This window comes from Streptomyces sp. NPDC046465 (assembly GCF_040646035.1).
Taxonomy (GTDB): domain Bacteria; phylum Actinomycetota; class Actinomycetes; order Streptomycetales; family Streptomycetaceae; genus Streptomyces.
In genome coordinates, this window is the sequence record NZ_JBEYZK010000012.1 from 55,550 (window position 1) to 168,331 (window position 112,782).

104 protein-coding genes and 2 tRNA genes (2 of these 106 only partly in view) are annotated in these 112,782 nt (G+C 70.7%); 50 read left to right on the forward strand and 56 right to left on the reverse strand.

From position 1 onward, the window contains the following. The 4 genes from ABZ953_RS19815 to ABZ953_RS19830 form a co-directional block, all read right to left on the reverse strand. Positions 1-174 carry the 5' end (the start) of a hypothetical protein gene (locus ABZ953_RS19815; protein ID WP_361725281.1) on the reverse strand. 321 nt of this gene lie to the left of the window's left edge, so the window shows 174 of its 495 coding nt (coding positions 1-174); its start codon is at positions 172-174; its stop codon lies beyond the left edge, outside the window. Between the two features lie 145 nt (positions 175-319). Then, a complete protein-coding gene (locus ABZ953_RS19820) occupies positions 320-718 on the reverse strand; it encodes an ATP-binding protein (protein WP_361725284.1) in 399 nt (132 codons plus the stop codon). A gap of 168 nt (positions 719-886) precedes the next feature. Next, on the reverse strand, positions 887-1,117 hold the full coding sequence (locus ABZ953_RS19825; protein WP_361725287.1) for a hypothetical protein: 231 nt from the start codon (positions 1,115-1,117) through the stop codon (positions 887-889). A 128-nt stretch (positions 1,118-1,245) separates the two neighbouring features. Further along, on the reverse strand, positions 1,246-1,653 hold the full coding sequence (locus ABZ953_RS19830; protein WP_361725290.1) for a rodlin: 408 nt from the start codon (positions 1,651-1,653) through the stop codon (positions 1,246-1,248). 349 nt (positions 1,654-2,002) lie between these two features. On the opposite strand from ABZ953_RS19830, the gene ABZ953_RS19835 reads away from it, so the two are divergent. Next, entirely contained in the window at positions 2,003-2,149 is a 147-nt protein-coding gene (locus ABZ953_RS19835) for a hypothetical protein (protein WP_361725293.1), read from the forward strand. Between the two features lie 77 nt (positions 2,150-2,226). Here the strand turns inward: ABZ953_RS19835 and ABZ953_RS19840 are convergent, their stop codons facing one another. Continuing rightward, positions 2,227-2,637, reverse strand: coding sequence for a rodlin (locus ABZ953_RS19840; protein WP_361725296.1), 411 nt, complete (start codon positions 2,635-2,637; stop codon positions 2,227-2,229). A gap of 237 nt (positions 2,638-2,874) precedes the next feature. Here ABZ953_RS19840 and ABZ953_RS19845 point away from each other — a divergent pair, with 237 nt between their 5' ends. The 3 genes from ABZ953_RS19845 (at position 2,875) to ABZ953_RS19855 (ending at position 4,884) form a co-directional block, all read left to right on the forward strand. Then, positions 2,875-3,285 carry a rodlin gene (locus ABZ953_RS19845; protein ID WP_361725299.1) on the forward strand — a complete coding sequence of 137 codons (411 nt, stop codon included), beginning with the start codon at positions 2,875-2,877 and terminating at the stop codon, positions 3,283-3,285. A 308-nt stretch (positions 3,286-3,593) separates the two neighbouring features. Further along, entirely contained in the window at positions 3,594-3,785 is a 192-nt protein-coding gene (locus ABZ953_RS19850) for a chaplin (protein ID WP_361725887.1), read from the forward strand. A gap of 97 nt (positions 3,786-3,882) precedes the next feature. Continuing rightward, positions 3,883-4,884: a chaplin family protein gene (locus tag ABZ953_RS19855; RefSeq protein WP_361725302.1), complete on the forward strand. Its 1,002-nt coding sequence runs from the start codon at positions 3,883-3,885 to the stop codon at positions 4,882-4,884. A 245-nt stretch (positions 4,885-5,129) separates the two neighbouring features. On the opposite strand, the gene ABZ953_RS19860 is transcribed toward ABZ953_RS19855, so the two are convergent. After that, the gene (locus tag ABZ953_RS19860; protein WP_361725305.1) at positions 5,130-6,413 is read right to left on the reverse strand and encodes an NAD(P)-binding domain-containing protein; all 1,284 of its coding nucleotides are present in this window, start codon (positions 6,411-6,413) and stop codon (positions 5,130-5,132) included. Further along, positions 6,406-7,692 carry an ATP-grasp domain-containing protein gene (locus tag ABZ953_RS19865; protein WP_361725308.1) on the reverse strand — a complete coding sequence of 429 codons (1,287 nt, stop codon included), beginning with the start codon at positions 7,690-7,692 and terminating at the stop codon, positions 6,406-6,408. Before ABZ953_RS19865 ends, ABZ953_RS19860 begins: the two co-directional genes overlap by 8 nt. 131 nt (positions 7,693-7,823) lie before the next feature. On the opposite strand from ABZ953_RS19865, the gene ABZ953_RS19870 reads away from it, so the two are divergent. After that, positions 7,824-9,029, forward strand: a complete 1,206-nt coding sequence (locus ABZ953_RS19870; RefSeq protein ID WP_361725311.1) for a glycosyl hydrolase — start codon at positions 7,824-7,826, stop codon at positions 9,027-9,029. 58 nt (positions 9,030-9,087) lie between these two features. Here the strand turns inward: ABZ953_RS19870 and ABZ953_RS19875 are convergent, their stop codons facing one another. From ABZ953_RS19875 to ABZ953_RS19910, 8 genes are all read right to left on the reverse strand, one after another. Beyond that, on the reverse strand, positions 9,088-10,167 hold the full coding sequence (locus tag ABZ953_RS19875) for a GNAT family N-acetyltransferase (protein WP_361725890.1): 1,080 nt from the start codon (positions 10,165-10,167) through the stop codon (positions 9,088-9,090). A gap of 74 nt (positions 10,168-10,241) precedes the next feature. After that, the gene (locus ABZ953_RS19880) at positions 10,242-10,892 is read right to left on the reverse strand and encodes a lipopolysaccharide biosynthesis protein (protein WP_361725314.1); all 651 of its coding nucleotides are present in this window, start codon (positions 10,890-10,892) and stop codon (positions 10,242-10,244) included. Continuing rightward, positions 10,889-12,043, reverse strand: coding sequence for a glycosyltransferase (locus tag ABZ953_RS19885; protein ID WP_361725317.1), 1,155 nt, complete (start codon positions 12,041-12,043; stop codon positions 10,889-10,891). Before ABZ953_RS19885 ends, ABZ953_RS19880 begins: the two co-directional genes overlap by 4 nt. Continuing rightward, a complete protein-coding gene (locus tag ABZ953_RS19890; RefSeq protein ID WP_361725320.1) occupies positions 12,040-12,828 on the reverse strand; it encodes a polysaccharide deacetylase family protein in 789 nt (262 codons plus the stop codon). The genes ABZ953_RS19885 and ABZ953_RS19890 overlap by 4 nt, the downstream gene beginning before the upstream one ends. Beyond that, positions 12,818-14,482 carry a lipid II flippase MurJ gene (locus ABZ953_RS19895; RefSeq protein ID WP_361725323.1) on the reverse strand — a complete coding sequence of 555 codons (1,665 nt, stop codon included), beginning with the start codon at positions 14,480-14,482 and terminating at the stop codon, positions 12,818-12,820. Before ABZ953_RS19895 ends, ABZ953_RS19890 begins: the two co-directional genes overlap by 11 nt. Next, complete coding sequence (locus tag ABZ953_RS19900; protein WP_361725893.1) at positions 14,479-15,843, reverse strand: O-antigen ligase family protein; 1,365 nt, start codon at positions 15,841-15,843, stop codon at positions 14,479-14,481. The genes ABZ953_RS19895 and ABZ953_RS19900 overlap by 4 nt, the downstream gene beginning before the upstream one ends. Before the next feature lie 36 nt (positions 15,844-15,879). Then, a complete protein-coding gene (locus ABZ953_RS19905; RefSeq protein WP_361725326.1) occupies positions 15,880-17,433 on the reverse strand; it encodes a sugar transferase in 1,554 nt (517 codons plus the stop codon). Then, a complete protein-coding gene (locus ABZ953_RS19910; protein ID WP_361725329.1) occupies positions 17,430-18,575 on the reverse strand; it encodes a glycosyltransferase in 1,146 nt (381 codons plus the stop codon). The genes ABZ953_RS19905 and ABZ953_RS19910 overlap by 4 nt, the downstream gene beginning before the upstream one ends. 413 nt (positions 18,576-18,988) lie before the next feature. Here ABZ953_RS19910 and ABZ953_RS19915 point away from each other — a divergent pair, with 413 nt between their 5' ends. From ABZ953_RS19915 to ABZ953_RS19945, 7 genes are all read left to right on the forward strand, one after another. Further along, on the forward strand, positions 18,989-19,231 hold the full coding sequence (locus ABZ953_RS19915) for a chaplin (RefSeq protein ID WP_361725332.1): 243 nt from the start codon (positions 18,989-18,991) through the stop codon (positions 19,229-19,231). A 277-nt stretch (positions 19,232-19,508) separates the two neighbouring features. Then, the gene (locus tag ABZ953_RS19920; RefSeq protein ID WP_361725335.1) at positions 19,509-20,159 is read left to right on the forward strand and encodes a hypothetical protein; all 651 of its coding nucleotides are present in this window, start codon (positions 19,509-19,511) and stop codon (positions 20,157-20,159) included. A 167-nt stretch (positions 20,160-20,326) separates the two neighbouring features. After that, positions 20,327-20,605, forward strand: coding sequence for a hypothetical protein (locus ABZ953_RS19925; RefSeq protein ID WP_361725896.1), 279 nt, complete (start codon positions 20,327-20,329; stop codon positions 20,603-20,605). Positions 20,606-20,784: 179 nt separating this feature from the next. Further along, positions 20,785-21,285 (forward strand): DUF5949 family protein, encoded by a 501-nt coding sequence (locus tag ABZ953_RS19930; protein ID WP_361725338.1) that lies wholly within the window; start codon positions 20,785-20,787, stop codon positions 21,283-21,285. Beyond that, positions 21,285-21,959, forward strand: coding sequence for a vitamin K epoxide reductase family protein (locus tag ABZ953_RS19935; protein ID WP_361725341.1), 675 nt, complete (start codon positions 21,285-21,287; stop codon positions 21,957-21,959). The genes ABZ953_RS19930 and ABZ953_RS19935 overlap by 1 nt, the downstream gene beginning before the upstream one ends. Positions 21,960-21,994: 35 nt before the next feature. Next, positions 21,995-22,447, forward strand: coding sequence for a tyrosinase family oxidase copper chaperone (locus ABZ953_RS19940; RefSeq protein ID WP_361725344.1), 453 nt, complete (start codon positions 21,995-21,997; stop codon positions 22,445-22,447). A 38-nt stretch (positions 22,448-22,485) separates the two neighbouring features. Continuing rightward, complete coding sequence (locus ABZ953_RS19945; RefSeq protein ID WP_361725347.1) at positions 22,486-23,358, forward strand: tyrosinase family protein; 873 nt, start codon at positions 22,486-22,488, stop codon at positions 23,356-23,358. A gap of 102 nt (positions 23,359-23,460) precedes the next feature. Here the strand turns inward: ABZ953_RS19945 and ABZ953_RS19950 are convergent, their stop codons facing one another. Continuing rightward, complete coding sequence (locus ABZ953_RS19950) at positions 23,461-23,748, reverse strand: chaplin (RefSeq protein WP_361725350.1); 288 nt, start codon at positions 23,746-23,748, stop codon at positions 23,461-23,463. Positions 23,749-24,003: 255 nt separating this feature from the next. On the opposite strand from ABZ953_RS19950, the gene ABZ953_RS19955 reads away from it, so the two are divergent. Continuing rightward, complete coding sequence (locus tag ABZ953_RS19955) at positions 24,004-24,294, forward strand: hypothetical protein (RefSeq protein ID WP_361725353.1); 291 nt, start codon at positions 24,004-24,006, stop codon at positions 24,292-24,294. Between the two features lie 35 nt (positions 24,295-24,329). On the opposite strand, the gene ABZ953_RS19960 is transcribed toward ABZ953_RS19955, so the two are convergent. Then, complete coding sequence (locus ABZ953_RS19960) at positions 24,330-24,977, reverse strand: M23 family metallopeptidase (protein WP_361725356.1); 648 nt, start codon at positions 24,975-24,977, stop codon at positions 24,330-24,332. A gap of 80 nt (positions 24,978-25,057) precedes the next feature. Next, entirely contained in the window at positions 25,058-25,486 is a 429-nt protein-coding gene (locus tag ABZ953_RS19965) for an STAS domain-containing protein (RefSeq protein ID WP_361725359.1), read from the reverse strand. 265 nt (positions 25,487-25,751) lie between these two features. Here ABZ953_RS19965 and ABZ953_RS19970 point away from each other — a divergent pair, with 265 nt between their 5' ends. Then, the gene (locus ABZ953_RS19970) at positions 25,752-26,975 is read left to right on the forward strand and encodes an FAD-dependent monooxygenase (protein WP_361725362.1); all 1,224 of its coding nucleotides are present in this window, start codon (positions 25,752-25,754) and stop codon (positions 26,973-26,975) included. Between the two features lie 32 nt (positions 26,976-27,007). Here the strand turns inward: ABZ953_RS19970 and ABZ953_RS19975 are convergent, their stop codons facing one another. From ABZ953_RS19975 to ABZ953_RS19990, 4 genes are all read right to left on the reverse strand, one after another. Further along, positions 27,008-27,322 carry a hypothetical protein gene (locus tag ABZ953_RS19975; protein ID WP_361725365.1) on the reverse strand — a complete coding sequence of 105 codons (315 nt, stop codon included), beginning with the start codon at positions 27,320-27,322 and terminating at the stop codon, positions 27,008-27,010. 72 nt (positions 27,323-27,394) lie between these two features. Beyond that, positions 27,395-27,655, reverse strand: a complete 261-nt coding sequence (locus tag ABZ953_RS19980; protein ID WP_361725368.1) for a hypothetical protein — start codon at positions 27,653-27,655, stop codon at positions 27,395-27,397. 122 nt (positions 27,656-27,777) lie between these two features. Then, on the reverse strand, positions 27,778-28,383 hold the full coding sequence (locus ABZ953_RS19985) for a hypothetical protein (RefSeq protein WP_361725371.1): 606 nt from the start codon (positions 28,381-28,383) through the stop codon (positions 27,778-27,780). A gap of 67 nt (positions 28,384-28,450) precedes the next feature. Then, positions 28,451-28,900, reverse strand: coding sequence for a DoxX family membrane protein (locus ABZ953_RS19990; RefSeq protein ID WP_361725374.1), 450 nt, complete (start codon positions 28,898-28,900; stop codon positions 28,451-28,453). A gap of 180 nt (positions 28,901-29,080) precedes the next feature. Between ABZ953_RS19990 and ABZ953_RS19995 the strand changes: the two genes are divergently transcribed. Beyond that, positions 29,081-30,304 (forward strand): amidohydrolase family protein, encoded by a 1,224-nt coding sequence (locus ABZ953_RS19995; protein ID WP_361725377.1) that lies wholly within the window; start codon positions 29,081-29,083, stop codon positions 30,302-30,304. A 55-nt stretch (positions 30,305-30,359) separates the two neighbouring features. Continuing rightward, on the forward strand, positions 30,360-31,280 hold the full coding sequence (locus ABZ953_RS20000) for an FkbM family methyltransferase (protein WP_361725380.1): 921 nt from the start codon (positions 30,360-30,362) through the stop codon (positions 31,278-31,280). Position 31,281: 1 nt separating this feature from the next. Here ABZ953_RS20000 and ABZ953_RS20005 read toward each other — a convergent pair whose 3' ends face one another. From ABZ953_RS20005 to ABZ953_RS20035, 7 genes are all read right to left on the reverse strand, one after another. Next, positions 31,282-32,043 (reverse strand): glycosyltransferase, encoded by a 762-nt coding sequence (locus tag ABZ953_RS20005; RefSeq protein ID WP_361725383.1) that lies wholly within the window; start codon positions 32,041-32,043, stop codon positions 31,282-31,284. Between the two features lie 350 nt (positions 32,044-32,393). Beyond that, positions 32,394-36,476: a hypothetical protein gene (locus tag ABZ953_RS20010; protein WP_361725386.1), complete on the reverse strand. Its 4,083-nt coding sequence runs from the start codon at positions 36,474-36,476 to the stop codon at positions 32,394-32,396. Between the two features lie 425 nt (positions 36,477-36,901). Beyond that, positions 36,902-37,630, reverse strand: a complete 729-nt coding sequence (locus ABZ953_RS20015) for an ANTAR domain-containing protein (protein WP_361725389.1) — start codon at positions 37,628-37,630, stop codon at positions 36,902-36,904. Positions 37,631-37,667: 37 nt separating this feature from the next. Continuing rightward, a complete protein-coding gene (locus ABZ953_RS20020) occupies positions 37,668-38,525 on the reverse strand; it encodes a GAF and ANTAR domain-containing protein (protein WP_361725392.1) in 858 nt (285 codons plus the stop codon). A gap of 24 nt (positions 38,526-38,549) precedes the next feature. After that, on the reverse strand, positions 38,550-40,418 hold the full coding sequence (locus ABZ953_RS20025; RefSeq protein WP_361725395.1) for a CheR family methyltransferase: 1,869 nt from the start codon (positions 40,416-40,418) through the stop codon (positions 38,550-38,552). Beyond that, positions 40,418-41,017, reverse strand: a complete 600-nt coding sequence (locus tag ABZ953_RS20030; protein WP_361725398.1) for a chemotaxis protein CheB — start codon at positions 41,015-41,017, stop codon at positions 40,418-40,420. The genes ABZ953_RS20025 and ABZ953_RS20030 overlap by 1 nt, the downstream gene beginning before the upstream one ends. A 155-nt stretch (positions 41,018-41,172) precedes the next feature. Continuing rightward, entirely contained in the window at positions 41,173-41,634 is a 462-nt protein-coding gene (locus ABZ953_RS20035) for a MarR family transcriptional regulator (protein ID WP_361725401.1), read from the reverse strand. Between the two features lie 92 nt (positions 41,635-41,726). Here ABZ953_RS20035 and ABZ953_RS20040 point away from each other — a divergent pair, with 92 nt between their 5' ends. The 4 genes from ABZ953_RS20040 (at position 41,727) to ABZ953_RS20055 (ending at position 44,636) form a co-directional block, all read left to right on the forward strand. After that, on the forward strand, positions 41,727-42,236 hold the full coding sequence (locus ABZ953_RS20040) for an SgcJ/EcaC family oxidoreductase (RefSeq protein ID WP_361725404.1): 510 nt from the start codon (positions 41,727-41,729) through the stop codon (positions 42,234-42,236). Between the two features lie 122 nt (positions 42,237-42,358). Continuing rightward, positions 42,359-43,894, forward strand: coding sequence for a multicopper oxidase domain-containing protein (locus tag ABZ953_RS20045; RefSeq protein WP_361725407.1), 1,536 nt, complete (start codon positions 42,359-42,361; stop codon positions 43,892-43,894). 52 nt (positions 43,895-43,946) lie between these two features. Then, positions 43,947-44,357, forward strand: coding sequence for a hypothetical protein (locus ABZ953_RS20050; RefSeq protein ID WP_361725410.1), 411 nt, complete (start codon positions 43,947-43,949; stop codon positions 44,355-44,357). A 33-nt stretch (positions 44,358-44,390) separates the two neighbouring features. Next, positions 44,391-44,636 carry a hypothetical protein gene (locus tag ABZ953_RS20055; protein ID WP_361725413.1) on the forward strand — a complete coding sequence of 82 codons (246 nt, stop codon included), beginning with the start codon at positions 44,391-44,393 and terminating at the stop codon, positions 44,634-44,636. Positions 44,637-44,689: 53 nt separating this feature from the next. Here ABZ953_RS20055 and ABZ953_RS20060 read toward each other — a convergent pair whose 3' ends face one another. From ABZ953_RS20060 to ABZ953_RS20115, 12 genes are all read right to left on the reverse strand, one after another. After that, a complete protein-coding gene (locus ABZ953_RS20060) occupies positions 44,690-45,091 on the reverse strand; it encodes a hypothetical protein (protein ID WP_361725416.1) in 402 nt (133 codons plus the stop codon). Then, entirely contained in the window at positions 45,088-45,744 is a 657-nt protein-coding gene (locus ABZ953_RS20065) for a sigma-70 family RNA polymerase sigma factor (RefSeq protein ID WP_361725419.1), read from the reverse strand. The genes ABZ953_RS20060 and ABZ953_RS20065 overlap by 4 nt, the downstream gene beginning before the upstream one ends. A 1,156-nt stretch (positions 45,745-46,900) precedes the next feature. Continuing rightward, complete coding sequence (locus ABZ953_RS20070) at positions 46,901-47,053, reverse strand: hypothetical protein (RefSeq protein ID WP_361725422.1); 153 nt, start codon at positions 47,051-47,053, stop codon at positions 46,901-46,903. Positions 47,054-47,287: 234 nt separating this feature from the next. Further along, positions 47,288-47,644 (reverse strand): hypothetical protein, encoded by a 357-nt coding sequence (locus ABZ953_RS20075; RefSeq protein WP_361725425.1) that lies wholly within the window; start codon positions 47,642-47,644, stop codon positions 47,288-47,290. Between the two features lie 61 nt (positions 47,645-47,705). Further along, the gene (locus ABZ953_RS20080; protein ID WP_361725428.1) at positions 47,706-52,154 is read right to left on the reverse strand and encodes a DUF6531 domain-containing protein; all 4,449 of its coding nucleotides are present in this window, start codon (positions 52,152-52,154) and stop codon (positions 47,706-47,708) included. A gap of 7 nt (positions 52,155-52,161) precedes the next feature. Beyond that, a complete protein-coding gene (locus tag ABZ953_RS20085; protein ID WP_361725431.1) occupies positions 52,162-52,473 on the reverse strand; it encodes a hypothetical protein in 312 nt (103 codons plus the stop codon). 87 nt (positions 52,474-52,560) lie between these two features. Continuing rightward, the gene (locus ABZ953_RS20090; protein ID WP_361725434.1) at positions 52,561-53,580 is read right to left on the reverse strand and encodes a hypothetical protein; all 1,020 of its coding nucleotides are present in this window, start codon (positions 53,578-53,580) and stop codon (positions 52,561-52,563) included. Continuing rightward, on the reverse strand, positions 53,577-54,242 hold the full coding sequence (locus tag ABZ953_RS20095) for a hypothetical protein (RefSeq protein WP_361725437.1): 666 nt from the start codon (positions 54,240-54,242) through the stop codon (positions 53,577-53,579). Before ABZ953_RS20095 ends, ABZ953_RS20090 begins: the two co-directional genes overlap by 4 nt. A 414-nt stretch (positions 54,243-54,656) precedes the next feature. Further along, complete coding sequence (locus ABZ953_RS20100; RefSeq protein ID WP_361725440.1) at positions 54,657-54,815, reverse strand: hypothetical protein; 159 nt, start codon at positions 54,813-54,815, stop codon at positions 54,657-54,659. 658 nt (positions 54,816-55,473) lie between these two features. Next, positions 55,474-55,547, reverse strand: a tRNA-Pro gene (locus tag ABZ953_RS20105). Positions 55,548-55,593: 46 nt separating this feature from the next. Further along, the gene (locus ABZ953_RS20110; protein WP_361725443.1) at positions 55,594-56,286 is read right to left on the reverse strand and encodes a Pr6Pr family membrane protein; all 693 of its coding nucleotides are present in this window, start codon (positions 56,284-56,286) and stop codon (positions 55,594-55,596) included. Positions 56,287-56,490: 204 nt separating this feature from the next. Beyond that, positions 56,491-57,417, reverse strand: a complete 927-nt coding sequence (locus ABZ953_RS20115; protein ID WP_361725446.1) for a metallophosphoesterase — start codon at positions 57,415-57,417, stop codon at positions 56,491-56,493. A 137-nt stretch (positions 57,418-57,554) separates the two neighbouring features. Here ABZ953_RS20115 and ABZ953_RS20120 point away from each other — a divergent pair, with 137 nt between their 5' ends. Then, the gene (locus ABZ953_RS20120) at positions 57,555-58,019 is read left to right on the forward strand and encodes a GatB/YqeY domain-containing protein (RefSeq protein WP_361725449.1); all 465 of its coding nucleotides are present in this window, start codon (positions 57,555-57,557) and stop codon (positions 58,017-58,019) included. Between the two features lie 133 nt (positions 58,020-58,152). Here ABZ953_RS20120 and ABZ953_RS20125 read toward each other — a convergent pair whose 3' ends face one another. After that, positions 58,153-60,486, reverse strand: coding sequence for a transglycosylase domain-containing protein (locus ABZ953_RS20125; protein ID WP_361725452.1), 2,334 nt, complete (start codon positions 60,484-60,486; stop codon positions 58,153-58,155). Positions 60,487-60,989: 503 nt separating this feature from the next. On the opposite strand from ABZ953_RS20125, the gene ABZ953_RS20130 reads away from it, so the two are divergent. Then, on the forward strand, positions 60,990-61,334 hold the full coding sequence (locus ABZ953_RS20130; RefSeq protein ID WP_030782081.1) for a WhiB family transcriptional regulator: 345 nt from the start codon (positions 60,990-60,992) through the stop codon (positions 61,332-61,334). Positions 61,335-61,404: 70 nt separating this feature from the next. On the opposite strand, the gene ABZ953_RS20135 is transcribed toward ABZ953_RS20130, so the two are convergent. Then, entirely contained in the window at positions 61,405-62,769 is a 1,365-nt protein-coding gene (locus tag ABZ953_RS20135; protein ID WP_361725455.1) for an ArsA family ATPase, read from the reverse strand. Continuing rightward, entirely contained in the window at positions 62,766-63,746 is a 981-nt protein-coding gene (locus ABZ953_RS20140; protein WP_361725458.1) for an ArsA-related P-loop ATPase, read from the reverse strand. Before ABZ953_RS20140 ends, ABZ953_RS20135 begins: the two co-directional genes overlap by 4 nt. A gap of 82 nt (positions 63,747-63,828) precedes the next feature. Here ABZ953_RS20140 and ABZ953_RS20145 point away from each other — a divergent pair, with 82 nt between their 5' ends. From ABZ953_RS20145 to ABZ953_RS20160, 4 genes are all read left to right on the forward strand, one after another. After that, on the forward strand, positions 63,829-63,990 hold the full coding sequence (locus ABZ953_RS20145; protein WP_003975360.1) for a DUF4177 domain-containing protein: 162 nt from the start codon (positions 63,829-63,831) through the stop codon (positions 63,988-63,990). Then, positions 63,987-64,457, forward strand: coding sequence for a RidA family protein (locus ABZ953_RS20150; RefSeq protein ID WP_361725461.1), 471 nt, complete (start codon positions 63,987-63,989; stop codon positions 64,455-64,457). Before ABZ953_RS20145 ends, ABZ953_RS20150 begins: the two co-directional genes overlap by 4 nt. A 127-nt stretch (positions 64,458-64,584) precedes the next feature. Continuing rightward, positions 64,585-65,460 (forward strand): NUDIX hydrolase, encoded by an 876-nt coding sequence (locus ABZ953_RS20155; RefSeq protein WP_361725464.1) that lies wholly within the window; start codon positions 64,585-64,587, stop codon positions 65,458-65,460. 502 nt (positions 65,461-65,962) lie between these two features. Continuing rightward, a complete protein-coding gene (locus ABZ953_RS20160) occupies positions 65,963-66,793 on the forward strand; it encodes an MBL fold metallo-hydrolase (RefSeq protein WP_361725467.1) in 831 nt (276 codons plus the stop codon). Between the two features lie 109 nt (positions 66,794-66,902). Here the strand turns inward: ABZ953_RS20160 and ABZ953_RS20165 are convergent, their stop codons facing one another. Next, complete coding sequence (locus ABZ953_RS20165; protein ID WP_016642758.1) at positions 66,903-67,577, reverse strand: Crp/Fnr family transcriptional regulator; 675 nt, start codon at positions 67,575-67,577, stop codon at positions 66,903-66,905. 360 nt (positions 67,578-67,937) lie between these two features. Here ABZ953_RS20165 and nth point away from each other — a divergent pair, with 360 nt between their 5' ends. The 3 genes from nth (at position 67,938) to ABZ953_RS20180 (ending at position 71,128) form a co-directional block, all read left to right on the forward strand. Continuing rightward, a complete protein-coding gene (gene nth, locus ABZ953_RS20170) occupies positions 67,938-68,930 on the forward strand; it encodes an endonuclease III (RefSeq protein ID WP_361725470.1) in 993 nt (330 codons plus the stop codon). A 248-nt stretch (positions 68,931-69,178) separates the two neighbouring features. After that, positions 69,179-69,874, forward strand: a complete 696-nt coding sequence (locus ABZ953_RS20175) for a CoA pyrophosphatase (RefSeq protein ID WP_361725899.1) — start codon at positions 69,179-69,181, stop codon at positions 69,872-69,874. Between the two features lie 48 nt (positions 69,875-69,922). Beyond that, complete coding sequence (locus tag ABZ953_RS20180; RefSeq protein ID WP_361725473.1) at positions 69,923-71,128, forward strand: MarP family serine protease; 1,206 nt, start codon at positions 69,923-69,925, stop codon at positions 71,126-71,128. A gap of 30 nt (positions 71,129-71,158) precedes the next feature. Here ABZ953_RS20180 and ABZ953_RS20185 read toward each other — a convergent pair whose 3' ends face one another. The 6 genes from ABZ953_RS20185 to ABZ953_RS20210 form a co-directional block, all read right to left on the reverse strand. After that, complete coding sequence (locus tag ABZ953_RS20185; protein ID WP_361725476.1) at positions 71,159-71,347, reverse strand: hypothetical protein; 189 nt, start codon at positions 71,345-71,347, stop codon at positions 71,159-71,161. Positions 71,348-71,565: 218 nt separating this feature from the next. After that, positions 71,566-72,507, reverse strand: a complete 942-nt coding sequence (locus ABZ953_RS20190; protein WP_361725479.1) for an alpha/beta hydrolase — start codon at positions 72,505-72,507, stop codon at positions 71,566-71,568. Then, complete coding sequence (locus ABZ953_RS20195; protein ID WP_361725482.1) at positions 72,504-73,001, reverse strand: phage holin family protein; 498 nt, start codon at positions 72,999-73,001, stop codon at positions 72,504-72,506. Before ABZ953_RS20195 ends, ABZ953_RS20190 begins: the two co-directional genes overlap by 4 nt. 51 nt (positions 73,002-73,052) lie before the next feature. Continuing rightward, positions 73,053-74,453 (reverse strand): Na+/H+ antiporter NhaA, encoded by a 1,401-nt coding sequence (gene nhaA, locus ABZ953_RS20200; protein WP_361725485.1) that lies wholly within the window; start codon positions 74,451-74,453, stop codon positions 73,053-73,055. A gap of 262 nt (positions 74,454-74,715) precedes the next feature. Continuing rightward, on the reverse strand, positions 74,716-76,716 hold the full coding sequence (acs, locus tag ABZ953_RS20205; protein WP_361725487.1) for an acetate--CoA ligase: 2,001 nt from the start codon (positions 76,714-76,716) through the stop codon (positions 74,716-74,718). Between the two features lie 74 nt (positions 76,717-76,790). Continuing rightward, positions 76,791-79,118: a SulP family inorganic anion transporter gene (locus ABZ953_RS20210; protein ID WP_361725490.1), complete on the reverse strand. Its 2,328-nt coding sequence runs from the start codon at positions 79,116-79,118 to the stop codon at positions 76,791-76,793. 296 nt (positions 79,119-79,414) lie between these two features. Here ABZ953_RS20210 and ABZ953_RS20215 point away from each other — a divergent pair, with 296 nt between their 5' ends. Next, positions 79,415-80,680: a hypothetical protein gene (locus ABZ953_RS20215; RefSeq protein ID WP_361725493.1), complete on the forward strand. Its 1,266-nt coding sequence runs from the start codon at positions 79,415-79,417 to the stop codon at positions 80,678-80,680. Positions 80,681-80,717: 37 nt separating this feature from the next. On the opposite strand, the gene ABZ953_RS20220 is transcribed toward ABZ953_RS20215, so the two are convergent. Beyond that, entirely contained in the window at positions 80,718-81,698 is a 981-nt protein-coding gene (locus tag ABZ953_RS20220) for an ATP-binding protein (protein ID WP_361725496.1), read from the reverse strand. A 101-nt stretch (positions 81,699-81,799) separates the two neighbouring features. Here ABZ953_RS20220 and ABZ953_RS20225 point away from each other — a divergent pair, with 101 nt between their 5' ends. Next, positions 81,800-82,654: an oxidoreductase gene (locus ABZ953_RS20225; RefSeq protein WP_361725499.1), complete on the forward strand. Its 855-nt coding sequence runs from the start codon at positions 81,800-81,802 to the stop codon at positions 82,652-82,654. A gap of 456 nt (positions 82,655-83,110) precedes the next feature. Here the strand turns inward: ABZ953_RS20225 and ABZ953_RS20230 are convergent, their stop codons facing one another. Next, positions 83,111-83,935 carry an HAD-IB family hydrolase gene (locus ABZ953_RS20230; RefSeq protein WP_361725502.1) on the reverse strand — a complete coding sequence of 275 codons (825 nt, stop codon included), beginning with the start codon at positions 83,933-83,935 and terminating at the stop codon, positions 83,111-83,113. Between the two features lie 525 nt (positions 83,936-84,460). Here ABZ953_RS20230 and ssd point away from each other — a divergent pair. From ssd to ABZ953_RS20265, 7 genes are all read left to right on the forward strand, one after another. Further along, on the forward strand, positions 84,461-85,591 hold the full coding sequence (gene ssd / locus ABZ953_RS20235; protein WP_361725505.1) for a septum site-determining protein Ssd: 1,131 nt from the start codon (positions 84,461-84,463) through the stop codon (positions 85,589-85,591). A 112-nt stretch (positions 85,592-85,703) separates the two neighbouring features. Beyond that, positions 85,704-86,879, forward strand: a complete 1,176-nt coding sequence (locus ABZ953_RS20240) for a TadA family conjugal transfer-associated ATPase (RefSeq protein WP_361725507.1) — start codon at positions 85,704-85,706, stop codon at positions 86,877-86,879. Between the two features lie 8 nt (positions 86,880-86,887). Continuing rightward, complete coding sequence (locus ABZ953_RS20245; protein ID WP_361725902.1) at positions 86,888-87,730, forward strand: type II secretion system F family protein; 843 nt, start codon at positions 86,888-86,890, stop codon at positions 87,728-87,730. Next, positions 87,727-88,548, forward strand: coding sequence for a type II secretion system F family protein (locus ABZ953_RS20250; protein WP_361725510.1), 822 nt, complete (start codon positions 87,727-87,729; stop codon positions 88,546-88,548). The genes ABZ953_RS20245 and ABZ953_RS20250 overlap by 4 nt, the downstream gene beginning before the upstream one ends. 131 nt (positions 88,549-88,679) lie before the next feature. Beyond that, entirely contained in the window at positions 88,680-88,880 is a 201-nt protein-coding gene (locus ABZ953_RS20255; protein ID WP_361725904.1) for a DUF4244 domain-containing protein, read from the forward strand. 73 nt (positions 88,881-88,953) lie between these two features. After that, positions 88,954-89,289, forward strand: coding sequence for a TadE family type IV pilus minor pilin (locus ABZ953_RS20260; RefSeq protein ID WP_361725513.1), 336 nt, complete (start codon positions 88,954-88,956; stop codon positions 89,287-89,289). After that, on the forward strand, positions 89,286-89,867 hold the full coding sequence (locus ABZ953_RS20265) for an Rv3654c family TadE-like protein (protein WP_361725516.1): 582 nt from the start codon (positions 89,286-89,288) through the stop codon (positions 89,865-89,867). The genes ABZ953_RS20260 and ABZ953_RS20265 overlap by 4 nt, the downstream gene beginning before the upstream one ends. Before the next feature lie 66 nt (positions 89,868-89,933). Here the strand turns inward: ABZ953_RS20265 and ABZ953_RS20270 are convergent, their stop codons facing one another. Then, entirely contained in the window at positions 89,934-92,402 is a 2,469-nt protein-coding gene (locus tag ABZ953_RS20270) for a DEAD/DEAH box helicase (protein ID WP_361725519.1), read from the reverse strand. 80 nt (positions 92,403-92,482) lie between these two features. Here ABZ953_RS20270 and bldG point away from each other — a divergent pair, with 80 nt between their 5' ends. The 11 genes from bldG (at position 92,483) to ABZ953_RS20325 (ending at position 109,524) form a co-directional block, all read left to right on the forward strand. After that, on the forward strand, positions 92,483-92,824 hold the full coding sequence (gene bldG, locus ABZ953_RS20275; protein ID WP_003975386.1) for an anti-sigma factor antagonist BldG: 342 nt from the start codon (positions 92,483-92,485) through the stop codon (positions 92,822-92,824). Between the two features lie 118 nt (positions 92,825-92,942). Beyond that, positions 92,943-93,377 carry an ATP-binding protein gene (locus ABZ953_RS20280; RefSeq protein WP_361725522.1) on the forward strand — a complete coding sequence of 145 codons (435 nt, stop codon included), beginning with the start codon at positions 92,943-92,945 and terminating at the stop codon, positions 93,375-93,377. Between the two features lie 700 nt (positions 93,378-94,077). Next, on the forward strand, positions 94,078-96,480 hold the full coding sequence (locus tag ABZ953_RS20285; protein WP_361725525.1) for a sodium-translocating pyrophosphatase: 2,403 nt from the start codon (positions 94,078-94,080) through the stop codon (positions 96,478-96,480). Positions 96,481-96,710: 230 nt separating this feature from the next. Next, positions 96,711-97,298 (forward strand): small secreted protein, encoded by a 588-nt coding sequence (locus ABZ953_RS20290; protein ID WP_361725528.1) that lies wholly within the window; start codon positions 96,711-96,713, stop codon positions 97,296-97,298. Between the two features lie 169 nt (positions 97,299-97,467). Next, entirely contained in the window at positions 97,468-99,000 is a 1,533-nt protein-coding gene (locus ABZ953_RS20295) for a class I SAM-dependent methyltransferase (protein ID WP_361725531.1), read from the forward strand. A gap of 254 nt (positions 99,001-99,254) precedes the next feature. Continuing rightward, on the forward strand, positions 99,255-99,452 hold the full coding sequence (locus ABZ953_RS20300; RefSeq protein WP_361725907.1) for a hypothetical protein: 198 nt from the start codon (positions 99,255-99,257) through the stop codon (positions 99,450-99,452). A gap of 500 nt (positions 99,453-99,952) precedes the next feature. Next, complete coding sequence (topA, locus tag ABZ953_RS20305; protein ID WP_361725534.1) at positions 99,953-102,823, forward strand: type I DNA topoisomerase; 2,871 nt, start codon at positions 99,953-99,955, stop codon at positions 102,821-102,823. A gap of 195 nt (positions 102,824-103,018) precedes the next feature. Continuing rightward, positions 103,019-106,180 carry a dTMP kinase gene (tmk, locus tag ABZ953_RS20310; RefSeq protein ID WP_361725537.1) on the forward strand — a complete coding sequence of 1,054 codons (3,162 nt, stop codon included), beginning with the start codon at positions 103,019-103,021 and terminating at the stop codon, positions 106,178-106,180. A 222-nt stretch (positions 106,181-106,402) separates the two neighbouring features. After that, positions 106,403-107,608 (forward strand): DNA polymerase III subunit delta', encoded by a 1,206-nt coding sequence (locus ABZ953_RS20315; RefSeq protein ID WP_361725540.1) that lies wholly within the window; start codon positions 106,403-106,405, stop codon positions 107,606-107,608. Positions 107,609-107,758: 150 nt separating this feature from the next. Next, entirely contained in the window at positions 107,759-109,363 is a 1,605-nt protein-coding gene (locus tag ABZ953_RS20320; RefSeq protein ID WP_361725543.1) for an alpha/beta hydrolase, read from the forward strand. Positions 109,364-109,447: 84 nt separating this feature from the next. Further along, positions 109,448-109,524, forward strand: a tRNA-Thr gene (locus ABZ953_RS20325). A 69-nt stretch (positions 109,525-109,593) separates the two neighbouring features. Here the strand turns inward: ABZ953_RS20325 and ABZ953_RS20330 are convergent. Next, complete coding sequence (locus ABZ953_RS20330) at positions 109,594-110,538, reverse strand: LysR family transcriptional regulator (RefSeq protein ID WP_361725545.1); 945 nt, start codon at positions 110,536-110,538, stop codon at positions 109,594-109,596. A 486-nt stretch (positions 110,539-111,024) separates the two neighbouring features. Here ABZ953_RS20330 and ABZ953_RS20335 point away from each other — a divergent pair, with 486 nt between their 5' ends. Beyond that, positions 111,025-112,089 (forward strand): ParB/RepB/Spo0J family partition protein, encoded by a 1,065-nt coding sequence (locus ABZ953_RS20335; RefSeq protein ID WP_361725548.1) that lies wholly within the window; start codon positions 111,025-111,027, stop codon positions 112,087-112,089. A 35-nt stretch (positions 112,090-112,124) separates the two neighbouring features. On the opposite strand, the gene ABZ953_RS20340 is transcribed toward ABZ953_RS20335, so the two are convergent. Further along, positions 112,125-112,782, reverse strand: the 3' end of a protein-coding gene (locus ABZ953_RS20340; protein WP_361725550.1) for an aldehyde dehydrogenase family protein. 809 nt of this gene lie beyond the right edge of the window; 658 of the gene's 1,467 nt are visible here — the last part of the coding sequence; the start codon falls outside the window, past its right edge; its stop codon occupies positions 112,125-112,127.

Sequence of the window (112,782 nt, forward strand, 5' to 3'; positions counted from 1 at the left end):
CACGGGGCCGGTGTAGCCCTCGCACGTGTACGTACCGGAGACGACGGCCGACTTCCCGTCCGCCCCCGCACGGGCCGTCGGCGTCACGGTGACGGCATGCCGTTCGGCGGCGTTCGCCGCACCGGGCAGCAGCGCCGCCGCCGCGGCGAGAGCTGTCACGAGGGTTGTCTTCACGAATTGGTGCACCGCGGGGACCGGCCTTTCCTGGGCGAGAGGCGTACGGCCCCCATGCAACCCCGCCGTCCCCGGTCCGCCCGGTAGCCACACGGCGCGGGGCGCATCCGCTGGTCCAGCGGAGTGGCGGGTCCGGGCGCGGGCCTCACGCCGCCAGTGGGACGTGCGCGACGATGCGTTTTCCGCCGCAGGGAAGGTGCGTCACGCTCACTTCGTCGGCCAGGCGGCAGACGGCGGGCCAGCCGAGTCCGCCGCTGACGAGGAGGCTCGTACGAGGGCGGGTCACCGGGACCGCGTCGTTGCTGTCGTCGACGGCGATCTCGACGACGCCGGGCCGCAGGCGGCACGCGAAGCCGCGCAGTCCGCCGCCGTGCCGGATCGCGTTGGTGACGAGTTCCGAGGTCACCAGGACGGCATCGGCGAGGGCCATGTCACCGACGTGCTGGGTGCCCTGACGCAGCAGGGCGCGTACGAGATCCCGGGCGGCTCCGGGGCTGCGGGGCCAGGTGAGGGGTGCGGTGTCCGGCGAGATGACGGTCGTCACAGCGCATCACTTCCACCGATCTTGTGGGGACTGTTTCTCTTCGGTTGCCCGACGACGGCGCGCCCACACGCGTCGTTCGGGTGGTTCGCCCGGGAAGTGCCCGAGAAGTGCCGAAACGCACGACGGCCGCCACGGAAATCCGTGGCGGCCGTCGGGCACACCGTGGCGTCAGAGCAGGCCCAGGTACGCGTCCACCAGGTGGTGGTCGTGGTGGCCGTGGCCGTGGCCGTGGTGGTGACCGTGGTCGTGGTCCCAGTCGTCGTCCCAGTCGCGGGCGTCAGACTGCTGCGTGACCGGAGCAGCGGTGACAGCGGGCGCCGCGGTGGCGACGCCGACGGCCGGAACGGCCAGCGCGGCGGTGATGCCGACGATGGACACGGCACGGGCTATGCGCTTCATAGTCAGACCCTTCGGTGTGGGGGCGTACGCACGCATCGAAGCTGCGTACACGAACGCTCACCACGCTGAACGGTCTTCCAGGGACCCGCCCGCCGAACGCGGCTGGACGAGTGACGCGAGCGCTCGGATCAGTGGTTGGCGGTGCCGTTGCCCGAGAGGAGCGGGATGTCGCTGAGGATGTGCGACAGCGGCTCGTCGCCCTTGGCCTGGGTCGAGTTCTCGGTGCACTGCTGGTTCTGCGGCGCCGAGAGGATCGGGATGTCCTGGACGGCGATCGGCACGAGGCCGACGAGCGAGCCGATGTTGAGCTTGGCCGGGAGGCCGACACAGGGCTTGTTCAGCGAGCCCTGGACCAGGGACATCTGCGGGCTCATGTCACCGCGCGTGGCGGAGTTGCCGAACGACTGCATGGCGTCGTTGCCACTGATCGAAGTGGTGCCGGCGTCGTCTCCGATGGCCATGGCCTGCGGGGCCGTGGCGGCGGACATTCCGGCGACGGAAGCGGCGAGGGCGGCCGTCGCGAACAGCTTCTTCATGGTGTTTGGGGTTCCCTTCGGAGAGAGGCTCCGCTGCGGAGCCGCATGCCGATCAACTGACCGAGCGGACAGCGGTTGCGGCCACTGACCCGTTCGGCGGATTAATGTGCTGAACGCCAGGGGCGGGTTATTGCGCCCCCGCGACCGAGCCCCCAACTCACCTCACGGGGACGGGAGTTCACCGTCGCCGTCCATTTCTGAAACCGTGTACCGGAGAAATACCTTTTCGCCTCGACGCTGCTGTTTCGTTCTCGTCCTCGACAGGAACGAAAACGCCAGACGCCCCCACTCGTGACGAGGACATATGGCTGACCGCGCAGGACGATGGAAGCGGCAAGGTGTCATTCCGGTGAGTCGGCAGTCCCCGGACCGCTGCACGGACCCCGTCTATCAGGCTCTGCTCAGAACGTGGCGCGAGGAGGGGCGGACGCTCCCCGGGCTGCCCGATCCCGAGTGGACGCGGCTGGCCGAGCGCGACCCCTGGCCCCGGTACTGACGGGGGCTGCGGGCGTGGGCGGACAGCACAGCGGGCCGCCATGGAGAGGCATGGCGGCCCGCTGAAAACTTCCGGCGTCAGTGGTTGGCGGTGCCGTTGCCCGAGAGCAGCGGGATGTCCTCCAGGATGTGCGACAGCGGCTCGTCGCCCTTGGCCTGGGTCGAGTTCTCGGTGCACTGCTGGGTCTGCGGCGCCGAGAGGATCGGGATGTCCTGGATGGCGATCGGCACGAGGCCGACGAGCGCACCGATGTTGGCCTTGGCAGGCAGGGCGATACAGGGCTTGTTCAGCGAGCCCTGGATGAGCGCCATCTGCGGGCTCATGTTTCCGTACGTGGCGGAGTTGCCGTACGACTGCATGGCGTTGTTGCCGCTCATGGTCTGGGTGCCGCCGTCGTTGCCGATGGCGAGCGCCGTGGGAGCTGCAGCAGCAGACATGCCGACGACGGAAGCCGTGACCGCCGCTGCGGTCATAACCTTCTTCAGCACAGGATTTCCCTTCTGAGTGAGCCCCGTCCAAGGAGCACCATGAGCAACTACCGGGAGAGTGAGTAGTTGCTGGGATTCACTCCGATGGCCCATTGATTCGACGGGGCGCGCGGCGTGGCACTTGGCAGCACGGCGATTGCGGAAAGATCCGATGGAGTGAACGACCGGAACCAAACGCGGCAGGGCGAGTTGAGCAGCCCGCAGTAACCTGAGCGTCCGCCAGAAAAGGAACATCAAATGCTCAAGAAGGCAATGGCAGCGGCCGCGGTCGCCGTCTCCGTCGTTGGTATTACCGCCGCCGCTTCGCCTGCCGCGATGGCCATCGGTGACGACGGTGGCACCCAGTCGCTGAGCGGCAACAACGCCGAGCAGTCATTCGGCAACTCCGCCACCAAGGGCAATATGAGCCCGCAGCTCTCGCTGGTCGAGGGCACGCTGAACAAGCCCTGTGTCGGCCTCCCGGTCAAGGCCAACATCGGTGCGCTCGTCGGCCTCGTGCCGATCGCCATCCAGGACATCCCGATCCTCTCGGCGCCGCAGAACCAGCAGTGCACCGAGAACTCGACCCAGGCGAAGGGCGACGAGCCGCTGTCGCACATCCTGGACGACATCTCGGCGCTGTCCGGCAACGGCGTGAACAACGGCTGATCTGTCGAACCGCAGAGACTGCTCGGGTCGCCCGTTTTTCTTCCTCCTCGGGTGGCCCGGGCTTTCTCATGCAATGAAGTAACTCCCTTTAAATAGAGGGCGGTTCAGTGGCATCGCATTCGAGTGAACTTACGAAGGCTGTCAACTCCGCGGTTTCCTCTGTCCCCTTTGCTCGTTAAGTAGGGCTCAGGTCACGGTGCGGGAACAGGAACTGCCCGCCCGGTTCAGGCCGGCGTTCAGTCGTGACCCGAAGGAAGGGAAAAGCTGTGAAGCTCAAGAAGAGCGCCACCATCGTTGCCGGTGCCGTCATGGCGCTGAGCCTGGGTGCCCCGGCGTTCGCCGACGCCGGTGCCTCCGGTGCGTCCACGGGCTCCCCGGGCGTCATCTCCGGCAACACCATCCAGGTTCCCGTCCACGTTCCCGTCAACGTGTGCGGCAACAGCATCGACGTCATCGGGCTCCTGAACCCGACGTTCGGCAACAAGTGCGCCAACGACTGACGTAACGGCACAGCTGTTCCGGCTGCGTCTCAGCCGGCCCTGGCAACCCTCCCGGGGCCAGGGCCGGCTCCCCATCGGACAGAGAAAGACCACTAGATTGCGACAGGCCCTCAGCAAAGGAATGCTCTCCGCCGCGGCCGCCACGAGCATCCTGTCCCTGTCCGGCACCCACGCGTTCGCCGCTACCGAAGCGAACGGGCAGGCGCTGGAATCGCCCGGCATCTTGTCGGGCAACAGCGTGCAGGCCCCGCTGGAAGTACCGGTGAACGCCTGCGGCAACACGGCGAACGCCGTCGCGGCCGGTAACCCGGCTTTCGGCAACTCATGCGGCTCCACCTCCACCCAGCACCGCCCTGCCGAGCAGCACCGTCCTGCCGCGCAGAGCCCCGAACCCCACCGGGCAGCACACAGCGCCCCTCCGGCGAAGGCACCGGCCAAGGCCAAGACACCGGCCAAGGCACCGGCCAAGGCACCGGCCAAGGCCAAGACACCGGCCAAGGCACCGGCCAAGGCGCCGGTGAAGAAGCAGCCGACGCCACGAGCCGGTGGCCACGGCGCCGATGACACCGCAAGGACCCCGGGCGGCGCCACCGCCCACGGTCCGGCGGCCCACTCGCCCGGCGCGGCGTCGGGCAACGACGTGGAGACCCCGGCGGACGTGCCGGTGAACGCCTGCGGCAACGCCGTGGGCATCGTGGCCGCGCTGTCGACCGCCTTCGGCAACACGTGCGGGAGCGACGGCTCTCACCACACCACCCCGCACCACCACGGCGCGCACCACGACACCCCGGCCCACACCACCCCGCACGCGGGCACGCCGGAGGGCCCCGGCCCGCGACCCCGGGCCATGCCCCCGGTCGTCCCGCACCCCTCGGCCCCCGGGGACTCCGTCAGCACGACGCACCCGGCACCGCACCACACGCCGCAGGGCACCCGTGCCCATGTGCCGGAGCGGGCGGGCGCGATGGCGGAGGCCCGGGACCAGCTGGCCCGGACGGGCGCGGACTCCACGCTGCTCGGTGCGGCAGGCGCCAGCGCGGGGCTGCTGCTCGGCGGAGCGATCCTGTACCGGCGCGGATTCGCCGGGAACCGGCGTTAGCTGGGGCGCGGCGCGCGGAGAGGGCCTGGAACGGCAGAACGCCGGCAGGGAAGCCGAGACGGAACGGCTTCCCTGCCGGCGTTTCAAGGAGGTGGCGACCGGCCCGATGGGGTTGTCGCGCCCCGACGGCAGGACTGCCGACGGCTGGTGGGGAGCGACCCGAGCCTGTCCCGTGAAGCGCATTCAGTGCACCACCGGACGGCCGGGCGCGGAACCGAAGTTCACCCGTTCGCCCGCCCTGTCACTCAGAAGAGCTGCCCGGCACGTGCCGTGGATCCGGGCGCGCGTTCCGAGGGGTTCCGGTCCTGGTCCTGGGCCGGGAGCAGGGCACGCCGCGACCGCCGTACGTACCGTTCGACGCCCCGCACCAGCCGTTCCGCGGTGAACGAGGCGCCGTACACGAAGCGCATGGCGGGGCCGAAGCTCGACGCGGTCGTCAGACCGGCCAGGAAGAGGCCGGGGCACGACGTCTCGAAGCGGTCGCCGACGTAGGGGGTTCCGTCCGCGAGGGACCGCAGGCCGGTGCGGAGCTCCGGGTCCAGGACATCGATGCGGCCGGTCGTCGCGCGAAAGCCCGTGGCGGCGATGACGTGGTCCGTCGCGAACCGCAGCCCCTCGCCGGTGTGCGCGGCGGTCCGCACCCGCACCCGCCCTTCGGCGAGTTCGGCCGCCTCGATGCGGTGGCCGACCCGCACCTCGACGCCCGCCTCGACGCGGTCCCTGATCCACCACGCGCCGGCCGGGCCGAGCGCTCCGGCGGCGGCACGGGCGCGGGCCTGCTCAGGGAGGCGGCGGAAGGCGCCGGGGGTGTCCGCGTAGAACTTGTTGCGCCAGCCGCAGCCGAGGCCCGTGTGCGGGGCGCGCAGCGCCTGCCACCACGGCCGCTGCCAGGCCACGGGCACGGTGTTCCAGGCGACGCGCGGGGACCGGGCGAGGACGCGCACCCGGGTGCCCTGCTCGGCGAGGAGGGCCGCGGTCTCCAGGGCGGCCTGCCCGGCGCCGAGCACCGTGACGTCCTGGCCCGCGAAGCGCCGCAGGTCGGCGTGGTGGCTGCTGTGCGAGACGTGCCGGTCGCCGAGTCCCCGTACGGCCCGGGGGATCTCGGTGAAGGGCAGCACGCCCACCGCGAGGGCCACGGCGCGCGCGTGGCAGACCTCGCCGTCCCGCGTCCGCACCTCGTAACCGTCGGCGGCGCGGCGGACGGAGGCGATGAGGCGTTCGTCGACCGGCGGGGCGGCCCGCTCGGCGAACCAGAGCCCGTAGGACGCGAAGTGCTCGATGGGCAGGGGTCTGCCGTGCTCGGCGGGCAGCCCCTCGCGGGCGCAGTAGGCGGCCAGGCCGTACCGGCCCGCGGGGTCGGACAGGTCGGAGGCCCACGGTTCCGACTTCAGGAACATGCCGCGCGGCATGTGGTCACGCCAGGACGCCATGGGCCGCCCGAAGATCCGTACGTCCAGGCCGGCCGCCGCGGCGTGCGAGGCGATCGACAGGCCGTAGGGGCCCGCGCCGACAATCAGCAGGTCATGCATCGGTGACTGCTCGCTCTCTGTTCGTCGTGCCGGGGAGGACGGCGGGCGCGTGCTCGCGCGCCCTGCTCGACAGGGACATCAGGACGGTGCGGGACCGGTGGCCGAGGCCCTCGCGAAGCCGCCGGGCCACATGGCGGCACCAGAGGCGGCGCAGGGCGGCGCCCGGCGCGGGGTCGTCCCCGTCGTGCCAGGCGAGCTCGCGGGACGGCCGGGGCAGGGCGAGCAGCGCGGTCAGCGGGGCGTAGTTCTCGACGACGAAGGTGCGGCCCGTCAGGGGCTGCGAGGGCGGTACGGGGCGGTGGGTGAGGTCGAGGTGCAGGGCGCGGACGACGTCGGTGCCCGTGCCGTCGGTGAAGAGGCGGAACTGGGCGCCGGGGCGCGGGTTGAAGTCGATGAGGTGGAAGGCGCCGGTCGTGGCGTCCCTGCGGAAGTCCAGGTCGAAGATCCCCCGGTACCGCAGCGCCGACACCACCTGCGCCGCCGCCGACCAGAGCGCGGGGTTGGCGGCCCACTCGCCGCTCACCGTCAGGCCCGCCGAGCGGGGCCAGGAGCGGTGCTTGCGGCCCGTGCCGCCGCCGCGTACGACGCCGTCGCGGCCGGCGCAGCCGTGCACGAACCAGTCCGCGTCGCGGGCGCCGGGGACGAACGCCTGGAGCAGCAGGCTGCTGCCCGCCTCGGCGCGGCGCTCGAAGAGGGCGGCGGCCTCGTGCGGGGAGCCGATCACGGTGGTGCTGCGCAGGCCGGTGTCGCGGGGCAGCAGCCAGGGGCGGCTCCACTTCGCCACGGCGGGGGAGCCGAGCCGGTTCATGGCCACGGCGGCCTCGGCGGCGGATTCGGGGGCCAGCGTCGCCGGGTGGGCCACGCCCGCCCGCGCGCAGATCAGGGCCAGGGACGCCTTGTCCGCGACGCGCTCGGCGACGTCGCCGAGCGCGCGGGGCAGCAGGAAGCGGTCGGTGAGTTCGTCGTAGAGGGCGCCGACCGCGAGGGCGCTCGCGTCGTCCAGGGGGATCAGCACGGCCGGTGCCGTGAGGCGGTGCGCGACCCGGCGCAGCACGGCGGCCACCTCGGCGAGGGACGCTCCGGGGGCGGGCGGTGCGTGCATCCGGTGCAGATGGCGAGAGCGCTGTACGGGGCTTTCGCGGTCGTCGGCCACGAGGTGGACCTCGATGCCCGCCCGTCCCAGTGAGCGCACGGCGCCGAGGGTGCCGTGATGAAAGGGATTCCTGTCGATCCGCATGAGGACCGCAGGAATGCGTGTATCCAGGGGCTGCAACGTCATCCTCGCTTATCGATCGCCCATGCGGGCGATGTGCTGGAACTCAGGATTAGAAACCCGATTGGCGTAATAGAAATACATATGACGAGGTGTCAATGAAGTGCGGTCGAGAACTCGGAGAACGAGGAGCAGATATGTCCCCACAGCGTCGTCAACGCAGTAGACGTCTCGCCTTCATCGCTGCCGGAATCGTCTCTTCGGTGGCGCTGGCAGCCGCGCCGGGACACACGGCCGGTGTCGCGGACGACGGTGAGCCGCCAGGACCCGCGGCCGCGAAACAGACGCCCGCCTTCGGCGCCTATCTCGACTACGGACCTCGTGGGGTCGCCCGCATGGACGAGCTCAGCGCGTGGCTCGGCGGCGCGGAGCTGCGGGTCGGACACACCTATCTACCGGGCGATCGCTGGAGCAACATCGAGGGCGCCCCGAACTTCCTGGAGAAGTGGGCCGAGTGGCGCAAGGCGAAGGACGACAGGCTCTTCGTCCTGAACGTCCCGATGCTCGAACGCAATGAGGCCGGTGTCGGCGACCGCGAGGTGGCCCGGATGCTGAAACAGGGGGCCGCCGGGGAATTCGACGACCACTTCCGGACGCTCGGCAAACGCCTGGTGGACCTGGGCGTGCCCGACACGGTGGTCGTCCTCGGCTGGGAGATGAACGGCACGACCTACACCCATCGCTGTGGTCCGGACCCGGAGTCCTGGAAGAAGTACTGGAACAGGGCCGTCACCGCGATGCGTTCCGTGCCGGGGCAGAAATTCCGGTTCGACTTCACGCCGAGCAGAGGGCGGGACGCCGTTCCCTGGACGCAGTGCTATCCGGGTGACGATGTGGTCGACATCGTCGGCATGGACTCGTACGACCAGCCGCGTGGAATGTCGTTCGACGAACAGGTGAAGGAGCCCTATGGACTCCAGGAACACGTGGATTTCGCGACGGCTCACCACAAGCCCATCTCGTATCCGGAATGGGGTCTTTTCCGCAACGGCGACAACGAAGAGTACATGCGCCGGATGCTGAAATGGATCGACGAGAAAAAGCCGTTGTACAACACCGTCACCGACTACTGCCCGCACGGCGTGTGGCAGTGCAAGGACAACCCCGACGCCGCGAAGGTGTATCGCGACCTGCTCTCCGGCCGCGACGGGGGCCCGACCGACCCGACCGACCCGACCGATCCGACCAAGCCGACCGGCCCCACCGAGCCCACCGACCCCACCGACCCCACGAAGCCGTCCGCCTGCACGCCGGTGGAGCTCAGTGACTGGGTGCAGCACTGGCTGGGCGACAAGAAGCTCTGCGTGCGGATCGACTGGTGGAACGGCCGAAGCCCCTCCTGATGGCCGCCGGGACCGCGGTGGTGGGACCCCGTCACGACTGTCACGACTGTCACGACTGTCACGTCGGGGTGCCGCCACCGCGGCGCGCGGCGCGCTCACGCAGCCGCCGCTTCGCCCACTCGCGCCCCGACGCGCCCCAGGCCACCGCGCACACCAGCGGCACGGTGCGCTTGCGGGCCAGCAGGAACCGCCGGTTGTGGACCGGCTCGGGCCGCCAGTGGTGCTTGTAGGGCTCGTCGCCGCGCAACAGGCTGAGCGCGCGCGGGTGCTCGCCGCCGGTGTGGCGGGTGCACGCGTCCAGGAGCATCGTGGCGACGTCCACCTTGCGCTCCCTGAGCCGGGGATGGGCGCCGTACAGATAGCCGCCCGCCAGCGTGCCCGAGAGCAGCGTCAGGTCGGCGGCGAGCACCTCGCCGTCAAGCCGGAACTCGGTCACCACCGCCTCCCCGGCCGCGACCATCGGCCGCATGGAGCGGAGCAGGTGCTCGTGGAAGCGCGGCTGGAGGTGCTCGGCGGTCACCTTGCGGCCCTGCCACTGCAGCTGGTGCAGGTGCAGCAGGGTCCGCACCGAGGTCTCCACCTCGTCGACGGGCACGACCCGGCTCTCCACCCCGAGCGCCGCCAGCTTGCGCATCTTGGCCCGGGCGCGCTGGGCGCGCGGCGCGGGCAGCCGCTTGAGCAGCTCGTCCATCGGCAGCCCGGGAAGTTCCAGGCAGGGCGAGTCCCGCAGCGTGCGGCGCGGTCCTGGCCACCGCTCGTAGAGGGTCTCCACGCAGGCGCCGGGCCGGACCTCCCCGAAGTCGACCAGTGCGGTACGGGCCAGCGCGTACATCCCCGAGAGGAGCACGTCCGCCGCCTCCTCACGGCACGCGCCGTCGAGCAGGACGTCCGTGAAGTCGGAGATCTCGCCGCCCAGCGGCTTCAGCGCGGGCAGCGGCCGGTCCACCCGCATCAGCGGCGCCGCGGCGATCAGCCGCCCGCCGTCCCGGACCAGGACCACCCGCAGCGCGCCGGGGCGGCCGTACGACCGCCACCAGGACGACAGCCACGCGTGGCTCTGGAACGGGGTCGCCGCCGGACACGCCCGGTACAGCCGCCCCCACGGCTCGGCGAGCGCCTCGAACTCGTCCTCGTCCACGCAGAGTTCGGCCTGCGCGGTCTGCGCGGCCTGCGCGGTCCGCGCGGTCTGCGGGAACTCCTCGTCCGGCGCACTCACGGGGCGCTCCGCACCAGGGCGGACGCGGGCCCGGGGACGGAGGGGCCGGGCGACTTCTCCCTGCGCGTACGGGGGCGGACAAGGAGCGCGAGGCCGCCGAGCAGCCCGCCCGCGCACCCGCCGACCAGGACCGTCACGCCGGTGGAGAGCGAGGAGGGGGAGTTGGGCTCCAGGGCGCGGGAGAACGCCAGGAGTTTGACCTGGGTGCTGTCCTTGGAGTGGTTGGCGCTCCTGGCGAGCGACTGCGCCACCGCGTTGGCGGTGAGGGCGGCGGACGACGGCTTGGCGGTGGTCGCCGAGACCGCGATCATCGGCGCGTCGGGGGAGGTGACCACCTTCACGCTGTCCTGCAGCTCGGTCGGCGACATGCCCGCGGCCACCTGGGCGTCGCCGAGCACGGCGAGCTGCGTCGCCACCCTGCCGTACGCCTGGGCGAACCCGAGCGCCGTCGCCGGGTCCGCCTTCTCCTGCGGGACGGCGACGACGTAACTCGTGGCCGTGTACTGCGGGGTCTGGAGCAGGCCGTACCCGGCGCCGGCCACCACCCCGAGAGCCGCGCACGCCGGCAGGGCCCACCAGCGGGGCAGCTGCGCGAGCCGGGCTCGCAGGACGTCGGTGCGCGGGCGCTCGTTCGCGGAGTCGCTCATCGGGGGTTCACCTCCGGGGTCGGGCCGGGCGCGACGGACGCGTAGACGCCCATCAGCTGCTCGGCGCTTCGGGTGATGCTGTAGTGGCGCACCGCGGCCGGGGCGCCGCGGTGCGGGGGGACGTCGCCGCGCAGGCCGTGGAGGGCCTGCGCGAAGGAGTCCGGGTCGCTCGGGCAGTACGCGGCGCCGGACCGCTCGGCGGGGGCGAGGCTCTCCAGGGCGGGGCAGGACGCGTACAGCACGGGCAGACCGCTGGCCAGGCCCTCCACGAGCGCCAGGCCGAACGCCTCCTCGGGGCAGGGGGAGGCGAGGGCGTCCATGGCGGAGAGGAGCGAGGGCAGATCGGGCACGGCGCCGCTGTCCAGGGGCGACGTGGCGGCGAACTGGGGAGCCTCGCCCGCGAACCGCACCCGCTCCTCGATGCCGAGCCGCTGTGCGAGCCGCCGCAGTCCCGGCTCCTCGGGGCCGCTGCCCACCAGCAGGACGACGACGTCCTCGGGGAGCCGGGCGACCGCCCGAAGGAGCACGTCGAACCGCTTCCCGGCGGCAAGGCGCCCTACGCCACCGACGACGAACGCCCGCTCGGGCAGCCCCAGTTGTTCGCGCGTACGGGTCCGCGCGGCCGGATCGAAACGGAACCGCTCCACCTCGATGCCGTTCGGCACCACCCGGATGCGGCGGCGCGGCACGCCCCACCGGTGCAGCCGCGCCCCGACGGCGGGGGAGACCGCGACCGTCATCCGGCCGAGCCGCTCCCCGGCCAGATACAGCGCGCGGACCCCCGCGGTGAGCGGGCGCCCCTCCATCTGCGAGTCGCCCAGGGAGTGTTCGGTGGCCACCACCGCGCGCACCCCGGCGAGCCGGGCGGCGATGCGCCCGTACAGGCAGGCCCGGTAGAGGTGCGTGTGCACCACGTCGTACTCGCCCGCGCGGATGATCCTGACCAGGCGCGGCAGCGCCGCCACGTCACGGTTGCCGGACATGCCGAGCTCGGTCACGCGCGTCCCGTCGGCCGCGATCCCGGCGGCCACGGTGCCCGCGTTGGTCAGCGCGACGACGTCGCACGGGGTCGGCAAGTGGCGCAGAAGGAGGCGCAGTTGCTGCTCGGCGCCGCCCACGCCGAGCCCCGTGATGATGTGCAGGACCTTCACCCGGCCACCGCCGAGCGGTCGATGACGCGGTGCCTGAGCCGGTTCGTGCGCAGCTTCAGACGCAGGCGCCAGGCGGTGTCGCCCTGGCCGATGTGGACGCGGGGCAGGGCGAGCGGACCGGCGAGGGGGCCCGGCGCGATGGCGCAGGCATAGCGGTACCCGGCCTCCCGTACCGCGGCCGTCACGCGCTCGTCGACGTGCCCGTAGGGGTAGCAGAACCCCTGCACTTCGCAGCCGGTCAGCTCGTGCAGCGCCGCCCGGCTGCCGTCGAGCTCGCGGCGGAGCACCTGGTCGTCGGCCGCGGTGAGGTCGACGTGGGTCAGACCGTGCGAGGCGATCTCCATGCCGGACTCGGCCACGTGCCGGATGGCGTCGGCACCGAGGAGCGGTTTGCGCGGGCCGAGCGGATCCCAGGCGTTGTCGCCGTCGAGGCGGCCCGGCAGCACGAACACGGTGGCGGTGCAGTCGTGGCGGCGCAGCAGCGGCAGCGCGTGGTCGACGAAGTCGCGGTACCCGTCGTCGAAGGTGAGCCCGACGAGATTGTGCTCCTGGCCCCGCGCGCACGCCTCCAGGAGGTACTTCATCGACACGCCGCGCAGGCCCTGGCGCCGCAGCCACCGCAGCTGCGCGGCGAGGCGCTCGGGCGCGACGGTGATCTCGTACGGGTCGTCGGAGGGGTCCGCGACGGAGTGGTACATCGCCACCCATGCCGGGGTGCGGGGCGGCCGGAACCGCAGGAACGGCTCCGTGCCGGGCGGGGTGTCAGGGGTGAGGTCAACGGACATGGCGCAGCTTTCCGGTCACGGTGCGAAGGGCGGACGCCCAGGGCTGCGCCCCCAGGAGGAGGCCCAGGAGCACGAAGGAGACGGTCACCGCCGCGAAGCTCGCGAGGACGGCAAGGACGGGCGGCCCCGCGACCTGCTCGGCGCACAGGGCGCCCAGGGCGGCGGCGCCCGCGGCGGCGAGCACGAGCCTGCCGAGCTGCCCCGCGACGGCGCGCGTCCTGATCGCCACGGTGCGGGGGCCCATGCCGCGCAGCAGGAGCAGCGCGGCGACGCAGATACCGGCCGCGTTGGCCCCGGCGATCCCGCGGACGCCCCAGGTGCCGACGGTCAGGAAGCCGAGGCCCGCGGTGGTGACGACGCCGGTGACCATCGCGTGGAGCGGGATCCAGGTGGTCCGGGCGACGGAGAAGTGGGCGCGGGCGAGCGCGCCGACCAGCGTGTGGCCGAGCAGGCCGAGGGCGTAGACGCGCATCACCGACGCGGTGGCGGCGGTGTCCCGCGCGGTGAAGGCGCCCCGCTGGAAGAGGAGTTCGATGAGCGGGCGCGCGGCGGCGATGACCGCGGCGGTGCCGAGCAGCACCATGCACCCGGCGAGGACGAGGTCGCGCTCCACCCGCTTGCGGGCGCGCTCCGTCTCGCCGTCGGCCAGGGCCCGCGCGACCACGGGGAAGGTGACGGTGCACAGCATGAGGGAGAGGGCCATCGGCATCTGCGCGACCTTCTGCGCGTAGTTCAGATGCGAGATGGCTCCGGCGGGCAGCGACGAGGCAAGGAACCGCTCGATGAGGACCTGCGACTGGCGGCACAGCGCGAAGAGCAGGACGGTCCAGATGATCGCGGTCTGGAGGGACGTGGACCGGTCCGGTGTCGCCGCCTTCTCCCGGGACGGTACGGGCGCCGCCCGCAACTGCCGCCAGAGCGAAGGCGCCTGCACGACCGCCATGAGGGCGCCCCCCACCGCCACGCCCACCGCCGCGGCCCGTACGCCCAGCGGCGCGGCAAGGGCGAACAGGGCGGCGATGATGGCCGTGTTGTAGGCGACGTAGACCGTGGCGGGCGCGACGAACCGCTGGTGGGCGCGGAGGGCCGCGCTGCAGTAGCCGGTGAGGCCGAAGGTCAGGGCGCAGGTGGCGGTCAACCGGGTGCAGTCGACGGCCAGTCGCGGGTCGGGCAGGCCGGGGGCGAGCACCGCCACCACGTACGGCGCCGCCGCGATGAGCAGGACGGCGGTGCCCGCGAACCACAGGGCCATCCGCGGCAGCGACGCCCGGACGAGCTCGTGGACGGGGTCGGTGGCCGGGGCGTCCGCGCGGCGCGCGAGCGCGAGGCTGAACGCGGGTACGAGGAAGAAGGCCAGGCCGTCCTCGATGAGCAGCGTCGCGGCCAGCTCAGGAAGCGTCCACGCCACCAGGAAGGCGTCGGTGTCGGTCCCGGCGCCGAAGAAGTGCGCGAGCGCCTGGTCGCGGACGAGCCCGAGGAGCGACCCCGCGACGGAGAGCACGGCCGTGACCAGCGCGGCCTTGGCGAGGAACGAGCCGCCGGACTTCTCGTCGCCCCGGCCCGCACCGGGCCCGGCGGTGACCGGAGCGACCGGAGCCACCGGAGCGACCGGAGCGACCGGGTCGGGCGCCGCCCGGGGCGGCACGGTCGTCATCGCGTGACCGCCTCTCCCCGGCGGCCACGGGCGCCGACCGCCCACCAGGCCGCGACGCCGAAGGCGACCCCGGTCAGGACGGTGGAGGGCCCGCCGATGTCGGCGTACATGAAGTCGGTCAACTGCCAGACAAGGAGCCCGCAGGCGACCAGCGCGCAGTCGGGGTCGGGCCCGCCCGGCCCGCCCGGCCTGCCCCGCCGGGCCCGCTGCCGGTGCCAGCGGCGCACCCCGCACACCACGAGCGCCGCCCAGGCGCCCACCAGCGCGGTGAGGCCGAGCAGTCCCTGCTCGCTGAGAACGAGCAGGTACATGTTGTGCGGGGAGAGCAGCGGCTGGCGGACGAAGCCGCTGCCGGCCCCCGCCGTGTCGCTGCCCGAGGACAGGGCCAGCGAGGCGTGGCTGTCGCGGTGTTCGGGGAACCCCTTCAGGCCCACGCCGGTCACCGGGTGCGCGCGCCACATGTCGGCCGACGCCGCCCACATCGTGTAGCGGTCGGTGACCGACTGGTCGGGGGCGTCCGTGACCTGGGTGATGCTGCTCAAACGCTCCTGGAGCATCGCGGAGCCGACGCCGAGCCCCGCCACCAGGACGACGGCCGCCGCGCCCGCGACGAGCAGGACCCGGCAGGCCCGGCGCACCCCGGCGAGCAGCAGCACCGTGCCGCAGGCGCCCGCGGTGGCGATCCACGCCCCGCGGCTGAACGACAGGGCGAGCGGCACGGCGAGGAGCGCCGCGCACACCGCCGCCGCCGTCCGTTGGCGCGGCGCCCCCGGGCGGTGGGCAAGGGCCAGCGCGCAGACGAGCCCGTACGAGACGACCGTGGCCATCCCCATGACGTCCGTGGAGCCGAACGTGCCGACGGCGCGGATGTCCTCGCCCATGTACGAGGCGCCGGTGCCGGTCAGGAACTGGTGCACGCCGATGACGCCCTGCCACAGGCCGAGCCCGACGAACGACCGGGCGAGGAGGCGGAAGTGGGACGCGTCGCGGATCAGGAGCAGCACGGCCACCGGTACGAGGACGAAGATCTGCAGATAGCGCGCGGCCCCGGCGACGCCGGTCGCGGCGGACGACGCGCCGAACGCGGCCACGGTGATGCCGACGACCGGCAGCCCGAAGAGCACCGCGGCGGTACGGGTCAGCGTGCGCTGCCGGGCCCGTACCGCGCGGACCACGCAGTAGCCGACGACGAGGGCGGACACGGCGTCGGCCACGGTGCCGGTCCCGGTGCCGTCGGCCGAGGCGCCCTCGGCCGACGGCACCGGCAGCGCGAGCAGCGCGATCAGGAGCACCACCGGGAGGACGGGGGCGTTGTGTCGCAGCCACGGCAGCAGCACGTCGAGCGGGTGGGGCCGGGGCAGGGCGGGGACCGGCGGGGAGGGGATGTGGGTCACTGCTCAGCTCCCCGTGCGGCGTACGAGGCAGCCGAGGGTGCGCAGCAGGATGCACAGGTCCTGCCAGAACGACCAGCTGTCGATGTAGGCGTTGTCGAAGCGGCATCGGTCCTCGATGGAGGTGTCCCCGCGCAGGCCGTGGATCTGGGCCAGGCCGGTGATGCCGGTCGGCATCCGGTGCCGCTGGGCGTAGTTCGGGTGGGTCTGGCTGAACTGCGCGACGAAGAAGGGGCGTTCGGGCCGTGGGCCGACGAGGCTCATGTCGCCGCGCAGTACGTTCCACAGCTGGGGCAGTTCGTCGAGCGAGGTGCCCCGCAGGACGCGGCAGAACGGGCTGATCCGGCGCTCGTCGGCGACGCTCCACCGGGTCGCCGCCTCCTGCGGGTCGGCGGGCCGGTGGGTCCGGAACTTCAGCAGGGTGAACAACTGTCCGTCCTTGCCGACGCGTTCCTGCCGGAAGATCACGCCGGGGCCCTCCACGGCCCGCAGCACCAGGGCGCAGGCCGCGAGCACCGGCGCGGCGACGAGGAGCAGGGCGCCCGACACGGTGATGTCCAGGAGCCGCTTGCCGATGCCGGTCCCGCGGGGCCGGGTGGCGACCAGCGGGCGGCAGGGGAATCCGGCCACGTACTCCCGGGGACCGCCGGGCTCGGGCGCCACGTCCGGGCAGCGCGCGTCGAGCTCCCACAGGTCGCAGTCCAGGCCGCTCAGCACCGGCAGCCAGCCGGTGGACCCGGGCCCGCGGTCGGCGAGGAGCAGCACGGCGCGGACGTCGTTCTGGATCACCGCCCGGTGCAGCTCGTCCGCCGTGCGCAGAACCGGCAGCTCGGGCCCGGCTCCTGACGCCGTATCGGCCTCGTCGGCTGGGTCTTGTCTGTCCTGTCTGTCCTGTCTGTCCTGTCTGTCTTGCCGGTCTTGCCTGTCTTGCCGGTCTTCTGCCGCCTCGCTCACGATGCCGACGGGACGCATGCCGCAGCCGGGCCGCCGGAGCAGCGCCGCGGCCACTCCGCGGGCCGCGCCGCTCGGCCCGAGCACCAGGACCGGGCGGGGTCTGCGCACGGTGCGGGACCGCTGGTACCAGTGGACGAGGGCCCGCCCGCAGAAGCTGAGCAGGCACTGCGCGGCGGCGGCGCGCAGGAGGGCCCCGGGGGCGAGCGGCTCCGCGACGGGCAGCGCGGCGGCGAGGACCGCGGCGAGATACCAGCCGAGCACGGTCCGCCCGGCGAGCGACGGCAGCCTGCCGAGGGCGTCGGGCAGCACGGCGTCCTCGTACAGGCGTCCCCGCCCGTTCAGGATCAGCACACCGGCCACGAGCAGGGGGGCCAGGACGGCCTGTTGCCGCGGTTCCTGGAGCGGCAGCAGGGCGAGCAGGGCGGCGGCGCAGTCGACGGCCATCAGCGCGGCCGCCGAACGCCGTCGGCGGGCCGGGCGCGGCGCCGACGCTCCGGCGCGGGTGCCCATGGCTTCGCGTGGCGCGACGACGAAGGTCCCGGGCGGGGCCTGGGTGTCCTGCCGTGACTGACCCGATGAGGAGGCGACGGTCCGTTCGGCACTCACGTGGTGGTGCACTCCCTGTGTCCGGTGGGCGCCGTGCCCAGAACCTCGCCGTACACCGCGTCGATGGCGGCCGCGGTGTGCCGTGCGTCGTGGTGGTCCAGTACGTGCTGTCGGCCCCGCCGCCCCAGCGCCTCCCGCAGCTCCCTGTCCCGCAACACGGCGACCAGGGCCCGCGCGAGCGCGGCGGGATCCTCCGGCGGTACGAGGGCGTGCGCGCGGTGGGCGTGCGGCAGGCTCTCCCGCGCCCCGTCCACGTCGGTGACCACGACCGGACGGGCACAGGCCATGGCTTCGAGCGGCGCCAGCGCCATGCCCTCCCAGCGCGAGGGCAGTACGACGACGTCGGCCGCCCGGTACCAGGGGGCCGCGTCGGCCGCCTCCCCGGCGAAGGCCACCCGCGGCCCGGCGCGGGCGCGCAGCCGGTCGCCGTCGGGCCCGTCACCGACCAGTACGAGGCGGGCCTCGGGAACCTGCGCGGCCACCGCGGGCCAGGCGCGCAGCAGCACGTCCTGCCCCTTCTGACGGCAGAGCCGTCCGACGCACACCACCAGGGGAACGCGCGCGCCGGGCGCCCGGCCGGGGACGGCGGGCGTGAAGCGGCCGGTGTCGACGCCGTTGGGGATCACCGTGTACGAGCCGGTGATGCCCGCCCGCCGCCCGGTGCCCCACTCGGCCTCGCTGACGCAGACGATGCGCGTCGTCCACCGCGCCGCGCTCCGTTCCCAGCGGCGGGCGAGGAACGCGGTGACGCCGCCGACCGCCTCGAACGACCAGGCGTGCGGCTGGAACACGGTGGGCACGGCCCCCCGCAGCGCGAGCCGCGCGGCGAGCCCGGCCTTGGCGCTGTGCGCGTGGACGAGCGCGGGGCCCACCGCGTCGACGATGCGCTTCAGGTCCCTCGTCTCGGTCCTGAGGCCGGGCCCGGGGGAGCGGGAGGCCGCCCAGGGATGGAGGCGTACGCCGGGGCCGAGGTCGGCGAGGGCCCGGGGCAGTAAGCCCTCCGGCGGGCAGGCGACGTGGACGTCGGCGCCGGCCGCGGCCTGCGCCGTGACCAGGTCGACGACGACCCGTGCCACGCCGCCGTCCACGGGCTGGCTGACGTGCAGGACCCGCGGGGGAGCGAGTGCTGAAGGCAGAGGCATGCGCGACTCCCTTGAGTCAGTGACAGCGCGGAGCCGGTGCGGAGCGAGGTGCTACCGCTGGGCGAACCACAGCGGAGATGGATAATTCATGTTTTGTACGGATATGGCCGCATATGAGTGGATTTCCCTAAAGGGAAGCGCAACTGTAGCCCCTGAAGCGGGTCGCTCGGTCAACCTCGGCGCGTGTGTCGGAACGGTGAAGGGCGCGGCAGTTGGGCGAGGTCAGGCACGGCCCGCGTCAGCACGGAAGGAGCGCAGGTCCCGCGGGGTCGGCGGCCGACGGACCGTCACCGCAATGGATCCCCCGCAGCATCACCCGTCTGGGCGCACAACTCGCCGCCACGCTGAGCAGTTGATCCCCCTAGACGGGTATCCCTCCCGTCCCTCGTTACATCACCAAGGAGCAGCACTCCATGTCGCGTACCACCAAGGCTCTTGCCCTGTCCGCCGTCGCCGCCGCCGCTGCCGTGGCCGGATCCGCGGGCGTCGCCACCGCCGACAGCGGCGCGCAGGGTGCCGCCACCAACTCGCCCGGCGTCATCTCGGGCAACGCCGCGCAGGTGCCGGTCCACATCCCCGTCAACGTCTGCGGCAACAGCGTCAACGTCATCGGTCTGCTGAACCCGGCGTTCGGCAACCAGTGCGCCAACGACTGACGCACCGTCTGACTGGAACGGCCGCCCCCGCACTGACGGGGGCGGCCGTTCCGCGTACCGGGGCGGCACCCGGCCGTCGTGGCCCGCGCCCGGCCGTGCCCCGAATGGGGGGCGCGCCACCCTTTGCCGACTGTCCGTCACATCTACTTCTCACCTGCGCGGATGCTCCCTCCGCGAAGGAATGGCCGCTACGGTGCGCGGCCGCTCGGTTGCGGGTGGCGGTGCCCGATCCCACGGTGATCACAAGATCTGACGCATCACCGAAAGGGAAACACCTATGCGCGCTCTGCCCGTACGGCGTATCGCGACCACCGCCCTGTGCGCGACGCTGGTTCTCGGCGCGGCCGGACCGGCCCTCGCCTCGCACGCCAACGCCAACGCCGTCGCCGTCGCCGACGCCAACGCCTCCGGCGACGACGTCCGGACCGCGTCCGGCGCGCCCGCGGACCCGGCCGCCCTGCTGGCCCAGGTCCAGCAGCTGAGCGTTCTCGGTGCTGTCATCACCCCCGTCACGAATCTGCTCACGGCGGTGCTCAAGGCGAAGGACAACAAGCTCTCCCCCGAGGACATCAAGAAGCACGCCGACGCCATCAAGAAGGCGCTCGACGCGGCCGCCAAGCCCCCCGCCAAGGCACCCCTCAGTACCGCCGCCGACCCGGCCGCGCTCCCCCAGCTCCCGGCGACCCAGCTCCCCGCCGCGCAGCTCCCGGCCGCCGGGGCGCAGCGGGACGCCAAGGGCTTGCTCGACCCCAAGGCCCTGCTCGACCCCAAGGCCGACGCCGTGGCCGCGTTGCAAAAGGCGGTCGACGGCCTGCTCAAGGCCGTCACGGCCGGTGACCCCAAGGCCGTGCTCGCGCAGGTCCCCGCGGTCGTCACGGGCCTGGTCAACTTCGCCGTCGCCACTCTGCCCAAGGCGCCCGGGGCCTGAACCCACGTCACGTCGCCCACCACCCCTGTCGGGCCGTCAGAACTTTTGACCACAGGGGTTTCCGTACCGGGCCGTGCTCGTTAGCCGGGGAGAAGAGAGAAACCAGGCAAATCGATGCCTGAACGGTTCTCCCACAGGCGACACGCGTTGCCAAAGAAAGGAACATGATGAAGGCCCTGAAGGCTGCCGCTGTCCTTGCCGGTTCGATCGCCATCGCCGCTTCCGCCGCGCCCGCGTTCGCCGGCGACCTGACGCCCTCCAGCCTGAACGGTGGTCTTGACACCCTGACCGGCCAGTCGCTCCTCGACACCAAGCCGGTGAGCACGAACATGCTCGACACCGAGAACAAGGACTCCGTGGTCAACACGGTCGCCGACGCCGTGGACGCCCTGAACTCAGGTGGTGGCCCCGCCGGTCTCCTCGGCGGAGTCCCCCTCGGCAAGTAGAGCCTTCTGTTCCTGTTCCGTGCCAGGGGTGCCGCGGCGCGCGGCACGGACGGGAGTTCGGCCGTGGGGTCGCACGGGCGCCGACCGGGTGACCCCATCGTGTGATGGCGTCCTCGGGCTGGGCCACACGGGTGACAACGGCGCAGGACCGGCCCCTTCGCGTCTATACGGTTCCCCTCATGACCTCAACTTCCAGTGAGCAGCGCCCCTTCCAAGCAACTGATCTGGGCACCCTCGCCGTTCTCGCCTGGAGCGGTGAACACCCCGAGGACGAGAAGGACATGCCCTTCCTGCTTGCCTACTCCCTCGGCGACACCGAGAGCGGCCCGGAGGGCACGGCCCAGGCGCTGCGCACTCTTCTCGCCCAGACGGGCCTGCCCATCGGCGGCCCCCTCCTCGACGGCGCCCGCAACCCCTCCTTGCCGGTGAGCCTGCTCGTCGAGGGCGACAACGCGGTCGTCAACATGCCCCACCTGAACGCCCACTGCGGGGTGCCGCCGGAGTGGCTCGCCGCCGTGAAGCTGCGCGGCCACGCCTACTTCATGATCACCACGCGCGCGTGGCCGGAGGCCAAGCCGGGCGAGCCCGTGCCGGAGGAGAGCCTCGCCGGGTTCGCCGGCGACGAGGAGACCATGCTCAACGCCGCCCACTGCCTGCTGCCCGCGCGCAGCCTGCGCTGATGCGCCGCACCGCCGAACTGCCGCACCGGGTACCGCTCCAGGCCGTCGGTGGCCCTGGCGTGGCGCCCGCCGCGGGGTCCGGTGCCGACCGGCCTCGGGAGCAAGCGGCGGGCCGGCTGTTCGGCCTGCTCCTGGTCGTCACCGGCGCGGCGGGACTGCTCGCGGCGTGGGTCATCACCCTCGACAAGATCAAACTGATGGAGGACCCGGACTTCGTCCCCGGGTGCAGCCTCAATCCCGTGGTCGCCTGCGGCAACATCATGAAGAGCGAGCAGGCGGCGGCCTTCGGATTCCCCAATCCGATGCTGGGCCTCGTCGCGTACGCCGTGGTGATCTGCGTCGGCGCCGGGCTGCTCGGCGGCGCACGCTTTCCCCGCTGGTACTGGCTTACCTTCAATGCGGGCACCGTATTCGGTGTCGCATTCTGCGGCTGGCTGCAATTCCAGTCCCTCTACCGCATTCATTCCCTCTGTCTGTGGTGCTGTCTGGCCTGGGCCGCGACCATCGTCATGTTCTGGTACGTGACATCGCACAATGTGCGCTGCGGATTCCTGCCCGCTCCCCGGGGTGTGCGCTCTTTCCTGAGCGATTTCACCTGGACGCTGCCCGTTCTGCACGGGGGTGTCATCGGCATGCTCATTCTGACGCGCTGGTGGGAGTTCTGGACCGGCTGAACGGCCGTGCGATGCGAAAGGACGAGTCGAGCGCCATGAAGAAGCCCGCACCCGCATGGGAATCGGAACGTGAGGGGCCGGGCGCGCGCCTCGTCGACCGGGTGACCCGCCGCCACCTCATCGGCACCGCCGCCACGGCGTTCCTCGGCGCCGCCGCCATCTTCAGGGCCGCACCCGATCCGCCCGCACCGGCCCCGGGCCCACCGGCCGCCGCGTACGACGACCCGCCGTTCGACGACCCGCCGTTCGACGAGGTGTACCGGGGCAGGCGCATCCAGGGCGAGCCGATCGTCCACCAAGAGGGTCCCGCGCACGGAGGCTGGCAGGTCACCGTCGACGGGCAGCGGCTCGCCCTCATGCGCCGGGCGGACGGCGGCTACCTCAGCATGGTGGACCACTACGAGTCGTACGCGACCCCGCTGGCCGCCGCCCGGGGGGCAGTCGACGAACTCGGCCCCTTGCGGGCTCTGAGCGGTCGCGGCCACTGATCCGGCCGCGTACCCCCCCGACCGCGGAAGGGACGGACATGGCCTACACGCGCAAGAACCAGCGCAGCCTCACCCGAGCCGAGCGGCGGCGCTTCGTCGACGCGCTCCTGAAGCTCAAACGGCGGGGGGAGTACGACGAGTTCGTGCGCACGCACATCGACTTCTACGTGTCGGACGGGGACGAGCGGCTCAGGGTCGCGCACATGGCGCCCTCGTTCTTCCCCTGGCACCGCCGCTTCCTGCTCGAGTTCGAGCGAGCCCTGCAGCGGATCGACCCCGGTGTCTCCGTGCCCTACTGGGACTGGACGAAGGACCGTACCCCGGCGTCGTCCGTGTGGGGCGCGGACCTGCTCGGCGGCAACGGGCGGCGCTCCGACCGGCAGGTCATGACCGGCCCCTTCGCGTACCGGAGCGGGCACTGGGACATCAAGGAGAGCGTCACCGACGGGGAGTTCCTGATGCGGGATCTCGGCCGCCCGCAGGACCCCGTCGACCTGCCCACCGCGCGGGACGTGGAGTGGGCCATGTCCGACCCCCGCTACGACACGGCGCCCTGGGACTCCACCTCGCCCGCGGGCTTCCGCAACAAGCTGGAGGGCTGGACGTCGGCGCGGGGCAAGGAGCGGTGGCGCAACCACAACCGCGTCCACCGCTGGGTCGGCGGTCACATGCTGGGCGGCGACTCGGTGAACGACCCGGTGTTCTGGCTCAACCACGCCTTCGTGGACCTGCTGTGGGACCGGTGGCAGCGCCGCCACCCCGGCTCGGCGCCCTATCTTCCGGCGCGGCCTCCGGGCCCAGGATCGGTCCAGTACGGGCGGATCGTCGCCCGGCACGAGCCGATGCCGCCGTGGGACGCCGCACCGGACGGCCTGCTCTCGCACAAGGGGCGGTACACCTACGGCGGTTAGGGCCCCTCGTCCGGATCGGGCCGGGCGGCCGGACCTGGCGAGGCCCCCGGACATGGCGAGGCCCCCGGTGGAACGCGCACCGGGGGCCGGGCCTGGGCTTGATCAGCTGCCGTAGCCGCCGGGGTGGCCCGGGTGACCGTGGTGGTCGCCACCGGGGTTGGCGCACTTGTTGCCGAACGTGGGGTTCAGCAGACCGATGACGTCGACGGTGTTGCCGCACACGTTCACCGGGACGTTCAGCGGGACCTGGATGAGGTTGCCCGAGATCACACCGGGGGAGCCAACGGCTGCACCTTGCGCACCGGCGTCCGCCACGGCCAGGCCGGCGCCGCTGAGGACGACGGCTCCGGTGCCGAGGGTGGCGACGGCTGCCTTCGCGATGCGAGACATCACGTTCTCCTTTTACTTGGACAGAGCGACTGCCTACACGCAGCCGCATGTTTTCTAACGGCTGCTGTCAAGGCGAAGTCACGGCACCCCGGGTTCGAATGCCACTGTGGAATTTCGATTTCGGCGGAACGGTATTCCGGCCGGGGGGGAACGCGTCATGCGGTCGTTCAACCCGATCAGCGCAACAGTGGTGCGAGGGGAGTGAGGGCAATGCAAAACCCGTGTCCTTCATGGCATTCAGCCGTTTGTGAGGACATGACATCAGCACGACGACTCATCGCCGCCGTCTCGCTGGCCGCAGGAGCAGCGGCCCTCGCCACGCCGGTAGCCCAGGCATCCGCGCCCGTGGAGGACACGGGCAAGCTCTCGCCGCTCAGCGCCCTCGACGACCTCAGCACGGCGAGCATGCCCGAGGAGCACCGCGCCCAGATGCCGACCATGGCGAATCAGCTGCAGGGCCTGAACCACCTCAACCAGCTCAACCAGCTGCGTCAGCTCACGGACCTGGCGGCGCCCGTCACGAACGCCCTGCCCTCCATCCAGTAATCCAGGCGGCCGCGTAGCAGCAGGTCAGAGGCGTGTCAGAGAAGGTCCACGCCACGCCTTGCCAGATACCTCACCGGGTTGATGTCGCTGCCGTACTTCCTGCGGGCCCGTACCTCCAGGTGGAGGTGCGGGCCCGTGGCACGTCCCGTCGCCCCGCTCCTGCCGAGGAGCGTGCCCGCCCTGACCCGTTTTCCCACCCGGACCGAGACGCGCGAGAGGTGCGCCACGAGGGCGTAGTGGCCGTCCGGCATCCGCACTGTCACGGCGTTGCCGTACGCACCCGACCAGCCCGAGACGAGCACGGTGCCCGCGCCCACGGCGTAGACGGGCGTCCCCTCCGGAACGGCCAGGTCGATGCCCGTGTGGTGCCCGGCGAGCCAGTCGCCGCGCACTCCGTAGCGGGCGGAGACCCGGAAGGTGCGGCGCAGAGGCAGCGCGTACTTCCTGCGGGGTCCGTCCGGCGGGGCGCGCAGCTCCTCCGGAGCGAACCAGTCGTCCGCTTCGGCCAGGGCTTCCTCGAACTCGGCGTCATAGCCGCCCGTACAGACGTGGTCCGACTGGGCGACGGCGACGCGCGGGGTGGTCAGCGATACCGCTCCACCGGCAAGGAGTGCCGCGGCGGCACCCAGCGCGCGGCGCCGGGTGGGGGCGGCTTCTGTCACGCTCGCTATGTCGTGTTCCATGTCCGACAGCACACTGGTGCTCGGCCCGGATCGCATCTCGGGTGACCCGCCTGGCGTAGGCGGGCTGTGCCCATCGGGTGCTACGTGGGTGGCGTCACGCCCTCGTCCGTGCTGCGCTCGACGGCTGGCGGCCAGTGCGGGCGGGCGGGCTCCGGCAGGGAGCGCAGGGCCTGGCCGACCGAGGTGTGTGCCGAGAACAGGGCCGTGCTCCCGCTGTGTTCGAGGACGGTGGCGAGGCGGCGGCCCACCCCGGCGAGCATCAGGTCCCCCGACCGGCGCCGCAGGAGCCAGTGCAGGGCGAGCAGGCAGTTCAGGCCGCGGGAGTCGCAGAACGTCAGCGCGGTCACGTCGAGGATGATGTGGCGGTGGCTCGCGTCGACCACCTTGGCCACCGTGTCCATGAAGAACTTCTCGGAGGCCTGGTCGAGTTCGCCGGTGAGCCTCAGCACGGCACAGACGTCGGAGCGCGCGAGGGCCGTGATCGACAAACGGTGGGGCGGCGTACCCATCACACCTCCAGAGGCCTTCATCGGACGCCGTTCGCCATGGTGTGCGAACCGGCGCGAACGATCTGCTCTCTGCGGGTATACAGGATCTACCCGGAGACGTCAGCCACTACGGACAAGTCACAGCTGACACCGTTGTCCGACCGGCCGCCGCGCGTGCTCCGCGGAGGCGCCGATTCACCCATCCGTCCGGCAGAACGACCGGCACAACCACGACACCGTGCCGCCTTCGGCCGTACCGCTCACGTCGCCGCATACGTTGGCGTACGTGAAGATCGATTGCGTCGGCGGAGGGCCTGCCTCCCTGTACCTGGCCATCCTCGCCAAACTCCGGGAGCCTGCCCACGAGGTCACGGTCCACGAACGGCACGCGGCCGGCACCAGCTACGGCTGGGGCGTCACCTACTGGCCCGACCTCCTCGCCGACCTGTACGACCACGACCCCGACTCCGCACGGATCATCGAGGAGCGGTCCGTGTGCTGGCGGGGCGGATTCGCCTACGTCGGCGACCGGACCACCGCGCACGAGGGCGACCCCGGGCACGCCATCGGCCGCCACCTGCTGCGGACCATCCTCGCGGGGCGGGCCCGGGACCTGGGTGTGCGCCTGGAGTTCGGCAGGGAGATCAGCTGCGTCGCGGAGCTGCCCGGCGCGGACCTCGTCGTCGCAGGGGACGGCGCCCACAGCAGGCTCCGCACCGCCCACGCCGCGGAGTTCGGCACCCGGGTGACCACGGGCGCCAACCGTTTCATCTGGCTCGGCACGACCCGGGTGTTCACGGCGTTCACCTTCGCCTTCGTCGAGACCGACCACGGCTGGATCTGGTGCTACGCGTACGGGTTCAGCGGCGAGCACAGCACCTGCGTGGTGGAGTGCTCCGAAGCGACGTGGACGGCGCTGGGGTTCGACAGGATCGGCAACGAGGAGACCCTGCGGCTGCTGGAGAAGTACTTCGCGGGCCTGCTCGACGGCCACGCGCTGCTCGGCCGCAAGGACATCGAGAGCCACGCCCAGTGGCAGACCTTCCCGACGGTCACCAACACGGCCTGGTCGCACGGCAACCTCGCGCTGATCGGCGACGCCGCGCACACCACGCACTACTCGATCGGAGCCGGCACCACCCTCGCGCTCCGCGACGCGATGGGCCTGGCCCGCGCGCTGGGCTCCGCCGCCGGGCCGCCGGACGTCCCCGCGGTCCTCGCGTCGTACGAACGGGAGCGCAAGCAGGCGCTGCTGCCGGTGCAGAGTGCCGCCCGGCACAGCGCGCAGTGGTACGAGAATTTGCCGCGCTATCTGGCCCTGGAGCCGCACCAGATGTTCGCGCTGCTCGGCCAGCGCCACTCGCCGCTGCTGCCTTATGTGCCGCCGCAGCTCTACTTCCACCTCGACCAGGCCGTCGGCCGGATGCAGGCCCTGCGCTGGCTGAAGCAGCGCCTCGGGCCGCGCCTGGCCCGCACGCTCCAGAGCCGACGCGGCGCCGAAAGGCCCTAGGGGCCCTAGGGGCCATAGGAGGGGCCCGAGCTCTAGGACGCGAGCTGGTTGCGGGCCAGTCGGGTGAGCGTGTGGGTCAGGGCGCCCGGTTCGCTCCCGCCCGCGTGCACGACCAGTTCGCTCGGCAGGTCGAGCAGGCGCGCCCGGTGGACGACCGAGGCCGCGTCCCCGGCGAAGCAGCCGCTGAGGTCGAGGACCAGCACGTCAGGGAGCAGCACCCGGGCGCGGGCCAGGGCGAGGTCGCTGTCATGGGTGTGGGACAGGACGCAGACGTCCGGGACGCTCTCGATCCGGGCGATCAGATCCCTCGCCTGCGGCTGCCCGACCAGCACCAGCACGGTAAGCACGTCCCCATCCTGCCCCCGGCCCACGGGCCTGTCCTGAGCTGGCGGGCAGACGGGACTTCCAGACGAAAGGCCCTAGCTGGGGCTGAAGCTCTGCGAGCTCGTCTTCACGGACCGCAGCGCGGCATCGGTCACGGTCAGCGCGGTCTTGCCGCCCTCAAGGACCTGCTTGCCCGTCTCGGCCGGGTCGGCCAGGGACTCGCCGACGGTGCGGCCCACGCTGCGGTGGCCCTCGTCGGATGCGGTGGCGGTGGCGTGGGCGGGGACGGCCGCGGCGACGGAGGCGGCAGCGGCGGCGAGGGTCAGGGTGGCGAGCATGCGCTTGGAGTTGTTCATGATCTCTCAAACGGCACAACGGGCCCCGAGGGTGCGCCGCCGTCGTCATGAACCCGGGCAATTCCACCGTCCGAGCGATCTGTGCCGCGCCCCCGTTCTCCGGTCCGGCCTGTGCGGGGCCCTCAGAAGTGCATCATCGCCATCAGTTCCGCACTGCGCAGGCCCGCCGGGACCTCCGGGAGGCGCTGGCCCGGTCGCATCCAGCCCGCGCGTTCGGCGGCGGTGACGGCGTCCGCCTCGGCCGCGTCCGCGGCGGCGTTCAGCGACGCGTCCGTGCCGAGGGCGCCCCGGCCGGAGGCGGCCGCCGCCGCTTGCGAGGCCTTGAGGGCGGACCGGCAGGCGGCCGCGGCGGACTCGCTCTCGCCGTCGTGCAGTTGGACCGTCTGGGCGGCCTGGACGGCCTGCGCGGCCTGCGCGGCGGCCGCGGCGGCGTTGCGCGCGCAGCGTGAGTCCGCCGCCGGGTCGGGGGCGGACTCGGCGAGCACGGCGAGGGCCTGGACGGAGACGCGGGCCGCGTGCGCGGCTTTCCAGACGAGGTTCTCCCGCGCCGTCCCATCGGTCTCGTGCTGCTCGATGTAGTGGGAGATCGCGGCGGCGCGGGAGGCGGCGCTGGCGGCGCGAGCGGCGTGCAGGGCGCGGAGTCGCACCTCGGGGGAGGCGTCGGGCGCCCCGGCCTCCAGGTCGGGCAGGTCGGGCAGGTCGGGCAAGTCGGGTGTGCGGTCGCTCATGGCTGTCTCCTCATCTGCTTCGACTCCAACGAAGTCCCGTACGCGTGTGGCCGGTTGTTGAACGGGGCTACAGGAACAGCCCCAACGCGTCGTCGAGCGACCACGTCTGCCAGCTCATGGCGAAAAGGGCGACGAGTGATGCCAGGGCCATCGTGAAGTTCTGGCCCTGCTCGGCCCAGTCGTGGATCATCAGGACGAGGTAGATCAGGTTGAGGACGAGGCCGCCGACCAGGGCGATCGGCGTGAGGAAGCCGACGATCAGGCCGAGGCCCAGGGCCAGTTCGGCGTAGGCGACGACGTACGCCATCAGGCGCGGCCGGGGCTTCACGACGGTGTTGAACCCCTCGCGTACGACCGGCCACCGGTGCTTCTCCGCGATCCCTGCGGCCCAGCCGATCCCGCCGCCGCCGAACCACTCCTTCTTGTCCTTGTGGCGCCAGCTCTCCAGCCACCACAGGCCGAGCCCGATCCGGAGCACGGCCAGCCACTCGGCTCCGCTGAGCCAGATCGTCCGCATCGAGCGCCCTCCCAAGCCAACTGGACCAACTGACGGAGCGTCAGTTCAGCGGATCGGGCCGGAACGCGCAAGAGTCCGCGCTTGCCGTCGCTCCGGTGAGGCCATAACCTCGGTCCGATGGAATCTGATGGAGCGTCAGATATGGGTCGAGGAAACCGGCAGGCAGTAGGGGGCACAGCAGTGGACAACAGCGAGGTCGGCAGCAAGGAACTCCCCCGGGTCATCAGCGTGGACGACCACGTGATCGAGCCCGCGCACCTCTTCGAGACGTGGCTCCCGGCCAAGTACCGCGACCGGGGACCGAAGCCCTTCACCGCGGGCATCGGCGATCTTGAGTACATCGGCGGCAAGTACAAGTTCACGACGGACCCGGCCGGACAGATCACCGACTGGTGGGAGTACGAGGGCAGCATCTTCCCGTACAAGCGCATCATCGCCGCCGTCGGCTTCTCGCGGGACGAGATGACGCTGGACGGCATCACCCGGGAGCAGATGCGCCGCGGCTGCTGGGACCCGAAGGCCCGCCTCGCGGACATGGACATCAACCACGTCGAGGCGTCCCTCTGCTTCCCGACCTTCCCGCGCTTCTGCGGGCAGACCTTCTCCGAGGCCAAGGACAAGGAGGTCGGGCTCGCCTGCGTCCGCGCCTACAACGACTGGATGGTCGAGGAGTGGTGCGGCGACAGCGGCGGGCGGCTCATCCCGCTCTGCCTGATCCCGCTCTGGGACGTGGACCTCGCCGTCGCCGAGATCAAGCGCAACGCCGCCCGCGGGGTGCGGGCCGTCACCTTCAGCGAGATCCCCACCTATCTGGGCCTGCCGTCGATCCACTCCGGCTACTGGGACCCGTTCTTCGCGGCCTGCGAGGAGACGGGGACCGTGGTCAACATGCACATCGGGTCGTCGTCCCAGATGCCCGCCGCCTCCCCGGACGCGCCGCCCGCGGTGCAGGCCTCGCTCTCCTTCAACAACGCGATGGCCTCGATGATGGACTTCCTCTTCAGCGGGGTCCTCGTGAAGTTCCCTCGGCTCAAGCTCGCGTACAGCGAGGGCCAGATGGGCTGGATCCCGTACGCCCTGGAGCGCGCCGACGACGTGTGGGAGGAGCACCGGGCCTGGGGCGGCGTGAAGGACCTGATCCCGGAGCCCCCGTCCACGTACTACTACCGGCAGATCTTCTGCTGCTTCTTCCGCGACAAGCACGGCATCGAGGCGATCGAGACCGTGGGCGTCGACAACGCCACCTTCGAGACCGACTACCCGCACGTCGACTCGACCTGGCCGCACACCAAGGACGTCGCGGCCGACCACGTGGGCCACCTGCCGGAGGAGATCGCGTACAAGCTGCTGCGCGGGAACGCCATCCGCATGCTGGACCTGCCGTTCGACCGGACCGGCGGGTAGGCGGCCCACGCCGGGCGGATACGGTTCATCCGACCCCGACGAAAGAGGCGACCGGATGCCCACCCCCCTCTCGGAGACGCTGGTCACGCTCGGCCGCCGGTACGTGCGTGACGCGCCCGGCACCCTCGGCAAAGCCGCGCTGGCCGCCCGGTTCCTGAACCCGCGGCTCCGGGAGAACCCCCGCCGCCGCGTCGTCGCCGACCGGCACGGGCTCCGGTTCGCCGTCGACACCCAGGACCTCATCCAGCGCTACGTGTATCTGTTCGGGGCCTGGGAGCCCCATATGACGCGGTGGCTGCGGGGGCGGCTCGGGGCCGGGGACGTGTTCGTCGACGTCGGCTCGAACGTGGGCTACTTCGCCGTGCTCGGGTCCCGGCTCGTCGGCGCCGGGGGCCGGGTCGTGGCGATCGAGGCCGCGCCCGCCTTCCACCGGAGGGTGCTCCAGCACGCGGAACTGAACGGGTGCGCCAACATCCGCGCGGTCAACGCCGCCGTGTCGGACGAGCGCAAGCCGCTCACGTTCATCCTCGCCAGCTCGCACAACATGGGCGCGAACAGCATCGTTCCGTACGACGGGCCCGCCGAGTCGACCTTCGAGACGGAGGCGAGCGTGCTGCCCGACCTGCTCGAACCCGACGAGATCGCTCGGGCCCGGGTGATCAAGATCGATGTGGAAGGGGCGGAGGGCGGCGTCATCAGGGGCCTCGCCCCGGCTCTCGACCGCCTCCGCCCTGACGTGGAGATCGCCGTGGAGGTGACCCCCGACCGGATGGAGCAGCTCGGCGACTCGGTGGACGAGTTGATGACGACCATGCGGGAGGCGGGTTTCCACCCGTACCGGCTGGTCAATGAGTACGCCGCCGACAGCTACCCGGGCGCGATCCGACGCCCCCTGGCTCCGGTGCGGTGGCGTGAACCGGTCGTCGGCGAGACCGAGTTGGTCTTCTCGCGGATCGACGCGGAGACGCTGGACTGACTCAGGCCTCGTCGGCCGGGAAGCGCCAGCCGGTTGCGGCGAGCGCCCTGGCCCGCGCCTCCGCCACCGCCATGCGCGCCCCGCGCTCCCCCGTGTCGACGTGCGCGCTCTGGCCGGTCGCCTGGCCCTCCCACTTGCGGTAGAGCAGGCCCACCTCGGACGAGAACCAGCCGCGCGCGACGGCGTCGAGGGCCAGCAGCAGACCGGTGTCCTCGGAGGCCGGAAGCGCCATCCAGCCGCCCAGGGCGACGAGCAGATCGCGGCGTACGAAGAGGGTCGCGGGGTGGACCGGCGCCCGGTAGTCGTGGGCCGCCCAGTGGTCGAGCACGGTCCGGCGCTCGACGGGGCCGTGCTCCGGGTCGCCGGGGAAGCCCACCGTCGAGCCGTCGGGCAGCAGGTCGAGCACGCGCGATGTGGCCCAGCCGATGTCCGGGTTGCCCTCAAGGGCCGCGAGGTCGCGGGCGAGCGCGCCGGGGGTGAGCCGGTCGTCGGCGTCCAGGACCTTCACATACGCGCCGTCGGCGTGCGCGAGGGCCATGGTGCGGGCGACGCCGGGGCCGCCGGACCGCCCCTGCCGGAACGTCACCCGGTCGTCGTCCGGGACGTACGGCGCGACCTGGTCGGTCGTGCCGTCCTCCTGGACGATCCAGTGCCACTCCCAGCCCTCGGGGAGCTCCTGCGCGCGGAGCGACGCGTACGCGTCCGGCAGGAAGGGGGCCGAGGGCGCGTGGACGGCAGTGACGATGATGATGCGCCGGCGCACGGCACTCACCACCTTTCCGGTGGAGTGGTGAAGACGTCATCTTCGCGCGGATGCAATGGCCGAAAGTTTCCGTACGCATCGATCTCGCGTCCTAAATCCGGCCAGGGGGCACGCGCCGAAAAAGGGCCCGGCAATTGGGGTCCGGACATGGAAGGGCCCGATCGCTGGCGACGGGGGATGCACCAGCGATCGGGCTCTGCGTCCAACAGTAACAAGTGTGGCGGAACTGTGGGAGTCAACTCCGCGATCGAACTACGGTGTTGTGATCGGGATCACGTCCGGAAGTCCGTACCGGAACAACGCCGAACGAGCGTAAAAGCCCCCTCTTAGTCGGTCGTCGCATGGGTAAGTCAGTCATCGCAGGGCGGCTCGTACGAGAGACGCGGCAGATACTCATCCCATTTACCCCGCGTCAGAACGCCCCGCGTGGTCGAGCAAATGCGGTTAACGGCTTCGTCGGTGTCCAAGTCCCACAGCCGGACGGTATCGGTGCCGCTCGACACCCCGAGCATGTGGCTCTGCGGGCTGAACGCCAGGAAACTGCCCGTCTTGGCGTTCGGGCTCATCGACTGGCCGATGGCCGAGGCGTCGAAGGGATCGGCGACGTCCCAGAGCCGGACCGTGTTGTCGTTGCCGCCGGTCGCCAGGGTGTCGTCGTCGCCGAACGTCAGCGACACCACCGCGTCGGTGTGGCCCGTCAGGGTGGCGGCCCGCCGCGGCGCCCGGTTCGGGTCGGCGACGTCCCAGAGCCGGACCGTGCCGTCGTCGCTGCCGCTGGCCAGGGCGCTGCCGTCCGGGCTGTAGGCGACCCGGTTGACCGGGCCCTGGTGCCCGGTGAGGGGCGCGCCGCGATGGGTGGCGCGGCTCGGGTCGGTCACGTTCCAGAGCCGGACGGTGCTGTCCGCGCTGCCGCTCGCGAGCGTCTTCCCGTCGTTGCTGAACGCGAGGGAGTTGACGTAACCCTGGTGGCCGGTGAGCGGTCGGCCGAGCCTGCGCAGGTGCGACGGCGAGCTGACGTTCCACAGCTGGATGGTGCGGTCGGTGTCGGCGGACGCGAGCGTGCGCCCGTCAGGACTGAAGGCCAGCGCGGCCGCGAACCGGGTCCGCAGCGCGACGGGCGGCCCGTACGGGACAGGGTGCTTCGGGTCGGCGACGTTCCACAGCTGCACCGCGCGGTTGCCCGTGAGCACCGCGAGCGTGCGGCCGTCGGGGGAGAACACCGGCGAACGGAGGTTGCCCTTCCCGGGCTTGAACGGCCGGCCGAGCGCCGCGGGCCGGTCGGGCCGCGCCACGTCCCACAGCCGCAGCTTCTCGTCGCCCGCGATGGTGGCGAGCACCTTCCCGTCGGGGCGGAACGCGCCGTCGCGGCCGAGCATGTCCGACGGCGGTATCGACCACAGGCGCACCTTGTTGTCGCCGGTCCCGGTGGCCAGCGTCCGTCCGTCGGGGCTGAAGCCGAGGGAGTACATCTCCCCGCTGCTGCCCGCGAGCGGCTCGCCGATCTGCGACGGGCGCTCGGGGTCGCGGACGTTCCACAGGCTGGCCGTGCTGTCCGCGCTGGCGGCCGCGAGCATGCTCCCCGAGGAGTTGAAGGCCACGGACCACAGGGGGCCGGTGTGGCCGGTGAGCGGTGTGCCGAGCGATCTCGCCTTACGGGGTTCCGTGACGCCCCAGAGCCGGATCGTATTGTCCGTGCCGCCGCTGGCGAGCGTGGTGCCGTCGGGGCTGAAGGCCACCGAGTGCACCGTGCCCGTATGACCCCGCAGCACCTTGCCGACCGGCTTCGGGCGCCGCCGGTCGGCCGTGTCCCAGAGCCTGATCGTGCCGTCGTCCCCGCCGGCCGCGAGGGTGCGCCCGTCGGGGGCGAACGCCACGGAGCGCACGGCGGCCGTGTGGCCGGTCAGCGTGTCGATCGCCTTGGGCCGTGCCAGGTCCTCGATGTCCCAGAGGCGTACGGCGTGATCCTCGTTGGCGGAGGCGAGGGTGCGGCCGTCCGGGCTGAAGGCGAGCAGATAGATCGTGCCGCCGTGGCCGGGCACGGGAGCGCCGATCAGCCGCGGGTGACGGGGGTCCCGCACGTCCCAGAGCCGCAGCGTCCCGTCGTCGGAGGCGCTGGCGAGCGTCTTGCCGTCCGGGCTGAAGACGGCGGTGCTCACCCAGCTCTTGTGGCCGGTCAGCGGCTTGCCCAGCGGCTTGGGGTGCGCCAGGTCGGAGACGTCCCACAGCCGTACGGTCCGGTCGTAGCTCGCGGTGGCGAGGACGCGCCCGTTCTTGCTGAAGGAGGTGAGGTAGACGGCGCCCTTGTGGCCGAGGAGCGGTGTGGCGAGCGGCGCGTTCACGATGGATATCAGTCGGTTACGGGTGGCCGCGTCGCCGGGGCGCAGCCGGTGCGCCACCAGGTCGAGCTGCGCGGAGAGCGACGGGTCCGTGTGCTGGGCGCGATCGGCCTCCGCGACCACCTGCTGGAACACCGCGTCGTCCCGCTGCTGGCGGGCGACCACCGCGGAGACGACGGCCACCATCGCCAGTACGACGAGGACCGCCACCGCGCCCCGGGCGATCCAGACCGTGCGCTTGCGCAGCCTGGCCGAAGCGGCCAGGAACTCCACCGCGCCCCGGGTCAGGAACGTGTCCCCGGCGGTCTTCGCCCAGGTGCGGGCCTGCTCCAGGCGCGAGCCCCGGTAGAGCAGCGACGAGTCGCGCTCGGAGTCCTCCCAGGCCTTGCCGTCCTCCTCCAGGCGCTGGCGCAGCAGGTGGTCGTTCCTGTCCTCGTCGATCCAGTCGCGCAGCCGGGGCCAGGCGTGCAGCAGCGCCTCGTGCGTGATCTCCACGGTCTCCGCGTCGAGCGTCACCAGCCGGGCGCGGACCAGCGCTTCGAGGGATTCCTCCGTCTTGTGGGGGTCGGTCGACTCCTCCGCCAGCTGACGGCGCGTGCCGCGGCGCCGGGTGGCCTGCGTGTCCTCGCCGAGCCGGACGAGGCGGAGCAGGAGCAGCCGCGCGGCCGTGCGGGCCGCCGGATCGAGCCCGGACCAGGCGCGCTCGGCGGTCGCCGCCACGGCGCCCTGGATGCCGCCCGCCGCGCGGTAGCCGGCCAGCGTGAGGCGTCCCGTCTTGCGCCGCTGCCAGGTGGCGAGCAGCGCGTGGGAGAGGAGCGGCAGTACGCCCGCGTCGTGTGCGCCGCGGGGCCCGTCCGTGCTCACTTCCCGCACGATCAGCTCGGCGAGGCCCGGTTCGAGTTCGAGCCCCACGGCCTTGGCGGGGCCGGTCACCGCCTTGCGCAGCTCCGCGGAGGTCAGCGGGCCGAGCACCATGTGCCGGTGCTGCAGGGCGTCGGCGAGATCGGGGTAGCGGAGGCACTCCTCGTAGAAGTCGGCGCGGATGCCGAGGACGACGAGCGCGGCGGCGTCCCGGTCCGGCTCGCCCTCCGCCGGGGCGGGTGGCGCGCAGGCGGCGTGCAGCACTCGGACGAAGGCGCGCCTGGTCGACTCATCCGGACAAAGGGTGAAAGTCTCCTCGAACTGGTCGACGATGACGACGGGTCGGGCCTGCTTGGACCCCGAAGGCTCCCCGGAAGGTGACCCTGATTCCGCCCCCGAACCCGACCCCGACCGTGCCGCCCAGGCGGCGATGCCCTCCCGTACCGCCCGGACGAACCACACCGAAGAAGCGGGCCCGGTCTCGTCCTCCGCCGGTTCGTCGACGGCCGCCGCGACGGCGGGCGCGAGCTCGGGAATCTGCCGTATCAGCTCGCCGAGCGGATCGTTGCCCGGCACGAGCTGCAGCACCGGACCGGCGCCGAGACCGTCCGCCTCGCCGAGCACGCCGTTCTTGAGGGTGGGTACGAGACCGGCGTTGAGCAGAGAGGACTTCCCCGCCCCCGACGCGCCCACCAGCATGACCAGACCGCCGGTCTTCTCCGTGGCGCGGAGCTGCGCGAGCAGCGCCCGGGTGCTCCGGTCCCTGCCGAAGAACCACTGGGCGTCCTCCTGCCGGTACGAGGCAAGACCCCGGTACGGGCACACGCTCACGGCGGCCGCCGCATCGGCCGCCGCCGCACCTTCGTCATCGTCGCCCCCCGAGGCGCGGTCGCCGACCGGGTCGGCCACCGCGCGCTCCCACAGCCGGTGCCACTGAGCCATGTCGTACAGACCCGTGGAGACCGGCGCGGGCCGCTCGCGCCGCGCTTCGGGGATCAGGACATGCAGCACCGCGGCGAGTGCGGCGAACTGGGCCGGCACGTTCTTGGCCCGCCGCCAGTCGCTGATCCGCTGCGCGGACACGCGTACGGCGCGCCCCCGCTCGTCGACCCGCTGGAGCCGGACGACCGCTTCGGCCACACGTTTCAGGGGCGGATTACCGGCCTCCTTGTACAGCAGCGCGAGACGTTCCGCGAAGCTCGTGCGTGCCCCTGAGTCGGAACTCAAGGCCTCCACCCCTTACTCCCGCCGCGCCTGGACATCCGGACCGGAAAACTCACTTTATACGGCTGACCTGCGCAGAAGACGTCCGGACAGGACGGAAGCCTCCTCCGGAGCAGCCGTAACTGGCAGGATTTCGTCGCAGTAGTGAACCAACCACGCAGCGTCCGGGCAGGTCACCGGCTCAGGGCTCACAGAGGTGGCGCACGCCACCGATCGTTCTGAGCCCGCATTGCCCCGGAGGCACGAAGGACGCGTCGCGTGGGCTCGGCAGATGCGCGCAGTCGGCCATATCGGGACCGCTTTCACATCGATCGCGGATCCTGATTTTCCCCGATCCGCGCCGATACGCAGAGGTACGGCGAGTCGGCGCTGTCCGCGTCGATCGGTGCCGGTCCCCACGAGGGGAGGGACCGGCACCGATACGACGCGGGACGTGGTCAGCCGGACTGGTCGCTCTGGTCGCGCTGGCCGTCCACGACCTCGCGGGACACGTCGCTCAGCCGCCGTTGGTGGGAGCGGGCGTGGTTGCGCAGGACGTCGAAGGCCTCGTCCATGGTCAGGGAGCGGCGCCCGGAGAGAACGCCCTTGGCCTGCTCGATGACGATGCGACTCGTCAGGGCGCTCTCCAACTGGGCGGTGAGGGCCCGGCTGCGGTCGGCCTCGCGCGTGCGCCACAGGGTGACGGCGGTGAAGTCGGCCATCGACTGGCCGAGCGCCAGCATCTCCGGAGACGGGGCGTCGTGCCGGTCCGACAGCAGGACGAGCGCGCCGTCGACCTTGACGGGCCCCCGCAGGGGCAGAGCCGTCACGTACGTGTACCCGAGGCGCAGCGCCCGCTGGACGTAATGCGGCCAGCGCTGTCTCACCGGGAGGTTGCCGAGGGCGATCCGGGCGGGCAGCGCCAGACCGCGGTGGCAGTCGTGGCCGGGCCCCTCGCGCCAGCCGGCCGCGTCCTTCGCCAGCCGCCCCACGTCGGGGTCGGAGCCCGCCACTTGAAGGGCTTCACGCGTGTCGGGAGAGAAGAGCGCCGCCGCGGCCCGGGTACCGAGCAGACCGGGGGCGTGGTCGACGAGGACCGACAGGGTGGTGGAAACGTCCGGTGGCTCGTCCGATGCGCTGCCGGCCAGCGCCACGAAGGCATCGGCGAGCCGCTGTTGCGGCGTCATGACTCTTCCCCCTCAGGTGAGTCCCAGTAGGTGGGTCTCAGACGAATTCCTGATTGCCGTGCACGATTCCCTGGGCGATCACCTCGGTGGACACGTCCTCGGTGAAGGCCCGGGCCTTGATGAGCGCCAGTGCGTCGTCGACGGAGCGGCCGGTCCTGGCCGACAGGAGGCCCACCGCCTGTTGCAGGGTGTCCCGGTGGTCGGTTCCGCCATAGAGTTCGGGGTCGGCGTCGGGGCCCAGGAGCACGATGCGGGTGAGCGCCGCGGCGACCTCCGCGAGATGCTCCGGGCTCAGCGGGGCGGGCCGTCGGTCGAACACGGTCAGGGCTCCGATGCAGGTGGCTTCCGTATCCAGCGGAACGGCCCCCACCGAGGTGATGCCCAGTGAGGCGAGGGCCGGGCCGTACGTCGGCCAGCGCGCCTCGATCACCCGCCCCGACGCGAGGATCAGACTGCGGTCCGCCATCGCGTCACGGGCCGGGCCCTCGTCCAGTACGTACTCCAGGTCCTGGGCGTCGTGGGACCGCTCGTCCGACACGGCGACCGCGAGCTGCTTGCGGCCGGAATCGACCAGGACGAGAGCGGCGCTGCTCGACCCGCACGCCTCCGCGACACCGGTCATGAACCGGGGGCGGGGAGAGCCGCCCCCCAGCGCCCACCGCTCGGTGCGGCGGGCGAACGCCTCCTGGAGCCCGGCCGAGGAACGGTGACACGCGGCCGATCTGCGGTGCGTCGCGGCGATGTGTGCGTGCAGCTCGCTTTCGGGCCCCACCGCGAGCAGTTCATGGCGTTCGGCGGCGGCCTCGGCCCGCTCCGCGCGCTCCAGCGCCACAGCTGCGCGGCGCCGCGCGACCCCGGACAGACCGAGGGCTTCTTCATGCCCCTGCGGATTCATGGTCAAAGCGTACGCCGCGCGGGGTCACTCGGACCCGTCGCTTCGACTTTCCTCCATCATCAACACGACGCCTCCGTTGTGGCCGTCGAACGGAGAACAGAGCACGTCGCACTTGAGGGGCCGGCCGATGCGGCTGAGCGCCGCCACGCTGACCGGACCGCAGCGCTTGCGAGTCGCCTGGCACTGCTGCACGAGAGGCTGCAGCACCTCGGTCGGCAGCCCGAAGTCCAGGTCGAAGAACCCCTCGTCGAGGACCTCGTCCGCGCGCAGCCCCCACATGTCGACCGCGCCGCGGTTCCAGCTCTTGACCCGCAGCTTGTTGTCGAGGACCACCACACCCGCGGCGATGCTGGTCAGGACGGCTTCCAAGAAGGCTCTGGCCTCGTCCAGTTCCTCCGAGCGGATGCGCATCTCCTCATTCATGGTCTCCAGTTCCTCGTTGCCGGACTGGAGTTCCTCGTTGGTGGTCTCCAGCTCCTCGTTCGTGGACTGGAGCTCTTCGTTGGTGGTCTCCAGCTCCTCGATGCTGGACTGGAGCTCTTCGTTGGTGGTCTCCAGCTCCTCATTGGTGGACTGGAGCTCCTCGTACGCCGTCTCCAATTCCTCCCGTACCCGCTTGACCTCGGACTTCAGCTGGGTGGACACCGTGACGTCGGTGAAGGAGATGGTGGTGGCGACGTGCAGGCCACTCGTGCCGGTGAGCGGCTGGATGAGGATGTCGAAGTACTGGATGTCCTCGCTGATCCGCCGCTCCACCCGGTTGATCCGGAGTGCACGGCGCTCGTGCATGGCCTGGTCGATCAGGGAGCGGAGCTCGACCGGCCGGTAGGAGATCTCCAGATCCTGGAAAGGGCGGCCGATGTCGGTGGTGGTCATGCCGAACTGGATCCGCGCCTGGTTGTTGATCACCACGACGACCCCGTCGGCGTCGAGAGCGACGGTCGGGGTAGGGCCCGCGTCCAGGACGAGGTCGCGCAGCTGGCGGGTGCGCACGACCGAGTGCAGCTCCGGGCCCGTGACGGACCGCACCTTTATGGGGGCCGGGTGGTACGGCAGTCCGGAGTCGCCCGCGCGGCGCCGGAAGACCCGCTGGCGCATGTTGACGACCTCGAACCGCTCCGCGTCGTTCAGGAGCATCTCGGCCTTGCCGAGGAAGAGGAACGCGTTCTTGCGCAGGGCGAAGTGGAAGCGCTCGCTGATCTGCGTCTGCGCCTCGACGTTGAAGTACATCAGCGTGTTGCGGCAGACCAGCAGATCGAGCCGGGAGATCGGTGCGTCCCGGGTGATGTCGTGCCGTCCGAAGATCACCCGGCGCCGCAGGTCGGGGCGGAAGATGTACTGCGTACCGTTCTGCTCGAAGTACCGCTGCCGGAGCTCCGCGGAGAGCGGCTCAAGGGCCTTCGCCGTGTACAGACCCGAACGCGCCTCGCGCAGGGCCTCCTCGTCGATGTCCGTCGCATAGATCTTGACGCGGCGCAGGGCCTCGTCGGTGCCGAGCGCCTCCGCGAACATGATGGCCAGGGAGTACGCCTCCTCCCCGCTGGAGCAGCCCGCGCTCCAGACCCTGATCTCGTCCTCGGGCGGGGTGTCCGAGAGCAACTCCGGAATGACCTCGTTCTGCAGGAGGCTCCAGGCGTCCGGATCACGGAAGAAGGACGTGACGTTGATCAGGATCGTGTTGAAGAGACCGTCGAATTCATCCGCGCTGGTCTCGAGCAGGTCCTTGTAGTCCTGATACGAGGTGACGCTCACGTCGGTCATGCGCTTCTGGACGCGACGGCCCAGCGTCGATCGCTTGTATCCGGTGAAATCGAAACCGCGGGCATCCCTGATGAAGCCGAGCAGCTCCTCCAGTGCTTCGTTGGTCATGGTGCCGTCCTGCGGTTCGCTCATTACTGCCTCTTGGCCTCGACAAGCCCACGAATCACCGCGGGGATCTCATCAAGAGGTAGCACGAAGTCCACCACCCCCGTGTCCACAGCCGCCTGCGGCATTCCGTCGAATTCGGCGGTCTGTGGATCCTGCACGATCACGGTGCCTCCGCGCGCTCGAACGGCGTTCACTCCCATCGCACCGTCGCTTCCCGTCCCGGTGAGCACACAGGCGATCGTGCGCGCCCCGTACGTACCGGCGGCCGACTCGAAGAGCAGGTCGGCGGAGGGCCGCACGAAGTGCACGAGCTCGGTGCTGGTGAGCGTCAGGGTGCCGTCGGCGAGGACGAGGAGATGCCGGTCGGGAGGCCCGATATAGACGACGCCGGGCTCCGCCCGCTCCCCGTCCTGCGCCAGTTGAACGGGCAGGTCGGTGCGGCGGGCGAGGACCTCCGCGATCACCGTCCGATGCCGGGGGTCGAGGTGCTGGACCACCAGCACGGGGACCGGGAGGGTCGGTCCGAGGTTGCCCAGGACCGCGGTGAGCCCTTTGATGCCACCTGCGGACGATGCGACGACGACGATGCCGTAGGGGTCCGTGGAGGCGTTTTCTGCCGTCACATTCCGAGCCTAGCGGAGTATGCACGGCGGGGCGCCGTCGCAGAGGAGAGGGCCGCGTTCACACGGCGATACTGTCCGCTTTTCCGTCCTGATTCCCTTCCTGAAGGCCTTGAAGGCCTTGAAGGCCTTAGTCCGTGGGCGCCTCGGTCATCGGGTCAACGCGGAGGGGAGGGGTGGGTCGTGCGCAGTTGTTCGGCCGTCTGCTGGTAGGCGTCGGCCGCGCGGTGGAAGTAGTCGAACAGGACCTTCAGCTGGTCGGGGTTGTAGCCGCGGAGGATCTGGGCGATCTGCTCGCGGGCGGGGGCCATCACCTCGTCGAGCTCGGCCGGCTGGCCGATGGGCTCGACGATCACTTTGCGGCGGTCGGTGGGATCGGCGGCACGGCGGACGTAGCCGGCCTGCTCGAGGCGGTCGATCAGCCGCGTGGTGGGCCCAGTGGTCAGCCCGGTGCGGGCACCGAGCTCACCGGGCGTCAGAGGACCGGCCAGCTCCAGGGTGTTGAGCGCGTACAGGTCGGTCGCGCCGAGGCCGCAGGACTTGGCACTGGCATGGCCGTGCAGCATCAACGCGCTCAGATACCGCCGGTAGATGGTTGACGCCTCGGCCGGCGTTGACATCCCCTCACCCACTCCCTAATCTCTTCCTTCAGGAAGAGTCTTCCTTGGTGAAGAAAGTTCTCCGAGGAAGACTCTAAGGGAAGGGTACGCCCATGACCAGCAGCGTCCAGCCCTCTGACGCGACCCCCGAGACCGGCGAGAACACCACCACCGACCCCGCCGTCGAGATCACGGCCCTGCTGCGCCGCAGCCAGGATGCCTGGAACTCCGGCGACGGCGCCGCCTACGGAGCCTGCTTCACCCCCGATGCCACCGACGTCACCTTCGTCGGCACCATCTACTACGGGGCCGACGAGATAGGCCGCGCCCACCAGGCCCTCTTCGACAGTTTCCTCAAAGGCACCCACCTCCACATGGAGGTCGAAGAAGCCCGCTTGCTCACCCCGGATTCCGCCGTCGTCGTCACGCGTGGCGAAGTCGCCAAGAAGCCCCCCGCGCGGCTGGGCAAACGCGCCACGTACACCCTCGTCCGGCGCCCCGACGACGGCTGGCACATCGCCGCCGTCCAGAAGACCAAGCACAACCGCCTGATGGAAGCGGTCTCGTTCAGGCTCCAGCCCCGAACCGCACCCGCCCAGAGGCCGGCCCCGGCCAGCCCCTGACCGCTCCTCTGGCCCCCCCTCTGCCCCCCCTCTGACCTCACCCCTGCCTGCACACGAATACAGGAGTACCGCATGCCGACCCATCGGATACCGACCTCCGCACGCCCCGCCGGGGTGGCCCGGTGAAGCGCCGCACCATGCTGAAGGTCGGTCTGGGCGGTGTGGGAGCCGCCGCGCTCGGCACGGGCGGAACGCTCGGATATTGGTGGTCGTCCGCCGACATCAACACCGCGGGCCGCGTCGATTTCGACAGACGCCTGGCCATCCCGCCGCTGGCGCCCGCGCGCCGCGACGCCAAGGGCCGCAAGGTGTTCGAGCTCCGCGCGGCGCCCGGCGAGCACCGGCTGCGCCCCGGCCGCACCACCGCGACCTGGGGCATCAACGGCTCCTATCTCGGGCCCACGCTCCGGGCCACCCGCGGCGACACCGTACGCGTGGACGTACAGAACGGCCTTCGGGAGCCGACGAGCCTGCACTGGCACGGCATGCACCTGCCGGCGCGCATGGACGGCGGCCCGCACCAGCCCGTCGAGCCGAACCAGACCTGGTCTCCGACCTGGACCATCGACCAGCCCGCTGCCACCCTCTGGTACCACCCGCACCCGCACGGGGAGACGGCTCGGCACGTGTACCGAGGGCTTGCGGGCCTGTTCATCCTGGACGACCCGAAGACGAAGCACGCACGACCCGGCGGCAGTGCGCTGCCCAGCCACTACGGGATCGACGACGTTCCCGTCATCGTGCAGGACAAACGCCTCGACGGCGACAACCAACTCGACGAGAGCCACCCCCGGTTGAGCGAGGTCGGCCTCCTCGGTGACGTGATCTGCGTCAACGGCACCACGGGCCCCTACTTACCGGTCACCACGGAGCGGATCAGGCTGCGGCTGCTCAACGCCTCCAACGCCCGGACCTACCGCTTCGGCTTCACCGACGACAGACCCTTCGCGCTCATCGGCACCGACGGTGGACTGCTGCCCGCACCGCACCGGACCACCCGCATCCAGCTCTCGCCGGGCGAGCGCGCCGAGATCGTGGTGACGGTGCGCCCCGGCGAGCGTACGGTGCTGCGCAGCTACCCGCCGGACCTCGGCCTCAACTTCATGAACCGCCGCTTCACCGGCGGGGACGACACACTGGACATCCTCGAACTGCGCGCGGCCCGCTCGTTGAAGCCCTCGCCCCCGCTGCCGGATCATCTCGCCACCGCACCGGCGCTGGCCGCCAGGAACGCGCCCGTGGACCGGAAGTTCGAGCTGGCCGGGTCCGCGATCAACGGCAAGAGCATGGACATGAGCCGTATCGACTTCGCCGTGCGCCGTGGCGCCACCGAAGTCTGGGAGGTCACCGCAGGCGACGACAACCAGCACAACTTCCACGTCCACGACGTGCAGTTCCAAGTGCTCTCCGTCGACGGCAAGCCGCCACCCCCCGAGCTCGCGGGCTGGAAGGACACCGTCCACACCCGCCCCGACATCCCGTACCGCCTCGCGATGCGTTTCAGCGACCACAGCGATCGCACCACGCCGTACATGTACCACTGCCACATCCTCTACCACGAGGACCAGGGCATGATGGGCCAGTTCGTGGTCACCAAACCCGGCGAGAAGCCGGGCACCATGTCAGGCGGAATGCCGGGCGGCGGCCACCACCACTGACACATGGGCGGCCCCCCAACGGCTCTCAGGTGCTGCCCATAGGATCATCGGCATGGCGAAGCGCAAGGTTCGGCGACGTGTCCGGAAGATCCTGGGGGAGGACCCCGCGGCGCTGGTCTGGTGCGAGCTCCGCAAGCCGATCCCCGCCCCGCCCAAGGACGTGCACCGCGCCGCGGGCAACGGGCGGCTGAAGTCACGGCATCACTGGCTGCTCTACGTCGGGGCGGTGGTGTTCTGCTTCGTCGTCGTGCCGATCATCCTGATCGACAAGCTCGGCAAGAAGTTCGACGGTCTGCTGCTGCGCCGGGAGCCGGGGTGGCGGACAGACCGCCCGCGGAACCGCCGGGGGCCCGCACGTTCCACCCGTAACGATGTTGACGGGAGCGGGCCGGAGCCCGATCCGGCCAAGGGCGTGTTCGACGGCGACTGGAATCTGACCGCGGGCCGCCTGCTGCTGCGCTAGTACGGCGATTCGCCGAGCCCCCGGCGCCTGATCATGCTGACCGGCGACCGCATCTGTGTGGCCGCGTCCCCGCGCCGCCGCCTGTCCCCCACCCGGGCGGACGACTTCCGGACACTCGCGGAGTTCCCGCTCGGCCAGGCCCGCATCGAAGGCGACGCGGGCCAGCCACGCGGATTCGCCACCTTCCGACTCTGCTTCCAGGACGGTTCCTGGCTGGAGCTGGGCCGACTGGCGGAGCCGGCGGACGCCGATCACTTTCTGCGTACCGTCAACGGGTGACCCGGAGTCCCGAATGAGGTCCGGGAAGGCACACCATCGGCCAGAACTGGCTGTCAGCCGGGCGCGGGTGAGGGTGGCGCCACGTCCGACGGCGCTGACGACGGAGTCGGCGACGACGGTGGCGACGGAGCCGGCGACGACGGTGGCGATGGAGCCGACGACGACGGCTGGGTGGCCCTCTCGTGCGGGCGCGCCGGTTCGACGGGCGCTTCCCCGCCCTGCCGTTCGACCCAGCCCAGGGTCAGCAGGACGCCGGCCAGGGCCGCCGCGAGCGCGAGCAGGGTCAGGGCGGTCGTACGGATGGGGAATCGGCTGCCCGCCTGCTCGGACGGCGGGGCCGCGCGCCGCAGGGAGTCAGGGCCGACCGTGCGCGCCCGTGCGTCCAGCGCGTCGCGCAGCCGGTCTTCGAGCAGTTCCTGCCGGGGGCCGGGACCGTGCCCGTCCTTCGGGGTCATCGGGAACCTCCCAATTGTCTGCTCAGTGCGTCAAGGGCCCGGCTGGCGGTGGACTTGACCGCGCCGCGCGAGAGACCGAGGGTGGCGGCGATCTGGGCCTCGGTGAGGTGGGACCAGTAGCGCAGCACGAGCACCTCGCGCTGGCGCCGGGTGAGCCGCCCGAGCGCTTCGAGCACTTCGCGGTGCTCCTCGCGCAGCAGGACATGCTCGTCGGCAGGCGGGATGTGGCCCTCGCGTTCGGGTATGTGCGCGCGGGCCGTTCTGCGGCGGCGCAGCACGGAACGGGATCGGTTCACCACGCTCGTCCGCAGGTACGCCTCCGGGGCGTCCACGCCTTTCAGGCGGGCGCCGTGTCTGCGGAACAGCGCCGCGAAGGCGTCCTGCACGACGTCCTCGGCGGTCGGCAGATCGTCGACGAGGAACAGCGCGAGACGGACGAGGTCCAGGCGGCGGGAGTGATAGAGGTCGTCGATCCCGGGGCCGGGCTCGTCCAGCGTGGCGAGGGGCGCGGTCGGCACGGGAACCGACTGCCAGGTCCCGGGCGGCGGTTGCCCCGTACGAGCCAGGAGCCCGCGCAGCAGGCGCTCCCACCCACGGCGCAGCGCGCCGGTGGCGGGGAAGGCGGGGACGACCGGGTACGTCGCTGTCCTCATGGCTCTCCTGGACGCGGGGCGTGAGGGCCGCCGGGTGATCAGCCCGGCGGCCCTCCTACGGCTTGCGGCTACTGCCGACGCTGCGGCATCACTTCCCAGCCGGGCGAGCCGCTTCGGGTGCCGGGGTCGGTGCTTCGTGTCCGGGCTTCCCGGGGGCGGGGGTCGGTGCTTCGTGTCCGGGCTTTCCGGGGGCGGGGGTCGGTGCTTCGTGTCCGGGCTTTCCGGGGGCGGGGGTCGGTGCTTCGTGTCCGGGCTTCCCGGGGGCCGGGGTCGGTGCCTCGTGCCCGCCCTGAGCAGGAGTCGGCGCCCTGTGCTTGCCCTTGCCGGGTGCCGCTGACGGAGCGTTGTCGGGCGCCGTCTGCTTGGCCGGAGCGGAACCGGACTTGGCTGGGGCCGGAGAGGGATCGGCGGCGGCGGCATGTGCCAACGTGCCGCCGCCGAGGGCGAGAGCCGCGATGGCCGCTGCCGCGCCCAGGGCCTTGCGGGTGGAGACATGACGTAGGGACATGTGGTTCCTCGATACGTGGTCGGGGTCAGCTGGACCGAACGAAGGCGCCTTCACCCCGACAGACGTCCGGGCCTCGGGGAGGTTGCGGGTCGCCGCGATGTTTTTCACGGGCACGTTCACCCGGGGCCGGGGCCGGGGCCGGGTCCGGGTCCGGGTGCGCTGCACTGCGCGCTCCGGAGCGGTGGTCACGCAGTTGGACACGCACGCAAAAACAGGTGAGGCGCCTACCGAATCCGGTAGGCGCCTCACCTGCTGTTCTGGCTGTCGGGGTGGCGGAATTTGGAAGTGGATCCGGGAGCAAGTCGGCTCCCCAAATGGCTCCCAGGCTGCCGCCGTCTTCGAGCGATCATGACGGGCATGGCTGCGAAAGGTCAGTCGACGGCGTACCCAAAACACAGTAGGGACCCCACGATCGAACCGGCTACCGTCGACGCTGATCTGTCCCCGAGACCTCCACACAAACCCTCGGACACGAAGCAGCACCCGAACTCACTTGATTGGGACTGGGCACCCCACAGCCACCCACCTGGGCATCGCCCGGTCGAGCTGGTGTCCCTTGTTCCGATTGGGGACTGGGCGTGTAGCGCCACCCAGCTGACGACGCGCTGAGCACTGCCCGGTGACAGGGGGCAACCACGTCGGCATAGCTCACAGGCGGTGCAACTGGCCCGCGACCACCTGCACCAGTTTGCCTTCCGTTACGTCCCCCGGTTCGCGGAATGAGCTGTCGGCCGGAAAATCTTCTACCGGCGTCAGTATTCGCCAGAGTGCGTCGCGGGCATCCATCATCTCAACGCCCATCACCAAAGCCGTCCGTCACTAGCGATACCCGAGAACTCCGTGTCCCAGGGGGTCGGAGGACTCTTCGGATCCAGACGCGCACCCTCCTGGAGGGGGCCTCGATGGAAGCCTGGAGTTCACACTCCTCAGAGGCTCACCGGGGTTTTACTATCTTCCTCGCCGCGCAGGGGATGCTCTCGGATGCGCAATGCGAATACCCAGTATTCATGGAGTGTATTCTTGTGAGGTGATTCGTCACTTGACTCCTCGAAGAGGGCCGAAATGCGATGGCGCATCGAGCCATTCATAATCTTCATGCCATTTGCAGCCTCCGGCGTAAATCTTCCCAATTCCGCCGTTGATCAGGTAAAGCTTGCATGGAACGCCGTACTCGATGGAAGCGCCTGCAGGTAGGTCCTTCTCTGAGGTCGGGAGCTCGTCAATGGTGAGCTCATTCAATTCATACGGGAGCTCCATGTGGCGAACTCTCGAAAACAGCACGTCGATTCGCCTGTCCGTGTCATCCCGCTGCCCGCTTCGCAGCAAAAGCTGCGCATAACTGAACGTGTAGTGCCAAACCTGAAAGTTGCGTTCCCAGCTAGCGATCTGCATTCTTGATGCTCCGTATTCATTCGCGCGCGCTCATTCGCGTGCCGCACGGCCTTGCGGCGCCCTAAACTATACCCGCGGCACGGCGCAGTGCGGCAAAGTCTGGCAGGGTCAGATGGACCCGCTCGCCATTCTGCCAGAAAGTTATGGAGCTCCAGTCCCTGTCGCCGCGTCGCACAGCTTCTCCCAGGATGTTCATCTCACGTTGTGTCGTGATCCAATTCCCGCCGACTCGCCCAGCCTTATAGAAGTCCTCAAATAGCTCCTGCGGTGCCCCCTTCTTGCCGTTCTCCATCATGAATCCGTCCAGTCGTACGTGAATATTTCGGCTCGGCTGCTCGTGCGCTATATGCCGCACCACGGCCAACACATCGTTTCTGTCAGGAATATGCATGAGGTTCCTGAATCCATTCTCATCCGCGAATCGCGCCAGCTCCCCCTTGTTACTCAGCCCCAGGGCGAGGCAAGGCGCCAGGCCCATGGGGTCCGCCCATGCCATGGGGTTGCGCACGTACGTAACCGCGTTGGGGGCTGGAGTAAGGCCGAGCGGGTCGGGTGTGAGGTAGCGCGCGGTGGCAGGGTCGTAGTAGCGGTGAACGTTGTAGTGATGGCCAGTTTCCCGGTCGAAGTATTGCCCCGGGAAACGCAAGGGGGTGTATGCGGAGCTCTGTCGAGACCATGTAGTAGTTCCCCACAGGCTGGTGCGCGTGTGCCACGCTGTGTTGCCGTCGGTGCCGATGAGCTCAGTCGGGGTGCCGACGAGGTCTGTGGCTATCGCGAAGAATCGGGCGTCGATCTCTTCCTGCGTGATCGCATCCAGACGGCGTTCTGTCTGCCCGACCGGGTGCAGGCCATCGTGGTCCCAGGTGAGGGCGACGGAGCCCTGCCGTTGTTCCGGAGCGGTGGTGATTTCCTCGATGAGGACCGAGCCGGCCCAGGTGAACGTGGTCTGCTCGACGGTCGAATCGCCATTCTCAGCGAGACGTAGCTTCGCCGTTCGCCGCCCGAGAGGGTCGTAGGTATAGCGCCAGCGAGTTCCGGCAGGTGTGGTGACCTCCGTAAGTTGGTTGTCGGAGTTCCAGACGTAGTGCCAGGTGTCGGGCTTGCGGGAGAGGCGAGTCTTCTGCCGCAGCGTAAGGCGGCCGGCGGCATCGTATTCGTAGCGGATACTCCCCGCAGTGATGAGACGGGTGCCGTTGTAGTTCCGCTCGCCGCGGGCGTCGTCGTCTGGGAGGGTATCCGGCCAGGCAGCCGAGGTTTGGTTGCCGACAGCGTCGTAGGCGTAGGTCTCGGACCACTTGCGTGCGCTCACACCCGTGACCCGGCCAAGCGGGTCGAGGTCATAGCGGCTGGGGCCGCTGCGGCTGTCCTCCAGGAGCGCGAGGTAGCCATCGGCTCGGTAGCCGTAGTCGCGGGTGTGTGAGGTGCCCGTCCCACCGACCAGGCGTTGCTGGGTCAGGCGGCCGGCGGGGTCCCAGGACTGCGCAATGGTCAGGGTGCCATCGTCCAGGGTGCGCAGGAGTTCCTGCCCGGCGAGGTCGTGGCTGGAGCTGAGGGCATGCCCGGTGGGAGTGACCAGTTCGGTGCGGTTACCTGCCGCGTCGTACGCGTAGCTGGTCGTGGCACCCGTCGGCGTCGTGCGGCGCACGGGTCGCCCCACGGCGTCATAGGTGTGCCGGACGGTACGCCCGCAGGTCGCCTCAGCGGTGAGGCGACCTGCGGAGTCGTACGTAAGAGCCAGCTCGTGGTCCGTGTTGGCGGCTGCCAGCATTCGCCCGGCCGGATCGTAGCTGTACCGAGTGAGGAGTCCGGCGGCGTCCTTCTCCGTGAGCCGACCGAGCGCGTCGTAGGTATAGAGGACGACGTCGCCGAGGGGGGTGGTGCGTGCGGTGGTGCGGCCTGCGGCGTCGTGGGTGTAGGTGATGGTGCGGTCGTCGAAGTCGGTCTCGGCCGTCAGGCGACCAGCCGGGTCGTAGGTGTAATCCCAGTTCAGGCCCTGGGGGTTGGTGACCTGGGTCAGGCGTAGCTCGAGGTCGTGGGTGAAGGTGTAGCGGCTGCCGTCGGGATCGACGCGGGCAGTCAGAAGGTCGAAGGCGGTGTATTCGAATGTGGTTATCTGGCCGAGCGCGTCGGTGCGGGTCAGGCAGTTGCCTTCGCCGTCGTACGTCCACAGCTGCACCGCGCCGTCTGGATCCTGCTGCCGGGCGAGCTTGCCCTCGGGTGTCCACTCCAGGCGGGTTATCGAACCGAGCGGGTCCGTGATGGAGGTCGGGCGGCCGAAGGCATCGCGGGTGTAACTGGTCACCGCGCCCAGAGGGTCGATGACCTTCCGCGGCAGGCCCGCCCTGTCGCACTCGATACGAGTGGTATTGCCAAGCGCATCAATGACGGTGCTGAGGTGGCCTTCGGGCGTGTGGGTGCAGCGGATTGCGGCGCCGGTGGGGTCGGTCACCGCCGTCAGGTTGCCGCGGGTGTCGTACTCGCGGCGCCAGGTGGCGCCGTCGGCGTTGACAGCCTCGACAGGCAAGCCGAGATCATTGCGGGTGACCGTGATCGTGTGGCCGTCGGGGCGGATGACGCCGGTCGGATGACCGCGGTCGTCGTAGGTGTACCTGGCGGTGTGGCCGAGTGGGTTGGTGATCGCGATCCGCCGATGATCCTCGTCCCATTCCTGGTGTGTGGTGTTGCCCAGGGGGTCGGTCTCGCGGATCAGGCGGTAGGCGTCGTTGTGCTCGTAGCAAATCGTGTGGCCGAGCCCGTTGGTGACGCGCGTAGTGTGCGCTGCGTCGTCATAGGACAAAGTGCCGGAGAGGAAGCCGTCGCTGCCCTCAGTGCGGACAACGCGGCCCTGCTCGTCGTAGGTGTACGTGTAGGTGGTGTTGTTGCGGTCGGTCCACGAGGTGATGCGGCCCTCGGCGTCGTAGGTGAACCGGAGCGGCTGGCCGGAGGAGTTGGTGACCTCGGTCAGGTCACCCTGGGCGTCGTAGCCGTAGGAGACGAGGGTCGTGCCGCGGCCGTCGGGTTGCTCCGGGTCGAGCAGGCGTAGGGCGCTGATGCGGGGCAGGTCGCCGTGGTGGTCGAGCGCGATGCGGTAGCCGCCGCTGTGGGCGACCTCCACCGGGGTGCCGTCGGCGCTGTAGTGGACGGTGATGCGTTGGCCGTTGCGGTCCACGATGGCCTGCAGGGGCAGATCGACCGCCTGGCCGTCATTGGCGGGGCACGGGGAGTGGAAGACGTAGGCGAGGCCGGTGTCGGGATCGGTGAGGCGCAGGGCGCCTTCGACCTCGGTGTCCCAGGTCAGGGGTATTCGAGGGCCGAGCTCGGGGTGGACTGGAGCTTCTTCGTCGGGCGCGGGGAGCGGGTAGCTCAGCCGGGCACCGTCGGGCGCGGCGTAGGTGATCCCGTACTCGTCGACCTGGAGGCGCTGGTCGAGGGTGGAGGCCCAACTGGGGCCGAACCAGCCGCCCCAGCGGTACGACGAGAGGTGCGTGCGTTCCAGCACCAGGGGCAGGGTGCCCGGCAGCTGGACGTCGGTCTGGGGCAGCAACATGTCACCGGTGGCGACGTCGATCGGGTCCAGGTCGCATTTCTTGAGGACTGCCTTGATGGAGGCGGGCAGCTTCTCCCATTCCGATGGGCGCAGCTTGAGCCGGGACAGTCCCGAACCGTCGAGCCCCAACGACTTTCCGAGCTTGGCGAGTTCGCTGGGCTTGAGCTTGCCCAGGCCCTTGCCGAGAAGCTTGCCCAGGCCGCCCGCGCCGACTCCGAATGCGGCTCCCAGGGCCAGGGTCTCCGCCAGCTTGCCCGGGTCCTTGAAGGTCCCCGGATCCTGCAGGGCAGCGTCGAAGGCGGCGAACTTCATGCCGTCGCCCGCGAGTTTGCCGGCCTTGGCGATCGTCTTGATCTCGCCGAGGGCCTTCAGCGCCCGCTCCAGGCCGCGGATCGCCTCCATCACGGTGCGGATGACCCGGGCCATCCGGGTCCCGGATTTCTCGATCCGGGCGACCAGCGCCACGACTTTCGCGGCTCGCGCGCCAGCTGCGAGGTTCCCGGCGATCATGGACAGGCCGCCGGTCAGCACCATCAGGCTCAGGCTTGCGATTTCGAACTCGGCGATCTCCGCGAGGATCACGCCGATTTCGGTCAGCAGCTCGTGCGCCTCGTCGGCGAAGTCGTCCAACGCCTTGGCCCCGGTGCGCAGCGAGTCGGCCATGTTGGTGGCCTGCGTGCGGGCGGTCTTGGCCCGCTTATGGAGGGCCTTGGCGGCCTTGCCCTCCCACTCCAGGTCCGTGAGGGCCGTTTCGGCGGCGTGGGCTGCGGCGTCGAGGCCCTTGGCCAGGGCCCGCCACTGCTCGGCTATCTCGCGGATGCCGTCGGGGTCGATGAGCGGGTCGGTGATGCCGAGGAACTCCAGGCCGCTGGCGAGGGTGTCGCCGAAGGCGTGGTTGGCCTTGTTGATCCATTTCAGCGGGTTGAGGTCGTCGACGTCGATGCCGGGGATGTCGAAGCCCATGGACGGCTCAGCCCTTCTTGGCGCGGGCCGCTGCGGTCAGCAGGACATCGAGCAGGTCGAAGGAGTCGGAGACGTCGCCCAGGAACTTCGCCTCGGCCTCCCATTCCTTGTGCAGGCTCGTGGTGAGCTTGGCGACAGTGTCCATGCCGTCCTGGATGTCGTCCTTGGCACTCATCAACGAGCCCAGCACACCGAACGCGGACAGGTCGTGCGAAGCGGCCTTGAAGTCGTGCAGCGGCTTGCGGGTGTGGTGATCGACCTTGCCCAGGGCGGAAGCCGCCTTGTGCAGGGCTTCCGCATCCTTCTTCAGGTCTGACATGCCTGCCCGCCCCCGTGGGTTGAGATGGTCCCGAGTGTGTTGCCTGGGCTGCGTTGAGCGCTATGTGTCCAGGGGCTGACGTCGCGATCAGCGGTTGACGGACTGGACTTCCTGGACGTTCATGTCCTGGGTCGTCTCGAACGTGCCGTCCGGCATGGTCCCCTTCGCATCACCCGTGCCACGCCAGGAGATCTCCCAGGTGACCGACGCCGTCAGCTGATGCGGCTGGCCGTCGGTGGCGCGCAGGTACGTGACGCCGCACGGCGGCTCCTGCTGCGCACTGCCCTTCACGTAAGGGGTGCCGATGGAGCCGTCCTTGTTGAAGGTGCACTCGCCGGATGCCGGATATGTCATCGCGTCCTCTGCGCCCGGCTCCAGGTGGAGGCTGACCGGCTTGGCGGTGGTCTCCGCCCACAGGCCCGTGCCGGGCAGCTCGGCCCGCACCTTGACTTCCTTGAACGTGCCCTTGTCCAGCCACACCCACGTGGGCAGCTTCACCGTCGACTTGGCCTCGGGCTTCAACTCGACTGTGGTGTCGGGCACTTCGGTGCGCTGGTAAGCGAGGGCCGCGAGGGTCTTGGGGTCGATGGCCTGCGGTACCTTCGGAGGCTTGCTCTTGTCCGCCCAGAACGGGGGCCGAGTGCATGCGTCCGCGGCCGGGTCATCCTTCATGTCCTTGTTCTTGACGGCGACCCACCACATGCCCTTGCCGTTCTTGCCGGCGTTGAAGTCCTTGTAGGGATGCCCACCCTTGTAGCGTGCCTTGACGTTCGCGAGATCCTTGGGGTCGCCGCCCGCAGACTTGTGGATCGACCACTTCGCTTCCATGAACGTCTTGAAGTCCTTGGCCTTCCAGTACGGCTCGTACCAGCAGGCAGGAGCCTTCCAACCCACCGCTGTCGGAGTCAGGGAACCGGTGTGCCGGGCCTTCGAGGGTGCGCCCTCCGCGGTGAAGGCAACCCGTGACAACAGCTCCTGTCCGAACGACTCGCCCGATGTCTCCATCTCCTGGGAACCAGCACCGCCTCGGCCCGCGGCGAGAGCCGCAGGCGCGCCGAACAGGAACGCTGCGGCCGTCAGCACCGCTACCGCCCTGCCCCGCGTCACGACCGGCACTCCTGCGACCCCCGGTCCTCGCTGAGGCTCCAGGTCTGCCAGACACCGTCCTTGTTCTTCTTCAGACCGGTGTTGTAGAAGACATAGTTGTCCGGGTCGTTGGGCGGGGTGTCGCTTTTGATGACTTTGTTCGTCTTGCGGTTCTTCAGGTTGGTCTTGCTCTCGTCGACGCAGTACGTCACCGCCGCCGAGTTCTTGTCGAACACCGTCACCTGCCGCTTGAAGTAGCGTGCAGTGCCCGTCCAGCTGACGCTCTTGTCAATGTTGTTCTTCGTGTACTTGTAGAGCCCGCCCAGCGCTTGGTCCGTTGCGTAGAAGGCGACTGCGGAGTGCTTCAGATCCCCACTCGCTAGGGCTGCGTCCACGGCACTGATGCGCCGCTCGTTGTCCGCGAGGATCGCATCCTTCACCGCGTCTCGGGTCTGGCGGCCCTCGAAGACGTTCTTCATGTCGACCGGCAGTTCGATCTTCGGGCGGTCCACCCCGTCGGCTGTCGCGGACGATGACGGTGACGCCGACTTAGAGCTGCCGGTGTCAGCCCCGGCGATCTTCTTGTTGTCCTTCTCGTCGTCCGAGCTGCCGCCGCAGGCGGTCAACAGCAGGGTTGCGGAAGCCGTGAGCGCGGCCGCCACGAGCCGGGTCGAGCGGTTCACAGTTGTCTCCGGTGAGGTGAGGGTTTACCCGAGCGAAGCAAAGCTATCCGTGGTCACCCGGTGACTATGACGGCGGGGCTGGCTTTGGCTGAGGCGCATCGAGGCATGCCCGTCAGGGCGCCGTACGGAATGTCCGGCTTGCTGAGCATTGCGCCAGCGAGACGACCAAATGCGTCGCCTGATATCGGTAAACAGGGGATGAGCATCTACGTCGAGGTGGAGCTCGGCAGATCTAGCGCGTTGTGGTGCCACGTACTCGTACGAGTGGCTTGAAGTGCGTGCCTCGTGTGGGTTCGCAAGTATCCGGGCCAACATGGGTCCGCTCCTTCACCGACATCCGCCGAGGCCCTGATCCCGATTGGGAACACTCCTCAGCGATGCCTGCCTATACGGCTCCACGTGAGGTTGGCCCAGTTACGCCTCCTCGTTGAGCGCTTCCTGGATCTCGGTGGTGCGACGCTGCGTTGCTGCCGAGTCCTTCTGCTGACGCACCAGCTTCGCCTCGGCAGCGGTCAACTCCCGGGCGAGCTGCTCCCGATCCGACTCCGTACGCGCACGGAACCACGTGCTCACATCGAAGGGTGAGGTTCCAGGTGTCGAGGTTCTTCCTGCGCTCCTCGGAGGTGACGGGCAACAAGAACCACAATGCGTCACCCGAGAACCGCTGATGGACCAGCGGCCATCCCTGCAATCAGCATGCCGCTGCTGAGACCGTTGCTCTGCCGCTTCGGCGTGCTCCTGCTTCTCCGCCTCGGACATCTTCATGAACGGAGGCCAGTCCCCTCGATCGTCCAACATGGGTTCTCCGCAGCCCCGGCACGGCTCACCAGCCACGTAGTCGGTGTAGCTGAGGCGCCTATCCTCGCGTTTCAGCAGTTCCCGCTGCTCGCGATGCCGTCGATCTTCGGCCTCGGCATCGCCTGTCCGAGCACGCGGTGACGCCCGTTGGTCGGACGTGCCTGAAAGCGATCACCATAGAGCCATCGCTTTCCGGTACTGAGCCGGTTTTGCCGAGGCTGGGCCGGAGCCACAGCATTGGGCTGCACCGCACCCACTTCACGAACGCGCACGGGGCAAGCCGCGGCGGCAAGGCGATCAGGTCCACACGGCCGCTACCCTCCGGGAGACCCTGACCAAGATCTTCTCCCGGATTTCTCCCAAACGATCACCAGGTACGCAGAAAGGGCCTGATCCGAATCCGGATCAGGCCCTTGACCTGGTATTTCAGCTGTCGGGGTGGCGGGATTTGAACCCACGACCTCTTCGTCCCGAACGAAGCGCGCTGCCAAGCTGCGCTACACCCCGATGTCGTTGTTCCAGCGGACTGCGGTGCAGGCCGTGGCGACACCGATTACTTTAGCGGACCGGCGCCCGGAGACGAAATCCGGTTTTCGGGGGGCCGGGGCTGGGGGCGGAGGCGGTCCAGGAGGAGGACGAGCAGGGCGAGGGCGTAGAAGGCCAGGCCGAAGATGACGGCGTTGCCCAGGACGCCCGCGTAGCCGTGGACGTCGACGTCCAGGAACGGGTACGGGTAGCGGGCCTGCGGGCCCGGGGGCAGCAGGGGGCCTCGGGCTAGGGCGAAGGCCAGGTAGGCGAGGGGGTAGAGCAGCCACAGGGTCGCGTGGCGGAGGCGCAGGCCGCCCGGCCCGGTGAGCAGCAGCCAGTCGAGGGCCACGGCGATCGGCGTCACGGTGTGCAGGAGCTGGTTCGCGAGGGAGTGCCAGCCGGGCGGAGTCGTGGCGTCGTCGGTCATCGAGAAGCCGCTCGCGTCGTTGGTCAGGACCAGGTGGTAGACGAGGCCCGTGATCGCGATGAAGAGGACGGTGCCGCCGGAAAGCCAGGGCGGCAGTGGATGGCGGCCCCGCCAGGCGCGCCATGCGGAGAGGCCGAGGACCACCGCCACCAGCACGTTGCTCTGGATCGTGAAGTAGCTGAGGACGCGCAGCGGGCTGCCGGTGGCCAGGTCGATCGCGATTCCGGCCACCGCGGCCAGCGCGATCAAGGCGCGGAAGACGGCCACCAGGGGGCGGCGTACGGCTGGCACGACCGCCTCCGCGGGAACACCCGCATGCACCTTGCGGGTGGGATTTGTGGGGCGTATGTGGCGTATGCGGTGTACGGGGCGTATTGGGGCGATCATGTCCCCACGGTAAGCACCGTGGCTGCCGGATGCCCGCCCGGGCGAGACCCGTGTCGCCCCCCTGTCGCCCCGAGCCGACAGCCCTGAACCCAGCCTTCAGCCCAGCCCTCAGCCCCGCGCCGTCAGCGTGAGCAGCGTCGCCTCCGGCGGGCACGCGAACCGCATCGGCGTGTAGCGGTTCGCCCCGCACCCGGCCGACACGTGGAGGAATGACTTCCGCCCCTCCGCCTCGTGCGTGGAGAGGCCCTTCACGCGGTCGGTGTCGATGTCGCAGTTGGTCACCAGTGCCCCGTAGAAGGGGATGCACACCTGGCCGCCGTGTGTGTGGCCGGCGAGGACCAGCGGGTAGCCGTCCGCGGTGAAGGCGTCGAGCGCGCGCAGGTACGGGGCGTGCACGATGCCCATCGAGAAGTCGGCCCCGGCCTCCGGACCGCCCGCCACGCGCGCGTACCGGTCGCGTTTGATGTGCGGGTCGTCCAGGCCCGTGAGCGCGATCTCGTAACCGTCGATCTTCAGCGAGCCCCGCGTGTTCGTGAGGTTCACCCAGCCCGCCGCGTCGAACCCGTCGCGCAGGCCCTCCCAGGGGTTGTGGATGACGCCGACCGCGGGCGGGTTGCCGTTCAGGCCGTGCTTGCCCTGCACCTTCTCGACGAGGTAGCGGGCGGGGTTGCGCGGCTTCGGGCCGTAGTAGTCGTTCGAGCCGAAGACGTACGCCCCGGGGAACTCCATCAGCGGGCCGAGCGCGTCCAGGGTCTCCGGGACGCCCTCGGGGTCGGAGAGGTTGTCGCCCGTGTTGACGACGAAGTCGGGGCGCAGCCCCGCCAGCGAGCGCAGCCACCGCTGCTTCTTGCGCTGCCCGGACACCATGTGGATGTCGGAGACCTGGAGGACCCGCAAGGGACGCATCCCCGACGGCAGTACGGGCACCGTGACCCGCCTCAGCCGGAAGAAACGGGCCTCGAAGCCCACCGAGTAGGCGAGACCGGCCGCAGCCGTCGCCGTGATGCCCAGGGGTACTGCGTATCGCGCGCGCATCCCCCCATCGTGTCAGACAACGCGTCAGTCCCTGGGTGGGCCCCGTACGGGCCTCGGGTGGGCCCGCACCGGCAACCCGCGCCCGCCCAGCGGAAATCGGCGGGCGGGCAGCCCTCCGCACCTGCCACAATCAACCCATGACCACGCTCAAGTCGAAGCTGCACGATGACCTCACCGCCGCGATCCGGGGGCGCGACGAGCTGCGCTCCTCGACGCTCCGGCTGACCCTCACCGCGATCACGAAGGAGGAGGTCTCGGGCAAGACGGCCCGCGAGCTCTCCGACGACGAGGTGCAGAAGGTGATCGCCCGCGAGGCCAAGAAGCGCCGTGAGGCCGCGGAGGCCTTCGCCGAGGGAGGCCGCCCCGAGCAGGCGGCGAAGGAGAAGGCGGAGGGCGAGATCCTCGCCGAGTACCTGCCCAAGCAGCTCTCCGACGACGAGCTCCAGGAGATCGTCGCCCAGGCCGTCGCGGAGGCCAGGGCCGCAGGCGCCGAGGGCCCGCGCGCCATGGGCCAGGTCATGAAGATCGTGAACCCGAAGGTCGCGGGCCTGGCCGAGGGCGGCCGCGTCGCCGCCACGGTCAAGAAGCTCCTCGCGGGCTGAGCGACACGTAAGTGCAGCGACACGTAAGTGCAGCGACGCGTAAGTGAAGTGATCCGTAAGTGAAGTGATCCGTGGATTGGATGAGGGCGCCCCCTGAGGCAGGGGGCGCCCTCATCCACGTACAGCCGAAGAGCTACTGCGGCCAGCCTCCGAACCCGCCCCCGATGCCGTTCCCGCCGCCACCGTTGCTGTTCCCGTTCCCGCCGTTCCCATTGCCGCCGAGGACGTCCGGCGGGAGCGGGATGTCCGGCCAGGGGTCGCCGCCTCCGCCGTTGCCACCCCCGCCGTTCCCGCCGCCATTCCCGCCGCCGTTACCGCCTCCATTGCCGCCGCCGTTGCCACCGTCGTGGCCGCCACCGCCCGGCTTGTTGTCGTGGTCGCGGCCGTGGTCCCCGTCCTTGCCCTTGTCACCGCCGGGGATGTGGACGGTGTTGAAGCCCGGACCCGGCTTGCCCGCGAGGGCGCCGCTCATCGCGTCGCGCCAGATCGGGCCCGGCACCTCGCCACCGAAGACCTTGTCGTACGGGACCCCGCCGATGGTGATGTCGACCATCTGCCGCTTGTGCTGCGGGTCGCCGACCCAGACCGCGCCCGACATGTTCGGGGTGTAGCCCACGAACCAGGCGGCGTAGCGGTAGTCGGTCGTACCCGTCTTGCCCGCGCTGGGGCGGGAGCCGAGGCCGGCCTGCTTGCCCGTACCGTCCTCGACCACGCCCTTCAGGAGGGTGTTGACGGTGTCGGCGGTCTTCTGCGACATGGCGCGCGAGCACGACGACTTCGGCACCGGCAGCGACTTGCCGCCGAGCGTGTTGATCGACTCGATGGCGATCGGCGTGCAGTACGTGCCGCGCGAGGCGAAGGTCGCGTACGCGCCCGCCATCGTCAGCGGCGACATCTCCTGGGTGCCGAGGGCGATGGACGGAGCCTGGTCCATCGGCTTTCCGTCGGCGCGCTCGACGCCCATCTTGGCGGCCAGCTTCGTCACCGGGCAGATGCCGATGTCGCCGATGAGCTGCACGTAGTAGGTGTTGACCGACTTCGCGGTCGCTTCCTGCATGCCGTACGGGCCGACCTCGGACTCGTTCTCGTTGCTCAGTTTCGCGTTGCCGGAGTTGACCCACTGCTTGCCGTCACAGGCGGAGACCCGCTGCGGGTAGGGCATTTCGTACGGTGACGCGTAGCTCTGCCCCGCAGACTTGCCGCCCTCCAGGGCCGCCGCCGCGACGATCGGCTTGAACGTCGAACCGGGCTGGTAGCCCGCGCCGCCTCCCATGGAGTGATCCACGGAGAGGTTGATCGTGGTCTCGTCCTTCTTGAAGCCGTAGGGACGTGACTGGCCCATGCCGAGGATCTTGCCCGTGCCCGGCTCGACGATCGAGGCGGCGGTCGCCACGTCGTCGGTCTTGTTCACGTGATCCTTTATCGACGCCTGCACGGAGTCCTGTGCCTGCGGGTCGAGGGTCGTGCGGACCTTCAGGCCGCCCCGGTTCCAGACCTTGGCCCGCTCTTCCTTCGTCTTGCCGAAGACCGGGTCGTTGAGGAACACCTCGCGCACGTAGTCACAGAAGAAGCCGGCGCCGCTGACCGAGGTGATGCAGCCGTTCTTGGGGCGGCTCACCTTCAGGCCGAGCTCGGTCTTCTTGGCGTCGGCGGCCTGCCGCTGCGAGATGTCGTGGGTGTCGGCCATGCGCTGCAGCACCACGTTGCGCCGCTTGGTGGCCTCCGCCGAGTCGTTGACCGGGTCGTACCGGCTGGGCGACTGCACGATGCCGGCGAGGAGCGCGGCCTCCTGGACCTTCAGGTCCTTGGCGGGCTTGGAGAAGTACCGCTGGGCCGCGGCCTCGATGCCGTATGCCTGCTGCCCGAAGTAGGTGATGTTCAGGTAGTTCTTGAGGATGCGCTTCTTGCCCAGCTTGTCCTCGACCTGAATCGCGTACTTCAGCTCGCGGATCTTGCGGCCGAGCGTCTGCTGCGTGGCCTCGGCGACCTTCGTCGGGTCGTCGCCGGCCTCCTCCACGAAGACGTTCTTCACGTACTGCTGCGTCAGCGTGGACGCGCCCTGCGAGACGCCGCCGCTCTGCGCGTTCTGGTTGAGCGCGCGCAGGATGCCCTTGAGGTCGACCGCGCCGTGCTCGTAGAAGCGGGAGTCCTCGATCGCGACGATCGCCTTCTGCATGTACGGCGAGATGTCCTTGAGCGGGACGACCGTGCGGTCACGCGAGTAGACCGTGGCGATCTGACCGCCCTTGTTGTCCAGGATCGTGGTGCGCTGACTGAGCGGCGGCTGCTTCAGATTGGCGGGGATCTCGTCGAACCCTTCGACCGAACCCTTGGCCGCGAGGCCCAGCGCTCCGGCCGCGGGCAGGGCGATCCCGGCCAGCACCGCACCCGCCAGGACGCTGACTCCGAGGAACTTCGCGGCCTGCTGAGTTGGTGACAGACCACCGCCCGAGCGCTTCTTTCCCATGAGGGCAGCCTAATCCGTCCCCGCCGGGGTTCCGAGGGAGCAGGGGTTCCTCGGGATGTTCGCGTGCCTCTGGCACCTCTGGCACCTCTGGCACCTCTGGCACCTCTAGTACTTCTGGCACCTCTGGAATCGACGTTTTGATTCGCCGGACAGGCCTCAATGCCTTGGCCTAAGCTGCTCTCAACTGTCACAGCCGTACGGTTCGGCAACAGACCCCCCGCTCCCGAAATCCGGCGGATCGCTGTCCGAATTCGCCTCATGTGACGCTCGGCGTCCGTTGTGACTCAACTGAAGTGTCCCGGAATGCCGGTTTCCGCACAGATGTCGCCAGGTCACTCCGTCGGGTGATCTGCCGCTTACGCATAGTCCGTTCGGGCCATTCAAGATTGGGCCCGAAGGGGGTGTTGCGGTGTGCCCACCTTCCGTAACGTCCTCAACTGGCGGCGGTGAATATGCCGCTGCCGCCGTGGGGGAGCCTCGATTCGGGAGAGGACGGCGCCGGTATGGGCTGGGTAACCGACTGGAGTGCGCAGGCGGCCTGCCGCACTACCGATCCGGATGAACTGTTCGTTCAAGGAGCAGCGCAGAACAGGGCCAAGGCGGTGTGCACCGGATGTCCGGTGCGGACCGAGTGCCTGGCCGACGCGCTGGACAATCGCGTCGAGTTCGGCGTGTGGGGTGGCATGACGGAGCGAGAGCGCCGCGCACTGCTGCGCAGGCGCCCCACCGTCACCTCATGGCGCAGGCTCCTGGAGACTGCGCGCTCCGAGTACGAGCGCGGTGCGGGCCTGTTGCCCGTGGACTTGGAGGACGAGGAGACGTACGAGAGCTACGCCGCAGTGGGGTAGACCGGTAGGCCATCAGGGCGACGAACCCCCACGGCCGGGCACGAGCGACGAGGGTGACCCCCGCGTCGCGTCAGCCCGCCAGTCGGTCCCCGACAGCCCGGAGCCCCGCAAGGTCATGCACATCACCGGGGAGCGCGGCCACTTCGGCCACGGCCACCTCGGGGTGGAGCGCGGTGAAACGATCACGCGTGCGCTGTTCACGTACGAGCAACTGCATGCGCTCGGCGTGCAGGCGCAGGAGACCGGCGGTCATCTGCTCGACGCACGCGTCGGTCACCGGCTCGTCGATGTCAGGTAGGGCGACATCGGGTGAGGCGACGTCAGATGTGGTGGAAGCGGGAGCCTCGGGATTCGCGGGGGCCTCGGGATTCGCAGGGGCTTCGGACGGCGCGGGATTCTCTGAAGTCGCGGAATTCTCGGGGGAGTTACGAACTTCTACCTTCCCGTCCTCCTGATCCACAATGCGGCGTTCCTCAAGATTTTCTGCGGCGGCGAGGGCCCGCTCGGCCGACAGCTGAGCGGCACCGCTGCCGTGCACACGGTTCAGTACGAGGCCCGCGAGCGGCATGTCGTCCGCGGCGAGGCGCTCCACGAAGTACGCGGCCTCCCGCAGGGCGTCCCGCTCCGGCGAGGCCACCACGAGGAACGCCGTGCCGGGCGCCTGCAACAGCCGGTACGTCGCGTCGGCCCGGGTGCGGAAGCCGCCGAACATGCTGTCCATCGCTGTCACGAACATCTGCACGTCGCGCAGCAACTGCCCGCCGAGCAGCTTGCCCAGGGCGCCCGTCATCATCGACATGCCGACGTTCAGGAACTTCATCCCGGCCCGACCGCCCACCTTCGCCGGCGCCATCAGGACGCGGATCAACTTCCCGTCAAGGAAGGACCCGAGGCGCTTGGGGGCGTCGAGGAAGTCCAGTGCCGAGCGCGAGGGCGGCGTGTCGACGACGATCAGGTCCCACTCGTCGCGGGAGCGCAACTGCCCCAGCTTCTCCATCGCCATGTACTCCTGCGTGCCCGCGAAGCCCGCCGAAAGCGACTGGTAGAAGGGGTTGTTGAGGATCGCCTTGGCGCGTTCCTTGTCCGTGTGCGCCTCGACGATCTCGTCGAAGGTGCGCTTCATGTCGAGCATCATGGCGTGCAGTTCGCCGGAGCCGTCGATGTCCTTGACCCGGCGCGGCACGTTGTCGAGCGAGTCGATGCCCATGGACTGCGCGAGCCTGCGCGCCGGGTCGATGGTGAGGACGACGGTCTTGCGGCCCCGCTCCGCCGCGCGCAGCCCGATGGCGGCCGCGGTGGTCGTCTTGCCGACGCCTCCGGAGCCGCAGCACACCACGATCCGGGTCTCCGGGTCGTCGATCAGGGCGTCCACGTCCAGCGCGAGGCCGGGCTCCAGAGTCCGTGCCGTCGTCCGGGTCGTGCGCTCGCTGGTCATGCGATCCCTTGCTTCCGCAGTGCCGTGGCGAGCTCGTAGAGGCCCGCGAGGTCCATCCCGCCCGCGAGGAGCGGGAGTTCGTGCAGAGGCTGACCGAACTCCGTCAGGAGGGCCCGCTGGTCGCGCTCCAGGGCGAACCGCTCGGCGTACTCGGCGGCCTGCTCCAGGAGCGGGTCGACCAGCCGCTCGGCGACCCCGCCGCGCCGCGCACCGCCGAGCCCGGCGGTGGACAGGGACTTGGCGATGGCCGTACGGGGCGCCTGCTCCAGGCCCAGCTTCAGCGAAGCCTCGTCGAGGAGGGCCGGGCGCACCATGTTCACGATGAGCCGCCCCACGGGCAGCTGTGCGGCCCGCAGCTCGGCCACCCCGTCCGCCGTCTCCTGGACGGGCATCTCCTCCAGGAGGGTCACCAGGTGCACGGCCGTCTCGGGGGACTTCAGGACCCGCATCACGGCCTGCGCCTGATTGTGTATGGGCCCGATCTTCGCGAGCCCGGCGACCTCGTCGTTCACGTTCAGGAAGCGGGTGATGCGCCCGGTCGGCGGGGCGTCCATCACCACGCAGTCGTACGCGTAGCGCCCGCTCTTGTCCTTCCTGCGCACCGCCTCGCAGGCCTTGCCGGTCAGCAGGACGTCCCGCAGGCCCGGCGCGACGGTCGTCGCGAAGTCGATGGCCCCGAGCTTCTTCAGGGCCCGCCCCGCGCCCCCCAGCTTGTAGAACATCTGGAGGTAGTCGAGCAGCGCCAGCTCGGGGTCGATGGCGAGGGCATACACCTCCCCGCCCCCGGGAGCGACGGCGATCTTCCGCTCCTCATAGGGCAGCGCCTCCGTCTCGAAGAGCTGCGCGATGCCTTGCCTGCCCTCGACCTCGACGAGGAGGGTGCGTTTGCCCTCGCTCGCCAGGGCGAGCGCGAGGGCCGCGGCCACCGTGGTCTTGCCGGTACCGCCCTTGCCGCTGACGACCTGGAGCCTGCTCACCCTTCCGAGCCTAACCAGTCGCTGCCCGGACCATGCAGGAGCCCACCCTGAGCAACCCGTCACACCGACTACAGTCGGCCACATGACCAAGTGGGAATACGCAACCGTGCCTCTGCTCGTCCACGCCACGAAGCAGATTCTTGACACCTGGGGCGAGGACGGCTGGGAGCTGGTCCAGGTCGTGCCCGGGCCGAACAACCCCGAGCAGCTCGTGGCCTACCTGAAGCGGGAGAAGCAGGCATGAGCGGCGCAGTCGACGCCCGCCTCGCCGAGCTCGGCCTGACGCTGCCCGCGGTCGTGCCGCCGCTGGCCTCCTACCAGCCGGCCGTCCAGTCCGGCGTGTACGTCTACACCGCGGGCCAGCTCCCGATGGTGGACGGCAAGCTCGCCGTGACCGGCAAGGTCGGCGCCGAGGTCACCGCCGAGGAGGCCAAGGACCTGGCCCGCACCTGCGCGCTGAACGCGCTGGCCGCGGTCAAGTCGGTCGTCGGTGACCTGGACCGCGTCGCGCGCGTCGTGAAGGTCGTGGGCTTCGTCGCGTCCGCCCCGGACTTCACGGGCCAGCCCGGCGTGATCAACGGCGCCAGCGAGCTCCTCGGTGAGGTGCTCGGTGAGAAGGGCGTGCACGCGCGCAGCGCCGTGGGCGTCGCCGTGCTCCCGCTGGACGCTCCGGTCGAGGTCGAGATCCAGGTGGAGCTGACGGAGGCGTAGGCCGTTTCCGGCCATACCGGGGTGCTGGCTTATCGGGGTACTGAGGTGTCGGCCTTGCTTGGCGGGCCCTTGTAGGGACCGGTAGTTGCCTCTCGAACATCAGCTCACTAGGGGATAGCCTCCGCCCATGGCAAATGGGCAGTGGTACCCCCCGGAGTGGCCCGACCGCATCCGTGCCCTCGCGAGCGGCGAGCTGACTCCGGCGACGCCGCGCCGCGCCGCGACCGTCATGCTCCTCAGGGGCGGACCGGGCGACGGTGAGCCGCAAGTACACATGCTGCGCAGACGCGCCTCCATGGCCTTCGCCGGAGGCGCGTACGCGTATCCGGGCGGCGGGGTCGACCCGCGCGACGACGATCACCTGGTGCGCTGGGCGGGCCCCGCACGCGCGTCCTGGGCGGCTCGTCTGGGCGTCGACGACGAGGCCGCCGCCCAGGCGATCGTCTGCGCGGCGGTCCGTGAGACGTACGAGGAAGCGGGCGTGCTGCTCGCGGGGCCGACTCCGGAGACGGTCGTCGGCGACACCACGGGCGACGACTGGGAGGCGGAGCGCGAGGCGCTGGTTGCCCGCGACCTCTCCTTCGCGGAGTTCCTGGACCGCCGGGGCCTGTACCTGCGCAGCGATCTCCTCGCCGCGTGGGCCCGCTGGATCACCCCGGAGTTTGAGCCCAAGCGCTACGACACGTTCTTCTTCGTGGCCGCGCTGCCCGATGGCCAGCGCACCCGCAACGCCTCTACGGAGGCCGACCGCACGGTCTGGATCACCCCCTCCGAGGCGGCGGCCCGCTACGACGCGGGCGAACTCCTGATGATGCCGCCCACCATCGCGACGCTGCGCTCCCTGAGCCCGCACCCGTCGCCCCGCGAGGCCCTTGCCGCGGCCCCGTCGCAGGACATGACCCCGGTGCTGGCCCAGGCGCGATTTGAGGGCGACGAGTTGATCCTGTCCTGGCCGGGCCACGATGAGTTCACCAAACACATCGTGACGAGCACCCCCCGATGACGCCGTGCCGAGCGCCCCTGCCATCCCTGGGCACGGGACGGCGGTCAGCCGCGATCGAGACGGGAGGGGGCGTGGGGGTATGTGCGCACGGAGCACTGAGCGCACTCTGGCGTCTTTGTTCTTGAGGCGTGGCGCGCAGTGATGGCGAGTACGTACATACCCCCGCGGCCCCGCACCCCCAGGCGCGGCACCCGCAGCCCGCAGAGCTGCACTCCCAGACGACCCCAGACGCCGCACCCGCAGCCCGCAGAGCCCCCGCACCACCCCCACAGCGACCGAACCGCCCCCCAGAGGCTCCAGACCCCGCACAGCCCCGCCAAGCCCGCACGGCTCCACACGGGGCCCACACAGCCCCGTCAAGCCCGCACAGCCCCGCACGGCCCCGCGCACAGCCCCGCACAGCCCCGCCAAGCCCCAAGAACACCTGGCCCTGAGCCCCCGGCCCCCGGCCCCCGGCCCCCCGGGCCTCCGCCCAGACAGAACAGACAGGAGTCACCCCCGCATGACCAATGCCGCCGCCCTCCCCGGCCAGCCGCGCGGCGGAGTCCTCAGCGGCCCCGCCACCACCCGCGCGGTCAACGTCCTCGCACCCAACCCCTCCGCGATGACCCTGGACGGCACCAACACCTGGATCGTCTCCGAGCCGGACTCACCGCTCGCGGTGGTCATCGACCCGGGCCCGCTGGACGACACGCACCTGAGCCACGTCATCGAGACCGCGGAGAAGGCGGGCAAGCGGGTCGCCCTGACGCTCCTGACCCACGGCCACCCCGACCACGCCGAGGGCGCGGCCCGCTTCGCCGAGCTGACCCGTACTCACGTCCGCGCCCTGGACCCCGCCCTGCGCCTCGGCGACGAGGGGCTCGCGCCCGGCGACGTGATCACCACCGGTGGCCTGGAGATGCGCGTCGTCGCGACCCCCGGCCACACCGCGGACTCGCTCTGCTTCCACCTCCCCGCCGACCGGGCGGTCCTGACGGGAGACACGATTCTCGGCCGCGGCACCACGGTCGTGGCACACCCCGACGGCCGTCTCGGCGACTACCTGGACTCCCTGCGCCGGTTGCGCTCCCTGGCGGTCGACGACGGCGTGCACACGGTCCTGCCGGGCCACGGTCCGGTCCTGGAGGACGCCCAGGGAGCCGTCGAGTTCTACCTCGCGCACCGCGCCAACCGGCTGGCCCAGGTCGAGACGGCCGTCGAGAACGGCCACATCGAGGCCACGGACGTCGTGGCGCACGTGTACGCCGACGTGGACCGCTCCCTGTGGCCCGCCGCGGAGCTCTCGGTCAGGGCGCAGCTGGACTACTTGCGGGAACACGGCTTGATCTGACGGGTCGCGGGGAAGCCGCCCACAGCCCCGCCCGGAAACGCCGATGGGCCCCGCCTCTCAAGAGGCGGGGCCCATCCACGTACAGACATTTTCACGTACAGACGCAGCGTCAGCGCGAACGCTTGGCCAGCCGCTCCACGTCCAGCAGGATCACCGCGCGGGCCTCGAGCCGAAGCCAGCCGCGTCCGGCGAAGTCCGCCAGGGCCTTGTTGACCGTCTCGCGGGAGGCGCCGACCAGCTGGGCGAGCTCTTCCTGCGTGAGGTCGTGCACGACGTGGATGCCCTCTTCGGACTGCACGCCGAAGCGGCGCGACAGGTCGAGAAGCGCGCGGGCCACCCGGCCCGGCACGTCGGAGAAGACCAGATCGGACATCTGGTCGTTGGTCTTGCGCAGGCGCCGGGCAACGGCGCGCAGCAGGGCGGCGGCCACCTCGGGGCGGGCGTTGAGCCAGGGCTGGAGGTCGCCGTGGCCGAGGCCGAGCAGCTTGACCTCGGTGAGGGCGGACGCCGTGGCGGTCCGCGGGCCCGGGTCGAAGAGCGACAGCTCTCCGATGAGCTCGCCGGGGCCGAGCACCGCGAGCATGTTCTCCCGGCCGTCGGGCGAGGTGCGGTGGAGCTTCACCTTGCCCTCGGTGACCACGTACAGGCGGTCTCCGGGGTCGCCCTCATGGAAAAGCGCATCCCCGCGCGCGAGCGTCACCTCACTCATGGAGGCGCGGAGCTCCGCGGCCTGCTCGTCATCGAGCGCCGCGAAGAGCGGGGCGCGCCGCAGAACGTCGTCCACGAGTTCTCTCCTTGTCGACCTGCTCAGGGGATCTTGATTCCCCCGTCATATCAGGGGACCGTGTTCCCCGTTTTGCTGGACGGTCCAAACAGTGTGATCAGTCACAAGTCTGCCGCACCGGCGTCGCCAGCTGTGCGGGAGGGGGCCAATTGGGGGCCGATCCATGGGGTCAGGGACGGATGTCAGTGTCGGGCTCTAGGCTGGCCGGGTGTCCAAAAAGCCGGTGAGAGCGCAGGCCGAGGGGGCTGAGCGGGTGGCGGCACCTTGTTATTCCGCTGTGGGCGAACACGCGTCCGGCATCCCTGAAAATGCGACAAAAAGGACACCTCCCCTGGCGTCCCCGGCGAAGAGGTCGACCCTGTGAACGCAAAGAAGACGACGCCCGCGCCCGAGAAGGCGGCGGCGAAGAAGGCACAAGCGAAGAAAGCCGCAACCGAGAAGGCACCTGCCAAGAAGGCACCTGCGAAGAAGGCCGCAGCCAAGAAGGCCCCGGCCAAAACCGCATCGCCCAAAACCGCAGCGCCCAAGAAGGCCCCCGCCAAGAAGACCGCCTCCCCAGTCGAGAAGCCCGCAACCGGCGGCACCCTGACGGAGTCCCACGCCGCCCTGGTCCGCCGCGCCCGGCGCATCAACCGCGAGCTCGCGGACGTGTACTCGTACGCCCACCCCGAGCTGGACTTCGAGAACCCGTTCGAGCTCCTGGTCGCCACGGTCCTCTCCGCCCAGACCACCGACCTGCGCGTGAACCAGACGACCCCGCGGCTCTTCGCCAAGTACCCGACTCCGGAGGACCTGGCCGCCGCCGTCCCTGAGGAGGTCGAGGAGCTGATCAGGCCGACCGGCTTCTTCCGGGCGAAGACCAAGTCGATCATGGGCCTGGCCAAGGCGCTGCGGGACGACTTCGGGGGCGAGGTGCCGGGCCGTCTCGACGACCTCGTCAAGCTGCCCGGAGTGGGCCGCAAGACCGCGTTCGTCGTGCTGGGCAATGCCTTCGGAGTGCCCGGGATCACCGTGGACACCCACTTCGGCCGCCTGGTCCGCCGCTGGAAGTGGACCGAGGAGACGGACCCGGTGAAGGTCGAGGCGGCCGTCGCCGCGCTCTTCCCGAAGAGCGAGTGGACGATGCTCTCGCACCGCGTGATCTTCCACGGCCGCCGAATCTGTCACTCCCGCAAGCCCGCCTGCGGCGCCTGCCCGATCGCCCCGCTCTGCCCGTCGTACGGAGAGGGCGAGACCGATCCGGAGAAGGCGAAGAAGCTGCTGAAGTACGAGATGGGCGGCTTCCCCGGCCAGCGCCTCAAGCCGCCGTCGGACTACCCGGGCAAGCCGGCGCCTCCGCTCGCCGCAGGCTGACACCGACGGCGGACGGAACGAACCCGAGGGGAAAGAGCGTTGTCCAGAGACGGACGGGGGTGCCGATGACGCACGCGAGCGATACGACGGACATGGCGAGCACCGAGAACACCTCGCACACGGCGAACACCAAGAACAACTCGCACACGGCGAACACGAGCACCAAGAACACCGCACGCACGGCGAACACCGCACGCACGGCGAACACCGCACGCACGGCGAACACCACACCCAGCACGAGCACCCCCATCCCCACCCAACCCACAGATCAGGACGGTCACCCTCTGCTCAGCACCGTCGGCCTGCCCTCCTGGCTCGACCCGGTCGTCCACGCCGCCCGGACCGTCGAGCCGCTCCAGCTGAGCCGCTTCCTGCCTCCGGAGAGCGGCGCCGGACGCCAGTCCGCCGTACTCGTCCTCTTCGGAGAGGGCGAAAAAGGCCCCGAGATGCTCCTGATGGAGCGTGCCGGATCCCTCCGTTCGCACGCGGGCCAGCCCTCCTTCCCCGGTGGCGCCCTCGACCCCGAGGACGGCGACCCGCAGGGCGAGGGCCCGCTGCGCGCCGCTCTGCGCGAGGCCGAGGAGGAGACGGGGCTCGACCCCCACGGCGTCCAGCTCTTCGCCGAACTGCCCCGCCTCTTCATTCCGGTGAGCGACTTCGTCGTGACGCCCGTGCTCGGCTGGTGGCGCACGCCGACCCCGGTGGGCGTCGTCGACCCGAACGAGACGGCCCGGGTGTTCACGGTCCCCGTGGCCGATCTCACGGACCCGGCGAACCGGGCGACGGCGGTCCACCCCAGTGGTCACCACGGCCCGGCCTTCCTCGTCGAGTCCGCCCTGGTCTGGGGCTTTACGGCGGGCGTGATCGATAGAATCCTGCACTTCGCGGGCTGGGAGCGCCCTTGGGACCGCAGTAGGCAGGTCCCGCTCGACTGGCGCGCATGACAAGGTTGCGTGGAACGGCGGCCGCGATGCGAGGCGAGGATTGAATCGGTGAACGTGCTGGACGTCCTGCTGCTGCTCGCCGCCGTGTGGTTCGCGGTCGTGGGGTACCGCCAGGGCTTCGTGGTCGGCATCCTCTCGGTGATCGGATTCCTGGGCGGCGGCCTCGTCGCCGTCTATCTCCTGCCGATCGTGTGGGACGCCCTCACGGACGACGACGCGGCCACGGTGAGTACGACCGCGGCGGTGGTGGCGGTCGTCATCGTGATCGTCTGCGCGTCGATCGGCCAGGCCTTCACCACGCACCTCGGCAACAAGCTGCGCAGATACATCACCTGGCAGCCCGCTCGCGCTCTCGACGCGACCGGCGGCGCGCTGGTCAACGTCGTGGCGATGCTCCTCGTCGCCTGGCTGATCGGCTCCGCCCTCGCGGGTACGACGCTGCCGACCCTCGGCAAGGAAGTGCGCAACTCCAAGATCCTGCTCGGCGTCTCCCGCACCCTGCCGGGCCAGGCCGACACCTGGTTCAACGACTTCTCCTCGGTGCTCGCGCAGAACGGCTTCCCGCAGGTCTTCAGCCCGTTCTCGAACGAGCCCATCAAGGAGGTCCAGCCCCCGGATCCCAAGCTCGCCAAGAGCAAGGTGGCCACGACTGCCAAGCGCTCCATCGTGAAGGTCCGCGGTGAGGCCCGCTCCTGCGGCAAGGTTCTCGAAGGCACCGGCTTCGTCTTCGCGGACCGCCGCGTGATGACCAACGCGCACGTGGTCGGCGGCGTGGACGAGCCGACCGTCCAGATAGGCGACCAGAACCAGACGTACGACGCGAAGGTCGTCCTCTACGACTGGGAGCGCGACATCGCCGTCCTGGACGTGCCCGCGCTGAAGGCACCGCCCTTGCAGTTCACGTCCAAGGACGCGCCCAGCGGCGCCGGAGCCATCGTGGCGGGCTTCCCCGAGGACGGCCCCTACGACGTCCGCCCCGCGCGCGTGCGGGGGCGCATCACGGCCAACGGCCCGGACATCTACCACCGCGGCACCGTGCACCGCGACGTGTACTCGCTCTACGCGACCGTCCGCCAGGGCAACTCCGGCGGCCCGCTGCTCACGCCCGACGGCAAGGTCTACGGCGTGGTCTTCGCGAAGTCCCTCGACGATCCGGACACCGGGTATGCGCTGACCGCGGACGAGGTGCGCGAGGACATCAAGCGGGGCCGCACCGCCGGCCAAGAGGTCGACAGCCAGGGCTGCGCGCTCTAGAACGGCGGTCGGAGGGCCCGGAGGACGGGGTCAGTCGCGCGTGTGGCGGAGCCGCGCGGAGACCCAGCGGGCCCTCCGGCGGAGGATATGGGGAATGCCCATGTCTTGAGGGGGGCCGTGATGGTCCTGCTCCTGTGGCCCGCCCCTCTCGCGGCTGTTCAGCGCTGTGGCCGAGCGGCGATTGCGTGCTACGTCACTGTAGTCGTGCGTCCAGCCCATACCCCGACGTGTGCCCGGGCCCCATGGTCGGTAACCGCGCCCAAGGGCCCCAATTGGCCTATGCGCGAGGCAATTGGCGTTCGTAGGACAGGTGTTCCCCCAAGGCCTCCGGGCCAAGCACCCACATGCCCCTGGCAAGCGCTCACATGCCCCTGGCAAGCGTCCCCGTGCCCCCTGGAAAGCCCCACAAGTCGACAGGGAGCGGCGCCCGCCACACCTCACCGGTCCGGCTCGGGGTCCTTCAGCCAGTTCACCAGCTCCGTCGAGAACGCCACCGGGTCCTCCTCGTGCGGAAAGTGCCCGAGGCCGTCGAACAGCCGCCAGCGGTACGGCGCTTCGACGTACTCGCCGGATCCCGCCGCGCTCCTCGTGCGCATCACGGGATCCAGCGATCCGTGCAGATGCAGCGTCGGCACCCGCACAGGACGCTTCATGCGCCGGTTGAACTGGATGCCGTCGGGCCGCGCCATCGACCGCACCATCCAGCGGTACGGCTCGATCGAGCAGTGCGCCGTCGAGGGGATGCACATGGCCCGCCGATACGTCTCCACCGCGTCGTCGTCGGGCAGGCCGGGTCCGGACCAGTCCCGCACCAGACGGCCCACCAGGGCTCCGTCGTCGGCGATCAGTTGACGCTCCGGCACCCACGGCCGCTGGAAGCCCCACACGTACGAGGCAGCGGCCGTCTGCGTGCGGTCCGACAGCATCGCCGAGCGCCACCGGCGCGGGTGCGGCATTGAGGAGACGGCGAGGCGGCGCACCAGTTTGGGCCGCATCACGGCCGCGGTCCACGCCAGGTACCCGCCCAGGTCGTGCCCGACGAGCGCGGCGTCCGGCTCGCCGAGGGAACGTACGACACCCGTGATGTCGAGCGCGAGGTTCGCCGGGTCGTAACCGCGGGGCGTGCGGTCGCTGCCGCCCACGCCCCGCAGGTCCATCGCGACGGCCCGGAAGCCCGCGTCGGCGAGCGCCACCATCTGGTGCCGCCACGACCACCAGAACTGGGGGAAGCCGTGCAGGAGAAGGACCAGCGGCCCGTCGCCCATCTCGGCGATGTGGAAGCGCGCCCCGTTCGCGGCCACGTCCCGGTGGGTCCAGGGCCCCTCGATGCGTACGACTGAGCCGGGGGGTTGGGCCGATTGGGCGGCGGGGTCCGTCATGAGGACGAGCGTGCCACAGTCGCTCCCGTCTCACCGACCCGGACCTCGACGGCACCCGCGGGGCTCACCGGGCGGGGATGCGGCTTGACGTTCCCCAGTACGGCAGCCGTCTGCTTGGCCGAAGCGGCGACCTTCTGCGGGCCCTTGCCCTTCTTGGCCTTCTTCGCGAAGACGACGCCGATCAGCGCGAGTACCCCGGCCACCAGCACATTGGCGGCGAAGGACAGCACGAAGCAGATCGCGAGGTTCCAGTCGCTCCAGGTGTGGATCGCGTAGGCGAGCGCGAAGCTCAGCATCGGCAGCGAGAAGATGAGGACCGCGCCGGCCGCGGCGAACGCGCCGCCGCCGACCGCACCGCGCTTGACGTCCTGTCGCAGCTGGGCCTTGGCAAGGGCGATCTCGTCGTGCACCAGCGCGGACATCTCGCCGGTCGCCGTGGCGACCAGTTGGCCGAGGCTGCGCTCGGCGCCGACGGGGCCGTCGGGTGAGCTCATCGCGTTCTCCCCTTTATCTCTTCTGATCTCTTCTGGATATGTCTGCTCAGATCATGCCGGACCGTTGCCGTCCTTGCGTTCCCCACCCGAGACTTCGGCAAGCCTGCGATGCTCCGCGGCTTTCTTCTCATGGATGGCGGCCATCCGCAGGTGGTAGTCCGGCTTGTCCATCTCGTAGATGTCGGGAATGCCGTCGAGGTCGTCGTCGCGGTCCTCGTCCTCGCACAGCTTGCGGTATTTGGTGTTGCGCATCTTCAGCAGGATCCCGGAGAGCACCGCCGCGATCAGCGAGCCCGTCAGGACGGCCGCCTTGATCTCGTCCGTGAGCAGCGGGTCCTCGGTGAAGGCGAGTTCGCCGATGAGCAGCGAGACGGTGAATCCGATACCGGCAAGGGAGGACACCGCGAACACATCGGGCCAGGCCAGGTCCTCGTTGAGCTCGGCCTTGGTGAAGCGGGCCGTGAGCCAGGTGCCGCCGAAGATGCCGACCGCCTTGCCGACCACCAGGCCAAGGACCACGCCGAGCGTCTCCGGCTTGGTGAACACATCGCCGAGCGCGCCGCCCGTAACGACCACACCGGCGCTGAACAGCGCGAACAGCGGCACGGCCAGGCCCGCGGAGAGGGGTCGTACGAGATGTTCGATGTGCTCGCCGGGGGAGTGCTCCTCGCTCTCGTCCTCCTTGTGGCAGCGCAGCATCAGGCCCATGGCGACGCCCGCGATGGTGGCGTGGATGCCGCTGTTGTACATCAGGCCCCAGATGGCGAGCGCCAGCGGAACGTAGATGTACCAGCCGCGCACCCGCTTCCTGAGCAGCAGCCAGAAGACCGCGAGGCCGAGTACGGCGCCGCCGAGCGCCGCGAAGTTGAGGTCGCTGGTGAAGAAGACCGCGATGATCAGGATCGCGAAGAGGTCGTCGACGACGGCGAGGGTGAGCAGGAAGGCGCGCAGCGCGGACGGCAGCGCGGTGCCGATGACCGCGAGGACGGCGAGCGCGAAGGCGATGTCGGTGGCGGTCGGGACGGCCCAGCCGTCGAGCGAGCCGCCGCCCGCGGTGTTGGTCAGGAAGTACACGAGCGCCGGCACGGCCATGCCGCAGAGCGCCGCGACGACGGGCAGCGCGGCGGCCTTGGGGTCGCGCAGATCGCCCGCGACCAGCTCGCGCTTGAGCTCGATGCCCGCCACGAAGAAGAAGACGGCGAGCAGTCCGTCGGCCGCCCAGTGCTGGATGGAGAGGTTGAGACCGAGCGATCCGGGGCCGAGGTGGAAGCCCCGTACGGACTCGTAGGAGCCGCCGGCCGTATTCGCCCAGATCAGTGCGGAGACCGCGGCGACGAGCAGCAGCACCCCGCCGACGGTCTCGGCGCGCAGCGCCTCCGCGATGACGTTCCGCTCAGGGAGCGAGAGGCGGCCGAGAACCTTGCGGTTGTCGTGGGGGGCGGGCGCGGTCACGAGAGACGACCTCCGGTCGGGTGGGCAGGGCAGAGCTCATGCCGACCAGACTTCCCGGCGCACCTAGGTACTTCTCGTCGCGTCGCGACGCCGCACTTTGTCGCGGCGTTGACGCGATTCTTAGCTTACCTAACGTACGCCCGGACCTATCCGGTGATCTTCACCTTAAGCACAAAAGGGCCGCCCGGCGCGCTGCCGGACGGCCCTTTTGTGCGTACGTGGATCACCTGCGGGCGTACGTGGATCAATCGCTGACCGGCGGTCAGTCCTCGCTCGGAGCGGCCGGCAGCTTCGTCTGGATGAGGTCCATCACAGTCGAGTCGGTGAGCGTGGTGACGTCACCGAGCTCACGGTTCTCCGCGACGTCCCGAAGGAGACGGCGCATGATCTTGCCGGACCGGGTCTTCGGCAGCTCGGCCACCGGAAGGACCCGCTTCGGCTTGGCGATCGGGCCGAGCGTGGCGCCCACGTGGTTGCGCAGCTCCGCCATGAGCCCCTCGTCGTCGGCGTTCGCCGTGCCCCGCAGGATCACGAACGCCACGATGGCCTGGCCCGTCGTCTCGTCCGCCGCGCCCACGACCGCCGCCTCGGCGACCGCGGGGTGCGAGACGAGCGCCGACTCGACCTCGGTGGTGGAGATGTTGTGCCCGGACACGAGCATCACGTCGTCCACCCGGCCGAGCAGCCAGATGTCGCCGTCCTCGTCCTTCTTGGCCCCGTCACCGGCGAAGTACCGGCCCTCGAAGCGCGACCAGTACGTGTCGAGGAAGCGCTGGTCGTCGCCCCAGATGGTGCGGAGCATCGACGGCCACGGCTCGGTCAGGACGAGATAGCCACCGCCGCCGTCCGGCACCTCGTTCGCCTCGTCGTCGACGACGGTGGCGGAGATGCCCGGCAGGGCGCGCTGGGCGCTGCCCGGCTTGGTCTCGGTGACGCCCGGCAGCGGAGCGATCATCATCGCGCCCGTCTCGGTCTGCCACCAGGTGTCCACGATGGGGCAGGCGTCGCCGCCGATGTTCTTCCGGTACCACATCCACGCCTCGGGGTTGATCGGCTCGCCGACCGACCCGAGCACCCGCAGGCTGCTGAGATCGAACTTCGCGGGGATGTCGTCGCCCCACTTCATGAACGTCCGGATCGCCGTGGGCGCCGTGTACAGGATGGAGACCTTGTACTTCTGGACGATCTCCCAGAAGCGCCCCTGGTGCGGGGTGTCGGGGGTGCCCTCGTACATCACCTGTGTCGCGCCGTTGGCCAGCGGGCCGTACGTGATGTACGAATGGCCGGTGACCCAGCCGATGTCGGCCGTGCACCAGTAGACGTCGGTCTCGGGCTTGAGGTCGAAGACGGCGTGGTGGGTGTACGCCGTCTGCGTGAGGTAGCCGCCGGAGGTGTGCAGGATGCCCTTCGGCTTACCCGTGGTGCCCGAGGTGTAGAGGATGAAGAGCGGGTGCTCCGCGTCGAAGGCCTCCGGGGTGTGTTCGGCCGGCTGCTTCTGGGTGATCTCGTGCCACCACACGTCGCGGCCCTCGGTCCACGCCACGTCCTGACCGGTGCGGCGCACCACGAGGACGTGGCGCACGCCGTCGACGCGGCCCACGGCCTCGTCCACGGCGGGCTTGAGCGCGGAGGGCTTGCCCCGGCGATAGCCGCCGTCGGAGGTGATGACGACCTTGGCGTCGGCGTCCTCGATGCGCTTGGCGATGGCGTCCGCGGAGAAGCCGCCGAAGACCACCGAGTGGGCGGCGCCGATGCGGGCGCAGGCCAGCATCGCGACGACCGCCTCGGGGATCATCGGCAGGTAGACCGCGACGCGGTCGCCCTTCTGGACGCCGAGCTCGGTCAGGGCGTTGGCCGCGCGGCTGACCTCGTCCTTCAGCTCGGCGTAGGTGATGGCCCGGCTGTCGCCGGGCTCACCCTCGAAGTGGATCGCGACGCGATCGCCGTTGCCCGCCTCGACGTGGCGGTCGACGCAGTTGTACGCGACGTTGAGCTTCCCGTCGGCGAACCACTTGGCGAACGGGGGGTTCGACCAGTCGAGCGTCTCGGTCGGCTCCGTGGCCCAGGTCAGTCGGCGGGCCTGCTCGGCCCAGAAGCCGAGCCGGTCAGCCTTGGCCTGCTCGTACGCCTCCGCCGTGACGTTGGCGGCGGCTGCCAGCTCCGTCGGCGGCGCGAAGCGACGCTCCTCCTTCAAGAGGTTGGCCAGGCTTTCGTTGCTCACGACATGTCCCTTTCCCAGGGTGTCCGTTGTGTCCGAAGCCACAGCTCATCAGACACAACCCGTGGTGACAAGGGGCTGCCGAAAATTGGTTTAGACCTTTACCCGGAAGGGGGCTGCTAGACCTTGATCCGTGCGGTGGGCGCCACCTGATCGAAGACCTCGTCGGGCAGTTGCCCGGCATCGGTCCCCTCCGTCAGCAGATACGACTGTGCCTCGCCGACGTGGAAGTACATACCGTGCAGCTCAAGATCACCTTCGGCAAGTCGGCGCGCCACCGACTCGTGCGCCTTCAGGTGCTCCAGCTGCTGGACCACGTTGGTGAGGCAGAGCTGCTCGACCGCGTCGGCGGGCGCGCGTCCGGCCAGGCGCGCCCATGCCTTGTCCTGCGCGCCCATCCGCTCCAGGCTCGGCAGACCGTGCCGCAGCCACCGCTTCAACGGGGTCTGGGCGCCGCCGGGCGGGGTGTTGAGCAGCGCCTGCATGGCGCCGCACCCGGAGTGCCCGCAGACGGTGATCGACCGCACCTGCAGCACATCGACCGCGTACTCGATCGCGGCGCCCACCGAATCGTCCCCGCTCCCGGCGCCCGGCAGCGGCACGAGGTTGCCCACATTGCGTACGACGAAGAGGTCACCGGGACCGCTCGACGTGATCATCGAAGTGACGACCCGGGAGTCCGCACAGGTCAGGAAGAGCTGTGCGGGCTGCTGCCCCTCACGCGCGAGCCTGGCGAGCTCGCCGCGCACATGCGGCGCGGTGTTCCGCTGGAAGGCGCTGATCCCGCTGGCCAGTTGATGCGAACTGGGCCGGTTCGCCTGCTCCTCCTCCTGCGGCCGGTCGCAGTGGTGGTTGCGCCACGGGGTCCAGGGCCGGCAGCAGGAGTGCGCGGCACTGGCGGGTTCGGCGATACGGGTCCCGGAGCGGCCGGTGATCTCGACACTGCCGCCGTGCGCGGCATGCGCGTCCTGCCAGCACTGCAGCGATTCGTACGCGGCGTGGTCCATGAATGAGCCGTCCAGTTCCACGATCACATGGGCGTCGTGCGGGACGAGGTGCAGCGTCCGGCTGAGCCGCGGCACCGCGAGAAAGGTCAACTGCCCGCGCACGCGTACGTGGTGGATGCCGTCCACCTCGCAGTGGGTGATCCGGGTGCGGGCGAGGCGGTGCAGCGAGACGGCCACGGCGACGGCGACGCCGAGTACCACGCCTTCGAGGACACCGAAGACGACCACGCCGAGAGTGGTGACGGCATAGACGAGGATCTCGCGGTGGCGGGTGATGGTGCGGATGTGGTTGAGGTTGACCATCTGGATGCCGACGGCCATGACGAGGGCGGCGAGGGCCGCGAGCGGGATCAGCTCCAGGACGGGGACCAGGAGCAGCGCGGCCACTACTACCCAAACGCCGTGCAGCATCGTGGAGTTCCTGCTGACCGCGCCCGCGCGCACATTGGCCATGCTGCGCACGGCGACACCGGCGACGGGCAGGCCGCCGAGGGTGCCGGACACGATGTTCGCCGCGCCCTGGCCGAGCAGTTCGCGGTCGAGGTCGGAGCGGCGCACGCCCGCGTGCAGGTCGTGCTGCCCGGCGACGACCTTGTCGACGGCGACGGCGCCGAGGAGCGACTGCACGCTGCAGACCAGGGTGGTGGTGAGCACGGCGGCCACGAGCCCGAGCACGGGTCCCTCCGGCAGCCCGGCCAAGGCGTGGCTGCGCCAGGACGGCAGGTCCACCTTGTCGACCGCGAGCCGGCCGAGCGAGGCGACGGCCGTCGCGGCGGCGACGGAGACGAGGGCCGCGGGCAGAATCCGGGCGATGCGCCCCGCCCGCCCGGGGATCCGCGGCCAGAGCAGCAGGATCGTCAGGGTCAGCACGCTGATCGTCACGGCCTCCCAGTGGAGGTCGGCCAGTTGGGCGGGGAGCGCACTGACGTTGTCGAGTACGGAGCTCTGCGGGGTGCCGCCGAGCACGATGTGCAGCTGGGCCACCGCGATGGTGATGCCGATGCCGGCCAGCATTCCGTGGACGACGGCGGGGCTGACGGCGAGCGCGGTGCGGGCCACGCGCACGCAGCCGAGGCCGAGTTGGGCGAGCCCGGCGAAGACGGTGATGGCGCAGGTGGTCCGCCAGCCGTACTGCTGGATGAGGTCGGCGGTGACGACGGTCAGCCCGGCGGCCGGGCCGCTGACCTGGAGAGGTGAGCCGCCGAGGGCCCCGGCGAGGATGCCGCCGACGGCGGCGGCGACGAGGCCCGCCTGGAGCGGCGCCCCGGTCGCGAGGGCGATGCCGAGGGACAGCGGAAGGGCGATCAGGAAGACGGCGACCGACGCGGAGAGGTCGGCACCCGCGATGCGAAACCTCTTGCCGGGCGGCGGGGCGTGGGGCTTGTTGGCGCGGGGTGTGTGAGCCGAGTCGGTGGCGCGAGTGGGGACGCAAGCAGACATGTTTCCCGTCTCCTCCGGGGCAGCGCGGTCGCGGAACAAGGGGTCCCCCGGAGTTCTCCGGAGGGCGGGTCGCGGCCGTGGGTCACGGCGTGCAGCGGCGGGATTTCTCAACTCTCGGTAAACGAATCGTAATCCAGAGTAAAGGGCCATAAAGGCTTTTCAGTGCGAATGGAGTAATTAATCACTCTGATGAGTGAATAAAAAATCTTATCGGCTTGTCGTATAAATACATTTTGGGCTCCGTGTGAAGTTGTGGCCGTTCTGTCCCTACTTGCACGGAAGAAGGTGGGCGGAAGATGGCCGCCACCCGGAGGAACGCCGCGCGCCTCACCGCCCTCGTGGCGTGCGCAGCGGTACTGGCAGGCTGTGCCGACAGCGGCTCCGGTGCCGAGAAAGGCGCCCAGGGCCCGAAAAAAGGGGCCGGAGCCCCCAAGAGTCCCGTCCGCATGATCGGCGACGGTTCCACGTCCTTCACCGGGAAGCAGCCGCATCTGCCCCGGCCCGCCCGGCTGAAGCCGGGCCAGAAGCCACCGCAGTTCGTGGTCTTCTCCTGGGACGGGGCGGGCGAGGACAGCCAGAAGCTGTTCTCCCACTTCCGCAAGGTCGCCAAGCGGAACAACGCCAGGATGACGTACTTCCTGAGCGGCGTGTACATGCTCCCGGAGGGCAAACGCAGGCTCTACAAGCCGCCGCAGCACATGACGGGCAGCTCGGACATCGGCTTCAACGACCGCAAGGGAATCAAGGACACCGTGGACCAGCTCCGCGGCGCCTGGCTCGAGGGCAGCGAGGTCGGCACGCACTTCAACGGCCACTTCTGCGGCGCCGGGCGCGGGGTGGGGGAGTGGTCCGTCAAGGACTGGAAGAGCGAGATCAAGCAGGCCAAGTCCTTTGTGAAGGCCTGGAGGACGAACACCGGCCTGAAGAAGACGCAGCCGCTGCCCTTCGACTACGACAAGGAACTGGTCGGGGCCCGCACTCCCTGCCTCGAGGGGCAGAAGAACTTCATGCGGGCAGCCCGCGAGCTCGGCTTCCGCTACGACACCAGCGGCGTCAACAACCAGGTCTGGCCCAAGAAGAAGGAAGGGCTGTGGGATCTGTCGATGCAGCTCGTCCCGGTACCCGGCCGCAAGTTCGAGACGCTGACCATGGACTACAACTTCATGGTCAACCAGTCCGGTTCGACGTCGCACGGCGACCCGTCCATGCACGAGTACTGGGGCGACCAGATGCGGGACGGCCTGCTCCAGGGCTTCAAGCGTGCCTACCAGGGCAATCGTGCGCCGCTGATCATCGGAAACCACTTCGAGTCCTGGAACGGCGGCACGTACATGCGGGCCATCGAGGAGACCGTCGAGCGGGTGTGCAACAAGCCCGGCGTGCGCTGTGTCTCCTTCCGCCAACTCGCTGACTGGCTCGACGCGCAGGACCCGAAGACATTGGCGAAGCTGACCGGGCTGCCGGTCGGCAAGGCGCCGAAGGAGGGCTGGGCGAGGTTCCTCTCCGCCCAGCCCGCGCCCGCCCCCAAGGGCGTTCCGGGCGCTCCGGCCCGCAAGCAGTAGCGCCCTGCGGGCGTACTGCGGGCGTACTGCGGCCTGCTCAGGCCGTGGCGGTCAGCCGCTCGCGCAGTACGAAGTCGGGGTCGACCTGGGCAGCCAGGTCGACCCCGGTCCTTTCGTTGCCCCAGCTCTGCGCGTTCTTCAGGTGGAAGTGGACCATCTGACGGGTGTACCGCTCCCAGTCCCGTCGCTCGTACGAAGCGTCGACGGCGTCCTGCAGCGCCTGCAGGGAGCGGCGGTTGTCGTCCTCCAGGAGCTCGAAGCGCGGCGGGCGCCCCTTCTCCATGGCGCGCACCCAGTCCGAGTGCCCGACCGTCACGAGCAGGTCGTCGCCGACCTGCTCGCGCAGGAAGTCGACGTCGTCCTGGCCCTGCACCTTGTTGCCGACGACGGCGAGGCTGACGCCGAAGTCCCGTGCGTACTCCTTGTACTGGCGATAGACGGAGACCCCCTTCTTCGTCGGTTCGGCCACCAGGAACGTCATGTCGAAGCGCGTGAACATGCCGGAGGCGAAGGAGTCCGAGCCTGCGGTCATGTCCACGACCGCATACTCGTCGCGGCCGTCCACCAGGTGGTTCAGGCAGAGCTCCACCGCTCCCGTCTTGGAGTGGTAGCAGGCGACACCGAGGTCGGCTTCGGTGAACTGCCCGGTGACCATCAAACGCACGGTGGCGTCGTCCAGTTCCACGGTGCGGGCGCACGCCTCGTACACCGGGTTGTCCTCGCGCAGCCGCAGGAGCCGCGAGCCGTCCCCGGGCGGCGTCGTCTTGATCATCGTATCGGCGGAGGCGATCCGGGCATTGGAGCCCCGCAGGTAGTCCTTGATCAGGGGCAGCCGCGCGCCCAGAGCGGGCAGCTCGGCGGCCGCCGCCTCGTCGAGGCCCAGGGCCGGCCCCAGGTGCTGGTTGATGTCGGCGTCCACCGCGATGACGGGGGCGCCGGTGGTGGCGAGGTGGCGGATGAAGAGCGAGGACAGCGTGGTCTTGCCGCTGCCGCCCTTCCCTACGAAAGCGATTTTCATAACCACGAAGCGTAGCGGCACGAACACGACGGGTGCTCGACCCGCGTGAAGAAGACCACTCCTTCGTGGAGGGCGGCCCGGGAGTACGTAGGGTCGTACTCATGAGTACGACAGCTGATCCTTCCCCGAGCTCCGGGTCTGGCTCGAGCATGGGAGACCCGCTCGCGGCCCTCGGAGGCTTGCCGGGCGTGGCCGACTCCGTGGACTCCGTGCGCAAGGCCGTGGACCGGGTCTACGGGCACCGGATCATGCGGCGCCGCAGCAACGAGATCACTTCCGAGGCGGCGCTGCGAGGTGCCCGCGGCTCCGCGGCGCTCTCCGGGGCCGACTGGGCGCTCGAAGAGGTGCGTCGGCGCAGCGACTTCAGCGGCGACGGCGAGGCGCGCACGGTCGGCGCCGCCCTGCGGCTGACCGCCGAGGCCGGTCAACTCCTGTCCATCTGGCGGCAGTCGCCGCTACGGGTCCTTGCGCGCCTGCACCTGGTCGCCGCGGCCGACTCCACCGACGAGGCGGGCCGCCCGCGACTGGCCGGCGAACCCGTCGACGAACCGCTCGTCGAGCTTCCCCTGCCGGACGCGGACGAGGTGGCGGGCCGCCTGGAAGGGCTCTCGCAGTTGATCATCGCGGGCGGCTCGGCGCCGGCCCTCGTGACGGCGGCCGTGGTCCACGGCGAGCTGCTCAGCCTGCGTCCCTTCGGCTCGCACAACGGTCTCGTCGCGCGGGCCGCCGAGCGCATCGTCCTGGTGGGCAGCGGTCTCGACCCGAAGTCGGTCTGCCCGGCGGAGGCGGGGTACGGGGAGCTGGGGCGGGCGGCCTACGTGGCGGCCCTCGACGGCTACGCGTCCGGTCGGCCGGAGGGCATGGCTGCCTGGATCGCCCACTGCGGCAAGGCGGTGGAGCTCGGTGTCAGGGAGTCCACGGCGGTCTGTGAGGCGCTGCAGCGCGGCGCGGCCTAGGAGCGCCGACGGGCGGTACGCGGTGCTGGCGGCGGCAGCCAGAAAGGGTCTGAACGGGGTGGCCCTGAACAGGGTTGCGGCGGTACGGAATCCGTACCGCCGCTGGCATGTTCACCGGGTTACCAAGCGTCCTCGAAGTTTGCCCATCAGGTCGGGACGTTGCCCGTCACCTGGTGCGGCTGGCCCGTAATCGACGGGTCGACGTCGCGTGGGTGCTCGGTGTTCATGCTTCGGTCCGTGGGGCCTTACTGCGTTTAAAGGTGATCCTCTCGGATGTCCTTGGTCTCGCGGGCCGTTGACTCCTTTGTACTCCAGTCCTGGGGTAAGCGGAAGCCCTGGCCGCACTTCTTTACTTTTAGGTTCAAACAGGTGCGAATCGGGCGCCGGGCTTCTGTGCGGTTCCGGCCGGTCCCCTCATGGCCTCCGCGCGGTTCCGCCGGTCCGCCGCGCCGCGGGTCAGCCGGCCGTCGCCCGGCGCCGGCTGGCGAACCAGACGAGGCCTGCCGTGGCCGCCGCGGCGCCCACGGCGGCAGCCGCCACGACGGCGGGACGGCGCGGCGCGGGAAGGCGCTGCTTCAGGCGGACCGGGCGGTGGAAGTCGAGGACCGGCCACGCGCGCGTGGTGGCCTCCCGGCGCAGTGCGCGGTCCGGGTTGACCACGAAGGGGTGGCCGACCGACTGCAGCATCGGCAGATCGGTCGCCGAATCGCTGTAGGCGTAGCAGCGGTCGAGGTCGTACCCCTCCGTCCGGGCGAGCTCCTTGATGGCCTCCGCCTTGGTGGGTCCGTACGCGTAGTACTCCACCTCACCCGTGAAACACCCATCGTCCCCGACCACCATCCGGGTCGCGACCACCCGGTCCGCACCGAGGAGTTCACCGATCGGCTCGACGACCTCGGCGCCCGACGTGGAGACGATGACGACGTCGCGGCCCGCCGTGTGGTGCTCCTCGATGAGGGAGGCGGCCTCGTCGTAGATGATCGGGTCGATCAGGTCGTGCAGGGTCTCGGCGACGATCTCCTTGACCTGCTGGACGTTCCAGCCGCGGCACAGCGCCGAGAGGTACTCGCGCATCCGCTCCATCTGGTCGTGGTCCGCGCCGCCCGCGAGGAAGACGAACTGCGCGTACGCGGTGCGCAGTACCGCTCTGCGGTTGATCAGGCCGCCTTGGTAGAACGACTTGCTGAAGGTGAGCGTGCTCGACTTCGCAATGACCGTCTTGTCCAGGTCAAAGAACGCGGCAGTCCGAGGCAGGGAGTGGTTTTCCACGAGGCCGAGCATAGGTGCCCACCATTCGGCGTAAGCTGAGGCGCGTGGGTTTGCCTGAGAAGGCTCTCGGGTACACCATGGAAGTCACGGATCGTTCGCGACCGTGCTAACCCGGTCTGGCTCCTCCCCCCCCGAGTCGGACCGTGGGGACGACCCCCGCTCTCCCCCCCGGCGGGGGTCGTCGCATGTCCGGATGGGTTTTTGAACCCTCCGCTGATCCTCTTCCAGTCCTTGAGCGATCCTCGTCGCCATCTCGACCGCCGCTCGGGCTGCCCAAGATCCGTCACTGTGTGTAGTCGTGGCGCTGCTCTGTGAAAGTCGCCCCGAAGTCCGTGAGATGTCACTGGTATGGGTGAGCGGGATATTCACAGGCACCGCCTTGTCCACAGTTATTGACCAAGATCCACACCATTTTCGACACCGCTGCACGCTGATTCCGCCCGTTCCACTCGCGAAGTCCAGGGCCGGATTGCTTTGTGCCGGCTCTTCGCGGAGGCGGGGACGCGGCATTCACAAGGGGCTAGCGGTGTGAGGGGGATGGAGATCGTGGGTGGAGTCATTTCGCGTGACGGGACCGCGCCGGCCGACGGACGGCAGGGCGGACCGCTGATCGTCACGGAGGACGTGGAGCTGCTGGACGACCTGCTGCGGCTGTGTGCCGCGGCCGGAGCGCTGCCGGAGGTGCACCACGGAGGGCCCTCGCGGAGGGAGAGCTGGGACTCGGCCCCGCTCGTCCTGGTCGGGGACGACGCGGCGGACCGGGTCCGCGGGGCCGCGCGACGGCGTGGGGTCGTGCTGGTCGGGCGGGACCAGGATGATCCGGACGTCTGGCGGCGGGCGGTGGAGATCGGCGCCGACCAGGTGCTGCTCCTGCCCGATGGCGAGCAGTGGCTCGTGGACCGCATCGCCGACGTGGTGGAGGGCGTGGGGCGGCCCGCGCTGACCGTCGGCGTCATCGGCGGGCGCGGTGGCGCCGGGGCCTCCACGCTGGCCTGCGCCCTTGCGGTCACGGCGGCGCGGGCCGGGCGCCGCACGATGCTCATCGACGCGGACCCGCTGGGCGGCGGCCTCGACGTACTCCTGGGCGGTGAGAGCGCCGACGGACTCCGCTGGCCGGCCTTTGCCGCCTCGCAGGGCAGGGTCGGCGGTGGAGCACTGGAGGAATCGCTTCCGGAACTGCATGCGCTGCGCGTCCTGAGCTGGGACCGGGGAGAAGCGGTCACGGTCGCTCCGGAGGCCGTGCGCGCGGTCGTCGCGGCCGCCCGCAGGCGCAGCGGTGTGGTGGTCGTGGACCTGCCCCGCCGGGTGGACGAGGCAGTCGCCGAGGCGCTCGCGCAGGTCGACCTCGGCCTCCTGGTGGTGCCCGCGGAGCTGCGGGCGGTGGCGGGCGCCCGCCGGGTGGCCTCGGCGGCGGGCATGGCGCTGCGGGACCTGCGGGTGCTCGTCTCGCCCGGCGCGGCGACATCGGGACCCGTTGGTCTCGACCCCGAGGAGGTCGCGCGCCTGCTGGGCCTTCCGCTGGCCGGCGAAGTGCCCTGGGAGGCCGGACTGTCGTCGGTGCAGGCAGCGGGGACGCCACCCGGGGGAGCGGCGCGCGGGCCGCTGGCGCGATTCTGCACGGCCTTCTGGGACCGGCTGCCGGTCGAGACCGCGGGGGTGGGCGTATGAGTGCGGTGGTCGGGGCCCGGATGCTGGACGGGGTCCGTCAATGGCTTGCGGAGAACGGCACGGAGCGGGCTTTCCGGAGCCAGTCGTCGGTCGACGCGACGGGGGTGGGCGTATGAGTGCGGTGGTCGGGGCCCGGATGCTGGACGGGGTCCGCCAGTGGCTCGCGGAGAACGGCACGGAGCCCACGCCGGCCCGGGTCGCCGAGGCGCTGCGCGCCCAGGGGCGGGTGCTCGGGGACACCGAAGTCCTCGGCGCGGCCGCCCAACTGCGCTCGGAGCTGGTCGGGACGGGGCCCTTGGAGCCCCTGCTCGCGGACGACTCGGTGACCGACGTGCTGGTCTCCGCACCCGACCGGGTGTGGGTGGACCGGGGCGGTGGCCTGGAGCTCACGGGCGTCACGTTCCGGGACGCGGCCGCGGTGCGACGGCTCGCGCAGCGACTCGCGGCCGTGGCGGGCCGACGCCTCGACGACGCGAGGCCCTGGGTGGACGCACGCCTCCCGGACGGCACCCGGCTGCACGCGGTGCTGTCACCGGTGGCCGTGGGCTCGACCTGCCTCTCCCTGCGGGTCGTGCGGCCCAGGGCGTTCACCCTGGCGGAACTGGTCGCCGCGGGGACGGTCCCGCCCGGCGGCGACCGTTTCCTGCGGGCCCTGCTCGACGCCAGGCTGTCCTTCCTGATCAGTGGGGGCACCGGCAGCGGCAAGACGACCCTGCTGAGCGCGCTGCTGGGACTGGTCGGCCCCGACGAGCGCATCGTTCTCGCCGAGGACTCGGCGGAGTTGCGGCCCGCGCACCCCCACGTGGTGCGTCTGGAGTCCAGGCCCGCGAACCAGGAGGGGGCAGGCCTCGTCGGCCTGGACGACCTGGTGCGGCAGGCGCTGCGGATGCGGCCCGACCGGCTCGTCGTCGGCGAGGTGCGGGGCGCGGAGGTGGTGCATCTGCTGGCCGCGCTGAACACCGGGCACGAGGGCGGCTGCGGCACGGTCCATGCCAACGCCGCGGGGGATGTTCCTGCCCGCCTGGAGGCACTGGGGACGGCTGCGGGGCTCGACCGGGCGGCCCTGCACAGCCAGTTGGCGGCCGCGCTGTCCGTGGTGATCCATCTCGTGCGCGACAGGGCGGGCCGCCGCCGTATCGCCGAGGTGCACGTCCTGGAGCGGACCGAGACCGGCCTGGTGGTGACGGTACCGGCGCTGCGATGGGGCGGGGCGGCCTTCACCCGGGAGCCGGGCTGGGAGCGACTGAGCTCCCTGCTCGCGGACGGGGCCTGGGGCGGTGCCCCGTGACCCCCTCGATGTGGGCGGCGGCGCTGTGCGCGGGCGGCGCGGCCTGGCTGATGGCTCTACGGAACCAGGAGGCCCGGCGGCTGCGGTCACTGCTCGGGCCGGACGACCAGCGGACTAGTCGAACCTCGCCTTGGCGCCGGGTGCAGGCATGGGCCCGGCCCCGCCACGCATGGTGGTGCCTGGCGGCCGGGTCGGCGGCCGCGCTCCTGGCGCAGTCCGTGGTGCCGCTGGCAGTGGGCGCGGCAGGGGTGCCGTTGGCAGCGCGCGTGCGACGAGCCCGTGACGCGCGCAGGGAACGGCAGCGGCGCGGCGATGCGGTGATCGCCCTGTGCGGGGAGCTCGCGGGAGAGGTACGGGCGGGTCGGCAACCCGGAGAGGCGCTGCGGCTGGCGCTCGACGAGGCCGACTCGGGTGAGGGGGGCGCCGGTGCGGCCCGTAGCGCGGTCCTTGCGGCGGCGCGGTTCGGCGGTGACGTGCCGGGGGCGCTGCGAGAAGCGGCCCGGGATCCCGGTGCGGAAGGCCTGCTCGGGCTCGCGGCGTGCTGGCGGGTGGCGGTGGACCGCGGCGCGGGGCTGGCCGCGGGGCTCGAACGGCTGGAGGGAGCACTTCGCGCGGAGCGCGACCAACGCGCCGACCTGCGAGCCCAGTTGGCGGGCGCCCGGTCGACCGCCGTGATGCTCGCGGGGCTGCCCGCCCTGGGGCTCCTGATGGGCAGCGCCCTGGGAGCACAGCCGCTGCGGGTGCTGTTCCACACGGGGCCGGGGCTGGTGTGCCTGGCGGCAGGCGGAGCGCTGGAGTCCATCGGGGCGTGGTGGGCGCTGCGGATCGTACGAGGGGCGGAGGAGCGATGAACGTTGTCCACAGCCTGGGGGTGGCCGTGTGGGATGCGGCGGCCGTGCTCTGGCTGGCGCTGACGGTGCTGGCCGTACGACGTGAGCGGAGACTGCGTCGGCGAGCGGGACGCACGCTGCGCAGGGAAGGGCCGCGCACACGCCTGGAAGGGCCGCGCACACGTCGCCGATCGCGGCATCCGAGCCGCTGGCCCGGGACGCAGCACTGGCTGCTGACGGCCGGTACGGCGAGCGCCGCCTACGCCCTGGTGGGCGGGGTCCCGGGCCTGCTGGCCGGAGCGGTGGTCGGCTACGGCGTATGGCGCCGCAATCAACGGACCCGCGCTTCCCCGCACGGCTCGGACGGCGGCTCGGATGGGGAGAACGGCGCAGCCGAAGCGTCCAGGCAACTCCCGCTGGCAGCCGACCTATTGGCGGCATGCGTGGCTGCGGGGGCGAGTCCGGTGGCGGCTGCTCACGCGGTGGGCGAGTCCCTGCGGGGACCGGTCGGTGCGCGACTGGCGCGCGGGGCGGCGGAGGTACGGCTGGGTGGCGAACCGGCCAACGCCTGGCGCCAGTTGGGTGCGCTGCCGGGCGCCGCTCCGCTGGCCCGGCTCCTGGAGCGGGCCGGCGAGTCCGGGGCACCGGCCGCGGCGCCTGTGGCCCGCCTCGCCGCGGACGCCAGGGCAGAGCGGGGCCGTACGGCGACGGCTGGGGCGCGCCGGGCGGCGGTCCTGATGACGGCGCCCGTGGGCCTGTGCTTCTTGCCGGCGTTCGTCGCGGTCGGGGTGCTGCCGGTGGTGATCGGGATGGCGGAGGGGTTGTTGAAGACGGGCTGAGCGGGAGCGGTGTCCAGCAACAGGGGTCCAGCAACAGGGGCCCAGCAACAGGGGTCCAGTAGCAGTCGGCCAGTAACAGCTGGCGGGTAACAGCGGTAATTCTCAAGGAGGTCGGAGTGCGGGGGAAGAGGATGCGGGAGAAGGCGACGCGCGGGCTGAGGCGGTGGGCCGGCTCGTTGGGCGAGGACGCGGGGATGGTCACGTCCGAGTACGCGATGGGTCTGATCGCGGCGGTGGGCTTCGCCGGGTTGCTCTACAAAGTGGTGACGAGCGGGCAGGTCAGGGCGGCGCTGCAAGCGGTCGTGGAGAAGGCCCTCGATGTCCCGTTCTGAAGATGGGCAGAGGTTTCGGAGCGCCCGCTTCCGGGGTCGTTCGGCCTTCTCTGACCGGTCTGACCGGGGGTTCGTGACGGCGGAGGCGGCTGTGGTGCTGCCGACGCTGGTGCTGTTCACCATGGCGCTGATCTGGACGCTGCTTGCGGCATCCGCGCAGATCCAGTGTGTGGACGCGGCTCGGGCCGGAGCCCGGGCCGCGGCCCGGCAGGACCCCGAGGGACTGGCCGTGGCGGCGGCTCGCCGGGCGGCCCCGCGCGGGGCGAGCGTCTCCGTGCGGCGCGAGGGCGATCTGGTGCGGGTCGAGGTGGTGGCGGCTCCGCCGGGCCCGGCGGTGTTGGGCCTGGGGCTGCGGCTGCGGTCCGAGGCGGTGGCGTTGGCGGAGGAGACGGTGGGGGTGGACGGATGAGGACCGGTAGGTGGCGCGGGGAGGTCCGGGACCGAGGGGCCGCCACCGTGTGGGTGGTCGTCGTGATGGCCGTGCTCGGCGTGGTCTGCGGCGCGGTGCTCGCGATGGCGCAGGTCGTCGTGGCCCGGCACCGGGCGGGTGGTGCGGCGGATCTGGCGGCGCTGGCCGCGGCGGATCGGTGGGCGGCGGGTCCCTCCCATGCGTGTGAGGGAGCCGAGCGGGTGGCTGCGGAGCAGGGGGCGCGGGTGGTGCGGTGCGTGCTGCGCGGACAGGTCTCCGAGGTCACGGCCGCCTCTTCGGTCGGCCTTTTCTCCGCCACGGTGAGGTCCCGGGCGGGCCCGGGGGATCCACGCTCGGCGCGGGTGCGGGGGCCTCTGGCTGTACGGGGGCGGCACGCCTTCCTGCCCTCGGCGCCTTCCCGGCCCGAACAGGGTTCCCGGCCCGAACAGGGTTCGCCGCCCGGACAGGGCCGCCGCGTGGCGGGCGGAGTTCCCCCACCCACCCGCTCGCCACCCACCCGCTCGCCACCCACCCGTTCGCCAGCCACCCGTTCGCCCGGCGACGTACAGCGGGAGTAGGAGTCAGCCCCCGCCGACCGGCAGTCGCCCAAAGCCCAGCCCAAGCACAGCCGCCTACGGCTACGGCTACGGCTGAGCCTCCGGCCCCGCCCCTGCCTCGCTGAGCAAGACCGAAAGCAGCCGTACCGCCCCCCGCTTGTGCAGAGGGTCGTTGCCGTTGCCGCACTTGGGGGACTGGATACACGAGGGGCAGCCCGCCTCGCACTCGCAGGAGGCGATGGCCTGGCGCGTGGCCGTCAGCCACTCACGCGCGGTGTGGAAGGCGCGCTCGGCGAAGCCCGCCCCGCCGGGGTGGCCGTCGTACACGAAGACCGTGGGGAGGAGCGTGTCCGGATGCAGTGGCACGGAGAGGCCGCCGATGTCCCAGCGGTCGCACGTGGCGAACAGCGGCAGCATGCCGATGGACGCGTGCTCGGCGGCGTGCAGCGCGCCGCCGAGGATCTCAGGATTGACGCGGGCGGCGTCCAGTTGGTCCTCGGTCACCGTCCACCACACGGCTCGTGTGCGGAGCGTGCGGGGAGGGAGGTCGAGCTTCGTCTCGCCGAGCACCTCGCCGGTGATGAGTTTGCGACGCAGGAAGGAGACGACTTGGTTGGTGACTTCGACGGAGCCGTAACAGAGGCGCCCGGCGCCCCAGGGGACCTCGGTGTCCGTTTCCAGGATGGAGATCGCCGTGGTGTCGCGCGCGGTCGTGGAGTAGGGCGGCACGGCCTCTTCGACCAGGGCCACCGAGTCCTCCAGGTCGAGGTGGCGCACGAGATACGTGAGCCCCTGATGGAGGTGGACGGCGCCTTCGTGGACGGTGGTGTGGGCCGCGGACGCGTCGACCGTGCCGAGCAGCCGGCCCGTGCCCTCCTCGACGATCTGGACGGGCTTTCCGCCCTCGCCGCGGATGTCGGTGAGGTCGGCGGCCCGTTCCCGGCGGGTCCAGTGCCAGGCCCTCGTACGGCGACGGAGCAGCTTCGCGGCCTCGAGCTGGGGGAGGAGTTCCTCGGTGGTGGGGCCGAAGAGCGCGAAGTCCTCGTCGACCAAGGGGAGTTCTGAGGCGGCGGCGCAGAGGTGGGGGGCGAGGACGTACGGATTGTCGGGGTCGAGGACGGTCGACTCCACGGGCTGTCGGAACAGCGCTTCGGGGTGGTGGACGAGGTAGGTGTCCAGCGGATCGTCGCGGGCGACGAGGACGGCCAGGGCGCCCTGGCCCGACCGCCCCGCGCGCCCGGCCTGCTGCCAGAGCGAGGCCCGCGTGCCCGGGTAACCGGCGATGATGACGGCGTCCAACCCCGAGACGTCCACGCCGAGTTCGAGGGCGGTGGTCGCGGCGAGACCGAGGAGCTCGCCGGAGTGCAGGGCGCGCTCCAGGGCGCGGCGTTCTTCGGGGAGGTAGCCGCCGCGGTAGGCGGCTACGCGCCGGGCGAGGGAGCGGTCGACTTCGGCGAGGCGTTCCTGAGCGATGACCGAGATCAGTTCGGCGCCGCGCCGGGAGCGTACGAAGGCGACGGAGCGGACGCCTTGGACGGTGAGATCGGTGAGCAGGTCCGCGGTCTCGGCGGTGGCGGTGCGCCGGACGGGGGCGCCCTTCTCCCCGTGGAGTTCGGTGAGAGGGGGCTCCCAGAGGGCGAAGACGAGGTCGCCGCGGGGTGAGGCGTCGTCGGCGACCTCCCGCACGGGCAGACCGGTGAGGCGCTCCGCGGACGCGGCGGGGTCGGCGGAGGTGGCGGAGGCGAGGAGGAAGACGGGCTCGGAGCCGTAGCGGGCGCAGAGGCGGCGCAGTCGGCGCAGGACCTGGGCGACGTGGGAGCCGAAGACGCCGCGGTAGGTGTGGCACTCGTCGATGACGACATAGCGCAGGGAGCGCAGGAAGGCGGACCAGCGGGGGTGGGAGGGGAGTATCCCGCGGTGCAGCATGTCGGGGTTGGTCAGGACGTAATTGGCGTACTGGCGGACCCACTCGCGTTCTTCGAAGGGGGTGTCGCCGTCGTACACGGCGGGGCGCACCGCCTTGCCGAGCGGACCGGCGAGCTCGCGGACGGCCCGGCGCTGGTCGGCGGCGAGGGCCTTGGTCGGGGCGAGGTACAGGGCGGTGGTGCCGCGGCCGTTGGGGGCTTCGGAGCCGTCGAGGAGGGCGGAGAGCACGGGGGTGAGATAGGCCAGGGACTTGCCGGACGCGGTGCCGGTGGCGACGACCACGGATTCGCCGTCCAGGGCGTGCTCGGCGGCCCGTGCCTGATGGACCCAGGGGTGCTCGATGCCCGCGGCCCGGACGGCGGATATGACCTCGGGACGGATGCGGTCGGGCCAGACTGCATACCGGGCCTCACGTGGGGGCAAGTGCTCCGTATGAGTGACGCGCGATGCACGGCTCGGCCCCGCGGTGAGCCGGTCAAGAACGGTCCGCGGGGACGTGCGTGCCGGGGCGCCCGCAGAGGGTCCTCCGGGAGAGGAAATTTTGGCCATCGGCATCGAGTGTGTCACTGGTGGGATGGACAATGGTCCCAAGGCGTCGTGCTCGCCTACCAGTAAGTGATTGAATGCCATCGCGGCTGGCGATCCGTCCTGGGGGCTCTGCCGAGGTGTCCCGAGGGATGACCGCTCGATAGCAAGGTGCTGGAGGATCCGTGGACCTGTCCCTGTCGACCCGTACCGTCGGCGATCGTACGGTCGTCGAGGTCGGTGGCGAAATCGATGTATATACCGCGCCCAAGCTGCGCGAGCAGTTGGTCGAGCTGGTGAACGACGGCAGTTTTCATCTGGTCGTCGACATGGAGGGCGTGGACTTCCTCGACTCCACCGGGCTCGGCGTGCTGGTCGGCGGCTTGAAGCGGGTGCGTGCCCACGAGGGCTCGCTGCGCCTGGTCTGCAACCAGGAGCGCATTCTCAAGATTTTCCGCATCACCGGTCTGACCAAGGTGTTCCCCATTCACACCTCGGTCGAGGAAGCGGTCGCGGCCACCGACTGAGTGGCGGTCGACCGGAAGCCGGACTTCCCGGGCCCTGGGCCCGGGGTTGGCAGTACAGCAGGGGACCGGGCCTGCGGCCCGGCCCCCTGACAGCACGTGCGTATGTCGAGGGGGATGCATGGCCACCGTTGAACTCCGCTTCAGCGCGCTGCCCGAGCACGTCAGGACCGCCCGCCTCGTGGCGGCCGCGGTGGCGCGCAGGGCCGGAGTGGACGAGGCCGTTCTCGACGAGGTCAGGCTCGCGGTCGGTGAGGCCTGCACGCGCGCCGTCGGGCTGCATCAGAGCAGCGGGGTGACGGAGCCGGTGCGGGTGGCGCTGATCGAGGACGAGAAGCAGTTCTCCATCGAAGTCGGCGACGAGGCGCCCCGTGCGGCCCCTGGTGACCGGGCGCCCGGTGCGGGGCTCGGTGACGGCGACGACGCGGAGGGCGAGGACGAGATGGGCCTCGCGGTCATCAGCGGCCTCGTGGACGACGTGGAGGTCACGGCCGGCGAGTCCGGCGGCCTCATCCGCATGACCTGGCCGACGACCCCGGCGCCGCTCCTCCCCTGACCGGCCTCGACCTGTCGGCCTCGACCTGTCGGCCTCGACCTGTCGGCCTCGACCTGTCGGCCTCGACCCGTCGGCCTCGACCCGTCGACCCCGACCTGGCGGTCCGCCCTGCTCTGGGCCCTCTCCGGATATCTAGGCCCGCCCGCCCTGCCTCAGGCGCCTCAGGCCCCGGCCGACGTGTCCCACTCGCGACACGCCCGCGCGCCCACCTGATCTGCCCCGGCCGCATGCCGACCAGATCAGGCCGCAATCAGCCCCGATCAGGCCCCTTTCCCGCGCCGCCTCCGCCCAGCTCCTCGGCGCCCCAGCGGCTCGCGAACCCGCCTCGCCCCCGCCTCTTCCCGGCCTCATCCTCCCCGGGCCCTCCGCGCGCCCTCCCGGGTCATCCCCGCGTCACTTCGCCCCACCGCACCGAGGCACCCCGCTGCCCCCGTCGCGCTCCCGCTCGCGGCTCCCCGGAGGCCTGTCGGCACCGCGTTGAACTGGGGCTTTTCTTTTTCTGATCATTTATCGACCTAGATCGACGAATCGGCGTCAACGGTTTTAAGGCATTACCGCTTTTGGGGCCAATCCTCGCCCGCGATCATTTGCTGAGAAGCAATCTCAGGTCAATTCCGTTTGTGGCGCTCTGTTTTGATCAGGTTCCGCTCCCTACAATCCGTCCACATCTTGAGCTCAGCCCAAGCGCCAAGGAGGACGAATGGCGGGGCTTTCTACCCCTCATCAGTTTGACCACCCCTCAACCTTCGCAGCCGCAGTCCTGACAGATGACAATCGCCTCATCGTGATGGTCGTCGCGGCCGTCGCACTCGCGGCGCTCGTCGTCGCGGGCGTACTGGTCCGCCAGGTGCTCGCGGCAGGCGAGGGCACCGACAGCATGAAGAAGATCGCGGCAGCGGTCCAGGAAGGCGCGAATGCCTATCTGGGGCGACAGTTGCGCACTCTCGGCGTATTCGCCGTCGTGGTGTTCTTCCTGCTCATGCTGCTGCCCGCAGACGACTGGAATCAGCGCGCCGGCCGATCGATCTTCTTCTTGATCGGTGCGGCGTTCTCGGCGACCACCGGCTATATCGGCATGTGGCTCGCCGTACGCAGCAATGTGCGCGTCGCAGCCGCCGCCCGAGAGGCCACCCCGGCGGAAGGTGAGCCGGAAAAGGATCTCACCGCCGTCTCGCACAAGGCCATGAAGATCGCTTTCCGCACGGGCGGCGTAGTCGGCATGTTCACGGTGGGGCTCGGTCTTCTGGGCGCCTCCTGTGTGGTGCTCGTCTACGCGGCCGACGCGCCGAAGGTGCTCGAAGGCTTCGGCCTCGGCGCGGCGCTGATCGCGATGTTCATGCGTGTCGGCGGCGGCATCTTCACCAAGGCCGCCGACGTCGGCGCCGACCTGGTCGGCAAGGTCGAGCAGGGCATTCCGGAGGACGATCCGCGCAATGCCGCGACCATCGCCGACAACGTGGGCGACAACGTCGGCGACTGTGCCGGTATGGCCGCCGACCTCTTCGAGTCGTACGCCGTGACGCTGGTCGCCGCGCTGATCCTCGGGAAGGTGGCGTTCGGTGACTCCGGGCTCGCCTTCCCGCTGATCGTCCCGGCCATCGGTGTCGTGACGGCGATGATCGGCATCTTCGCGGTGGCGCCCCGGCGCTCCGACCGCAGCGGCATGAGCGCCATCAACCGCGGATTCTTCATCTCCGCGTTCATCTCACTGGCGCTCGTGGCCGCTGCGGTCTACGCGTACCTGCCGTCCTCGTACACGGACCTGGATGGCGTCACGGACGCGGCGATCAAGGGCCACGACGGCGATCCGCGGGTTCTCGCGCTCGTCGCCGTGGCCATCGGCATCGTGATGGCCGCGCTGATCCAGCAGCTCACCGGCTACTTCACCGAGACCAGCCGGCGTCCCGTGCGGGACATCGGGAAGACCTCGCTCACCGGCCCGGCCACCGTGGTCCTGGCCGGCATCTCGCTCGGTCTGGAATCGGCCGTCTACACCGCGCTCCTGATCGGGCTCGGCGTGTACGGGGCGTTCCTGCTCGGCGGTACGTCGATCATGCTCGCCCTCTTCGCGGTCGCGCTCGCCGGTACGGGACTGCTGACCACGGTCGGCGTCATCGTCGCCATGGACACCTTCGGACCCGTCTCCGACAACGCGCAGGGCATCGCCGAGATGTCCGGCGACGTCGAGGGCGCGGGCGCGCGGGTGCTCACCGACCTGGACGCCGTCGGCAACACCACCAAGGCCATCACCAAGGGCATCGCCATCGCGACCGCGGTCCTCGCGGCGTCGGCGCTCTTCGGGTCGTACCGCGACGCCATCGCGGAAGCGGCCAAGGACGTCGACGAGAAACTGGGCGACGGTGCGCCGATGAACCTCGTGATGGACATCTCACAGCCCAACAACCTGGTGGGGCTCATCCTCGGAGCCGCGGTCGTCTTCCTCTTCTCGGGGCTGGCGATCAACGCGGTGTCGCGGTCGGCGGGCGCCGTGGTCTACGAGGTGCGGCGGCAGTTCCGCGAGCACCCCGGGATCATGGACTACACCGAGCAGCCGGAGTACGGGCGCGTCGTCGACATCTGCACCAAGGACGCGCTGCGCGAGCTGGCCACGCCGGGTCTGCTCGCCGTGCTCACCCCGATCGCGGTCGGGTTCTCGCTCGGCGTCGGCGCGCTCGGCTCGTTCCTCGCGGGCGCGATCGGCACGGGCACCCTCATGGCGGTCTTCCTCGCCAACTCCGGTGGTGCGTGGGACAACGCCAAGAAGCTCGTCGAGGACGGCCACCACGGCGGCAAGGGAAGCGAGGCGCACGCCGCGACCGTCATCGGTGACACGGTCGGCGACCCGTTCAAGGACACCGCGGGCCCGGCGATCAACCCCCTGCTGAAGGTGATGAACCTGGTGGCGCTGCTCATCGCGCCCGCGGTCATCAAGTTCAGCTACGGGGACGACGCCAGCGTCGGGATGCGGGTGCTGATCGCGGCGCTCTCCATCGCGATCATCGTCGGCGCGGTCTACGTCTCCAAGCGGCGGGGCATCGCCGTCGGGGACGAGGGCAGCGCCGAGCGGGTGGCCAAACCGGCCGACCCTGCCGTGGTCTCGTAGCGGGGACTTCGTCACTCCTGGTCGGGCTCTGCCCAACGCGCGGGCGGACGGTGCTTTTTGAGGCACCGTCCGCCCGTTGCCGTGCGCCCTTCGGTGGGTGTGGGACGCGTCGTGAGCCTTCTCTCGCGTGCCGTGCGCCGCTTGGTGCAAATGGCTGCAATAGCGGCAGTACCGGTCCCCTGGCATGCGGTTGTCGCCCAGTCGGCGTGTAAGTTCCGGGGCCGAGAGCCATGGAAGGGACCAATCCGGTGAACAAGAAGCTTGCAGCCGCACTGTCCGGCGGTGCGGTACTGGTACTCGCTTTGTCAGGGTGCAGCAGCGACGACGGCAACGAGAAGCTCGACAACTGGGCCAAGAAGGTCTGCGACTCCGTCCAGCCCCAGTCGAAGAAGATCGCGGACGCCAACGCCGCGATCCAGAAGGAGACATCCGACAACAGCTCCCCGTCCGACGTCCAGAAGACCGACTCCAAGGCGTTCCAGGACATGTCCGACGCCTACAAGTCGATGGGCAACGCCGTGAAGAGCGCGGGTGCGCCGCCGGCCGACGACGGGAAGAAGAAGGCGGACGACGCCGTCAAGGAACTCAACTCCATCTCCAAGTCCTACGGGGGCCTGAAGAAGCAGGTCGACGGCTTGGACACCAAGAACCAGGCGGACTTCGCCGACGGCCTCAAGGACGTTGCGGGCGAGCTGGACAAGCTGAGCAAGAGCGGCAACGAAGCGCTGGAGAAGCTGCAGGAGGGGGAGGTCGGCAAGGCGATGGGCAAGCAGGACAGCTGCAAGAGCGCGTCCGCCACGCCCTCCGCCAAGAGCTAGCCGACTCCGTACGGTCCGGGCGACTCCGTACGGTCCAGCCGACTCCGTACGGTCCCGGGCGACTCCATACGGTCCCGGGCGACTCCGTACGGTCCCTGCGTTCCCGACGCCCCCGGCGCCACACACGGTGCTGGGGGCGTCGGCGCACCGGGCGGGCCACAATGGGGGAGTGAGTAACGCCAGCCTCCCCCTGCCCTCGTCCGACCACGCCGACGCGGCCGTCTCCCTGCGGGAGGCCCTGCTCGGCGCCGACTTCACCGCTGACGGGCTGCTCGAGCTGCTCGGGGCGCCCGCGTACACCGCGCTCGCCCGCAGCGAGACCGTGCCCGCGCTGCGGGCCACCCGCGGGGGCGGTGCGCTCGCGACGCTCGTACGCCTCTTCCTGCTGCAGGAAACCGTGCCGCACGCACGCGTGGCGGACGTTCTGCCCGTCGACGTGCTCCTGGAGAGCGGTTGGCTGGCCGAGGACGAGAAGAGCGCCGGATCCGACCGTGAGCTGCGGGCGACCGTGGACGTGCGGCCGTACGGCGGGCCGAGCGGTGAGGACTGGTTCATCGTCTCCGACCTGGGGTGCGCGGTCGGCGGCGCCGGCGGCATCGGCAGCCACGAGGAAGGCGTCGTCCTCGGCGTCGGCGGCGCGTCCACGACGCTCGCGGGGATCACGGTGCGTACGCCCGTCGCGAGCGCCCTCGACCTCGGCACCGGGTCAGGCATCCAGGCGCTGCACGCCGCGCAGCACGCCACGCGCGTGACCGCGACCGACCTCAACCCCCGCGCCCTGCGCTTCACCCGGCTCACCCTGGCGCTCTCCGGGGCCCCGGAGGCGGATCTGCGGGAGGGCTCGCTGTACGGGCCGGTGGCCGACGAGACGTACGACCTGATCGTGTCGAACCCGCCGTTCGTGATCTCGCCGGGGGCCCGGCTCACCTATCGGGACGGGGGGATGGGCGGGGACGATCTGTGCCGGTCGCTCGTTCAGGAGGCGGGGGAGCACTTGAACGAAGGGGGGTACGCGCACTTCCTGGCCAACTGGCAGCACGTGGACGGCGAGGAGTGGCAGGACCGCCTGCGCTCCTGGGTGCCGCGCGACTGCGACGCCTGGATCGTGCAGCGCGAGGTGCAGGACATCACGCAGTACGCCGAGCTGTGGCTGCGGGACGCGGGGGACCACCGCACGGACCCCGGGCAGTACGCGGCGCGGTACGACGCGTGGCTCGACGAGTTCGAGGCGCGGGGCACGCGGGCCGTCGGATTCGGCTGGATCACGCTCAGGAAGAGCGGTGCCGCCGAGCCGTCCGTCACCGTGGAGGAATGGCCGCACCCCGTCGAGCAGCCGCTCGGCGACACCGTGCGGGAGTTCTTCGGGCGCCAGGACTATCTGCGGACGCACGACGACGCGGCGCTGCTCACCGGGCACTTCAAGCTCGCCGACGAGGTCGTGCAGGAGCAGGTCGGGCTGCCGGGCGCCGAGGACCCGGAGCACGTCGTGCTGCGCCAGAACCGCGGGATGCGGCGCGCCACCAAGGTGGACACGGTGGGCGCGGGGTTCGCGGGCGTCTGCGACGGCTCGCTGAGCGCGGGTCGGATCCTGGACGCCATCGCCCAACTGGTCGGGGAGGACCCGGTGTTGCTGCGCGACCGGACGCCCGCGCAGATCAGGCTCCTCGTACAGCAGGGCTTCCTGCTGCCGGTCGGGGAGTAGCGCGTGCCGGTCGGGGAGTAGCGAGCCGGGCGGCCCGGAAAGACGCGCGGGGACGAGCGGCCCGGAAAGACGCGCGGGGACGAGCGGCCCGGGAACACGCGCGGGGACGAGCGGCCCGGAAACACGCGCGGGGACGAGTCGGCAAGGCCGTCCGTCGTTCACCCCGATTTCGCTCTCCCGATTTCCGTACGTGTCAGCCTCCCGGCAGGGGGTCTCGCAGGGATTCCGGCACGGGGAGGCAGACCATGCAGACCATGGAGAGCGGGCCAGCGATCTTCGCGGGGACGGTGTTCGCGCTGTTCGGCGCCGGACTGCTGCTGTGGACCGGTGCGCGCGTCGCGCACCGCGCCCCGGTCGCCCAGGGTGTGAGCCCCGTCGCATCGGTCACACTCGCCACGCTCGCCGGATCGGGCGCGCTGCTCCTCGGCGTGTGGTGCTTCACGAGGCTGTGAGGCTGCCTCGACGGCGCGGCGGACCGCGTCGTTCCGGTTGATCGGGCGGCCTTACGCCCGGACCCCGATCGGGCGCGGGCCCCACCGCCACGGCAAGGTGCCCGATGGGTGCCCGATCCCTTCCGGGCCCGGTGAAACACTCCTCTCCCGGCCCTGCCGACGCGTCGCTCGCCACCGTGCGGACGCTCTCCTTCCGACCCGCCGGACACTCCGTTCCCGGTGATCACGCAGGTGTGGCCCGGCCGGTGGCCGGGGCCGGTGCCGAAACAGCGGACCGCCACTCCGGGCGGCAGGAATGGCGGTAGTCGGGTTACCGTTCGAGTGGCCGTTGCGGGCTTTCCCCGTTTGACACGGGGGCGGGATGTACCGTCACACTCCGCAGCGACAGCGCAACGCAAGCCATGCGGGCACTGCCAGCCATGCGGGCACTGCCACCGCACTGCCATCGAGCAACGCGACCGCGCAGTGCCACCGAGCGTCGACCGGAGAGAAGAGCGAAGTTGTCCCCGACCAGCGAGACCGCACAGGGCGGCCGCCGACTCGTCATCGTCGAGTCGCCTGCCAAGGCGAAGACGATCAAGAGCTACCTCGGCCCCGGCTACGTAGTCGAGGCCAGCGTCGGGCACATCCGTGACCTCCCCAACGGCGCCGCGGAGGTGCCCGAGAAGTACACCGGTGAGGTGCGCCGCCTCGGCGTGGACGTCGAGCACGACTTCCAGCCCATCTATGTCGTCAACTCCGACAAGAAGGCGCAGGTCAAGAAGCTCAAGGACCTTCTGAAGGACTCCGACGAACTCTTCCTCGCCACCGATGAGGACCGCGAGGGCGAAGCCATCGCGTGGCACCTCCTCGAGGTCCTGAAGCCCAAGGTCCCCGTCCACCGGATGGTCTTCCACGAGATCACCAAGGACGCGATCCGCAGCGCCGTCGCCAACCCGCGCGAGCTCAACAAGCGCATGGTCGACGCCCAGGAGACCCGCCGTATCCTCGACCGCCTCTACGGCTACGAGGTCTCGCCGGTCCTGTGGAAGAAGGTCATGCCGCGCCTGTCGGCCGGCCGCGTGCAGTCCGTCGCCACCCGCCTCGTCGTCGAGCGGGAGCGCGAGCGCATCGCCTTCCGCTCCGCCGAGTACTGGGACCTGACCGGCACCTTCGCCACCGGCCGCGCCGGTGACGCCTCCGACCCCTCGCAGCTGGTCGCCCGCCTCACCACGGTCGACGGCAAGCGCGTCGCCCAGGGCCGCGACTTCACCTCCGTCGGTCAGCTGAAGGCCAACAGCACGGGCACCCTCCACCTGGACGAGGCCAACGCCCGCGCGCTGGCCGCCGCCCTCCAGGAGACCCGGTTCTCCGTACGCTCCGTCGAGTCGAAGCCGTACCGCCGCTCGCCGTACGCCCCGTTCCGTACGACGACGCTGCAGCAGGAGGCGAGCCGCAAGCTCGGCTTCGGCGCCAAGGCGACCATGCAGGTGGCCCAGAAGCTGTACGAGAACGGCTTCATCACCTACATGCGTACGGACTCCACGACCCTGTCCGACACGGCGGTCACCGCCGCCCGCAAGCAGGTCACGCAGCTCTACGGCAGCGACTACCTGCCGGACAAGCCGCGCACGTACGCCGGGAAGGTCAAGAACGCGCAGGAGGCGCACGAGGCGATCCGCCCGTCGGGTGATCGTTTCCGCACGCCCGCCGAGACCGGCCTGACCGGCGACCAGTTCCGGCTCTACGAGCTGATCTGGAAGCGGACCGTCGCCTCCCAGATGAAGGACGCGACCGGGAACTCCGTCACGGTGAAGATCGGCGGCCGCGCCTCCGACGGCCGCGACGCCGAGTTCAGCGCGTCCGGCAAGACCATCACCTTCCACGGCTTCCTCAAGGCCTACGTAGAGGGCGCCGACGACCCGAACGCCGAGCTGGACGACCGCGAGCGCAGGCTTCCGCAGGTCAACGAGGGCGACCCGCTCTCCGCCGACGAGATCTCCGTCGACGGCCACGCCACCAAGCCCCCGGCCCGCTACACCGAGGCCAGCCTGGTCAAGGAGCTCGAAGAGCGCGAGATCGGCCGCCCGTCGACGTACGCGTCGATCATCGGCACGATCCTCGACCGCGGATACGTCTTCAAGAAGGGGACGGCGCTCGTTCCCTCGTTCCTTTCGTTCGCCGTCGTCAACCTCCTCGAGAAGCACTTCGGCCGGCTCGTCGACTACGACTTCACCGCCAAGATGGAGGACGACCTCGACCGCATCGCCCGCGGTGAGGCGCAGGCCGTGCCGTGGCTGCGGCGCTTCTACTTCGGCGAGGGCGAGGGCTCCGGCAGCGCCGCCGAGGCGGGCAACGGCGACGGCGACCACCTCGGCGGACTCAAGGAGCTCGTCACCGACCTCGGCGCGATCGACGCCCGCGAGGTGTCGTCCTTCCCGGTCGGCAACGACGTCATGCTGCGCGTCGGCCGCTACGGCCCCTACATCGAGCGGGGCGAGCGCGACTCCGAGAACCACCAGCGCGCGGACGTCCCCGACGACCTGGCGCCCGACGAGCTGACCATCGAGTACGCGGAGGAACTGCTCGCCAAGCCGAGCGGCGACTTCGAGCTGGGCGCGGACCCCGAGACGGGCCGCCAGATCGTCGCCAAGGATGGCCGCTACGGCCCGTACGTGACGGAGATCCTCCCCGAGGGCACCCCGAAGACCGGCAAGAACGCGGTCAAGCCGCGCACCGCCTCGCTCTTCAAGTCCATGTCGCTCGACACGGTCACCCTCGCGGACGCCCTCAAGCTGATGTCCCTGCCGCGCGTGGTCGGCGCCGACGCCGAGGGCGTCGAGATCACCGCGCAGAACGGCCGGTACGGCCCGTATCTGAAGAAGGGCACGGACTCGCGCTCCATCGACACCGAGGACCAGCTCTTCACGATCACGCTGGAGGAGGCTCTGGAGATCTACTCCAAGCCGAAGCAGCGTGGCCGCGCCGCGGCGAAGCCGCCGCTCAAGGAGCTCGGCGAGGACCCGGTCAGCAAGAAGCCGGTCGTGGTCAAGGACGGCCGCTTCGGCGCGTACGTCACCGACGGCGAGACGAACGCGACGCTGCGGGCGGCGGACTCCGTGGAGGACATCACTCCGGAACGGGGCTACGAACTCCTCGCGGAGAAGCGGGCGAAGGGGCCGGCCAAGAAGACGGCCAAGAAGGCGCCCGCGAAGAAGGCCGCCGCGAAGAAGGCACCCGCCAAGAAGACCGCTGCCAAGAAGACTGCGGCCAAGAAGACGACCACCGCGGCGAAGAAGACGACCGCAAAGAAGACGGCGGCCAAGACGGCGGCCTCGTCGACGGCGGCCTCGTCGACGGCGGCCTCGTCCGAGGCGGCTTCGGAGGACTGACCTCCGCGCCTACTACCTGCCCGGTGCCGGGTGCCTCCAGTGAGGCACCCGGCACCGGGCTGTGCACCGTCTGAACAACTGGGTCGTGCACCCCCTGAAACGGCACGTTCCGCCTGCAACGGGACCAGATGGACCAGACGGTCGTTTGTTCGGGTGGCTCGGCGGGGAGTCAGTCCGTCCAGATAGGCTGGACGGATGACGCGTGCCGAGCAGCCAACGGCCGGAATCCCGGCCCCCGACGACGCCCTGGTCGCAGATTCCCGAGAGCGTGCCGTCCGCGCCTTGCTGCGCGTACCCCCACTGAAGCGCCTGTGGAGCGCCCACCTCGTCGACAGTGTCGGCGACGCGCTCGCGCTCCTCGTTCTGGTGATCCTCGCGCTCCAGTCCGCCATCGCCGAAGGCGCCTTCGGCGGCGGTTACCGGGGGGTGGCCCTCGCCGTAACCGCCGTCTTCGGAGCGCGCGTTCTCGCGACGCTGCTCTTCGGAGCAGTGCTTCTCGGGCCGCTCACCTCGCTCACCTCCCCGGACGGACCGCTCGACCGCCGCTGGACCATGATCGGGGCCGACGGCGTGCGGGCCGCGCTGCTGATCGTCGCGCCGCTGTGGATCGACTGGACGCCCGACGACGCCCTCGCGGTGCTTCTGGTGACGTCCTTCGTCATCGGCGTCGCCGAGCGCTTCTGGACCGTCGCCAAGGAGAGCGCGGCCCCCGCGCTGCTGCCCGCGCCGCCCCTGGAGGGCGCGACGATAAGGCCGCTGCCGGACCACATGGACGCCCTGCGGCGCCTGTCCCTGCGCACGGGATTCCTCGCGCTGCCCGTCGCGGCCGTGATCCTCGTCGGCATCACGCTCATCGGGAACCTCCTGGGCGCCGGTCTCGACTGGTTCGACCTGCACCAGGCCGGGCTCGCCTCGTTCGTGGCGGCCGGCCTCTTCGCCGCGTCGCTCTCGATCGTCTACTTCCTCGAACTTCCCGGTGCGCAGACGCCACGCGCGCGTAGCCCGCTCGAAGGGCTGCGCAGGCCGCGCACCGGCACCACCACGGACAAGGGCCGCACCGGCGCGATCCCGCTCCTCGTCCTGGCCTGCGCCGCCGTCGCCGGAGCCGTCGCGGCTGCCGTCGCCGTCGCCGTACTGCACGCCAAGGACCTCGGCGGCGGACCCGTCACGTACGGCCTGATCGTCCTCGCCCTCACCGGCGGCACCGCCGTCGGCATCCGCACCGCGCCGTCCCTGCTGCCCTCGCTCTCGCGCCGCCGCCTGCTCGCGCTCGCCATCGCCCTCACCGGCATCGCGCTGCTCGCCGCGGGCCTCGTGCCCGACGTGACGACCGTGCTGCTGCTCCTCGCCCTCGCGGGGGTCTGCGCGGGCGTCGCCGCGAACACCGGGCACGCGCTCCTCGACCAGGAGGTCGAGGACTACCGCAGGGCCCGCACCACGGAGCACCTCCACGCGGTCGTTCGTCTCACGCTCGCGCTCGGCGCGCTGGTGGCCCCGGTGGTCGCCGCGGCGATCGGGCCGCACCGCATGGTCAACGGCAAGTTCGTCTTCGACCACGGCGGCGCCGCCTTCACGCTGATGCTGGTCGGCGCGCTGCTGCTGCCGGTGGCCGCGCTGGTCCTGGCCAAGGCCGACGACCGGCAGGGCGTTCCGCTCCGGCACGACCTGCTCGACGCGCTGCGCGGCGGCGACGACCCGGCACAGGGGACCTGCGCCACCGGCTTCTTCATCGCACTGGAGGGCGGCGACGGCGCCGGCAAGTCGACGCAGGCCGAGGCGCTCGCCGAGTGGATCCGCGCCAAGGGCCACGAGGTCGTCGTCACCCGCGAGCCGGGGGCGACGCCCGTCGGCAAGCGGCTGCGGTCGATCCTCCTGGACGTGTCATCGGCCGGTCTCTCGCACCGCTCCGAAGCGCTGCTGTACGCCGCCGACCGCGCGGAGCACGTCGACACGGTCGTGCGCCCCGCTCTGGAGCGCGGCGCCGTGGTCATCTCCGACCGCTACATCGACTCCTCCGTCGCCTACCAGGGCGCAGGGCGCGACCTGTCGCCGACCGAGATCGCCCGCATCAACCGATGGGCGACCGGCGGCCTCGTACCGCACCTGACCTGCCTGCTCGACGTGTCCCCCGAGGCCGCCCGCGAGCGGTTCACGGAGGCGCCCGACCGCCTTGAGTCGGAGCCCGCCGAGTTCCACGCGCGCGTGCGCTCCGGTTTCCTCACCCTCGCCGCCGCCGACCCGGGGCGGTACCTGATCGTCGACGCCGCCCAGGAGCCGGAGGCGGTCACGACCGTGATCCGGCACCGGCTCGACGTGGTGCTCCCGCTCTCCGAGGCCGAGGTGAAGGCGCGGGAAGAGGCCCGCAAGGCCGCCGAGGAGGAGGCGAAGCGCAAGGCCGAGGAAGAGGCCGCGCGCAAGGCCGAGGAGGAGCGTCTGGAGCGCGAGCGCCAGGAGCAGCTCGCCAAGCTCCGTGCCGAGGAGGAGGCGCGCAAGCGGCGCGAGCTCGAGGAGGCCCAGCGCCGCGAGGCCGAGCGGCAGGCCGAAGAGGCCAAGAAGCGCGCCGAGGAGGCACGCCGCAAGGCCGAGGAGGAGCAGGCCAGGCTGCTGGCCGAGGAGAAGGTCCGGGCGGCCGAGGAGGAGCGGCGCCGCAAGGAGGCCGAGGAAGAGGCACGGCGGCGGGCCGAGGCGGAGGAGCGTCGGCTCGAGAAGCAGCGGAAGGCCGAGGAGGCGCTGCTGCGGGCGGAAGAGGCGCGGCGGCTCGCGGCGGCTTCCGCGGCGGCGGCTGCGGCTGCGGCGGCTTCTTCGAGGTCGGCCTCTGCTGGGCCTGGGCCTGGGCCTGCTGGGCCTGCCTCTGCGCAGAAGGCGGAGCAGAAGGCGGATTGGGCACCGGCACCGGCTCCGGCATCCGAGCAGAAGAATCCGTCCCCGGAACAGCCTGAGACGGACAACGAGACCACCGTGGCCACGCCCGTCGTGACGCCGCCCGCCGGGGCGGCCGATGAGACGGCCGTTCTTCCGGCGGTCGGAGCGCACGGGCCCGCTCCCGAGGGCGCCGCAGACGAGACGGCCGTATTGCCGACCGTCTCGGAGGACAAGGTTCCGTCGGGGTACTTCCGGGACGAGCGGCCCGCGCAGTCGTCCGAGAGCCCGAACGAGCGGACCCGGGAACTGCCCCAGATCGACGAGCAGGGAGTGCCTCAGCGGCCCCGTTCCGACTGGGCCGAGGAGACGCCGCTCGACGATCTGCCGTCGCTCGCCGACGAGCTGCTCGGGTCGCACGAGGGCGAGGGCGAGGGCGAGGACGAGGAGAACCAGGACGAGGGCAGGCGGGGGCGCCGCGGGCGCAAGGGCCGCTGAGCCCTGCGGAGTCCGCACGAAGCCCTCACGGAGCCCGCACGGAGCCCCACGGCCTGCGGGGCCGCGGGGATTGTCAGTGGCGTCCTCCACAATGGGCAGTCCAGTCCGGTGTCAGGCCGGAACCCGGTGTCAGACCGGAACCTGGTGGCACACCGGAACCCGGTGGCACACCGGACCTCGGCGTCCGGGCCGGAGCAGAGCGCAGCGTAAGGCGGTGACCCCATGAGCGTGTGGGACGACTTGGTGGGTCAGGAGCGGGTGAGCGAGCAGCTGGGTGCTGCCGCTCGGGACGCCGACGCGCTCGTGACCGCGACCACCGCCGGCACTCCGCCGCCGGAGTCGTCGAAGATGACGCACGCCTGGCTGTTCACGGGCCCGCCCGGCTCCGGAGGGGCCACCGCCGCCCGCGCCTTCGCCGCCGCCTTGCAGTGCACAAGCCCGGACCGCGCGCTCGGCGGCGCCCCCGGCTGCGGCTTCTGCGACGGCTGTCACACCAGCCTCGTCGGCACCCACGCCGACGTGGAAGTGGTGCGTACGGACATGCTGTCCATCGGCGTGAAGGAGACCCGCGAACTCGTCCGCCGGGCCCAGCTCTCGCCCGCGGTCGGGCGGTGGCAGGTCATCGTTCTGGAGGACGCCGACCGCCTCACGGAAGGCGCGGGGAACGTACTCCTGAAGGCCGTGGAGGAGCCCGCCCCCCGCACCGTGTGGCTGCTCTGCGCGCCCTCCCTTGAGGACGTGCTGCCGACCATCCGTTCCCGTTGCCGGCACCTGACACTGCGTACGCCCCCGGTGCACGCGGTCGCCGACGTGCTCGTACGGAGAGACGGCATCGAGCCGGACGTGGCGGCGGCCGCGGCGCGCGCCACGCAGGGGCACATCGGCCGTGCCCGGCGGCTGGCCACCGACCCGCGCGCGCGGGAGCGCAGGGCCGCCGTCCTGAAGCTGCCGCTGCGGGTGACGGAGATCGGCGGCTGCCTGAAGGCGGCGCAGGAGCTGATCGACACGGCTTCCGAGGACGCGAAGCAGGTCGCCGAGGAGGTCGACACCAAGGAGACCGAGGAGCTGAAGGCGGCGCTCGGCGCGGGGCAGGGCGGCCGGATGCCGCGTGGCACGGCCGGCGTGATGAAGGAGCTCGAGGACCGGCAGAAGCGCCGCAAGACCCGGACGCAGCGCGACAGCCTCGAACTCGCGCTCATCGAACTGACCGGGCTCTACCGGGACGTGCTGGCCCTGCAGTTGGGTTCACGGGTGGCGATCGCCAACACCGAGGTGCAGGACATGCTGGAGCGGATGGCCCTGGGCACCTCGCCCGAGGCGACACTGCGCCGCATCGAGGCCATCGGTGCCTGCCGCACCGCCCTGGACCGGAACGTGGCGCCGCTGCTGGCGGTCGAGGCGATGACGGTGGCGCTCCGGGCGGGGTGAGGGCTGGCTCGCAGGGTGTGTCGCGTGGGTGTGCCGTGTGGGTGTGTCGCGGGGGTGTGTCGCGGGGGTGTGTCGCGACACGGGATTGACCGAGTCACTCGTACGAGTGCCATGAGTGATCGTCACCTCGCGGAGCGTTACCCTCGCGTGATGGAAACCAGCCGTCGCGGCCGTCGCGGCCGTCGCAGCCGTCACCCTTCGCTCCGCACGTGGGGCACTCTGCTCGTGAGCGCCGGGCTGCTCATCTCCGGCTGCTCGACGAAGAGTTCGACGGCGGACGCCTCCCTGGCGTCGGTGTCCCGTTCGGTGCCGGCCGAGCTCGCCCCGTACTACGGGCAGAAGCTGAGTTGGCGCGCGTGCGGTGCCCCCGGCTTCGAGTGCACCTCCATGAAGGTCCCGCGCGATTACGCGAAGCCTGCCTCGGGCGACGTCAAGCTGGCGGTGGCCCGCAAGAAGGCCACCAAGAAGGCCACCAAGAAGAGCGGCCGTCTCGGCTCGCTCCTGGTCAACCCCGGCGGCCCCGGTGGCTCGGCGATCGGCTACCTCCAGTCGTACGCGGGTCTGGGCTACCCCGAGGAGGTCCGCGCCCACTACGACATGGTGGCCGTCGACCCGCGCGGCGTGGCCCGCAGCGAACCCGTCACCTGCCTCGACGGCAAGCGGATGGACGCGTACACGCAGACCGACGTGACGCCCGACGACCGTCGCGAGACGGCCGACCTGAGCACCGCCTTCAAGGAGTTCGCGGACGGCTGCGAGAAGCAGTCGGCCGAGATCCTGCCGCATGTCTCCACGGTCGAGGCGGCCCGCGACATGGACGTCCTGCGCGCGGTGCTCGGTGACGAGAAGCTGTCGTTCGTCGGCGCCTCGTACGGGACGTTCCTCGGCGCGACGTACGCGGAGCTCTACCCCGCGCGGGTGGGCCGGCTGGTCCTCGACGGTGCGATGGACCCCTCGCTGCCCGCACGCCGTATGAACGAGGACCAGACCGCAGGCTTCGAGACGGCTTTCCGGTCCTTCGCGAAGGACTGCGTGGCGCGTGGCGCGGACTGCCCGCTGGGCGACAAGCTGGGCGACAAGAGCCCAGATGACGCGGGCAAGCGTCTGAAGGCTTTCCTCGACGAACTGGACCGCACGCCGCTGAACACGGGCGACAGCGGAGGCCGACAGCTCGGCGAGGCGCTCGCCACGACGGGCGTGATCGCCGCGATGTACGACGAGGCGGGCTGGCCCCAGCTGCGTGACGCGCTCACCTCGGCGATGAAGAACAGGGACGGTTCGGGCCTGCTCGCCCTCTCCGACGGCTATTACGAGCGGGACAGCGACGGAAAGTACGCGAACCTCATGTTCGCCAACGCGGCCGTGAACTGCCTGGACCTGCCGGCCGCCTTCAGCTCACCGGACGACGTGGAGAAGGCGGTGCCCGCCTTCGAGAAGGCCTCCCCGGTCTTCGGCGAGGGCCTCGCCTGGACCTCGCTGAACTGCACGTACTGGCCGGTGCGGGCCACCGGCGTGGCACACCGCATCGAGGCGAAGGGCGCGGCCCCGATCGTGGTCGTGGGCACGACCCGCGACCCGGCGACCCCCTACCGCTGGGCCAAGGCCCTGGCCTCCCAGCTCTCCTCCGGCCACCTCCTCACCTACGAGGGCGACGGCCACACGGCGTTCGGCCGCGGCAGCGAGTGCGTCGACTCGACGATCAACGCGTACCTCCTGAAGGGCACCGTCCCGAAGGACGGAAAGCGCTGCTCATAGGCCTGACGAGGGGGTGTGCGGAGCACCCTCGAAAACTGTGTAGACTTGGGCGCGTTGCTGATCGCACGATGGTGCGGACGGCGTGCCGCCTTAGCTCAGATGGCCAGAGCAACGCACTCGTAATGCGTAGGTCTCGGGTTCGAATCCCGAAGGCGGCTCCACAGGAACCCCAGCTCAGACTCTTCTGAGCTGGGGTTTTGTCGTGCCGGTGCCGGTGCTGGTGCTGGCAGCTACGGCGACAGTGTCGGTAGCGGTACGGATGTGGGGGCCGATTCGGGGGTCGGGGCCAGGGGGGACGGGTGGGCGAAGGACTGGCGGCAGTGGTGGACGAGCTCGCGCAGGGCCGGGTTTTCCGTGGAGGCCCAGGCCAGGGAGAGGACGGGCTCGGTGTGGATGTCCTCGATGGGGCGGGTCGTCAGGCGGGGGCGGTGCTGGGCGACCAGGGACTCGGAGAGGATGGCGACGCCCAGGCCGCGGATGGCCAGGTCGGCGATGGCGCTGGGAGCACCGGCCTGGAACGCGATCTCGATGTCGACGCCCGCCGTCGCGCACGCGTCGTCGAAGACCTTGCGCACCCCCGTGCCGGTCGGGAGGCTGACCACCGAGTGGTGTGCCAGGTCCTTCAGGGTCACCTGGGGCTGTTCGCAAAGCGGGTGGCCGATCGCCATCGCGGCGACCAGGGGCTCGCGGATGATCTCGTACGCCTCCAGGCCGGGCGGTGGCGCGCCGGACGTGCTGACGAGGGCGAGGTCGGCGGTGCCGGCGCGCAGGCGTTCAAGGAGGCGGTCGGAGGCGTCCTCGAGCAGGACGATCTCCACGCCGGGGTACTTGTGGTGGAACGCGGACAGTGCGTCGAAGAGCGGGGTGACGGTGCAGGCGGTCACCATGCCGACCACGAGCCGGCCCCGGATGAGGCCGTTCACCTCGTCCACCGCCTGACGGACGGCGTCGGCGGCTGCCAGCGCGGAGCGGGCGTGCCGCAGTGCGGCGACCCCGGCGGGGGTGAGTCGGACGCTGCGGCCCGAGCGGTCGAACAGCGACGTCCCGAGGTCGTGCTCCAACTGCCTGATCTGGGCGCTCACTCCGGACTGGCTGATGTGCACGCGCTCGGCGGCCCGGGTGAAGTTCTCCTCCTCGGCCACCGCGACGAAGTATTCGAGCTGCCTGAGTTCCATGCCTCCTGATTCTAGTAATCGGGTGGGGTATCTGCGGGGGTTCTTGATTATTCGGGCGGTCGGGCGATCGGGTGATTAGTTATTTGAGGGTTCAGTGTCAAGTTGTTTGCGAAAAATGGCTTGAAATCGCGCAGTTGGTTTTTGCGTGACACCTTGCCCAGTGGCTCCCGTAGGTACGGGGACGGTAATTTAAATGAACAACTATGCCTTTCTGATACGGCTCTCCATTTTTCGCGCCGCACTGTCGGGCTCACGTATCCAGAAGAACCTGTGGAACAACCTGTGGGAATCAGCGATTCCGTTTTCGTCGGGGCGGCGTGTGTCGAGCAGACGGGCGAACTCTGAACTGGGGGCGACGGGTTCATGTATGCGAGCGAGTTGACAGAAGTCGTGGCAGCGGAAGATGCGACGGCCGGAGACGAAGCACGAGGGGAGAGCGGGGAGGTACGGGGGGAGAGCGGCGGGGTACGGGGGGAGAGCGGGGAGGTGCGGGGGGAGAAGCCCTGGGAAGTGCGGGCGCACTCCCTGCCGGTGGAACGCGTCGCCGTCGACCTCCTCTGGTCGGCCGACTCGCCACGCCTCGTCGGAGAGAACGTCGACCACATCCGGGTCCTCGCCGAGTCCGGGGCCGATCTGCCGCCCATCCTGGTGCACCGGCCGACGATGCGGGTCATCGACGGCATGCACCGGCTGCGGGCGACGGTGCTGCGCGGGGACCGGGAGATCGCCGTACGCTTCCTCGACGGGCACGAGGCGGACGTCTTCATCGTGGCCGTTCAGGCGAACACCACCCACGGGCTGCCCCTGACCCGCGCCGACCGCAACGTCGCCGCGACGCGGATCATCCACTCCCACCCGCAGTGGTCGGACCGCATGATCGCCTCGTTCGCCGGTCTCTCGCCCAAGACGGTCGGCAGCATCCGGCGCCGGATCGGCGACGGCCTGCCCGCCGCGCCGGTACGCATCGGCCGTGACGGCCGGACGCGGCCGGTCAACAGCTCCGGCGCGCGCGCCGCCACGGGCGAGTTCATCCGGACCCACCCAGACGCGACGCTGCGGCAGATCGCCGGAGCCGCCGGAGTGTCCCGGTCCACCGCCCGTGACGTGCGGCGGAAGCTGGAACAGGACGACCTCGACCTGCCGCAGCCGCGCCCCTCCCGGCAGGACGCGCCCGACCTCACGCCGGGCACGGCCGTACCGGCGCAGGTGGTCACCGGCCACACGACGACGACCTCCGTGTCGGCCCGCGTGGCACCCGACCCCGTGGCCGTGGAAGGGGCGGTGGCGCCGGGGGCCTCCGGGGCCGCCGCACCGGTCGCCGCGGATCTGATCCCGATCCTGAAGCGCGACCCCTCCATCCGCTTCACCGATTCCGGCCGCCTGCTGCTGCGGCTGCTGGACGCGGCCACCCTCCCGCCGGACGAGTGGGACCGCCTCATCGAGAGCGTCCCCGCCCACTGCGTCGACATGGTGGCGAACGTGGCCCGTGCCTGCGGTGAGGTCTGGCTCAACGTCGCACACGAAGTGGACAGTCGCGCCTCGATGAAGTGAGCGTTCACTGTGGGGAGCGAGGGCGCGCTCGCCGGTCAGTCCCGTACCACCGTCTTCGTACGCATCAAGAAGTCCGCGAGGTACCCGTCGTGCGGCAGTCCGGGGCGCATCCAGTGCGTCGGGTGGTCACCCACGTACAGGTTGGCGATGGTCGGTTCGGCGAGGAGTTGATCGAGGAGTGGCTCTCGGTCGGTCAGTGCGGTGAGGACCAGGCTGTCCCGTAGGGGAGCGAGGCCGTCCGCCGGGCGCCAAGGGGCCACCCATACGCAGGGGAAGGGGAGCTCGGCGCCCAGCTGGGGGGCGTCGGCGCGGTCGAGCTGGTGGACGGCCGGGCGCAACACCGCGCTGCCGTCGCCCAGTTCGTCGGCGACCGTGTCCGCGCCCAGCCAGGGCCGGGCCCCGGCGGCGCGGCGCTCCACGTATGCCGCGATCGCCCGTGCGCCCGCGGCCGGTTGTACGGGCAGAACGGCCTTCGGGTGGTCCGGCGGAAGGCTGGGCAGCGCCGAGAACCGTTCGGCGAGCGCCTCGCACAGCGGGGCCGGATCGCCCTCGATCAGGATGGCCGTGGTGTTCACGCAGCCCGTGCCGCCGCGTCCGGCGACCGAGTCCACGAGGGTGTCGAGGTGGTCGTGCCAGTCGACGTCGGCCGTCAGGAGGATCTTGGATCGGCCGGGCCCCTGGAGCAGGACGGTG

What these genes read in the sequence shown, in the direction of transcription:
- ABZ953_RS19825 (WP_361725287.1), bottom strand. Translation starts at nt 1,117, where the DNA reads ATGAAGCGCATAGCCCGTGCCGTGTCCATCGTCGGCATCACCGCCGCG.
- ABZ953_RS19830 (WP_361725290.1), bottom strand. Translation starts at nt 1,653, where the DNA reads ATGAAGAAGCTGTTCGCGACGGCCGCCCTCGCCGCTTCCGTCGCCGGA.
- ABZ953_RS19845 (WP_361725299.1), top strand. Translation starts at nt 2,875, where the DNA reads ATGCTCAAGAAGGCAATGGCAGCGGCCGCGGTCGCCGTCTCCGTCGTT.
- ABZ953_RS19850 (WP_361725887.1), top strand. Translation starts at nt 3,594, where the DNA reads ATGGCGCTGAGCCTGGGTGCCCCGGCGTTCGCCGACGCCGGTGCCTCC.
- ABZ953_RS19860 (WP_361725305.1), bottom strand. Translation starts at nt 6,413, where the DNA reads ATGCATGACCTGCTGATTGTCGGCGCGGGCCCCTACGGCCTGTCGATC.
- ABZ953_RS19865 (WP_361725308.1), bottom strand. Translation starts at nt 7,692, where the DNA reads ATGACGTTGCAGCCCCTGGATACACGCATTCCTGCGGTCCTCATGCGG.
- ABZ953_RS19870 (WP_361725311.1), top strand. Translation starts at nt 7,824, where the DNA reads ATGTCCCCACAGCGTCGTCAACGCAGTAGACGTCTCGCCTTCATCGCT.
- ABZ953_RS19880 (WP_361725314.1), bottom strand. Translation starts at nt 10,892, where the DNA reads ATGAGCGACTCCGCGAACGAGCGCCCGCGCACCGACGTCCTGCGAGCC.
- ABZ953_RS19890 (WP_361725320.1), bottom strand. Translation starts at nt 12,828, where the DNA reads ATGTCCGTTGACCTCACCCCTGACACCCCGCCCGGCACGGAGCCGTTC.
- ABZ953_RS19895 (WP_361725323.1), bottom strand. Translation starts at nt 14,482, where the DNA reads ATGACGACCGTGCCGCCCCGGGCGGCGCCCGACCCGGTCGCTCCGGTC.
- ABZ953_RS19910 (WP_361725329.1), bottom strand. Translation starts at nt 18,575, where the DNA reads ATGCCTCTGCCTTCAGCACTCGCTCCCCCGCGGGTCCTGCACGTCAGC.
- ABZ953_RS19915 (WP_361725332.1), top strand. Translation starts at nt 18,989, where the DNA reads ATGTCGCGTACCACCAAGGCTCTTGCCCTGTCCGCCGTCGCCGCCGCC.
- ABZ953_RS19920 (WP_361725335.1), top strand. Translation starts at nt 19,509, where the DNA reads ATGCGCGCTCTGCCCGTACGGCGTATCGCGACCACCGCCCTGTGCGCG.
- ABZ953_RS19925 (WP_361725896.1), top strand. Translation starts at nt 20,327, where the DNA reads ATGAAGGCCCTGAAGGCTGCCGCTGTCCTTGCCGGTTCGATCGCCATC.
- ABZ953_RS19930 (WP_361725338.1), top strand. Translation starts at nt 20,785, where the DNA reads ATGACCTCAACTTCCAGTGAGCAGCGCCCCTTCCAAGCAACTGATCTG.
- ABZ953_RS19935 (WP_361725341.1), top strand. Translation starts at nt 21,285, where the DNA reads ATGCGCCGCACCGCCGAACTGCCGCACCGGGTACCGCTCCAGGCCGTC.
- ABZ953_RS19940 (WP_361725344.1), top strand. Translation starts at nt 21,995, where the DNA reads ATGAAGAAGCCCGCACCCGCATGGGAATCGGAACGTGAGGGGCCGGGC.
- ABZ953_RS19945 (WP_361725347.1), top strand. Translation starts at nt 22,486, where the DNA reads ATGGCCTACACGCGCAAGAACCAGCGCAGCCTCACCCGAGCCGAGCGG.
- ABZ953_RS19950 (WP_361725350.1), bottom strand. Translation starts at nt 23,748, where the DNA reads ATGTCTCGCATCGCGAAGGCAGCCGTCGCCACCCTCGGCACCGGAGCC.
- ABZ953_RS19955 (WP_361725353.1), top strand. Translation starts at nt 24,004, where the DNA reads ATGACATCAGCACGACGACTCATCGCCGCCGTCTCGCTGGCCGCAGGA.
- ABZ953_RS19960 (WP_361725356.1), bottom strand. Translation starts at nt 24,977, where the DNA reads ATGGAACACGACATAGCGAGCGTGACAGAAGCCGCCCCCACCCGGCGC.
- ABZ953_RS19965 (WP_361725359.1), bottom strand. Translation starts at nt 25,486, where the DNA reads ATGGGTACGCCGCCCCACCGTTTGTCGATCACGGCCCTCGCGCGCTCC.
- ABZ953_RS19980 (WP_361725368.1), bottom strand. Translation starts at nt 27,655, where the DNA reads ATGAACAACTCCAAGCGCATGCTCGCCACCCTGACCCTCGCCGCCGCT.
- ABZ953_RS19985 (WP_361725371.1), bottom strand. Translation starts at nt 28,383, where the DNA reads ATGAGCGACCGCACACCCGACTTGCCCGACCTGCCCGACCTGCCCGAC.
- ABZ953_RS19990 (WP_361725374.1), bottom strand. Translation starts at nt 28,900, where the DNA reads ATGCGGACGATCTGGCTCAGCGGAGCCGAGTGGCTGGCCGTGCTCCGG.
- ABZ953_RS20000 (WP_361725380.1), top strand. Translation starts at nt 30,360, where the DNA reads ATGCCCACCCCCCTCTCGGAGACGCTGGTCACGCTCGGCCGCCGGTAC.
- ABZ953_RS20015 (WP_361725389.1), bottom strand. Translation starts at nt 37,630, where the DNA reads ATGACGCCGCAACAGCGGCTCGCCGATGCCTTCGTGGCGCTGGCCGGC.
- ABZ953_RS20020 (WP_361725392.1), bottom strand. Translation starts at nt 38,525, where the DNA reads ATGAATCCGCAGGGGCATGAAGAAGCCCTCGGTCTGTCCGGGGTCGCG.
- ABZ953_RS20025 (WP_361725395.1), bottom strand. Translation starts at nt 40,418, where the DNA reads ATGAGCGAACCGCAGGACGGCACCATGACCAACGAAGCACTGGAGGAG.
- ABZ953_RS20035 (WP_361725401.1), bottom strand. Translation starts at nt 41,634, where the DNA reads ATGTCAACGCCGGCCGAGGCGTCAACCATCTACCGGCGGTATCTGAGC.
- ABZ953_RS20040 (WP_361725404.1), top strand. Translation starts at nt 41,727, where the DNA reads ATGACCAGCAGCGTCCAGCCCTCTGACGCGACCCCCGAGACCGGCGAG.
- ABZ953_RS20050 (WP_361725410.1), top strand. Translation starts at nt 43,947, where the DNA reads ATGGCGAAGCGCAAGGTTCGGCGACGTGTCCGGAAGATCCTGGGGGAG.
- ABZ953_RS20055 (WP_361725413.1), top strand. Translation starts at nt 44,391, where the DNA reads ATGCTGACCGGCGACCGCATCTGTGTGGCCGCGTCCCCGCGCCGCCGC.
- ABZ953_RS20060 (WP_361725416.1), bottom strand. Translation starts at nt 45,091, where the DNA reads ATGACCCCGAAGGACGGGCACGGTCCCGGCCCCCGGCAGGAACTGCTC.
- ABZ953_RS20065 (WP_361725419.1), bottom strand. Translation starts at nt 45,744, where the DNA reads ATGAGGACAGCGACGTACCCGGTCGTCCCCGCCTTCCCCGCCACCGGC.
- ABZ953_RS20070 (WP_361725422.1), bottom strand. Translation starts at nt 47,053, where the DNA reads ATGGGCGTTGAGATGATGGATGCCCGCGACGCACTCTGGCGAATACTG.
- ABZ953_RS20075 (WP_361725425.1), bottom strand. Translation starts at nt 47,644, where the DNA reads ATGCAGATCGCTAGCTGGGAACGCAACTTTCAGGTTTGGCACTACACG.
- ABZ953_RS20080 (WP_361725428.1), bottom strand. Translation starts at nt 52,154, where the DNA reads ATGGGCTTCGACATCCCCGGCATCGACGTCGACGACCTCAACCCGCTG.
- ABZ953_RS20085 (WP_361725431.1), bottom strand. Translation starts at nt 52,473, where the DNA reads ATGTCAGACCTGAAGAAGGATGCGGAAGCCCTGCACAAGGCGGCTTCC.
- ABZ953_RS20115 (WP_361725446.1), bottom strand. Translation starts at nt 57,417, where the DNA reads ATGCGCGCGCGATACGCAGTACCCCTGGGCATCACGGCGACGGCTGCG.
- ABZ953_RS20120 (WP_361725449.1), top strand. Translation starts at nt 57,555, where the DNA reads ATGACCACGCTCAAGTCGAAGCTGCACGATGACCTCACCGCCGCGATC.
- ABZ953_RS20125 (WP_361725452.1), bottom strand. Translation starts at nt 60,486, where the DNA reads ATGGGAAAGAAGCGCTCGGGCGGTGGTCTGTCACCAACTCAGCAGGCC.
- ABZ953_RS20130 (WP_030782081.1), top strand. Translation starts at nt 60,990, where the DNA reads ATGGGCTGGGTAACCGACTGGAGTGCGCAGGCGGCCTGCCGCACTACC.
- ABZ953_RS20135 (WP_361725455.1), bottom strand. Translation starts at nt 62,769, where the DNA reads ATGACCAGCGAGCGCACGACCCGGACGACGGCACGGACTCTGGAGCCC.
- ABZ953_RS20145 (WP_003975360.1), top strand. Translation starts at nt 63,829, where the DNA reads ATGACCAAGTGGGAATACGCAACCGTGCCTCTGCTCGTCCACGCCACG.
- ABZ953_RS20150 (WP_361725461.1), top strand. Translation starts at nt 63,987, where the DNA reads ATGAGCGGCGCAGTCGACGCCCGCCTCGCCGAGCTCGGCCTGACGCTG.
- ABZ953_RS20155 (WP_361725464.1), top strand. Translation starts at nt 64,585, where the DNA reads ATGGCAAATGGGCAGTGGTACCCCCCGGAGTGGCCCGACCGCATCCGT.
- ABZ953_RS20160 (WP_361725467.1), top strand. Translation starts at nt 65,963, where the DNA reads ATGACCAATGCCGCCGCCCTCCCCGGCCAGCCGCGCGGCGGAGTCCTC.
- ABZ953_RS20185 (WP_361725476.1), bottom strand. Translation starts at nt 71,347, where the DNA reads ATGGGCTGGACGCACGACTACAGTGACGTAGCACGCAATCGCCGCTCG.
- ABZ953_RS20190 (WP_361725479.1), bottom strand. Translation starts at nt 72,507, where the DNA reads ATGACGGACCCCGCCGCCCAATCGGCCCAACCCCCCGGCTCAGTCGTA.
- ABZ953_RS20195 (WP_361725482.1), bottom strand. Translation starts at nt 73,001, where the DNA reads ATGAGCTCACCCGACGGCCCCGTCGGCGCCGAGCGCAGCCTCGGCCAA.
- ABZ953_RS20210 (WP_361725490.1), bottom strand. Translation starts at nt 79,118, where the DNA reads ATGTCTGCTTGCGTCCCCACTCGCGCCACCGACTCGGCTCACACACCC.
- ABZ953_RS20215 (WP_361725493.1), top strand. Translation starts at nt 79,415, where the DNA reads ATGGCCGCCACCCGGAGGAACGCCGCGCGCCTCACCGCCCTCGTGGCG.
- ABZ953_RS20220 (WP_361725496.1), bottom strand. Translation starts at nt 81,698, where the DNA reads ATGAAAATCGCTTTCGTAGGGAAGGGCGGCAGCGGCAAGACCACGCTG.
- ABZ953_RS20225 (WP_361725499.1), top strand. Translation starts at nt 81,800, where the DNA reads ATGAGTACGACAGCTGATCCTTCCCCGAGCTCCGGGTCTGGCTCGAGC.
- ABZ953_RS20230 (WP_361725502.1), bottom strand. Translation starts at nt 83,935, where the DNA reads ATGCTCGGCCTCGTGGAAAACCACTCCCTGCCTCGGACTGCCGCGTTC.
- ssd (WP_361725505.1), top strand. Translation starts at nt 84,461, where the DNA reads ATGGAGATCGTGGGTGGAGTCATTTCGCGTGACGGGACCGCGCCGGCC.
- ABZ953_RS20240 (WP_361725507.1), top strand. Translation starts at nt 85,704, where the DNA reads ATGAGTGCGGTGGTCGGGGCCCGGATGCTGGACGGGGTCCGCCAGTGG.
- ABZ953_RS20245 (WP_361725902.1), top strand. Translation starts at nt 86,888, where the DNA reads ATGTGGGCGGCGGCGCTGTGCGCGGGCGGCGCGGCCTGGCTGATGGCT.
- ABZ953_RS20250 (WP_361725510.1), top strand. Translation starts at nt 87,727, where the DNA reads ATGAACGTTGTCCACAGCCTGGGGGTGGCCGTGTGGGATGCGGCGGCC.
- ABZ953_RS20255 (WP_361725904.1), top strand. Translation starts at nt 88,680, where the DNA reads ATGCGGGAGAAGGCGACGCGCGGGCTGAGGCGGTGGGCCGGCTCGTTG.
- ABZ953_RS20265 (WP_361725516.1), top strand. Translation starts at nt 89,286, where the DNA reads ATGAGGACCGGTAGGTGGCGCGGGGAGGTCCGGGACCGAGGGGCCGCC.
- ABZ953_RS20270 (WP_361725519.1), bottom strand. Translation starts at nt 92,402, where the DNA reads ATGGCATTCAATCACTTACTGGTAGGCGAGCACGACGCCTTGGGACCA.
- ABZ953_RS20280 (WP_361725522.1), top strand. Translation starts at nt 92,943, where the DNA reads ATGGCCACCGTTGAACTCCGCTTCAGCGCGCTGCCCGAGCACGTCAGG.
- ABZ953_RS20285 (WP_361725525.1), top strand. Translation starts at nt 94,078, where the DNA reads ATGGCGGGGCTTTCTACCCCTCATCAGTTTGACCACCCCTCAACCTTC.
- ABZ953_RS20290 (WP_361725528.1), top strand. Translation starts at nt 96,711, where the DNA reads ATGGAAGGGACCAATCCGGTGAACAAGAAGCTTGCAGCCGCACTGTCC.
- ABZ953_RS20300 (WP_361725907.1), top strand. Translation starts at nt 99,255, where the DNA reads ATGGAGAGCGGGCCAGCGATCTTCGCGGGGACGGTGTTCGCGCTGTTC.
- tmk (WP_361725537.1), top strand. Translation starts at nt 103,019, where the DNA reads ATGACGCGTGCCGAGCAGCCAACGGCCGGAATCCCGGCCCCCGACGAC.
- ABZ953_RS20315 (WP_361725540.1), top strand. Translation starts at nt 106,403, where the DNA reads ATGAGCGTGTGGGACGACTTGGTGGGTCAGGAGCGGGTGAGCGAGCAG.
- ABZ953_RS20320 (WP_361725543.1), top strand. Translation starts at nt 107,759, where the DNA reads ATGGAAACCAGCCGTCGCGGCCGTCGCGGCCGTCGCAGCCGTCACCCT.
- ABZ953_RS20330 (WP_361725545.1), bottom strand. Translation starts at nt 110,538, where the DNA reads ATGGAACTCAGGCAGCTCGAATACTTCGTCGCGGTGGCCGAGGAGGAG.